The organism is Jiangella alkaliphila, assembly GCF_900105925.1.
GTDB lineage: Bacteria > Actinomycetota > Actinomycetes > Jiangellales > Jiangellaceae > Jiangella > Jiangella alkaliphila.
The window spans coordinates 1,582,810-1,692,783 of the sequence record NZ_LT629791.1 but is presented as its reverse complement, the minus strand read 5'-3'; the positions used below and the strand labels follow the sequence as shown (position 1 = coordinate 1,692,783).

Here is a 109,974-nt window from a genome sequence, read left to right as displayed (position 1 = left end):
CGACACGATCGAGCGAGAGCATGACCTGGAGTTCGGTGCCGTCGCCTTCGCGCAGCCGGGCAAAACAGAGTTTGCCGGTGTTGCGCAGGAAGATCACCCGACCGGCGACGGAGGCGGGGTCGCCGGTTTCGGTGCCGGGGGGCAAGTCGGGATAAGCCGCCCGGAGTGCGGTGAAGGTGTGGCTGCGCGGGAATCCGAGACGATAGGGCGGCTGCCCGGAGGTCAGCAGCTCGGCGCGCTTCTCGCGCCGGATGCGCATCTGCTCGGGCAAATCCTGATCGTCGCTCGGGGGCAGTCCACTCATGGGGGACAAGCCTAGGCGGTGCGCGTTCTCGTCCGCTCATGGGTAAGCCTGGAGGGGTCATGCAAAACCGACGGACGATGGGGGGCCGGAGGTCCCCCTGAGTCCTCGGTCCAGTGCGCATGTCGACTGGAGAGCGTTCCTGATCTTTGCATGACCCCGACATCTGAGTGGGATGGCGGAATGCTTGCCGCCGATACCGCGGAACTGCCACGCTGGGTGCGGAGGTGAGGTCGATGAGCACTGTGGAAGTCGTCGACCGTGGTGGCCGCGAGATCGTCGTGTTCCTCTCCGGAGAGGTCGGCACCGACCCCGACGACGCGTTCGGCCCGGCCATCGACGAGGTCGACCGCCTGGAGCAGCTGAACGCGCTCGACCACGTGGTCGTCGACATGCACCGGGTCACCGGCATGACCGACGCCGCGATCGGGTTCCTGCGCGAGCTGTCCGTCCGCGGCCGGTCGTCGGGGTTCGAGGTGTCGTTCGCCGCCCTGAGCGGGCCGGCACACCGGGCGATCGAGGCGAACGGCTGGTCGTTCGTCGAGCACAGTCCCGATCTGCCGGCCGGACGCCGCGGCTACCGCTCGTAGAAGCCCTGCCGCCAGCTGGCGTGGTCGGGCTTCCAGCCGAGCTCGCGCTTGGCCTTGGCGTTCGACGAGCCGCGCAAGGTCGTCATGAACGCTATGCCGAAGTCGCCGATCAGTGGCCGGGCCAGCCAGGTCGGCAGGCGTCGCGGCGGTTTCGCGCCGACCGCGGCGGCCAGCGTGGTCAGCATGTCCCCCGCCGGGGCGGGGTCGTCGTCGACGATGTTGTAGACGGCCGGCGCGCCGCCCTCGATCGCGGCCAGTGTGGCCCGGGCGGCGTCGTCGATGTGGACGACCGACCACACCGCGGTGCCGCCGCCGACGATCGGTAGCTTCCGCTTGCGCAGCACCTCGGCGATGGTGCCGGTCATGCCGGTGCCGCGGCCGTAGAAATTGCCGTAGCGCAGCGCGAGCCCGTCGATGCCGGGGGTGCCGGTGGTGACCCGTTCCACGTGCTGGATGCCGCGCATGGTCTCGCGGCAGTCGGACTCCGGGTTCGGCTCGAACGGGTCGTCCTCGGTCTTCACCGGGCCGCCGCTGCGGGCATTGGTCCAGCCGGTGTAGCTCTGCGCGACGAACCGGGTCACGCCGGTCTCGCGGGCGGCCGCCAGCAGGTGGTCGGTGCCCTCGATACGCAGCCGGTTGGTGGTGGCGAAGTCGCGGTCGAACCGCTTCGGGTTGCCCGTCTGGGCGATCAGCGCGCTCTGCTGATGCACGATGACATCCGGGCGGGCGGCGCGGACCGCGGCCAGGACGCCCGCGGCGTCGAGCCCGTCCATGAGGACGCCCTCGGCGCCGGCGGCACGCAGACCGGCCAGCTTGGACTCCGATCGGGTGCTGCCGGTCACCTCGTGTCCGGCCTGCACCAGCAGCGGCACCAGTGACCGTCCCACGGCGCCGGTCGCACCGGCCAGGAAGACTCGCATGTCCATCTCCTCTTCTCGTGTCCCGCCCCCTTCGACGAGGGCACCCGCCGTTCTGTGACAGGATCGTCGCCGTGACCGATGTCGCGGTCGCCCACGACGACCTGCGGCCACTGATGTTCTCGGTGGCCTACCGCATGCTGGGCAGCGTCAGCGAGGCCGAGGACGTCGTGCAGGAGGCGTTCCTGCGCATGCACCGCGCGGCGGAGTCGGGCACGAGGGCGGACAACCCCGAGGCGTACGCCACGACCGTCACCACCCGGCTGGCCATCGACGCGCTGCGCTCGGCCCGGTACCGGCGCGAGCAGTACGTCGGCGAGTGGCTGCCGGAGCCGCTGCTGGTCAGCGACGACGACCCGGCCCGGCGGGTCGAGGAGACCGAGACGCTGTCGACGGCGTTCCTCGTGGTGCTCGAGACGCTGACGCCGGTGGAGCGGGCGGTGTTCCTGCTGCGCGAGGTGTTCGGCTACGGCTACGACGAGATCGCCACGATCGTGGAGCGCAGCGAGGCCAACTGCCGGCAGCTGCTGACCCGCGCCCGCAAGCACATCGAGGAGCGGCGGCCCCGGTTCGAGGCGTCGCGCGACCGCCGCGACGCGCTGGCCCGCACGTTCTTCGCGGCGCTGAACGGCGGCGACGTCGCCGCGCTGGAGCACCTGCTGGCCGAGGACGCCGTCTTCCACGGCGACGGCGGCGGCAAGACCGCGGCGGTGCGCAGGCCGCTGACCGGCGGGCTGCAGGTGGCCCGGTTCCTGGCCAACCTGGGCCGCACCGGCGTGCAGCTCGGCACCGTCCTGGAGCCGGTGACGGTGAACGGCCAGCCGGGTGCCCGCGTCTGCGACGCCGCCGGCGCCGTGCTGGGCGTGCTGTCGTTGACCATCGCCGACGGCCGGGTCATCGGCGTGCACAACCAGATCAACCCCGACAAGCTGCAGCACCTCGGCCCGGTCGGCGACCTCAACGCGCTGCTGGACCGGCGCGGCTGACTCAGGACCCCGGAGTCGTCGGGCCGGGCAAGCCTCTGTACAGCCGCCCATTCCTGCGCCTCGCACCGACGATTTCGAGGAGGCCTCCGGCCCCCTCTCACCGCCGGTCTTGCCCGCCCCTCCTAGGCCGGATGGTTGCGGTCGAAGACCAGCCGCAGGCCCATCAGCGTGAGCCAGGGCTCGTGGTGCTGGATCGTCGCCGACTCGTCCAGCACCAACGGCGCCAGCCCGCCCGTCCCGATCACCGTGACACCGTCGAGCCCCACCCCCAGCTCCGTCGCCATGCGGGTGACCACGCCGTCGACCTGGGCGCTGAAGCCGTACAGTGCGCCGGACTGCAGCGCCTCGACCGTGTTCTTGGCGATGACCGACCGGGGCCGGACCAGCTCGACCCGGCGCAGCTGGGCCGCGGCGTTGCGCAGTGCCTCCAGCGACACGTCGATGCCGGGGGCGATCGCGCCGCCGATGTACTCGCCGCGCGCCGAGACGACGTCGAACGTCGTGGCTGTGCCGAAGTCGACGATGATGCACGGCCGCCCGGTGCCGTACTTGTGCATGGCGGCCAGCGCGTTGACGATGCGGTCGGTGCCGACCTCGCGCGGGTTGTCCATGAGGATCGGCACGCCGGTCTTCACACCGGGCTCGACCAGCAACGCCGGCACGTCGGCGAAGTAGCGCTGCGTGAGCCAGCGCATCTCGCGCTGCACCACGGGGACCGTCGAGCAGATGGCGATGCCGTCGATCGGCTCGTCGGTCCCCGCGAACAGGCCGCGCAGCAGCGCCATCAGCTCGTCGGTGGTGCGGGTGGCCACGGTGGCCACGCGCCAGTGGTGCCGCACCTCGAGGCCGTCGAGCAGCCCGATGACGGTCTCGGTGTTACCGACGTCGATGGCCAACAACATGCTGGCTAGTGTCCCTCCACCGCGATCACGTCGAGGCCGAGGTCCAACGCCTGGACCGAGTGGGTCAGGGCGCCGGTGGACAAGTAGTCGACGCCGGTGGCGGCGTAGGCGCCGGCCTGCGCCAGCGTCAGACCGCCGCTGACCTCGAGCCGGGCCCGTCCGTCGACGACCTTCACGGCCTCGAGGACGTCGTCGACGCCGAAGTTGTCGAGCAGCACGAGGCCGGCGCCGGCCTCGACCGCCTCGCGGGCGCCGTCGACGGTGTCGACCTCGATCTCGACGGCGAGGTCCGGGTAGGCCCGCCGGACCGCCTGGAAGGCCGCCGTGATGCCACCGGCCGCGGCGATGTGGTTGTCCTTGATCAGCGCCGACTCGGACAGCGTCGAGCGGTGGTTGACCCCGCCGCCCATGCGCACCGCGTACTTCTCCAGCGGGCGCAGCAGCGGCGTGGTCTTACGGGTGTCGCGGACGGCGGCGGGCGAGCCGGCCAGCGCCTCGACCCAGGCCCGGGTGGCGGTGGCGATGCCGGACAGCCGGCTGGCCAGGTTCAGCGCGGTCCGCTCGGCCAGCAGCAGCTGGCGGGTGCGGCCGTGCACCGTCAGCACCTTGGAGCCGGCCTGGATCTGCGTACCGTCGGCGGCGTGCCGCTCGATCTCGACGCCGGGGTCGGTGACCGCGAAGACCGCCTCGGCCACCGGCAGGCCGGCGAGCACGCCGGTCTCGCGGGAGCCGAGCACGGCGACCGCTCGCTGGTCCGCGGGCACCGTCGCGGTGGTGGTGACGTCCTCGCCGCCGCCGAGGTCCTCCTCCAGCGTGGCGCGGACGAGGTCCTCGACGTATCGGGGATCGAGACCCGTCTCGCTCAGCGCGAGTGTCACGGGCTCGGGCAAACTCATGCGGTTACTCCTTCATGGGCTCATATGTCGTCGTGAGCACACCGTCCGGGTCCACGACGCTGACCAGGTGGCCGCGCCAGCGGGGGTCATCCCGATCCGGGAAGTCCTCACGCCAATGGCCGCCACGAGTCTCTTCCCGCATGGCGGCATGCCGACCGAGCGTAACGGCCACCGTGTGGAGATTGGTCGTCTCCCAGGAATCAGGCGTCATTCGCTCGCTGACGGGGTCGGCGGCGAGGCTCGCGAGCCGGGCGGAGAGCGTCGTCAGCGACGACTCCGAGCGCAGCACGCCGGCGCCGGCCGTCATGGCGGACTGGACGAACGGCTGGGCGTCGGCGGCGAGCAGGCCGACCGGGCCGCTGCGCTCGACCGGGTCGCCGGGGTGCGCGTCGTCCAGCGACGACGCGAGGTGCTCGGCGATGCGGTGCCCCCAGACCAGCCCTTCGAGCAGCGAGTTCGACGCGAGCCGGTTGGCGCCGTGGACGCCGGTGCAGGACACCTCGCCGCACGCGTAGAGGCCGGGGACGCTGGTGCGGCCGCGGCGGTCGGTGCGCACGCCGCCGCTGGCGTAGTGCTGGGCGGGCGCTACGGGGACGAGGTCGGTGGCGGGGTCGATGCCGTACGAGCGGCAGCGGGCGACGATGGTGGGGAACCGCTCCTCCAGGAACGTCCCGCCGAGGTGCCGGGCGTCGAGCCAGACGTGCTCCGCGCCGGTCTCGGCCATCGCCGTCATGACGCCCTTGGCGACGACGTCGCGCGGCGCCAGCTCGGCCAGCTCGTGCCGGCCCTTCATGAACCGGCGACCCTCGACGTCGCGCAGCACGGCGCCCTCGCCGCGGACCGCCTCGGAGATCAGCGGCTGCTGCCCCTTCGCGGACCGGCCGAGCCACAGCACCGTCGGGTGGAACTGGACGAACTCGAGGTCGGCCACCTGCGCACCCGCCCGCAGCGCCGCCGCGACGCCGTCGCCGGTGGAGACCGGCGGGTTGGTGGTGGACGCGTAGACCTGGCCGAGCCCGCCGGTGGCCAGCACGACCGCCCGGCCCAGCGCCGCGCCGACGCCGCTCTGCCGCCCGGCGCCGATGACGTGCAGGGTGACGCCGCAGGCCCGGCCGGCGGCGTCGGTGAGGATGTCGGTGACCAGCGCGTGCTCGACGACCTCGATCTGCGGGTCCTCGCGGACGGCGGCCAGCGCGTCGAGCAGCGCCCGGGAGATCTCCTTGCCGGTCTGGTCGCCGCCGGAGTGCGCGATGCGGTTGCGATGGTGGCCACCCTCGCGGGTCAGCGCGATGTCACCGTTGGGGGTGCGCTCGAACTCGGCGCCCAGCTCGACCAGCTCACGCACCCGCCGCGGGCCCTCGGTGACCAGCGTGCGGACGGCGGCCTCGTCGCACAGCCCGACGCCGGCGACGAGGGTGTCGCGCAGGTGCTGTTCGGGGCTGTCCTCCGGCCCGAGGGCCGCCGCGATGCCGCCCTGCGCCCACGCCGTCGCGCTGTCGGACAGCTGGGTCTTCGTCACGAGCAGGACCCGGCCGGCCTTGCGCGCCTCGAGCGCCGTGGTCAGCCCGGCGATGCCGCTGCCGACCACCACGACGTCGGCGGACACCGTCCAGCCCGGGTCTTCTGTGCGCATGCGGCGGGGTATGCGAACTCCAGTCACGCGCCACAAGCCTACGCCTGGGCGCGTCAGGGCAGGTCGACGCCGATGTTGTCGATCAGCCGGGTGGTGCCCGCACGGGCGGCGACCAGCAGCCGGGCCGGCCCGGAGCCGGGGCCGGACGCGAGGTCGGCGGCGCGCAGCTCCAAGTAGTCGACGTCGACGCCGGCCAGCTCGGCCCGGGCGGCGGCGACGACGGCGTCCGGCCCGCCCGCGGCGGCGTCGGCGCCGGCCCGCAGCGCGCGGGCGAGTGCCGGCGCGGCGGCCCGCTCGGCGTCGGAGAGGTAGCGGTTGCGGCTGGACAGCGCCAGCCCGTCGGCCTCGCGCACCGTGGGCACGCCGACGATCTCGTACGGCAGCTCGAGGTCGGCCACCATGCGACGGATCAGCACCAGCTGCTGGTAGTCCTTCTCGCCGAACAGCGCGTAGCTCGGCACGGTGAGGTTGAGCAGTTTCGCGACCACCGTCAGCACGCCGGCGAAATGGCCGGGCCGCACCGCGCCCTCCAGCTGTTCGCCCAGCGGCCCGGGCGCGACGGTGACCTGCGGCGTCCCGTACGGGTACAGCTCCTCCGTCGCCGGCGCGAACACGATGTCGACGCCCTCGTCGGCGCAGGCCGCGAGGTCGGCGTCGAACGCGCGCGGGTAGCGGTCGAAGTCCTCGCCCGGCCCGAACTGCAGCGGGTTCACGAAGATCGTCACGATCACGGTGCCGGCGTCACCGGCCTCCTCGCGGGCGGCGCGCATGAGGGCACGGTGGCCCTCGTGCAGCGCGCCCATCGTCATGACGACGGCGCTCTCGTTCTCGCCGCGCGACAACGCCTCGGCGAGGTCGTCCCTGGTGCGGGCGACGATCGGATCGGTCACGATGACACTCTGACGTGTCGGGCCGCGCATGCGCCAGTCGGTGGTGTGCCGCTCTCGTCACACCCGACCGACGACTCGTGGAGGCCTCCGGCCCCCAGTCGCCGCCGGTATGCGCGGCCCTCCACAGGCGACACCGTACCGGGACTACCGCGTGACGATCGTCTGCACCTCCGCGATCGGCAGGCCGAACGTCGCCGACGTCGTCTGCGGGTCGAGCGGGCCCTCCGGCACCCCGTTGGCGAACCACTCGATCGCCCACTCGCTCTCCGCCAGCACGTTCGTGATGCCGCCCGGCAGGTGCGCGCTGGACCGGGTGAACGTCAGCGCGCAGTCGGACGTGGCGCCGGACGTCCAGGCGACCCCATGGCCGTCGCAGGACACCGGGGCGGCGTTGCTGGCGGAGAAGTTCATCGAGGTCATCGTCGCCTCGACCCGGGCCTCGTTGGCGCCGGCCTCGGCGTGCACCTCGAGCGTGACGGGACCGTCCTCGAGCCACATCCACGTGGGCAGGTTGACGAACGTGGCGCCGTCGCCCTCGCGCCGCGGGTTCCAGCCGATCTGCGGGTCGGGCAGCGTCATCGCGTCGTAGGCGACCTGGACCAGGACCTCCGGCGGGATGGGCGGAACCGGGACGGGCTCGCCGGGCTCGACGTAGAGCGGCTCGAACTCGTTGTCGAACCAGTCGTTGGAGAACTCGATGAAGTCCTCGATGGGGCCGTCGTAGTCCGCGCTCGAGCACATGCCGGACCACCACCGGCCCTCGGTGTCGTCCTTGTACGCCTCGTAGCCCGGGTACGGCGGGATGGGGTTGCCGTCCTCGTCGCGGCCGCCGACCCACTCACCGCTCTGGACCATGTCGTAGTACTGCTTGCCGCTCCATGTCGTGTTGAAGTACCGGCACGGCGGCAGCACGGTGACCGACTCGCCGGGGATCTCGTAGCCCTCGCCGCCGCCGGTCGTGCCGGAGCCCCACACGAAGATCGTGACGGAGCCGTCGCCGGACTCGGCCTCGGAGCCGCCGTCATCGTCGTCGCAGCTGCCGATGCTGCAGCGCGGCTCGGGGTCGGCCGCCGCCGGCGGGATCGCGGCCGCCGTCAGGCCGGTGGCGACGAGCAGGGCGGGCGCCAGGCCGAGAGCGGCGCGCCGGATCATCGGGTGTCGGTTCAGCATGAGGCGTCCTCGTCGAGTGTGTTCTCGTTGACCCGCCAGCCGCTGCCGTCGTTGGCCAGCACGGCGCGCAGGGGGATGACCGGGTTCTCTTCGATGCCGTCCGGCGCCCGCTCCTCGCCGTCGTCGATCAGCAGCATGTCGGAGCCGTCGACGCAGCCGCCGAGCACCACCAGGGTGTCGCTGCTCTCCTCCACGACCGGCGTGATGACCATCAGGCCGCCGTAACGGATGCCGTTGTCGACCTGGTACTCCAGCGAGCGCTCGACCTCGTCGAGGATCGGCGCGACGGTGAGCCCGGCGAGCTGCTCGCTGAGCGTCACCTCGCCCAGCGACCACCGCCACTCGCGGGCGAACTCGACGTACGTGGCCAGCGCGGCCTCCTCGGCGGGGCCGGCCGGTGGCGGCGTCACGATCGTCACGCCGGCGTCGGGGAACGCGTGCTCGACCGGCGCGGCTTCCTCCGTCGGCGTCGTCGTTGGATCGGCCGTGGGGTCCTCCGATGGCTCGGAGGTGGGCGCCGTCGTGGTCGGGTCGTCGAGGCCGGCGGGCTCCTCGCCGCCGGTCTCGCCGCAGCCGGCCAGCGCCAGCACCCCGGCGCAGAACGTGACGAGGGCAACGCGAGAACGGCGCGGCGGATGGGCAATCACGCGCTGTCGCTCCTCGCGAAACGGGTACCGGACGGCCTTGCGTGTGCCCTGCCGCAAAGTAACACAAAAGCCGGTGACAGTGGTACGCGGGCCGGGTAGCGTACGGCGACTGTGCGCCTGTTCGCAACGCTCGTCGTCCTCGGTTTCCGCCGGTGGTCGACGTACCGGCTGGCGACCGCGGCGGGCGCGTTCACGAACACAGTCTTCGGCCTGATCAAGGCGTCCATCACCATGGGCGCCATCGGCGCGGCCGGCGGTGAGCTGGCCGGCTACGACGCCCTCACCGGCGCCACGTACGCGTGGATCGTGCAGGCCCTCGTCGCGCCGGTCAACGTGTTCAACTGGAACGAGCTGGCGCTGCGCATCCGCGACGGCGACGTCGCCGTCGACCTCGCGCGGCCGCTCGACCCGCAGTTCGCCTACCTCGCCGGGTTCCTCGGCCGGGCGATCCACCAGTTCATCCCGCGCGGCGCGCCGCCGCTGCTGGCCGGCGCGCTGGTCACCGGGCTGGCGCTGCCGGCGACGCCGCTGCCCTATGCGCTCGGGGTGGTCAGCATCGTGCTGGGGGTCTCGGTGTCGTTCTCGGTCTGGTGGCTGGTGAACCTGACGGCGTTCTGGCTGATCGAATTGCGCGGCGTGCTCACCCTGAATGTCGTGGCCATGGGCATCCTGTCCGGCCTGGTCATCCCGGTGCACTGGTTCCCCGGCTGGCTGGCCACGGTGGCCGCGCTGACGCCGTACCCGTCGATCCTGCAGGCGCCGGTCGACGTCATCACGGCGCGTGCGGAGGGGACGGCGGCGCTCGGCGTGCTCGCCGTGCAAGCGGCCTGGCTGACCGGCGTCCTGCTGCTGGGCCGGCTGGTGTTCGCCCGCGGCGCGCGGAAGCTGGTGGTGCAGGGTGGCTGAGCGGTGGCGGCCCTACCGGGTGCTGGTCGGGTCGCGGATGCGGTCGCAGACGGCGTACCGGCGCTCGTTCGTGTCCGACCTGCTGGGCAGCGTCAGCATCGGGCTGATGGAGTTCGCCGAGGTGTACATCCTGTTCGCCAACGTCGACCTGCTCGGCGAGCTGGACTTCGCCGCCGCGGTGCTGCTGTTCGCGCTGGCCAACGTCGCCTTCAGCCTGGCCGACCTGCTGGTCGGGCACGTCGACAACCTGCCGGTCTACCTGCGTACGGGAACGCTGGACGCGTTCCTGCTCCGGCCGCTGCCGGTGCTGGCCCAGCTGATCACCAGCGACGTGTCGCTGCGCCGGCTCGGGCGAGTGGCCGTATCCGTCGTGCTGCTCGCGGTCGCGCTGCCGCTCAACGACATCGACTGGACGGCAGGCAAGGTCACGCTGGTCGTGCTGACGCCGCTGACCGGGACCGCCGTCTTCGCCGGGCTGTTCGTCTGCGCGTCGGCCGTGCAGTTCTGGCTGGTCGAAGGCTCGGAGTTCTCGAACGCCTTCACCTACGGCGGCGCCTACGCCTCGGGCTATCCGGCCAGCATCTTCAGCCTGCCGATGCGGGTGCTGTTCACGTTCGTCGTGCCGGCCACGTTCGTGGCGTACCTGCCGGTGCTGGTGCTGCTGGACCTGCCGGGACCCGCGGGCACGCCGCACTGGCTGGGCTGGTGCACGCCGCTGGCCGCCGGGGCCGTCTGGGCCGTTGCCCTGCTGGGCTGGCGGGCCGGCCTTCGCCACTACACCGGGACGGGATCATGACCGAGCCGATCATCCAGGTGCGCGACCTGCGCCGCGAGTTCGTCGTCCGCAGCCCGGCCGGCCGGCTGCGCCGCGCGCGCACCGTCGTCGCCGCCGTCGACGACCTGACCTTCGACCTCGACGACGGCGCCGCCGTCGGGTACATCGGCGCGAACGGAGCCGGGAAGTCGACCACCATCAAGATGCTCACCGGGATCCTGGTACCGACGGCGGGGACGGTGCGCACCTGCGGACTGGACCCGGTGCGCCGGCGCCGCGACCTGGCCCGGCAGATCGGTGTCGTGTTCGGCCAGCGCAGCCAGCTCTGGTGGGACCTGCCGCTGGCCGAGTCGTTCCGCGCGCTGGCCGCGATCCACCGGCTGCCGGAGGCGACCTGGCGGACCCGCCGCGACGAGCTGGTCGACCGGCTGGACCTCGCCACGTTCCTCGCCACGCCGGTGCGCCAGCTCTCGCTCGGCCAGCGGATCCGGGGCGAGATCGCGGCCGCCCTGCTGCACTCGCCGCGGCTGCTCATCCTCGACGAGCCGACCATCGGGCTGGACGTGCTGAGCAAGGAGCGGCTGCGCGTCTTCCTCGCCGAGCAGCGCGCGCTGCACGGCACGACGCTGCTGCTCACCACGCACGACATGGACGACGTGCAGCGGCTCACCGACCGCATCCTGGTGGTCGACCACGGGCACCTGGTGTACGACGGGACGCTGCCCGGCCTGAGCGCGCAGGTGGGCGCGGAACGCGTCATGGTGATCGACCTGGTCGAGCCGGTGCCCGACCTCGGCGCCGTCGACGGCACCCGCAGCGTCGCCGTCGAGTCCGACGGCCTGCGGCACCGGCTGGCGTTCACCCCGGAGACGACGACGGCGGGGGCCGTGCTGGAGGCGGTCGGGCGGCGCGGCCAGGTGCGCGACCTCGCCATCGAGGAGCCCGACATCGAGGACGTCGTCCGCCGCCTCTATTTGGCTCAGGTCAGCGGCGACGGCCCATGATCATCATGGGGTGGGTGGCTCGGCGAGCACGTCGAGCAGCGCCTCGGCGTCGCTGGCCTTGAGCCGCCCGGCGGCCAGTGCCCGCCCGGCCGTGCGCCGGGCCAGCGCCACGTAGGTGCTCACCGACTCGGGCCGGGCCGCGGCGATCTCGGTGAGATGGCTGGCGACGGTGCCGGCGTCGCCGCGCGAGACCGGCCCGGTGAGCGCGTCGTCGCCCTGGCGCAGGCTGTTGTCCAGCGCGGCGGAGAGCAGCGGCGCCAGTATCTTGTCGGGCTCGGCCACGCCGGTGGAGCGCAGCAGGTCCATCGCCTCGTTGACCAGCGTGACCAGGTGGTTCGACCCGTGCGTCAGCGCCGCGTGATAGAGCGCGCGGTGCTGCTCGGCGATGCGGATCGGCTCCGCCCCCATCTCGACGACGAGGGCCTCGGCGACCGGCCAGAGCGGCTCCGGCGCCGTGACGCCGAACGTGGCGCCGGACAGCCGCTGCAGGTCGACCGACGTGCCGGTGAACGTCATGGCCGGGTGCAGCGCCAGCGGCAGCGCGCCCGCCTTCGTCGCCGCGTCCAGCACGCCGACGCCGTACCGGCCGCTGGTGTGGACGACCAGTTGACCCGGTCGGACGGTCTTCGTCGCGGCCAGCCCTTCGACCAGCGCCGGCAGCGCGTCGTCGGGGACGGCGAGCAGCACCAGCCCGGCGCGGGCGAACACCTGCGGCATGTCGACCAGCGGCACGTCAGGCAGCAGCGCGCCGGCCCGGGTGCGGCTGGTGAGCGAGACGCCGTAGCCGGCGACCACGTGGTGCCCGGCCCGGGCCAGCGCCGCGCCGAGCACCGCGCCCACCCGCCCGGTACCGACGACGCCGACGTCGAGACGCGCCGGCCGTTCCTCCGTCACACCGACCAGGCTAGATCATTCCCATGATCATGTTCTCTGGCGGCGCCTCAGCGACCGCCAGGGAACATGATCATGGGGACGGGAGGGTCAGTCGGCGGCGAGGGCCATGACGGGGGACGTTCGGGCCGCACGCTGGCCGGGCGCGATCGACGCCACGACGCCGAGCAGCGTCGCGACCACGGCGCTGACCGCCAGCAGGCACCACGGCACCACGAACTCCAGCTCCTGGACGCTGGCGACGGCGGCCCAGGCGAACAGTGCGCCGGCCGCGGAGCCGACGACGGCCGCCACCGCGCCCATGAGCGCCGCCTCGAGGCCGAGCATCACCCGGGTCTGCCGGCGGGTCAGTCCGAGCGCCCGCAGCAGCCCGATTTCGCGGGTCCGCTCGTGCACCGACAGCGACAGCGTGTTGGCGATGCCGATGAACGCGATCACCAGCGCCAGGGCCAAGATCGCCAGCACCAGGTTCACGGCCTCGTTCAGGTCCTCCTCGAAGTCGGCCCGGCGCTGGGCGAAGCTCTGCACGGACAGCTCCGGGTGGTCCTCGGTCGCCGCGACGATGGCGGCCCGCGCGTCATCGCCGTCGACGCCGTCGGCCGCATTCACCGCCAGCAGATCGTCGCCGTCCACGACGACGGAGCCGATCTCCGGCAGCTCCTCGATCGCGCGCGCGACGTCGTCCGCGATCGGCTCGGACGCGGCCGTGCGCACGGCGAAGTCGGCCGGCACCCGCCCGTCGACGACGAGGCCGACGCTCCCGCGCGAGGACTCGACGACGGTGAGGAAGCCGGCCACCGTCGTGACGCCGATCAGCAGGGCCGCTGTCGTGGCCGCGACCCGGCGCGGGTTGCGGACCGCGTTCGCCGTCGCCAGTTCCGCCGTCGAGCGGCCCCCGCCGGCCAGCCGCGCCGCCACCGCGCCGAGCGCCCGGACCAGCGGCGGCACCACCTTCGGCCCGAGGATCAGCAGGCCGAGGAAGCACACCGCCGCGCCGAACACGACCAGGATCAGCCCGGCGCCACCGCCGGACGTGCCGGAGGCCGCGCCGGCGAGCAGCACCAGCGTGCCGGCCACCATCGCCAGCAGCCCGAGGACGATCCTCGCGCGGCCGGTCCGGCGGCTGTCCGCACCGTCGGGCACGGCCTGCAGCGCGGCCAGCGGCGCCACCCGGGTCGCCGCCCGGGCCGGCTGCAACGCCGACCCGACGGTCATCACCACGCCGATCACGACCGACCACGCCACCGTCGTCCCGGTCACCGTCAGCACCAGCGTCGCGTCCAGCAGCGAGCCGGTCACCAGCGCCGTCAAAGCACCGGCCGCGACACCCGCGAGGCTGCCGGCCAGCCCGACCGCGACGGACTCGGCGAGCACGCCGCGCAGCACCTGCCGCCGGGTCGCGCCGACGGTGCGCAGCAGCGCCAGCTCGCGGGTCCGCTGGGCGACCAGGATCCGGAACGTGTTGGCGATGACGAACGCGGCGACGATCAGCGACACCGCACCCAGCACCAGCAGCGGGACCCGCAGCGCCTCCTGCTTGGACGACTGGTCGATCAGCCGCTGACCCAGCTCCGCGCCGGTCACGACCTCGTGCTCGGCGCCCAGTTCGGCCCGGACGGCGGCCGCGTCGGCGCCGTCGGCCAGCCGCAGGTCGACCCGGGACGCACCCGGCGGGTCGGCGAACTCGCCGACGACGTCCCAGCCGGCGGTGAGCTCCGGGTCGTCGCCGGCGTCGGCGGACGGATCGGCGAGCCCGGCGATCGGCAGTGCGACCAGGCCGGCCGCGTCCGCCGTCGCCACCGTGATCTCGTCGCCGGCGGCCAGCCCGAGCCGCTCGGCCGACCGCCGGTCCAGCAGCACGCCGTCGTCCGGCACGTCGGCGTCCAGCGGCGCCGCGACCACGCGGGCGTAGCCGAACGGGTCGATCCGGCCGTCGGCGTCGACGGTGTTCACCTCCAGCTCGCGCCGGGGCGCGGCCGCCGCGACCCCGTCGGCACCGGCGATGGCCGCCACCTCGTCCGGTGTCAGCGTCGCGTCGGCCGGGGCCAGCACCGACAGGTCGACACCCTCGGCGTCGGCGGCCAGCTCGCGCCGGCTGCCCGCGTCGAGCGAGTCGGTGAGGATCAGCGTCGCCGCGGTGAAGCCCACCGACAGGACGACGACCACGCCGGTCAGCACCAGCCGCAACAGGTGGGCACGCAGCCCCGCAAGAACGATCGATCCCATCGTCAGCCACCCAGCCGGCGCAGGCCGTCGAGGACGGCGTCGGGCGTGGGGTCGGCGATCTCGCCGGCGACGTGCCCGTCGGCGAGCATCACGACGCGGTCAGCCGACGACGCCGCGACCGGGTCGTGCGTCACCATGACGACGGTCCGGCCCAGCTCGCGGACGCTGGTGCGCAGGATCGCCAGCACCTCGCCGCCGGAGCGCGAGTCCAGGTTGCCGGTCGGCTCGTCGGCGAAGATCACCTCGGGCCGGTTGATCAGCGCCCGGGCGACGGCGACCCGCTGCTGCTGGCCGCCGGAGAGCTCGCTCGGCCGGTGCCGCAGCCGGTCGCCGATGCCCAGCACATCGACCACCTCGGCGAACCAGCGCCGGTCCACCCGGCGGCCGGCCAGCTTCAGCGGCAGCAGCACGTTGGCCTCCGCGTCCAGCGTCGGCAGCAGGTTGAACGCCTGGAAGACGAAGCCCAGCCGGTCGCGCCGCAGCAGCGTCAGCTGGGTGTCGTTCAGCGCGGTGAGGTCGGTGTCGCCGAGCAGCACCCGGCCCGACGTCGCGGTGTCCAGCCCGGCCAGGCAGTGCACCAGCGTGGACTTGCCGGACCCGGACGGGCCCATGATCGCGGTGAACCGCCCCGCCGCGAACGCGACGTCGACGGCGTCGAGGGCACGGACGGCGGTGTCGCCGCTGCCGTGCAGTTTGGTCAGGCCGACGGCGCGGACCGCCGGCGCGAGGACGGCGCGAGGGGCGCCGGGGATGTCAGAGGTCTGCAGGCTCACGGATCCAGCGTCGCGAGAACGGCGGCGCGAATCGTCGGACCTGCGAGTGGACCCGGCGTACGACCAAGGTCGCACGCGCCCTCTCGGTAGGGTCGGTCCGTGCCGCCCCGCCCCGTCGAGACGCTGCCGAAGGTCCAGTCGCACCTGCACCTCACCGGGGCCATGCGCCCGGCCACACTGGACGAGCTGGCGACGCGGCACGGCATCGCGGTGCCGCCGCTGGCCGCGCTGACCGGCGGCCCGTACGAGTGGGCGGTCTTCCAGGGCCGCTACGACGCCGCCCGTGCCGCCATCCGCACCCCGGACGACGTCGCCCGGGTGGTCCGCGAGGCGGCCGAGGACGACGCCGCCGGCGGTTGCGGCTGGTCCGAGCTGCAGGTCGACCCGACGTCGTACGCGCCGGCGTTCGGCGGTCTGGAGGCGGCGGTCGAGGCGGTGCTGGCCGCGGCCGCCGCGGCGCCGCTGCCGATGGGCGTCATCGTCGCGTCCAGCTGGGCCCGGTCCGGCGAGCACGCGACGACCTTGGCCCGCCTCGCCGCCCGCTACGCCGGCGACGGCGTGGTCGGGTTCGGGCTCTCCAACGACGAGCGGCTCGGGCGGGTCGAGGACTTCGCGCCGGCGTTCCGCGTCGCCGCCGACGCGGGACTGCTGCGCACCCCGCACGGCGGCTTCTTCACCGGGGCGGCGCACGTGCGGGCCTGCGTCGAGATGCTGGGCGCGACCCGGGTCGGGCATGGCACGTCGGCCGCGGCCGACCCGGCCGTCCTGGCGCAGCTGGCCGAGCGGGGCGTGGCGCTGGAGCTGTGCCCGGCGTCGTACCCGCCGTTCGGCGTGCACGCGCTGGACGAGCTGCCGGTACGGACGCTGCTGGCGGCCGGCGTGCCGGTGGCGATCGGCAGCGACGACCCACTGCTGTTCGCCGTCGGGCTGGCCGGCCAATACGCGCTGTGCCGCGACGCGCTCGGGCTGACCGACGGCGAGCTGGCGGCGCTCGCACGCGGCTCGATCACCTCGTCGGCCGCCCCCGCCGCGCTGAAGCGGACGATGCTGGCCGGCGTCGACGCCTGGCTCAGCGACTGAGCGGCGGCGCCGACGTCGTACCCACCCGCAGCTGCACCGGCAGGTGCACGTTGGCCGGCCGCCGCCCGGCCAGCAGCTCGGTGACCATCCGGCCGGTGAGCCGGCCCTTCTCGGCGATCGGCTGCACGACCGTCGTCAGCACCCGCTCACCCAGCCAGGGGGTGTCGATGCCGTCGTAGCCGACGACGGTGAGGTCGTCGGGGACGCGCAGCCCGAGCGCCTCGGCCGCCCGGATGACGCCGACGGCGAGCAGGTCACTCTGCGCGATGATCGCGGTCGGCCGGTCCGGGCCGGCGAGCAGCAGCCGGCCGGCCCGCTCGCCCTCCTCGACGACGTTGCTGGGCGCCTCGGCGACCGGCACGGTGCCGAAGACGTGCTCGGTGGCGTCGAGCCGGGCCCGGCAGTCGGCGAATCCGATGACGGCACGGCGGGCGTCGTCGATCAGGCCGCTGCCGCCGTCGAGCCGCAGCGGCAGCGCGGCGACCGCGACCCGGCGATGGCCCAGCGCCGCGACATGCCGGGCCAGCTCGGCCGCGCCGCCGTAGTCGTCGATGTCGAGCACGGTGAGGTCGGGCTTGTCGGGTCCGTCGACCGCGACCACCGGCACGCCGCGGCGCAGGAACAAGTCGAGCAGCGGGTCGTCGTCGCGGCCGCAGGTGGCGAACACGACGGCGTCGACCGGCAGCCGCGACACCTGCTCGGTCGTCGGGCTGCCGTGCTGGGCGTCGCCGGAAAGCAGCAGCAACCCGGTGCCGGACGGGCTCAGCGCCTCGGCGATGCCGTCGAGCAGTGCGACGGCCACCGGGTCGCGGAACGCGTAGAGCAGCCGCTCGCCGACGACGGCGCCGACGATGCCGGACCGTCCCCGGCGCAGCGACCGCGCCATCGGGTCGGGTCCGGCGTAGCTCAGCTCGCGGGCCGCGGCCAGCACCCGTTCGCGGGTCGAGTCGGCCACCGGCCCGGAGCCGCTGAACGCCAGCGACGCCGTGGACGGCGACACGCCGGCCCGCGCGGCCACCGCCGCCAGCGTTGCCCGGTGCTCGCCCACAGGTGCCTTCCCGCCCGAAATTCGCGCTTGCATCCGATCCTCGACCATAGGAGAATATCGAATCGATTCGATCGAATCGATTCGACCCCCAAACCTGATGCTGTCTTGACACCTGAGGATCCGCCGTGAACCACTCCGCTCCGGCCCAGTCGCCCGACCAGGCCAGGGTCGTCCGCGCCCGCAACGCCGTGGCCATGGTGTTCGCCCTCAACGGGCTGGCCATCGCGAGCTGGATGGGACGCATCCCCGAGGTGCGCGACCTGCTCGGCCTGACGCCGGGCGAGATCGGCCGCGTCCTGCTGGCGCTCGCCGCGGGCTCGCTCGTCGCGCTGCCCACGTCGGGGCTGGTCGTCAGCCGGATCGGCGCGGCCCGGACGGTGGCCGGCGGCTCCGTGCTGGTCGCCCTCGGGTTGACGCTGGCCGGGATGGGCGCCGACACGCTCGGCGCCGTCCCCGCGGTCGCGGCCGGGCTGGTGCTCATCGGGTACGGCTCCGGCTCCTGGGACGTCGCGATGAACGTCGAGGGCGCCGCGGTCGAGCGGCTGCTCGGCCGCACCGTCATGCCGCGGTTCCACGCCGCGTTCAGTCTCGGCACGGTGGCCGGGGCCGGCCTCGGCGCGGGCGCGTCGGCCGTCGGCGTCCCCGTCGTGGTGCACCTGACCGTCGTCAGCGTCGCCGCGATGGTCGTCGCCCTCGTGGCCACCCGCAGCTTCCTGCCCCGCACCGCCGAGGTCGAGGACGACGGCACGCCGGTCGAGCGCGTGTCGGTCCTGGTCGCCTGGCGCGAGCCGCGCACGCTGGTCATCGGCCTCATGGTCATGTGCGCCGCGCTGATCGAGGGCATCGCCAACGACTGGCTGGCGCTCGGCCTGGTCGACGGCTACGAGGTCAGCAACGCCGTCGGCGCGGTCGGCTTCGCGGTGTTCCTCGCCGCCATGACCGTCGGGCGGACGGCCGGCACCCAGCTGGTCGACCGCTTCGGCCGGTTGCCGGTCCTGCGCACCAGCGCCGTGCTGGCCACCGCGGGTGTGTTGCTGGTCGTGTTCGGCGGGTCGCTGCCGGTCGCGCTGATCGGCACCGTGGTCTGGGGCTTCGGTGCCGCACTCGGCTTCCCGCTCGGCATGAGCGCCGCGTCCGACGACCCGCGCCGGGCCGCCGCGCGGGTCAGCGTCGTCGCGTCGGTCGGCTACACCGCGTTCCTCGCCGGCCCGCCGATCCTCGGCTGGCTGGGCGACCACGAGGGTGTGCTGAACGCCCTGCTGGTCGTCGCCGTCGCCGCCGTCGTGGCCGGCCTCGTCTCCCCCGCGGCTCGCGAGCAGCGACCCGCCCGGGTCGAGGTCGACGACTAGTTTCGCTTGGTCTTCGAGATCCGATGCTCGCGCCGGGGTGTGGTTCGCCTGCCCAGCGCAACGATGTGGGATCGCTGCCTGATCGATGTGAGAACACTGTCGCGTCCGCCACAGCGATGCCGCATCGTTTCCGCAGCGATCTCACATCGATCACGACCGCGACGACAGTGCGCCCACCCCGGCGCGCCACTGGGCGAGATCACTGGGTGGGATCGTTGGTTGAGATCGCTGCACCTGACCCGCCGCGGGACCATATCAATGAGGCACGCGTCCGCCGGACCCACGGTCGTGATCGACTGACCGCTGCCACCCGCTGCGCCGAAGGTGCCAGCCAACATGGCTAGTGAGACACGCCGCCTGCAATGTGGAGCGGGCACCAGCCACGCTACGCGGCTCGAACTGAGGCCAAGTGTCGGAGTCACGGGACCCAGTTTCGCTACGGCGCGACGAAGTCGGCGGCGGTCATGCCCGCGGGATGGCCGGGCGGCCACTGCACCAGCTCGATGCGGTAGCCGTCGGGGTCGGTCACCCAGGACGTGAACATGCCCTCGCCCATGTCGACCGGAGGCTCGGCCGTGAGGCCCTTCGCCGCGAGGTCCGCGACCGTCGCGGACATATCGTCGGTCTGGACGACGAGGTGGTTGACGGCGCCGGTGTCGGTGACCGGCCGGGCCGGGTCGTGCACCAGCTCGAGGCTGATGAACGGGTCGCCGGGCAGCTGCAGCATCGTCAGGCTGCCGAACGGCGTCTCGGCGACCCGGCCCGCCACGGCGTAGCCGAGCGCGGTGTAGAAGGCGAGTGAGCGGTCGAGGTCGGTGACCCGGAGGCCGAGGTGCAGCATGCGCATGGCCGGCACGCTAGTCCATCGCTACGACGCGCCCGGCCGCACCAGCCCGGTCTCGTAGGCCAGCACGACCAGCTGCACGCGGTCGCGCAGGCCGACCTTGGCCAGCACCCGGCCGATGTGCGTCTTCACGGTCGCCTCGGTGACGAACAGGGTCGCGGCGATCTCGGCGTTCGACCGGCCGCGGACCACCTCGCGGACGATCTCGTGCTCGCGCTGGGTGAGCTCGGCCCAGACGGCGTCCGGCGGCGTCGCGTCCTCGGGCAGGTGGCCGGCGAAGCGTTCCAGCAGCCGCCGGGTGGTGCTCGGCGCGACCACCGCGTCGCCGGAGTGCACCGTGCGGACGGCGTCGAGCAGCGTCGGCGGCGGGGCGTCCTTGAGCAGGAAGCCGCTGGCGCCGGCCTTGATCGCGGCGAACGCGTACTCGTCGAGGTCGAACGTGGTCAGCACGATCACCTTCGGCGCATCGTCGCGGGTGCGCAGCCGGCGGGTCGCCTCGACGCCGTCGAGGACCGGCATCCGGACGTCCATCAGCACGACGTCGGCCGCGGTGACCGCGAGCGCGTGCAGCGCGGCGTCGCCGTCGCCGGCCTCGCCGACCACCTCGAGGTCGGGCTGGGAGTCGATCACCATCCGGAACCCGGCCCGGACCAGCTGCTGGTCGTCGACCAGGAAGACCTTGACCGGCTGCACGCTCACTTCCCTCCGCCGTACGGCAGGTCGAGGTCGACCCGCCAGCCACCGCCGGTCGCCGGTCCCGCCGTCACCGTGCCGCCGTACATCGTCATCCGCTCCCGCATGCCCGCCAGTCCCTGGCCGAGCCCGTCGCTCGGTGCGGCCGCGCCCCGGCCGTCGTCGGTGACGCGAGCGGTCAGCCGCTCCGCGCCGAACACGAGCGCCACCCGTGCCCGCGCCGCCGGGCCGGCGTGCTTGAGCGCGTTGGTCAGCGCCTCCTGGATCACCCGGTACACCGCCAGCGACGGACCCGGCGGCAGCGGCCGAGGCGGGCCGGTGACGTCGAGGTCGACCGGCAGCCCGGCCTGGCGCACCGACGTGACCAGCTCGGGCAGGCTGCCCAGCCCGGGCTGCGGCCGGATGGCGCCGCCGTCGGCGTCGTCGGTGGCGCGGAGCACGCCGAGCAGCCGGCGCATCTCGGCGAGCGCGCCCCGGCCGGTGTCGCCGATGGTCTTCAGCGCGTCGAGGGCGGCCTGCGGGTCGTGGTCGCCGGCGTACCGGCCGCCGTCGGCCTGCACGACGATGACCGAGAGGTTGTGCGCGACGACGTCGTGCATCTCGCGGGCGATGCGGGACCGTTCCTCGGCGGCGGCCAGCTGGGCCTGCTGGTCGCGCTCGCGCTCGGCCTGGTGCGCCCGCTCGACCAGCTCGGCGACGTAGGCCTGCCGGACCCGGCGGACGTCGCCCATCGCCCACGCGCCGACGACGGTCGCCGCCAGCGCGATGGCGCTGGCCACGAAGGCCGCCGGCTCGTCCTCGGCGGACGTGTCGTAGCGCATCGTGCCCAGCGCCACGCCGAGGAAACCGGCCGCAAGCCCGGCCCGGCTGGCCCACCGCGGGCCATAGGCGCTGACGGCGTACAGCCCGATGAGCAGCGCGAGGTCGTACGGCGCCAGGTCCAGTCCGGTGGCCCACTGGACCAGCCCGGCGGCGACCAGGACGCCGAACGACTCGACCGGCCGGACCCGCCGGAACGCCAGCGCGGCGCACATGACGGTGCCGAGGACGAAGTGCGCCCAGCCCGGGTCGAGGGCGGCCGCCGCGAACGCCACGAGCGTGACCAGCAGTCCGAGCGCGATGACGGCGTCGGGCAGGACGGGATGCCGTCGCACCCACGCGTACACCCGGTCCCTGCGCCTCACGTGGAGCAGGCTATCCCCCGTTCCCTTGCGAGGTGGCGGCTCGGACCAGGCGGTCGCCGTCGGCCGTGCGGTAGTAGAGGACGGAGCGTCCGGCCCGGCGGCGGCGCACCAGCTGGGCGTCCAGCAGCACCTTGAGGTGGTCGCCGACCGAGCCCAGGGCCAACCCGGTCGCCGCCACGAGCTGGGTCGTGCTCATCGGGTTGTCGAGCAGGTTCAGCAGCGTCGCGCGGGCCGGCCCGATCAGCCGGCCCAGCGCGCCCGGCACGGTGCGACGGCCCTCGGCCAGCAGCCCGGCGCACGGGTAGACGATCGAGTAGCGGTGCGGCCGGCGCCAGCCGACCCAGCCGCGGGCGCCGGTGACGGGGATGAACACCAGCTCCCCCTGGGTCAGGTCGCGTGGCGGATAGTCATAGGCGTTGATCCGCAGGCGTCCCCCGCCGAGCCAGCGCATCCCCGGGCGCATGTCGTCCAGCGCCGCTGCCCAGCCGCTGGTGCTCAGGCGCCGGGTCCTGGCGACGGCGTCCGCCTCGAAGGCCCGGGCCCGGCGCTGCCAGTCCGGTTCGATCGCCTCGGTCCACACCCAGTCGAGCACGTCGGCGATCCGCTCCGGCAGGTCCGGCACGTCGAGCGCCGGGTCGTTGCCGGCCAGGTCGGCACGCAGCGCGGCGGCCGGCGTCGTGCGGATGCGGTGCAGCTCGTCCTCGAACTCCGGCTCGTCGTCGAGCGGAGGCGCACAGAGAAAGTTGGCCAGCCAGGTGGGGAGCAGTGCCCCCGCCACGAACGCCCGGCCCACGGGATCGGCGGCCATCCGGGCCCGGAACGCCTCGCGCGACTGTGCGGGGCGGACCAGCTGACCGGGACGGTTCGACTGCTCGCCCGTCAGGACCCTGATGGCCGCGATTGTCTCGGCCAGCGCCGACACCCGGAACCGGCCGCCGGCGAGGACGTCGGCGTCGATCAGCCAGATGCCCACGTTTCGCCTCCATCCGAAACTCTACCCACCTGAGGACGGCGCTGCCGAGACTGCCTGTCATGCGCACCTACCGAGAACTGTTCCGCACGCCGGAGTTCACCCCGCTGTTCGCGGCGTCCTGCGCGACGGTCGCGGCGACGACGCTGACGGGGCTCGCGCTCGCCACGCTGGTCTACGCCCGCACGGAGTCGCCGCTGCTGTCGGCGCTGGCCATGTTCGGGCCGTCGTTCGCCGCGGTGATCGGCGCCACCACACTGCTCTCGGTGACCGACCGGGTGCCGCCGCGACCGGCGCTGACGCTGGTCGCCCTCGCCACCGCCGTGGCCTGTCTGACGCTGGCGACGCCGGGACTGCCGCTGGCGGCGATGTTCGCGGTGATCTTCGCCCTCGGCCTGACGGCGTCGATCGGGTCCGGGGTGCTGTACGGACTGCTCGACGAGATCCTGCCGGCCGACGGCTACGTCCTGGGCCGGTCGGTGCTCAACATGTCGGTCGGCGCGATGCAGGTGACGGGGTTCGCGCTCGGCGGCGTCCTGCTCGCCGTGGTGTCGCCCAGAACGGCACTGCTCGTCGGTGCGGCGCTGGCCTTCGGGTCGCTCCTGGTCCTCCGGCTGGGCCTGAGCCCCCGGCCGGCACGCAGCTCGGGCCGTCCGTCCCTCGCGATCACCTGGCGGATCAACCGGGAGCTGCTCTCCACGCCGGCCCGCCGGGCCGTCTACCTCGCGATGTGGGTGCCCAACGGGCTGGTGGTGGGGTGCGAGGCGCTGTTCGTCCCGTACGCGCCGCACGCCGCCGCGGTCCTGTTCGTCGCGGCCGCGCTGGGCATGCTGCTGGGCGACCTGGCCGCCGGGCGGCTGCTGTCGCCAGCGACCCGGCAGCGCTACGTCACGCCGCTGCGCTTCGCCCTCGCGGCGCCGTACCTGCTGTTCGTGCTCCCGCTGAACCTGCCCGTCGCGGCCGTCGCGGCCGCCATCGCGTCCGTCGGCTTCATGTCGACGCTGCTGCTGCAGGAACGGCTGATCGCGCTGACCGGCAAGGACGTGCGCGGTCAGGCCCTGGGGCTGCACGCGTCGGGCATGAAGGCGATGCAGGCGGCCGGTGCGACGGTGGCCGGCCTGGTCGCCCAGGTGCTTCCCGTCGGGACGGCCATCGCCGTGATGGCGGCGCTGTCGGTCGTCGTCACCGCCGCGCTCACCCCCGGCCTGCGGCTGTCCGATCCCACCATTGAACCGCTCGACATGAAGGAGCCTGCTCATGCATGACCCTCGACCGCAGACCGCCGCCGGGAAGGTCCACCTCGCGTTCGTGATGTCGCTGGACGGCTTCGTCGCCGGTCCCGGCCACAGCATGGACTTCATGGACGGGACCACGGTCCGCGACGGCCTGCACCAGGAGTACATCGAGAGCACCGGCGCGATCCTGGCCGGACGGGACGGATACGACAGCGCCGTCGGCGACTCGCGGCCCTACGGCGGAGCGTGGAGCGGTCCGATCTTCGTCCTCACCCACCACCCCGAGGACGCCCGCGCGGCCGACGGCATCACGGTGCTCAGCTGCTCACTGACCGAGGCGGTGCGGATCGGCCTGGACGCGGCGCGAGGCAAGAACCTGCAGGTGTTCTCCGCGTCGATCGGCCGGCAGCTGCTCCAGCTGGGACTGGTCGACGAGATCGACGTTCACGTCGCGCCCGTCCTGCTCGGTGACGGAGTCCGCTTCTACGACGCACCCGGCGGCGAGATCGTCCGCCTGGCGCGCGACGGCGACGACCCGACGCTCGCCGCGCACCTTCGCTACCGGCCCGCGTCGGCCGACCGCGTGCGGCGCAGCCAGAGCAGCCCGAGCACCGGCAGCACCAGCGGCACGAACCCGTAGCCACGCCCGTACAGCGACCAGACGGTGTCGTCGGGGAAGTCGCCGGGGTCGAACGCGGTGATCGTGCCCACCGTGAGCACGCCGATCAGCTCGACGGTGACGGCGGCCAGCGCCACCCGGCGGGCCGCCGCGCCGGGGCGGGCCAGCGCGACCGTCGCGACGATGTACACCACCGCGGCGAACGCCGACAGCAGGTACGCCACCGGCGCCTCGTCGAAGCTGGTCGCGATCTGCACGCCGGCCCGCGCCGACGCCGACAGCGCGAACACGGCGTAGACGGCGATCAGCAGCCGCCCCGGCCCGCTGGACCGCGGGTTCGTCGCACTCACGCGGCGCCCGCGTCCCAGAGCTGCTGCATGCGCACCACCAGCACCGGCACCACCAGCGCGGCCACGACCAGCACCGACGTGCCCCACCGGGACTTCTCCGCGAGCGCCCAGAACAGCCCGAGCGGGACGATGATCAGGTTCATCAGCAGGTAGCCGATGAACGTCGCGGTGTCCTCCGGCGTGCCGTCCGAAATCATCAGAACGACCGCCGCCACCGCCTGGACGACGATCAGCAGCTCGACGACGCCGGCGCCGATGACGTACGACTCGCGCGGCGGCTTGTTGCGCACCACGGCGACCAGCGCCCACGCGGCGTAGGCCAGCGAGGCGGCGATGACGGCCCAGTCGACGACGGCAACCATGGGTCAGTCCGTCACGGGAGCCGGGCCAGCTCGTCGGTGAGGTCGTCCAGGCCCAGTGCGCCCATCGAGAGCGCGGCCATGTGCCACGCCTTGAGGTCGAAGTCCGCGCCGCGCGCCGCCCGCGCGGCGTCGCGGCCGGCCAGCCACGCCCGCTCGCCGAGCTTGTAGCCGATGGCCTGCCCCGGCGCGCCCAGGTACCGGACGATCTCGGAGTCGATGAAGGCCGGGTCGCGGCCGTTGAAGGCGCCGAAGAACTCGCGCCCCAGCTCCGGCGTCCACACCTCGCCGGGGTGGAACGTCTCGCTGTTCGGGATGCGCAGCCGCAGGTGCATGCCGAGGTCGATGATGACGCGGATCGCCCGCATGATCTGCGCGTCGAGGTAGCCGAGGCGGATCGGCGGGTCGGTGAGGTAGCCCAGCTCGTCCATGAGCCGCTCGGCGTAGAGCGCCCAGCCCTCGGTCATCGCGCTGACCGAGCCGAGGCTCACCTGGTAGCGCGACAACTGGTCCGCGACGTGCACCCACTGGGCCAGCTGCAGGTGGTGGCCCGGCACACCCTCGTGGTACCAGGTGCTGACCAGCCCCCATACCGGGAACCGGGTCTCGCCCAGCGTCGGCAGCCAGGTGCGGCCGGGCCGGCTGAAGTCCAGCGACGGACGCGTGTAGTACGGCGCCGCGGCGCTGCCCGGCGGGGCGATCATGGCCTCGACGTGCTTGATCGGCTCGGCGAGGTCGACGTGGATGCCGTCGAGGTCGGTCATCGCGCGGTCCATCAGGCCCTGCAGCCAGTCGCGGACCTCGTCGACGCCCTCGATCGCCTCGCCGTGCTCGTCGAGGTGGCGCATGACGGCCAGCGGCGTGTGCCCCGGCAGGACGGCGTCGGCGGCCCGCTTCATCTCGTCGCCGATGCGGTGGAACTCAGACCAGCCGTAGGCGTAGGCGTCCTCGAGGTCCAGCTCGGACCCGGTCCAGTAGCGGGCGGCGACCGCGTAGCGCTCGCGCCCGAACGCGTCGGGCGTGCCCTCGGCGGCCGGCGCGTAGGTGGTGGCGAGGTAGTCGCGCAGCTCGGCCAGGCCGGCGCCGGCCTGGGTGGCCGCGGCGGACAGCTCGTCGCACTGCGCGTCGGGTCCCTTGGCGACGAACGACGTGTACCAGTCGGCCGCGAGCCAGGTGTCGAGCTGCTCGAGGACGGTGCCGACCTGGCGCGGGGCCGCGTACAGGCCGCGCCGGTCACCCTCCTCCAGGGAGGCGCGGAAGCCGGCCGCGGCGGCCGGGATGTTGCGCAGCCGCCGGCCGATGACCGCCCAGTCGTCGTCGGTGTCGGACGGCATCATCAGGAAGACCGACCGCAGCGACTGCACCGGCGAGAACAGGTTGCTCAGCTCGCGCAGGCCCTCGCCGGCGTCGTGCAGCGCCAGCGACGCGGTCAGCCGTTCGCGCAGCAGCCGCGCGGCCCGGCGCTCCTCGACCGGCAGGCCGCCGTTGGACGCGGCGGCCCGCTCGGCGGCGTCCAGCTCGCCCAGCGTGGCCCTGGCGGCGTCGGCCACGGCGTCCTTGCCGTCCGGCGAGTAGTCGGGCATCGCGTCGACGCCGGGCCTGATACCGAGCGCCGTCCCGACGATCGGGTTCAGGTCGGCGATGGTCTCGACGTAGCGGTCGGCGATCTTCCGGGGGGTGTCGGCTTCGTCGTCGTGAGGCACCGGCCCATCATGCCTCGCGTGCTGTGACGGCGTGCGGCAGCCCCTGGCGCGTCGGCTCGGGGTCAGCCGGCGGCGACGGTGTCGCCGCGCACCTGGGCGGCCGCGCCGGGCACCGGCTCGGCGGGGTCGGCGCCGGTCGCGACGACGCGGTTGGCGGCGTCGACGTGCACCACCCGCGGCTGGAACCCGCGTGCCTCGGCGTCGTCGACCAGGCCGTAGCTGATCAGGATGACGAGGTCGCCGGGCTGCACGAGCCGGGCGGCGGCGCCGTTGATGCCGATGACGCCGGAGCCCCGCTGACCGGGGATGACGTACGTGGTGAGCCGGGCGCCGTTGGTGATGTCGACGATGTCGACCTGTTCACCGGGCAGCAGGTCGGCGGCGTCGAGGAGGTCCTCGTCGACCGTGACCGATCCCACGTAGTGCAGGTCGGCCTGCGTCACGGTGGCGCGGTGGATCTTGCCCTTCATCATGGTGCGGAACACGCGTTCACTCCTGGTCTCGCTCGCTCGATGCGGCCGGGGGGCCGTCACCGTCGGCGTGGCCGTCGGGTCGGGGTACCGACTGCTGCCGGTACCTCGCCATCCATTGTTCTGGAACATCGGTCTTGCGTGCCAGTCGAGCCCGTTCGGCCTGCTCCTCGGCGATGAGACGGGCCTCGGCGGGCAGCCGGTGCGCGATGACCGCGTCGACCGGTCCGGGGGTGGTGTCGACGTGCACCGACGCCAGCCCGAGCCGTCGCTGCAGCGGCCCCTGCACGATCCGCACGCTCTGCGTCTTCGCGTGCGGGACGGTGGTGAGGTTGCGGTACAGCACGCCCTCGCGCACGACGACGACGTGCTCGTCGACGCCGTAGGCCAGCTTCTTCCAGCCGAACGGACGCAGCCAGCGGGCCGGCCGCGGGGCGTGCGTCAGCGGCACCGACAGCGGGTCGGAGCCCGGTAGCACGTGCCGCAACACCTCGGCCGCCTCCTCGTACGTGGCCACTGGGAGCAGCGTGGACGTCCGCTGGCTGTCGTCGGACGACTCACCGCTGTAGCCGGCGACGTCGACGTCGAGCCGCACCCAGCCCTTCCCTCTCCACAACAACGGCTGGCGCATGGCTACTCCCTGCACCCGGCCGGGTGGGACGGTCTGGGCCTGGGTGTCGAGCAGGCCCTTGCGGATGCGGTAGCCGTCGGGCGACTCGGCCAGGACGAAGGCGAAGTTGCGGCCCAGCTGCGCCCACAGCGCGGCGCCGATGGCGATGATGCCTGGCAGCATCGACGACAGCACGCCGACGGTGATGTCGCTGTCGCGGTAGAAGAGGAACGCAATGCCGATGCCGACGATGAACACCGCGCCGGCGACGAACGCGCCCGACAGCACCGTCGACCACACCAGCCGGTCCAGCGGCACCTGATGCACCACCCGCTCCGGCGCCTCCGGCGTGTCGGCGTCGATGCCGGCGGCCCGGGCCAGCAGCTCGGCCCGCAGCCGGACCGCGTCGTCGACGGCGAGGTACTGCAGCGGCGCCTCGGCCTTGCCGCCGCCGGCCACCTCCAGCCGCAGCTCCGAGACGCCGAGCAGCCGCCCGGCCAGCGGGCGGTTGATGTCGACGGCCTGCAGGCGGTCCAGCCGGACCCGGCGGGACCGTCGGTTCAGCATGCCGGAGTCGATCCGCAACGCGTCGCCGTCGAAGCCGTACCGGGTGTACCACCACGACAGCAGCCCGGCGATCATGCCGACGACGGCGAAGGCGAGCGCGGTGAGGCCGAACCGGCCCAGCTCGCCGGAGCGCAGCGCGTCCTGCCCGCCGATGCCGATGGCGACCGCCAGGAAGCCCCAGCCGCGCAGCAGCGGGGTCAGCGGGTGCAGCCGCCGGAAGTGCTCGGGCGTCGGGTCGACCCGCGCGGCCTTGGCGGCCTTGGCGCCCTCGGCCTCGCTTCCCGACGTGGTCACAGACCGGCCGCCTGCGCCTCACCCAGCGCCGACAGCCGATCGCGCAGCCGCGCGGCCTCGGCGGCCGGCAGGCCGGGGATCTTCGCGTCGGTGGCCGGCGAGGCGGTGTGCAGCTGGACGGTGGCCAGCCCGTAGCGCCGCTCCAGCGGCCCCGACGCGACGTCGACGAACTGCATGCGGCCGTACGGCACCACCGTCAGGCGGCGGTACATGACGCCGTGGGTGACCAGCAGGTCGTCGAGCCGCTCCGCGTAGCCCCAGGCGCGCCAGTTGCGCGGGATCAGCCACAGCCCCCACACCAGCGCGATCAGCGCGGCCCCGAGGACCGGAAGCACACCCGGCAGCCCGAAGATCAGCCCGAGCACCACCGCGACGGCGGCGGTGACGACGGTGACGGTGATCAGCAGCACCAGCCGGCGCAGGTCGACGAGCTTGCGCGACACCTGCTGCCAGGCCTCGCCGGGCGGCGCGAAGAGCTCATCCTGGTCCACGGCGTCGAGGCTACCCCGCGGCTCGCCGCCGATCGCCGAGGCTCAGTCGACGACGATCGTCTGGACCTCCGCGACCGGCAGCGCGATCTCGGCGGCCGGCGACGTCACCGCGCCCAGGCTGCCGCCCGCCACCGGGGCGCCGTCCTCCTGGCCCGACCACGACGCGACGTACGCACCGGTGGCCGTGACGGCGTAGGCGAGCCCCGGCACCGTCGCCGACGATCGCGTGTGCACCAGGCTGCAGCCGGCGGAGTCGGGCAGGTCGCTGGCGTACGACCGACGCGCCTGCTCCGGCGAGCAGGCCGCCGTCACTCCGGCCGAGGAGCGCACCGTGAGGCGGTCGGGGTCGGCGACCACGGTGGCCGAGTTGTCGCCGGCCGTCGCGGTGACCTCCAGCGGGACGAAGCCGTCGCGCGGGCCGTCGCCCGGCTGCACCCAGAACCAGGTGGGCAGGTTGACGTAGGAGTCGGCGGCCGGGCTGCGCAGGGTGTCGGGCACCGGGATGTCCAGGTGCTCGAACGCGACCTCAGCCAGCAGCTCCGGCGGCACCGGCGGAGTCGGCGGCTGCGGCGGTGTGTCGCCTTCGGCGACCCAGATCGCATGTGCACCACCGTTGGCCGCGACCAGCTGGTCGAAGCACTCACTGGCCGCCTCGAAGCTGTCGCCTTGGTTCAGCAGCGTGCCGAATGCCCAGTGCCCCGGCTCATCGCGGTGCGCCTCGATCTCCTCCAGCGGCGGGTAGACGAAGCCGGGGTCGTACCCCGGCCCGACGGGGTCGTCGAGCTCGTCGTAGTTCTGGCCCCACTCCTGGTAGATCCACTCACCGGTGGCGAACTCCATGATCTCCCACCAGCACGGCGAGGGGACCTGGACGCTGACCGAGACCCCGCCCCCGCCGCCGTCGGAGCCGTCGCCACCGCCCAGGCCGTTGCCGCTGAGCGAGACCGCGACCGCGGTCAGCTGGCCGTCGCCGGCGTCGCCGCCGACCTGGTCATCGGTGATGTCGGCCTGCGCGGGCGCCGCGGCCAGCAGGCCCAGCGCTCCGGCGGTCAGGCCCACGAGAAGGGGCATGCAAACGCGTCGCACCGTCGTCTCCTGTCGAAGTCGCCTCGCGTGTGCCCGTACCGGAAGCCTACCGTGACCGGCATTTCATCACTTGTCAAGCGCAGTCATGATCGGATTCCTGGACGTCGCTGACCAGCCAGGCGCCGCCCTGCTGCGCGAGCTGCACCACGACCGCCGCCTGCCCGCCGCGCCCGTCGGGCACCTCGGCACCGGAGTCGTCCACGTCATAGGTCTCACGAGCGTCGAGGCAGTCCTGGATGGCTGCGATCGGGCCGCTCACCGAGACCACCAACGGCTCGATGCTCATGGTGCCGATGGTGCGCACGCCGTCGGCGGCCATGCGCTCCAGCGACTCCACAACGCGCTGCCGCTGCGGGTCGACGACCAGATCGAGGAACGGCTGGTAGGCGGGGTCCGGGATGGCCAGCGCCTCGAGGTCGGCCCGCCAGTACTCCAGGTAGGCCTCGTAGACGGCGAGGTCGGCCGGCGCCTCGGGCGGCTGCCCGCCGATGTCGAGGGTCCAGTCCTCGCCCTGGTTGGCCGCCTCGCCGGACTCGTCGTCCGGTTCGCCGGTCGTCGTGCCCGACTCGCCCGCCCCGTCGTCCGGCTCGGGCGTCCCGCCTTGGTCGCCGGTCTGGTCAGCGGTCTGGCCGGCGTCGGTGGACGCGGCGAGGCCGGTCGGCTCGTCGCGCTCACCGCCCCCGCAGCCGGACAGCAGCAGGGCCGCGACGGCGCCTCCGGCCAACGCGCGAGCACGCATTCATTCACCTCGGTAGTCGACGTCATGACGGTGCCCGACGGCGAGCGTACCTGTCGCGGTGACGGTCAGTGGGCGGACGGGACCAGCTCGCCGGCCGCGACCTCGACGCCCAGGTTGTTGCCGGGCGGCGCCAGCGGGCAGGTCCAGGCGGGGTCGTAGGCGCAGGACGGGTTGTAGGCGAAGTTGAGGTCGATGACAAGGCCCTCGTGGACCGAGCCGCCGAGGTCGGCGCCCTTGACGGTGTCGAGCAGGTAGCGCCCGCCGCCGTACGTCGCCTGTCCCGCCGACGCGTCCTTGATGGGCACGAACACTCCGCCGCCGTAGGAGTCGAGCCACCACACGTCGAGGTCGCCCATGGGCAGGTGCAGCCGGCCCACCAGCTCGAACGGCACGATGCCGTCGGTGGCGGTCGGCACCTCGAGCCGCTGGGGCTCGACGTCGGGGTCGACCGGCAGCACGAACCGCAGGCCGGCGTCGTACGGGCGGTGCCGCAGCCCCGCGTACCCGTCGCGCCGCTCGGGCGCGACGGGTGACGCGGGATGGCTGCGGACCAGCTCGTCGCGGCCCGCGGCCCACAGCTCGTGGGCCGCCGCCGGGTCCGTCTCGCTCTCGGCCCGCACCCGGGCGTAGAGCGCGTGGACCCGGCGCCGCCAGTCGAGGACGTCGAGTGCGCTGACGGAGGTCAGAGCAGCCCCTGGTCCTCGAGGTAGGCCCGCGCGACGTCGGGCGCCTGCTGCCGCTCGGCGTCGACCTGGGCGTTCATCATCGCGAGGTCGTCGGTGGTGAGCACCTCGGCCAGCTGGTTGAGCACCTCGGCGATGGCCGGGTCACCGGCGGACTCGGTGTTGATGACCGGCACGAGGTTGTCGGCGGCCTGCAGGCCCTGGTCGTCCTCCAGCGTGACCAGGCCGAACTGCTCGAGCGTGCCGTCGGTGGTGCCGACCAGGCCGAGCTGCGCGTCGCCGCGCTGGACCGCCGTCTTCGTCTCGCTGGTGCTGAACCCGGTGGCCAGCGGCGGGTCGACGATGTCGATGCCGTAGACCGACTCCAGCCCCGGCTCGCAGAACGGCCGGTCGGGGCACTCCTCGACCGCCGCCAGCGTGATGGGCTGGCCCAGCGCGCCGAGGTCCGACAGCGTGGTGAGGCCGTTCTCGTCGGCGAACTCCTGGGTGACGGCGAACGCGTTCTGGCTGGCCGCCTCCGCCGGGTCGAGGATGGTCAGCCCGCGCTCCTCGGCCAGCGGCCGCGCCGCGTCGACGGTCTCCTGCGCGTCCGACGTCGCGATGGGCGCGCTGGACGGAGCGTCCGGGCCGTTGATGGCACCGTTGAGGAACTCGGCGAAGGTGGCCAAGTACTCGGGCACGACGTCGATCTCGCCGCTCTCCAGCGCCGGCTCGTAGATCTCGCGTGCGTCGACGGATTGGATGTCGACGGTGTAGCCGGCGTCCTCGAGCAGCGCCGCGTACATCTCCTGCATGATCACCATTTCGGTGAAGTTGGCGCCGCCGACGGTGAGGTCGCCGCCGCCACCACCGTCGGTGGCCGTCGAGTCGCCGTCACCCTCCTCGAACGGGTCGTCGTCGCCGCCGCAGGCTGTCAGCGACAGCGCCAGGCCGGCCGCGGCCGCCAGCACGGTCGCTCGTCTCCGCATGGTCATGACATTCACCGGTGTCACCTTCTGTGTCCCGTGCCGGGGCATCAGGCCCAGCACGCGTGTCCGGCGAGCACCCTCATAGCGCCCGCGTGGAATCAGTCAACTACGCGCCACTGACAACCTCGTCGCCGATCAGCGGCATTCCCGGGTCACGATCCGGTCTCGCCCGGCGCCGCCGCGCCCGGCGCATCGGGTCGACCGCCCGCTGCAGCCACGCCATCAGTCCCTCGATCACCAGTGCCAGCAGCCCGACGATGATCGCACCGCCGATGACCTGCGGCGTGTCTTGGCGGCCGAACCCGCTGGTGATGATGCGTCCGAGGCCCGGGCCGGAGATGACCGCCGCCAACGTCGCCGTCGCCACGATCTGCACCGTCGCCAGGCGGATGCCGCCCATGACCAGCGGGATGGCCAGCGGCAGCTCGACACCGCGCAGCAGTTGGCCGCCGCTCATGCCCATGCCGCGGGCGGCCTCGACGGCGTCGCGGTCGACCTCGCGCATGCCGACGTAGGCGTTGGTGAGGATCGGCGGGATGCCGAACAGCACCAGCGAGATGATCGTCGTCCAGACCGACAGCCCGAGCGGCGTCAGGTAGATCAACGCCAGAATCGCGAACGTGGGCACCGCCCGGCCGATGTTGCTGATGTTGATGGCCAGCGTGCCGCCGCGGCCCAGGTGCCCGAGCCACAGCCCGATCGGCAGCGCGATGGCGCAGGCGATCAGCACCGCCACCCCGCTGATCCAGACGTGCTCCACCAGCCGGGTGCCCACCCCGGCCGGACCCGACCAGTTCTCGCCGTCGAAGAGCCACGACAGGCCGTCCAGCAGCCCGTTCATGCCGTCACCGTCCGGCGCCAGGGTGTGAGCCAGCGTTGCAGCCCGAGTAGCAACGCGTCGGCGATCAGCGCCAGGACCACGCAGAGCACCGACGCCGTCAGCACCTCGGCGTGGAAGTTGCTGCTCAGGCCGCGGTTGATGAGGTTGCCCAGGCCGCCGTGGTTGACGATGAAGCCGACAGTCGTCAGCGCGACGGTCGACACCGTCGCCACCCGCAGCGACGCGAATATCGCTGGTAGCGCCAGCGGCAGCTCCACCTTGCGCAGCAGCCGGAAGCCGTCGTAGCCCATGCCCACGGCAGCCTCGCGGACATCGGCCGGTACGGAGTCCAGTCCGGCCAGGATGCCGCGGACCAGGATCGTCAGCGAGTACAGCACCAGCCCGACCACGACCGTCGTGGTGGAGATGCCGGTGAACGGCAGCAGCAGCGAGAACAACGCCAGTGACGGCAGCGTGTACAGCGCCGTCGACGTGCCGAGGATCGTGCCGCGCAGCCAGCCGAACCGGCGGGCGAGCACGGCCAGCACCAACGCGACGGCGAAGCCGATGACGATGGAGACCACGGTGATGGTGACGTGCTGGACGAGCGCGTCGGTGATGTCCTCACGCCGGGTTCTGACGTACTCGCCACACACCCAGTCGTTGCGTACGAGGCAACTGTCGGTCAGGGTTGCGGTATGAACGGGCCCGAAGAGCGCCATTCCGCTGACGCTACCGAAGAACCGATGATTCGTCTCGACCGCGTCTCCAAGCAGTACCCCGACGGCACCGTCGCGGTGCAGGAGCTGACGCTCGAGGTCCAGCGCGGCGAGCTGGTGGTCCTGGTCGGGCCGTCCGGCTGTGGCAAGACGACCACGATGAAGATGGTCAACCGGCTGGTCGAGCCGACCGGCGGGCGCATCGTCGTCGACGGCGTCGACGTCACCGACGCCGACCCGGTCGCGCTGCGCCGCGGCATCGGCTACGTCATCCAGAACGTCGGGCTGTTCCCGCACCGCAGCATCGAGGAGAACATCGCCGTCGTGCCCGAGCTGGTCGGCTGGAAGCGCTCGCGCCGCCACGAGCGGGCCCGCGAACTGATGGAGCTGGTCGGCCTCGACCCCGCGGTGCACGGCAAGCGGTACCCGCACGAGCTGTCCGGCGGCCAGCGCCAGCGCGTCGGCGTGGCCCGCGCCCTTGCCGTCGACCCTCCCGTCCTTCTCATGGACGAGCCGTTCAGCGCCGTCGACCCCGTGGTCCGCGGGCAGTTGCAGGACGAGTTCCTGCGGCTGCAGGACGACGTCCGCAAGACCATCCTGTTCGTCACGCACGACATCGAGGAGGCGGTCCGGCTGGGCGACCGCATCGCGGTGTTCAAGCAGGGCGGCCTGCTGGAGCAGTTCGACACGCCGGCGGCCATCCTCGGCATCCCGGCGACGGACTTCGTGGCCGACTTCGTGGGCGCCGACCGCGGCCTCAAGCGGCTCTCCGTCACCGCCATCACGCCGGCCGACCTCGAGCACCCGCCGGTGGTCCGCGTCGACGACGACCTCGCCAAGGCCGCCGCCGCCCTGGGTGACGGGCGGTGGGCGGTCGTGCTCGACGGCGACGGCGGCCTGGCCGGTTGGGTGGGCCACGACATGCTGAAGGGCGCCGGGACCGTGCGCGACCACGCGCGGCGCATGGAGGCGTGGGTGCAGCTCGACGACTCGCTCAAGGTGGCGTTCGCGGAGATGCTGCAATGGAACGCCGGCTGGATCGCCGTCCTCGACGACGCCGACCGCTACGTGGGCGTGCTGACCCCGGCGACGCTGCACACGGCGCTGCGCCGGTCCGTCGAGGCCGAGGCCAATGACGTCGCCCGTGCCGAGGTGGTGCTCGAGACGGTGCAGAACGCCTGACGGTACCGCCGGCTCAGGCGCTGCGCTCCTGGCGCGGCGCCGGGGCGGACTTCTTCGTGCGGTCGGCCTCGGGCAGCAGCTCGGTGTTCTTGTCCTCCCACTTGATGAGGTCGACCACCGTCGGGGCCTCGGAGAGGTCTGGCCACAGGTCGTTCCACTCGGCGCCCTCGGCCAGCCGGGCCAGCTCGACGCTCGGGGTGGACGCACCCGGGCGGGCGCTGCGCGCCGCCGCGATCTCGGCCTCCAGCAGGTCCAGCTTGGACCGCATGACGTCGATGCGCTCGGACGCGACGTCGAGCAGGCCGACCATGTGGTCGGTGAACTCGCGGTGCTCCTCGCTGTAGCGGGCGTGCGCCTCGGAGTACTCCGCCGCCTGCTCGGCGCGGACCGTGGCCACCTCGACCCGCAGCCGTCGCTCCAGCCGGAGCACGAACCCACCCAGCACCGCCGCCGCGACGGCGCCAACGGCGGCCGCGATGCGCGGCCACGGCCCCTCGAGGACCAGGGCGCCTACCGTCAGCACGATCGCCGTCGCAGGCGCGGCGACGGCGAGCAGACGAACAGCGGTGAGACGGCGGCGGTGTCGAACGGAGGCCATGGGCGTCACCGTACCTTCTTGTACGGCGCGAATCGGACTTCACACGCCGCGCCACACCGGGAACTTCCGTCCCGCTTTCACCATGGCAGGCTGGGCCGATGCCGACCGTGCGCGCCAACGGTGCCGACCTCGCCTACGACGACACCGGGGCCGGGCCCGTGGTGGTGCTCGTGCACGGCGGCCTGACCGACCGGCGCATGTGGGACCACCAGTTCGCCGCTCTCGCCGAGCGGCACCGGGTGGTGCGCTACGACCGTCGCGGGTACGGCGAGTCCGGCCCGGCCGCCGGGGACGTCGCCCACCACGCCGACCTGCTCGCGCTGCTGGACGCGCTCGGCATCGAGCGGGCGGCGCTGGCCGGCTCCTCGATGGGCGGCGCGTACGCCCTCGACGTCGCGTTGGCGGCGCCGGAGCGGGTGACGTCGCTGGCGCTGATCGCGTCGGGGCTGTCCGGACACGAGTGGCCGCCGGAGATGGGCGCCCTCGCCCGTGAGCGGATCCTGGCCGTGCTGCCGGCCGACCGGCTGCAGGCCTACCGCGAGCACACGGCCGCGACGGTCGACCCGGCGGACGTCGCCGCGATGGCCGAGGTACAGCTGCGGCTCAGCGCCGTCGGGCCGGGACGGGAGCCGTCCGACCTCGACCCGGACGTGTGGAAACACATGCTCCGCATGTGCCGGCTGGTGTTCGAGCGTGACTGGACCGGGCCGGCGCACACCGAGTTGGCGGCCGACCCGCCAGCGAAGGGGCGGCTGGCCGACGTCACGCAGCCGACGCTGGTCGTCAACGGCCGCGCCGACCTGCCGTACATCCAGGACGTGTCCGGCCTGCTCGCCGACGGCATCGCGGGCGCGCGCCGGATCGACCTCGACGACACCGGCCACCTGCCGCCGGTCGAGCGCCCGGCCGAGGTGACGGCGTTGCTGACGCGGTTCCTGGCGCGCGCCGGCTAAGCCGGGTAGGCTCCGCCGTTCTCGTCCTCAGGAGGCGGCGGGACCTCGCCGGCGCGTTCGAGGCGGACGGCGGCGATCGTCAGGACGACCGAGGCCGCGACGACGACGGCGGAGAGGATCGCGCGGTTGCGGCCCATCGGCGAGTCCAGCACGCCCAGGGCCAGCGCCCCGAGCCCCGCGTAGACGCCGACCAGGAGGGCGCCGAAGTAGGCCGACGCCTTCGCCAGGGCGACCGAGCGGGCCACCCGGAGCGCGTCGATGCGGCTGTCGAAGCGCCGCTCGGTGATCCAGCCGCGCACCGCCCGGGCACCGGCGAGCATGCCGATGGCCAGGAAGAGCAGCAGCAGCGGCAGTACCCACGGGATCGGCGGGAGCGCGCCCGACACGGCGTCGACCACCCGGCCGATCGACCAGCCGATCGGGACCGCCACCAGGGCGACCCAGATCAGCGATCCGATCTTCGTCCTCTGCACCGCGGGCGTCAGGCCGGGATCTCGAGCGACTCCTCCAACCGCCGCACGCCGGTGGCGTCGACGGCGGAGCTGAGCTCGAGGACGCGGCCCATGCCGGGCACGCTGAACTCGGGGTCGACGTCGGCCCACGGGACGAGCACGAAGGCCCGTTCGGCCAGCCGCGGGTGCGGCACGCGCAGATCGTCGTCGTCGGACGTGACGTCGCCGACGGCGAGCACGTCGATGTCGAGCGTGCGGGGAGCGTTCGGCTCGCCGCGGGTGCGGCCGTAGGCGGTCTCGGTCGACTGCGCCCGCTCCATCAGCGAGCGCGGCGACAGCGTGGTGTCGACGACGAGGACGGCGTTGAGGAACTTCGGCGACCCGTCGGGGGTGTCGACCGGCTCGGACTCGTACACCGGCGACACCGCGACCGGCACGATCTCGGAGGAGTCGGTGAGGGTGTCGACGGCCGCCTGGAGGAAGTCGAGCCGGTCGCCCAGGTTGCTTCCCAGTGCGAACGCCGTACGGCGCAGAGGACGCAGGTCACCGGTCAGCGTGTCGGCGTCGACGACGTTGGGGTTGGGGACATTGGTCACGTTCGGGCCCTTCGAATCGTCACGGTCACGTCGTCGAAAGGCACCGTCATCGGCGCCTCCGGCTTGTGCACGGTCACTTCCGCCGCCTCAACCCTGGGATCGTCCAGGCAGAGGTCCGCGATGCGCTGGGCGAGCGTCTCGACCAGTCTGACCGGCTCCCCCGAGACGAGGCCGACCACCCGCTGAGCAAGACTGCCATAGTCCACGGTGTCGGTCAGGTCGTCGCTGCCAGCCGCCGCACGGGTATCGACGCTCAACGCGAGGTCGACGCGGAACAGCTGGCCGTTCGCCCGTTCGTGGTCGAACCAGCCATGGTTTCCGCGCGCGGTCAGGCCGCGCAGCTCGATACGGTCAGGCACGGCACGACACTAGTCGCCCGCCCCGGCGCACCGCCTCCCCGCCCGGGGTGGGATTCCCCACGACGGTGTCACCCTCGCGCCAGCCGGGCCGCCACCCGCACCGCGTCGAGCGTCGCGGGGACGGTGTGCACCCGGACGCACCAGGCGCCGGCCAGCGCGATGGTGGTCGACAGCGCGTCGGTGGCGGCGTCGCGGCCGGCCGGCGGACGTCGCTCACCGGTCGACGGATCGGCCAGCAGCTCGCCCAGGAACGTCTTGCGCGACGCGGCGACGAGCACCGGCAGCCCCAGCCCGTTCAGCTCGCCCAGCCGAGCCAGCAGCGTCCAGTTGTGGTCCCACGTCTTGGCGAACCCGAGCCCGGGGTCGACGGCGATGTGTTCCGGCCGCACGCCGGCGTCCAGGGCGGCGTCGACGCGCGGGCGCAGTTCGGCCAGCACGTCGGCGACGACGTCGGTGTAGACCGCCTGCTCCTGCATGTGGTCGGAGTGCCCGCGCCAGTGCATCAGCACGACCGGCACGCCCGCGTCAGCGACGACCCGCAGCATGCCGGGGTCGGCCAGCCCGCCGGACACGTCGTTGACCAGCCGCGCGCCGGCCTCCAGCGCGGGCGCGGCCACCTCCGCGCGCATGGTGTCGACGGAGACGACCGCGCCCGCGGCGGCGAGCTCGCGGATGACCGGCAGCACCCGGCGCCGCTCCTCGTCCGGCGACGGACGCGCGGCGCCGGGCCGGGTCGACTCACCGCCGACGTCGACGAGGTCGGCGCCCTGCTCGATCAGCTGGAGTCCGTGCTCGATCGCGTCGCCGGGCTCGAACCAGAAGCCGCCGTCGGAGAACGAGTCGGGCGTCACGTTCACGACGCCCATCACGAGCGTGCGCGGCGGCTGCGGCAGCCCCGCGACGTAGCGCGCCGGACGTCCCGCCCTCATCGGGGCCGCAACGCGATGTCGGTGCGGTAGTGGCTCCCGTCGAGGGTGATGTGCCCGGCCGCCTCGTACGCGCGGGCTCGTGCCTCGTCGATGTCCTCGCCCGTCGCGGTGACCGACAGCACGCGGCCGCCGCTGGACACCACGGTGCCGTCGGGAGCCAGCCGGGTGCCGGCGTGCAGCACCTCGACGCCCTTGACGGCGCCCGCCTCGGCCAGCCCGCCGATCGGGTCGCCGGTGCGCGGCGCCGCCGGGTAGCCGTTCGCGGCGATGACGACGGTGACCGCGGCGCCGTCCTGCCACACCGGCTCGGGGTGCTGCGCGAGCCCGCCGGTCGCCGCGGCGCGCAGCAGCCCGCCGAGCCCGGACCGCAGCCGGGCCAGCACGGCCTGCGTCTCGGGGTCGCCGAACCGGGCGTTGAACTCGACCACGCGCACGCCGCGCGAGGTCAGCGCGAGCCCGGCGTACAGGAGTCCGGCGAACGGGATGCCGCGGCGCAGCATCTCGTCGATGGTCGGCTGGACGACGCGCGCCATGACGTCGCCGACGAGGTCGTCCGGCGCCCACGGCAGCGGGGTGTAGGCGCCCATGCCGCCGGTGTTGGGGCCCTCGTCGCCGTCGTAGGCGCGCTTGAAGTCCTGTGCCGGGGTGAGCGGGACCGCGACCCGGCCGTCGGTGACGCAGAACAGCGACACCTCCGGCCCGTCGAGGTACTCCTCGATGACGACGCGGCCGCAGGCCACGGCGTGCTCCAGCGCGGCCGCGCGGTCGTCGGTGACGACGACCCCCTTGCCGGCGGCCAGCCCGTCGTCCTTGACGACGTACGGCGCGCCGAAGCGGTCCAGCGCGGCCTCGGCCTCGGCCCGGGTCTCGCAGACCACGGCCATGGCGGTGGGCACCTCGGCCGCGGCCATGACGTCCTTCGCGAAGGCCTTCGACCCCTCCAGCTTGGCCGCCCGCCCGGACGGCCCGAAGCAGGCGATGCCGCGCGCCTTCACGGCGTCGGTGACGCCCGCGACCAGCGGCACCTCCGGACCCACCACGACGAGGTCGGTGCCCAGCCGGGCGGCGAGGTCGGCCACCGCCTCGGGCTGGTCGGCGACGACGGAGTGGACGGCGACGTCGGCGGCGATGCCCGCGTTGCCCGGCGCGGCGTGCACCTCGGAGACCTCGGGATCGCGCAGCAGGCAGCGCACCAGGGCGTGCTCGCGCGCACCGGAACCGATGACGAGTACCTTCACGGACGCCGACCCTATCGGGCCAGTCGCGCCGCCACCTCCACCGTCCGGATCTGGTCGGCGTCGGGCCCGACCGGGATGACCTGCACCTCACCGGCGCCCGCGTCGACCAGCCGCCGCAGCTCCCGTGCGACCGTCTCCTCGTCGCCGGCGATCACGGTGTCGGCCGGCGTCCTGGCCCGCTCGCGGTCGAGCTGGCGCCGGTAGCTCGGCAGGCCGGCGGCGGCGCCGTAGCGCTCGTCCACCCAGCTGCGCGTGCCGTCGGGGTCGGCGGTGACGCTGACGCAGCAGCCCGCGATCACCACGGGCACGGCCCGGCCCGCTGCCTTCGCGGCGTCGGTGAGCACCGGCACGATGTGCTCGCCGATGGAACGGGGTCCGGCCCAGGTCGTCAACGTGCCGTCGGCCAGCTCGCCGGTGAGCCGCAGCATCGCCGGCCCGAGCGCGGAGAGGAACACCGGCGGCGCGGCAGCTCCGGCCACGGCGACCTGGCCGGCCGCCGTCAGCTGCTCGCCCCGGTAGGCGACCGGCTCGCCGCGCAGGAGTGGACGCAACGCGGACAGGTACTCGCGCAGGTGCCGCACCGGCGCCTCGTAGGAATAGCCGTACTGCGCCTCGACGGCCGGTCCCGGTCCCGGGCCGACGCCGAGCAGCAGGCGGCCACCGGTCACGGCCTGTGCCGACAGCGCCTGCGCGGCCAGCGTCAGCGGGTGCCTCGGGTAGCTGCGGACGATCGACGTGCCGAGCCCGACCTCCGGAACAGCCGCGCCGACCGCCGCCAGAACCGTCAACGGATCCCAGCCGCCGCGTTCGCTGAGCCACACCGACGAGTAGCCGGACCGGGCCGCCGTCGCCGCCAGCTCGGTGATCTGCGTCAGCGTCCGGCCCTCGTCCTCCAGCCAGAGTCCTACGCGCATGTCAGTTCTCCCTTCCGTCGCTTCCCCGAGTCAAGGCGCGGGAACGCGGGCGACCAAGGCGCGGTTGTTCTCTGCAGCGATCACGCTTGGTGATCGATCGACCCGAGGGAGAGCCAGCAGGTCGGCCGGCTGGAGCGGGAGCTGGGCGTGCGGCTGTTCGATCGCACGTCACGACGGGTCCAGCTCACCGCCGACGGCATGCGGATGCTCGACGAGGCGCGATCCGTGCTGGCCGCGGCCGACAACGCCACCGCCGTCGCCGCCGGGCTGTCCGGCCGGCCGGCGGACGTGATCCGCGTCGGCACCGCTCCCGGCCTGGACCGGCGGCTGCGCCACGCCCTCGACGCCCTGCGCCGCGACGAACCGGGCCTGACCATCGAGATCGACTATCGCCCGACGGCGGACCAGCTGGAGGCGCTGCGCCGCGGAACGCTCGACCTGTGCCTGGTCCGCGGTGTCCCGTCGAGCCCGGGCCTGGACACCATCGAGCTGTGGCGCACGCCCGTCCACGTCGCGCTGCCGGCCGGCCACCCGGCGGCGGCCGGCCAGGACGGCGTCCGGCTCGAGCAGCTGGCCGGCCTGCCCGCCCGGCTGCCGGTCCACGGCTGCGACTCACTCCTGCTCGACGTCGTGCTCGGCGCGTGCCGCTCCGCCGGGTTCGAGCCGTTGCCCGGCCGGTCGGCCGGCGCGGTGGAGCACACACTGATCGAAGTGGGTTCCGGGCCTGCGACCTGGGCCGCGCTGTACGCGGACCTGCTTCCGGACGAGCCGGTCGCGGGCGTGGCCGTCCGCCCGCTCGACCCGGCGCTGACCGTGCCCGGCTCGGTCGTGGTGGCCGCGTCGGCCGCGCCCGGCCATGTCCACCGTCTGGTCGGCGTGCTGGACGAGCACAGCGATCGGTTAGCGTGACAGGCGATGAGCGAACGATGGATCGACCTCGTCGGCGCGGTCAATGTCCGCGACCTCGGCGGGCTACCCACCACTGACGGTCGCGTCACCCGGTTCGGCCAGGTGCTGCGCTCTGACAACCTGCAGGACCTCATCGACGACGACATCGACCGGCTCACCGGCGAGCACGGCCTGCGCGACGTCGTCGACCTGCGCACGACCCACGAGGTCACCTCCGAGGGTCCGGGTCCGCTGACCCGCGTGCCCGACGTCACCGTCCACCACCTGTCGCTCTACCCCGAGGTCGGCCACGCCACCGACGTCGAGGCCGACAGCGTGCTGCCGTGGACCGGCAAGGACGGCGACGACGCCATCTGGGTGAACTCCGGCGTCTACTACACCAACTACCTGCGGCACCGGCCCGGCAACGTCGTGGCCGCGCTGCGCACCATGACGACGTCCGACGGGTCCACGCTGGTGCACTGCGCGGCGGGCAAGGACCGCACCGGCGTCGTGTGCGCGCTGGCCCTCTCGGTCGTCGGTGTCGACCGGCAGGCCGTCGTCGACGACTACGTCCAGACCGGCGAGCGCATCGACGCCATCATGAGCCGGCTCAAGGCGACGGCCACCTACGCCGCCGATCTCGAGGGCCGGCCCAACCACGAGAACCTGCCCCGCGCCGAGTCGATGGACACGTTCCTCGACTTCGTCGACACCGAGTTCGGCGGTCCCACCGGCTGGCTCCAGCTGCACGGCTGGACCGCCGACGAGACCGCCGCGCTGCGCGCCCGCCTGGTCGGCTGACCCGGCTCAGCCGAGGGCGGCGCTCACCGCGTTCCCCGGGGCGTTCGCTGAGTTGGCCGACCCCATCTGCCCATAGTCTTTGCCGCGGCACAAGGCGCTATCAGCGCGACGGGGGAAGAGCGGGCACAGCCCGCACGATCAGTACGCCCGACTTGCGCCGTTCGCGGGAACTCATCCAGTCAGCCTCGATCCCGGCGCTCTGCCTCGACCCCAACGGTCGTCCTCGATGGCAAAACACGTCCTCGAGTCCCACAGAGGACGGTCACCGACATCGAGGACGACCGCCCCCATCGACGACGGCGACCTCACGCGTCACTGGTACACCTCACCCGCTGCAGGACCGCACCCGGCACCGATCCGGCCACCAAACGGTCCGCACGCGAGTGAGGTACTCGCTACGCGAGTGCAAACCGTCGCCCCCCGGTCCCCTGATAGCGCCCGGGGCCGCGAGGGTGCGGGTCAAGTCCAAGCTCCGCAGCCTCACTCAGGACCGGCCAAGGCCGCCGCCAGCCGGTCGCGCACGGCCGGCCACTCGGCGCTGAGGATCGAGTAGTAGACGGTGTCGCGCCGGCTGCCGTCGGGGCGGCGCATGTGGTGGCGCAGCACGCCCTCGCGCACCGCGCCCAGCCGCTCGATGGCGCGCTGCGACCGGACGTTGCGGTGGTCGGTCTTCAACGCGACCCGCTCCAGCCCCAGGGTCTCGAACGCGTGCCCGATGACCAGCAGCTTCGTCGCCGTGTTGACCTCGGTGCGCCACCAGGCCGGCCCGATCCAGGTCGAGCCCACCTCGACCCGCTCGTTCGCCTCGTCGATGTCGAGGTACGACGTCGACCCGACGACCCGGCCGTCGGCGCGGCGCCGGATCGCCCAGGCGGCGACGTCGCCACGCGCGACCGCCGCCAGCGTCCGTTCCAGCGGGTCGACCAGCCCGGACGGGCCGGGCCGCCAGCTGTACACCCAGCGGAACAGCTCGTCGGGCTCGGACACGGCGGCGGTCAGCTCGTCCAGATGTCCGGACGTCAGCGGCTCCAGCTCGATCCACGGATTGGCCAGCGGCACGGCGGCGATCACCGGTCCATCATCGCCGACCGCCTCAGGCCTCGCTCAGCCCGACCCGCGCGTGCAGCCGGCGCAGCAGCGGCGGCGCGTACCAAGCGTGCCGTCCGAGCAGCCGCATTGAGGCCGGCACGAGGACCCCGCGGACCACCGTCGCGTCCAGCAGGATGGCCAACCCGCAGCCCAGACCGAACAACTGCAGGAAGCTGACCTGCCCGGTAACGAACGCGAAGAACGAGACCGCGAGCAGCGCCGCGGCCGTCGTCACGATGCGGCCGGTGCGGGCCAGCCCGGTGACGGTGGCGTCGTGGACGCTGGCGCCCGCCTCGACCTGCTCGCGGATGCGGCTCATGACGAACACCTCGTAGTCCATCGAGAGCCCGAACACGATGCAGAACAGCAGCAGGATCATCGCGGTGTTCAGTGGCGCCGCCGTGAAGCCGAGCACCGACGACAGCGCGCCCTCCTGGAAGATCATCACCAGCACGCCGAACGTCGCGGCCAGCACGAGCACGTTCGACAGCAGCGCCCGGATCGGCTGCACGACGCTGCCGGTGAACAGGAACAGGATCACGAACGTCGTCACCACGATCATCCCGGCGGCCACCGGCAGCCCGCCGCCGATCGCGTCCAGGGTGTCGACCAGTTGCGCGCTCGCGCCGCCGACCAGCGCGTCCACCCCGTCCGGCGGCGGCACCGCACGGACGTCGCGGACGAGGTCGCGGGCGGCCCCCGACGTCGGGTCGGCAGCGGTGACGACGGCCAGCAGCGCGTGCTCGGGGCCGGGCATGGCCACGTCGACCCGCTCGACGCCGGGCAGCTCGGACAGCCGGGCCGAGTACGCGGACAGCGCCGCGTCGTCGACCGGCCCGGTGGTCACCACGTCGAGCGCCGTGGCCTCGCCGGCCGGGAAGTCGTCGCGCAGCGCGTCGCCGACCTGCCGGCTGTCGGCCGACGTCGGCAGCACGCGGTCGTCCGGCATCCCGAACGTGACGCCGAGCACCGGCGCGGCCAGCGCCAGCAGCACTCCGGCCACCGGCAGCACGGCGAGAGCGGGACGGCGCATGACCCCGGCCGCGAGCCGGCCCCAGAACGGCGCCTCGGCGCTGCGGGCACCCCGGGTCCACGGCACCCGTCCGGCGTCGACGCGGCGGCCCAGCACGGCGAGCAGCGCGGGGAGCACCGTCAGGACGGCGACGACGGAGATCAGCACGACACCGATGCCCGCGTAGGCGAACGAGCGCAGGAAGTACATCGGGAACACCAGCAGCGCGGCCAGCGCCGCCGCGACCGCCAGCCCGCTGAACACGACCGCCCGCCCCGCGGTGCGCACCGTCCGCACGACCGCGGCCTCGACGTCGCCGTCGTGCGCCAGCTCCTCGCGGAACCGGCCGACCACCAGCAGCGCGTAGTCGATGGCCAGGCCCAGGCCGAGCGCCGTCGTCAGGTTGATCGCGAACACCGAGACGTCGGTGTTGGCCCCCAGCACGGCCAGCTCGGCGAACGTCCCAACGATCGCCACCGCGCCGATGGCCAGCGGCAGCAGCGCCGCGACGATGCTGCCGAACGCGAACACCAGCAGCACGAGGATGAGCGGGACGGCGATCGCCTCGGCCACCAGCAGGTCGGCGCCGACCTGCTCGACCACCTCGTCCTCGGCGACGGCCGGGCCGCCGGCGACGACCGTCAGGCCGTCCTGCTCGCCGCGGTACTCGTCGGCGACCGCCGCGGCGTCGTCGGAGTCCGGGTCGGCCAGCGTCACCAGCACCAGCGCCTGCGTCCCGTCCGCCGACCGCAGCGACGGCGCGCCGGTCGTCCAGTAGGACCGCGCGTCGGCGACGCCCGGCTCGGCCGCGAGCCGCTCCGTCAGCACCAGGCCGGCGGGCTCGGCGTCGTCGACGGTGCCGGACCCGGCGGTGGCCACCAGCACCAGGTCGGCCTGGCCGCCGGCGGCCGCCATCAGCTCGTCGGCCGCGACGGACTCGGCCGCGGGGTCGGTGAAGCCTTCCGACTGCAGCTGCCCGAACGCGCCCGCGCCGACGACGCCGGCCGCCACGAGGACGACGGCGGCGACCGCGAGAACGGCCCGGGCACGGCGTACGACGAAGGCCGCGAGATGGTCGAGCATGAGCGTTCCTCACCTGATGTGGACGGGCGTAAACTTTACGGGTGTCAACTTGCCATCACATGTGGGTAGGTGTCAACATCAACGGGATGTCCGAGTCCACCACGCGGTCGACGTACCACCACGGCGACCTCCGCAACGCGCTGCTCGACGCCGGCGCGCGGCTGGCGGAACGGGGCGGGCCTGACGCCGTCGGGGTCCGGGCCGCGGCCCGCGAGGTCGGCGTCAGCCCCACCGCGGCCTACCGGCACTTCGAGAACGCCGACGACCTCCTGGTCGGCGTGAAGGAGCGCGCGTTCCGGGTGTTGAGCGACGCCATGCACGCGCGGCTGGACACCGTCGCCGACACCGGCGACCCGGGCGAGACCGCGACCCGCCGGCTCGAGGCGCTCGGCCGGGCCTACGTCGACATCGCGCTGGCCGAGCCCGGGATGTTCCGCGCCGCGTTCTGCGAGAAGGGCGTACTGTCCGCCGACGAACCGCCCGAGGCCCTCGTCATGGTCGGGCAGGTGATGGACGAGCTGGTCGCGGCCGGCCGGCTGCCGCCGCAGCGCCGCCCGCTGGCCGAGATAGCGGCGTGGGCGGCCGTGCACGGCGTCGCCCGGCTGGCGCTGGACGGCCCACTGGCCAACGTCGCGCCCGAACTGTTCGCCGCGTCCGTCGACCGCGTCATCGACATGACCGTGCGTGGCCTGACCGGAGAAGGGACCACTGCGTGATCATCCGGCCGTACGAGCCCGCCGACACCGACGCGCTCTACGACATCTGCCTGCGCACCGGCGACAACGGCGGCGACGCCACCGCCCTGTTCGCCGACCCGCGGCTGATCGGCGAGCTGTTCGTCGGACCGTACGTGCGGTACGAGCCGTCGCTGGCGTTCGTCGTCGACGACGGCGCGCCGGCCGGCTACGTGCTGGGCGCGCGCGACACCGTCACGTTCGAGCAGCGCTGCGAGCGTGAGTGGTGGCCGCCGCTGCGCGAGAAGTACCCGCCCGGTTCGTTCCCCGACGGCACCCGCGACGCCTACTACGTCGAGCGGCTGCACGAGTCCCGCACGGCCGACCCGGCCATCGTCGCCGAGTACCCCGCCCACCTGCACATCGACCTGCTCCCCCGCACCCAGGGCCGGGGCATGGGCCGGGCGCTGATGGAGCGGCTGCTGGCCGCCCTGCACGAGGCCGGCGCGCCTGCCGTCCACCTGGGCGTCGGAGCGGCGAACACCCGCGCCATCGCGTTCTACGAGCGCATGGGATTCGCGACGCTGCGCCAGTCGCCGAACGGCCGGACGATGGGCCGCCCGACGAGCTGAGCGTCGCCCGTCAGCGCACGAGGTCGCGGATCGCGACGATCTGCTCGCGGCCCGGCCCGACGCCGACGGCCGAGATGGGGGCCTTGCACATGTCCTCGACGGCCTCGAGGTACCGGCGGGCGGCCGGCGGCAGGTCGTCGAGCGTGCGGGCGCCGCTGATGTCGTCGTCCCAGCCCTCGAAGTACTCGAAGACGGGGACGGCGTGGTGGAACTCGGTCTGCGTCATCGGCATCTCGTCGTGCCGGACGCCGTCGATGTCGTAGGCGACGCAGACCGGCACCGGGTCGTAGCCGGTGAGCACGTCCAGCTTCGTCACGACCAGGTCGGTGGTGCCGTTGATGCGGGTGGCGTAGCGGCCGATGACGGTGTCCAGCCAGCCGCAGCGGCGCGGCCGTCCCGTCGTCGTGCCGAACTCGCCGCCGGCCTTGCGCAGCCGGTCGCCGTCGGCACCGAACAGCTCGGTCGGGAACGGGCCCTCGCCGACCCTCGTGGTGTACGCCTTGAGCACCGCGATGACGCCGTCGATGCGGGTCGGCGGGATGCCCGAGCCGGTGCTGGCACCGCCCGCGGTCGCGTTGGACGACGTGACGAACGGGTAGGTGCCGTGGTCGACGTCGAGCAGGGTGGCCTGGCCGGCCTCCATGATGACGACCTTGCCGTCGGTGAGCGCCTGGTCGAGCAGTAAGGCGGTGTCGGTGACCATGGGCCGCAGCCGGTCGGCGTAGCCCAGGAGCTCGTCGGCCACCTCGTCGACGCTGACGGCCCGGCGGTTGAAGACCTTGACCAGCAGCTGGTTCTTCTGCTCGAGCGCGCCCTCGACCTTCTGCCGCAGGATCTTCTCGTCGAACAGGTCCTGCACCCGCAGCCCGACCCGCGACATCTTGTCGGCGTACGTGGGTCCGATGCCGCGCCCGGTCGTGCCGATGCGCCGCTTGCCGAGGAACCGCTCGGTCACCTTGTCCAGTGTGCGGTTGTACGACGGGATCAGGTGCGCGTTGGCGCTCACGACCAGCCGCGAGGTGTCGATGCCGCGGGCCGCGAGCGCGTCGAGCTCCTCGAACAGCACGGCGAGGTCGACGACGACGCCGTTGCCGATGACCGGCGTGACCCCCGGCGTCAGGATGCCCGACGGCAGCAGGTGCAGCGCGTAGGTCTCACCGTCGATGACGACGGTGTGGCCGGCGTTGTTGCCGCCGTTGAACTTCACGACGTAGTCGACCTGGCCGCCGATCAGGTCGGTGGCCTTGCCTTTGCCTTCGTCGCCCCACTGGGCGCCGACGAGCACGATCGCGGGCATTGGTGGAGATCCCCCTTGGCTGGACGGACCGAGGCTGAGCGCACTCAGCGGAGCGTGTCGGCGGCCTCTTCGCTGGAGTCGCGGAGGAACTCGGCGCACCGGGTGGCCTCGTCGGTCTCGCCGATGGCCTCGGCGGCGCGGCCGAGCGCGTTCAGCGAGCGCAGGAAGCCGCGGTTCGGCTCGTGCGCCCACGGGATGGGGCCGCTGCCCCGCCAGCCGGCCCGGCGCAGCTGGTCCAGCCCGCGGTGGTAGCCGGTGCGGGCGAAGGCATAGGACGTCACCGCGTCGCCCGCCGAGAACGCGCGGTCGGCGAGGTCGGCCCACGCCGCGGAGTACGTCGGGTGCGCCGCCGCCACCGTCGCCGCGTCGACCCCCGACACCAGCGCCTCGCGGGCCGCCGGGTCGTCGGGCAGGAGCGTCTCCGGCGGGCCGGACAGCAGGTTCTCGCCCGGCATCAGCGAATCTTCTGGCCGGCCGAGCGCAGCTGCTGGGTGGCCTCGACGACGCGGGCCGCCAGCCCGGCCTCAGCGGCCTTGCCCCAAGCGCGGGGGTCGTAGGCCTTCTTGTTGCCGACCTCGCCGTCGACCTTCAGCACGCCGTCGTAGTTGGTGAACATGTGCGACACGACGGGACGCGTGAACGCGTACTGGGTGTCGGTGTCGATGTTCATCTTGATGACGCCGTAGTCGACGGCCGCGGCGATCTCTTCGGCGGTGGAGCCGGAGCCGCCGTGGAAGACGAGGTCGAACGGCTTGTCCTTGCCGTAGCGCTCGCCGACCGCCTGCTGGATGTCGCGCAGGATCTCGGGACGCAGCTTGACGTTGCCCGGCTTGTAGACGCCGTGCACGTTGCCGAACGTCAGCGCGACGATGTAGCGGCCGCGCTCCCCCAGGCCCAGCGCCTCGGCGGTGGCCAGGCCGTCCTCGACGGTGGTGTACAGCTTGTCGTTGATCTCGTGGGCGACGCCGTCCTCCTCGCCACCGACAACACCGACCTCGATCTCGAGGATCGTCCTGGCCTCGGCGGCCAGCGCCAGCAGCTCTTCGGCGACCTTGAGGTTCTGGTCCAGCGGCACCGCCGAGCCGTCCCACATGTGCGAGTTGAACAGCGGCGCGGCGCCGTTCTTCACCCGCGCGGTGGACAGCTCCAGCAGCGGCTTCACCCAGTGCTCGACGGCGTCGAGCGGGGCGTGGTCGGTGTGCAGCGCGATCTGCACGTCGTAGCTCTGCGCGACCTCGTACGCGAACGCCGAGAACGCCACGGCGCCGCGGACGCGGTCCTTGACGGTCGGGCCGGAGATGTACTCGGCGCCGCCGGTGGAGATCTGCAGGATGCCGTCGCTCTCGGCGTCGGCGAACCCGCGGATGGCCGCGTTCAGCGTCTGCGACGAGGTCACGTTGATGGCGGGATAGGCGAACGAGCCGGCCTTGGCCCGGTCGATCATCTCGGCATAGACCTCGGGAGTGGCGATGGGCATAGATGCTCCGTTCCGGTCGGACGGCGTACCCAGCCGTCCGGGCTCACGCCCCACGACAACGGGGGGCTCGCATGTCAGGGCCAGTATTCACCGTAACGGGCCGGTAACGCGAAACCGTCCCCTCCGGTCCCGCGGACGGGCGTCCTCCCGGCACCGGCCGATAGGCTGGAGACCGCACAACCCACGACCTCAGCAGAGGAGACGCCGTGCCCGAGCGCACCGCAGTCGTCGCAAGCAAGGCCGGGCTGCACGCCCGGCCCGCAGCGGTCTTCGTCAAGGCCGCCGCGGAACAGCCCACGAAGGTGTCCATCCGCAAGCCCGACGGCGAACCGGTCGACGCCTCCAGCATCCTGTCGATCATGACGCTCGGGGTCGAGCAGGGCGACCAGGTCGTCCTGTCCGCCGAGGGTGAGAAGGCCGACGAAGCCCTCGACACCCTCGTCGCGCTGCTGGAACGCGATCTGGACGAGTAGTAGCCGCAGGCTCGCACGACGCTGCAGGTGGCCCGTCCACCTGCGGCGTCGCTGTTTGTGGGTGGGTCAGGCGGCGCTTGTGGTCGCGGACATTACTCGGTTATCCTACAAATCACCGCCTTGCCGGGAGGAGTTCACGTGGCTCAGGGGGACCAACTCACGCGACTGACGGCGCTGCCGCGGCCGCCGAGTCTGCACGAGTCGGTGCAGACCGCACTGCGCGACTACATCCTCGCCAACGGCCTGCGCGCGGGCGACGGCCTACCGGCCGAGGGCGCGCTGGCCCAGCAGCTCGGCGTCAGCCGCAACTCCGTCCGCGAGGCGGTCAAGGGGCTGGTGTCCCTCGGCATCCTCGAGACCCGGCGCGGCAGCGGGGTGTTCGTCAAGGACTTCTCGCTGTCCCTGCTGATCGACAACCTCCCGTTCAACCTGCTGTTCGACTTCAGCGAGCTGGGCGACCTGCTCGAGGTGCGCCGCGCGGTCGAGAACGACCTCATCGAGCGGGCGGTGCGGAACATGACCGACCCCACCCGGGCCGAGCTCGAGCAGATCCTCACCGAGATGAAGGAGAAGTCCGAGCGCGGCGCCGACGTCCTCGACGAGGACCGCCGCTTCCACCGCACGCTGTTCGCCGACGCCGGCAACGCCGTCGCGCTCAAGCTGCTCGACGCCTTCTGGCTGACCATGAGCCGCGCGGTGGCGCAGCGCTCGGAGATCGCCGACGACCGTCCCGGCGACACCTACCGGCAGCACGACGCCATCTACCGCGCGGTGCTCGGCGGCGACGTCGAGGCCGTGCACGACGCCCTGTCCGCCCACTACGACCCGATCCTGACCCGGCTGGACCGCACCAAGCCGCTCTAGCTCAGCCCAGCCCCGCACCCGGGCGCCGACCCGTCGTGGTCCGCGCTCCGCTGCACCCTGCCCTCTTCCGTTCGCATCGATGCCTTCGAGGAGTTGCCATGTCCGTGTCGCCGTTGACCCGACGTTCGTTGCTGGGAGCCGCCGGAGCGGGAGCGGTGGGCGTCGCCGCCGCGGCGCCCTCGGCCGCGGCCGTGCCGTCAGCGGCAGCCGCGGATCCGGCCGGCAGCGAGGCGCTGACCGTCCCGTCGCGGGCGGCCGCGGAGCAGGCGATCGTCAACGGGCGGGTGCGGGCGCTGCGCACGTTCGGCTACGCCGCGGCCGGCGACGGCGGCGGCGCGCTGTACAGGCGGCTCGACGCCGCGCCGGCCGAGCCGGACCGCTGGCACCTGCACACCCGCGACGGCGCCTGGTGGGAGCTGGCCGACGACGTCGTGTCAGTGAAGGCGCTCGGCGCGGTCGGCGACTACGACGTCGAGACCGGCACCGGGACCGACGATACCGAGGCGCTGCAGGCGGCCGCGCGCCGCGGCGGGACGGTGTACGTGCCCGGCACCGACGGCGCGTACCTCACCACCGACTCGATCAGCCTGCTGGCCGACGGCACGCACTGGTTCGGCGACGGGCTGCGGTCGCGGATCACCCTGGTGTCGGGGTCGGGTGGGGCGGGCGAGCTGCTGGGCATCCACGGCGCGGCGCCGTCGACGCCGGCCGGGCCGCCGCAGTGGTACGTCCAGGGCGTCCGGGTCAGCGGCCTGCACCTCGACACCAGCAACGGGGCGAACGACAACGGCCTGGGCGGCTCGTTCTGCCGCGACGTGCAGCTGGACAACCTCTACTTCTCCCGCATCGGGCGCAAGGCGCTGACGTTCCAGTACCACTGCGCGAACATCCGCGGCCGCGACGTGACGGTGTACGAGGCGGCCACGGAGCCGCGCTCCACCTTCGCCGTCATCAGCATCGAGGGTCAGACCGCCGGCGTCGACCTCAGCTACTACCCCGGCGGCACGACGAGCACCGAGGACCTCGGCGGTGCGGACGTCCACGACATCACCTTCAGCGACATCACCTGCCACACCACCGGCTACAACTACGTGGTCGTCTCCAACGCGCACCGGGTCCGGCTGGCCGACCTCGCCTTCGGCGACACCGCCGGCGCCGGCTCGTTCATCATCTTCACCCGCAAGGTCTGGGACAGCCACGTCCGCGGCGTGCGCGGCGGGAACACGGCCCGCCGGTTCCTCGAGATCGGCGAGCAGGCCGACTCGTGCACGTTCGAGGACTTCCGCTTCGGCGCCACCACGGGCACCGGCGCCGACGGCCGGGCGATCCGGATCGGCGGCACCCGCATCCGCCTCGCCGACGGCGCGTTCCGGCACGGCAACGCGACCCCGCTCGAGGCGATCCAGGTGGCCGGCGCCGACGCCACCATCACCGGCCTGCACGTCGCCGAGTGCGCGTCGCAGTACGTGCTCAACGCGCCGCCGGCCGGGGTGCGGCTCAAGCTCACCGACTCCACGTTCGTCTCCTCGGCCGGTGCGGCGTTCCGGATCAAGGGCGACCACGCGCAGCTGTCCGGCAACCACTTCCGCACCCCGGCCGGCCCGTTCGCCGGGCGGTTCGAGGGTCCCGGCAACGTCTTCACCGGCAACGACGTCGCCGGCGCCGCTCCCGGCCGGCTGGTGGTGACGGCCGAGGGCTCCGTCGTCGCGACGTTGAACACCTTCGAGGCCGGCGCGACCATGACGTTCGACGGCGCCAGCCTCTACGCCAGCGCCGCGTTCGGCAACACCGGGCTGTCCGGCGCGGGCCCGAACCTCGTGCCACTGGCTGGCGGCGCCCTGCACGCCGACGGGTCCGGCGTCCTGCGCATCAAGGGGTCCCGGTTCGGCGCCGACACCGACGGCGTGGTGGTGGGTGGGCAGGGCTAGGGCGCCGGGGTGCGTGGCAGCCGCAGCGCCGCCAGCAGGCCGATCAGCCCGGCCGCGGCGAGCACGGCCATCGCCAGGCCGTAGGCGCGGTCGGGCGTGGCCGTCAGCCCGGCGACCAGGACCGTCCCGGCGATCGCCGTGCCCAGGGTCGAGCCGAGGTTCGACACGCTGCGCGACAGGCCGGAGATCTCGCCCTGGAGGCTCTCGCCGAAGCTGGACTGAACGACGTTGACCGACGGCGTCAGCATCAAGCCCAGCCCGAGGCCGATCACCAGCAGGCCGGGCGCGAATGCCCATACCGACGGCGACCCGATCACCAGCGCCAGCAGCACGCCGACCCCGGTAATCGTCAGGACGAAGCCGGCGACGACCAGCGTCCGCTGTGACCGTCGCCGAGCCAGCCGCTCGGCCGCCAGGGACGACGCCAGCAGGCCGGCCGTGGCGGCGGTGAAGATCAGGCCGGTCTCGATGGCGTCGTACCCGCGGACCACCTGCAGGTACGTCGCGACGACAAAGGACGTGCCGAGCAGCATGAGCCACTGGACACCCTGCGTCACCAGGCCCAGGTTCGCCGTCCGGCTGCCGAACACCGCGGTGGACAGCAGCGGCTCCTCGCCGGAGCGCTCCTTCGCACGGTTCGACAGCACGAACCCCGCGAGCAGCACCGCCCCGACGATCAGCAGCCCGACCATGAGCACGGTGCTGTCGTCGGCCGCCAGGATGCCCATGACCAGCGCCGTCAGCCCGGTCGCCGACAACACCGCGCCGCGCACGTCGAACGGCCGGTCCGGATTCGGCGGCAGCGGGTCGCGCAGGTCGCGGCTGAGCCAGACGATCACGGCGATCACCAGCGCCTGGAACACGAACGCGGCCCGCCAGCTGATCGCCCAGGTGATCAGCCCGCCGATCAGCGGCCCGGCGGCGCCGCCGACCCCGCCCATCGCGCTGATCGCGCCGAACGCCCGCGCCCGCGACGTCACCTCGGTGAACAGCAGCGTCGCCAGGATGTAGACCGGCGGGATCAGCAGCGCCGTCCCGACGCCCTCCAGGATCGAGTTGCCCAGGATCAGCACGCCGAGGCCCGGCGACACCGCGCTCAGCAGCGCGCCGATGCCGTAGATCGTCAGGCCGGCGCGGAAGCAGCGCATCCGGCCGTACTTGTCCGTCAGCTTGCCGCCCGGGATCATCAGCGCGGCCATCACCAGCAGGAAGACGGTGATCGCGACCTGGACGCCCTGCACGCTGGTGTCCAGGTCCGCGCTGATGTCGTTGATCATCACGTTCATGTTCGAGCCGGCGAAGCTGCAGATGAACTGCGCGAGCGCCAGCGGGACCAGGTACCTTCGCAGCGCCTTCGACGGCCGGCCCGACGACGTCGTGTGCTCGGCCACGGTGCACCCCTGCCTTCGATGCTGGCACGGTGGACCGGTCGCGGCCAGGGGTCAGTGGCGGCGGTCTGTGACTATTCTCGGCTCGGCCGGGTCGGTGTGGTCGACGACGAGGTCGGCGCGCTCCAGCGGCCGATCGCGCTCGCGGTAGAGCGCCTGCGCGGGCAGATAGCGCCGGGTGTACCGCTCGACGACCTGCTGGTCGCCGCCGAACAGGGCGCGGTCGCGGACGAGGGCGCGGCGCAGCGTCTCGTCCGGTTCGACGTGCAGGTAGACGCTGAAGTCCCAGGCGTCGCGGAGCTCCGGGCGCAGCAGCATGACCCCGTCGACGATGACGACGGCGTCAGGCGCGGCCTCGGCCGTAGCGCGCGCCGTGGGCCGCCCGGCGCGGTGGTCGAACGTCGACAGCAGGTAGCGCCGGTCGCCGCCCGGGCCGAGCGGCCCCAGCACGCCGTCGCGCACCGCGTCCAGCTCGAACGCGTCGAAGTAGTAGCCCTCGGCCGACAGCGGGCCGCGTCGCGACCGCACCTCGGGCGGCTGGTGGAAGTCGTCGATGCCGACGCGGATGACCGGCCGGGTCGGCCGGGTCAGCCGCATCATCGCGGCCAGGTCGTCGGCGAAGGTCGTCTTCCCGGCCGCGTCCGGCCCGTCGACGGCGACCCGGACCGGGTGGCCCGGGCGCAGCGCGCGCAGCGTCGTCGCGATCGAGTCCAGCAGCCGCTGCCGTTCCATGTCCGCCCTCCCCTGACGTTCGGCGATTGTCCCCTGGAATGTTCCGAGCGCGTGCTAGCCTGCCGCGCGGTTCTGCCCCCTCTTGCTGGGACGTCGCTCATGTCGTTGTCGCTTGTCCGCCGCGCCGCCGTGCTCTCTGCCACGGTGGTCCTCGCCCTGACCGCGTCCGGCTGCGGTTCCTCCGACGACGACGATCCGTCGGCGGGCGGGTCGGACACGCCGTCGGCGCCCTCGTCCGAGGACCCGTCGTCGGACCCGTCGGCCGAGCCGACCGCGGAGCCGTCTGAGACGCCGCCGCCGGCCGCGTCCGACACTCCCACGCCGACGCCCACCGCCGAGGCACCGCCGAACGGCGCCGGGTCGCCGGAGACCACGGAGGCGGCGATCACCCGGTTCGAGACGTTCCTGCACGCGCTCGGCACCGCGGACGTCGCGACGATGTGCGCGATCGCCGGCCCCGCGGCCGCGCAGGCCGAGGCGGACGGCTTCGGCCCGTGCGAGTCGACCATGCCGATCATGGCCTCCATGGTGTCGCCGGAGCAGTCCGCGGCACTGCAGACCGCCACGATCGACCCGGAACTCGTCGACGACAGCACGCCCAGCCAGGTGATCGTCCCGGTCGAGGCCATCGTCGCCGACGCCACCTTCACCGCCGAGGACCTCGGCGACACCGTCCTCGCCTACCAGGACGGCGACTGGTTCATCGTCGACTGACGACGTGGGTTCAGCCGGCCATCCTGGTGTCAGAAGGGTGGCTCGTCGGGCTCCGGCGGATCATGGACCGGCCCGACCCTTGCCGGGCCGACGACGGTGGTGTTGCCGGTGGGGCTGGTCCAGCGGAGGGTGCCAGGCTCCGGCTGGTCGACCACGAACGGGCCGTGGTGCTTGATGAGGTGATGTTTTCGGCACAGCGGGGTCAGGTTCCCAGCGCAGGTCGCACCGCCATCGGCGAATGCTCGAACGTGATCGAGGTCGCAGCGCGTCGCCGGTAGGGCGCAACCGGGCGCCTTACAGGTTCGGTCGCGCAGCAGCACGTGCTCGACGAGATCGTGGGTCGGCGTGTAGCGGGTGCGCCCATGGCTGAGCACGGCGCCGTTCACCGGGTCGGTGCCCAGCCACTGCCAGATTCCCGCGGCGGCCAGCTCACGGGCGACGCGTGCCGGGATGGGTCCGTATCCGGCCAGCTCGCCGGGCTCCTCGCTCAGCCCAGCCAACGTGGTGAGCGGCACCGTGACCTGGACCGCCACCAGCCGCCGGTGCTCGGCGCCCAGCCGCAGGCCCTCGCTCATCTCGCCGGTGGCCAGGGCGGTTGGAGCAAGCTGCACGAGGACGTCGGCGCGACGTTGGTCGCAGGTGCGCGCCCGCGGGTCACCGGCGGCGGTGTCGTGTCGCTTCAAGGCCTTCGCACCGGCGTCGAGCACGGCCTCGAGGGCCGCGGCGTCCTCGGCCCGCATCAGCGCTTCGACCCAGGCCATCCCATCCTCGGCCGGGGACACCCGCACGCGCCGGTCGGCCTCGGCACGGGCACGCCGCTCTTCGGCCTGCTCCGGCGCGAGCCGATGGACCAGTGACTTGAGGCGGCTCCGCAGCTGCCGCGCGTTCAGCTCTCGCACCTGCCGCCCGATGACCGCAGCCTCGACAGCCTCCGCGACGTCACGGTGCTGCCTGCCCAGCTCGGCCAGGATCACCCGCGCGCGGCGTTCGTCGATCTCACCCCGGGCCAGCGCGGCATGCGTGGCCGGGAAGTCGCGCACCAGCTGTACGGACTCGGCCACGAGGTACTCCGCCTGCCCCGACGTCAGCGCCAGCGGGGCGGTCAGTTCCAGGGCCGCACAGGATTCCGAGCACACCGACCGGTAGTCCGATGCGGACGGAGCCGGCGCCAGCTCGGGACGGCACACCAACTCCTCGATCAAGCCGGCCTGCAGCGCCCGCGCCTGCGACATCACCCGCTGACATGACGCGATCAGGCTGCTCAGTTCATCGGCCTTGATCGCCGCCGGGCCGAACTCGTCGGCCGTCGCGAGCTCACTCAGCTCCGCCCTGATGGCAGCAACCACCGACACCCCGGTATTCGACACCGCCTCGTCCGCGTCCAGCATGATGACCATAGGTAGCATTCTATCGCACATGCGTTCTAGCCACAAAGTCGAACTGGGGTCTCTCAGCCGGGTCTGCGGGCAAGGAAGTAGGCGAACGACCGGCCGGCGCCGTTCGGGTTGGGCTCGTCGAGGCGCGCGGTGATCGTCAGGCCGGCGCCCTCGATCAGCGCGGCGATACGCTCGCCCGGCAGCTGGTACCAGTCGTACGAGACCGGGTGCCCGCCGTAGCCCGAGGTCGGCCGCAGGTGCTCGTCCTGGCCGAGGTGCGTGCCCAGCAGCAGGTGACCGCCGGGCGCGAGGGTGCGGCAGAACTCGGCGAACACGGCGGGCAGTCGCTCAGGCGGCAGGTGGTGCGTGGAGTAGTGCGCGAGCAGCCCGCCCAGCCCGCCGTCGGGGAGATCGAGCGCCGTCATGGAGCCGACCGAGAACGGCAGCTCCGGATGCGCCGCGCGGGCCAGCTCGATCATGCGCGGCGAGAGGTCGATGCCGGACACCTCGAGACCGTGGCCGGCCAGCTCGGCCGTCAGCCCGCCCGGGCCGCACCCGACGTCGGCGACCGGGCCCTTGCTCTCGGCCAGCACGATCTCGGCGAACGCCCGCAGCATGGCGCGCCCGAGCGGGCCGAGGCGAGACGGCGGGAAGCGCTCGACGTAGGTGTCGGCGACTGTGTCGTAAGAGGTGCTGACGGCGGCGAGGAAGGCGGGTTCGGTCACGCTGCCGACGCTAGCCGCCGCCACCGACAGCCTCACCCACGGTGAAGAAATCTCCACCCCGAAGACGGGGGTTCGCCGCCGGTCAGAGGGGAGCGAGCAGGAGTGCCCGCGGCCCCCTCCCCGCCGGACGATGAGGGCATGAATCCGACTCCCTCTCGCCGCAACCTCATCGCCGGCGGTCTGGCCGCCAGCCTGCTGGGCGTCGTCGCGCCGCGGGCGGCCGCGACCGCCGCGAGCCCAGCCGCCACGACGGCCACGGGGGCACCCCGCGGGGTCGCCTTCACCCATGCCACCGTCATCGACGTCGAGCGGGGGCGGCGGATGGCGGACACCACGGTCGTCGTGCGGGGGGACCGGATCGCGCGGGTCGGCCCGTCCGCGCAGGTGCCGATCCCGCCGGGCGTCCGCGCCGTCGACCTGCGCGGCGCGTTCCTGATCCCGGGCCTCGTCGACGTGCACGTGCACAGCTCGTTCCCGAACATCGAGCCCGCGCTGTACGTCGCGAACGGCGTCACCACGGTCCGCGAGATGTCCGGCCGCGACGAGCTGCACGACTGGCGCGACCAGGCCGACGCGGGCGAGCTGCTGGGGCCGCGGTGGGTGATCGCCAGCCGCATCATCGACGGCGCTCCCACGATCTGGGACCCGAACCTGGTCGACGTCGTCGAGGCGGGAACCGCCGCAGAGGGGCGCGTGGCCGTCCGGGACGCCGTCGCCCAGGGCGCTGACGCCGTCAAGGTCTACTCGCGACTGAAGCCCGACGTCTACCGGGCGATCGTCCACGAGGCGCGCCGGCGCGGCATCGCCGTCGTCGGACACACGCCGGACGAGCTCGACGTGGCCGAGGCGTCGGACCTGGGCCAGGCCAGCATCGAGCACCTCTTCACCGTCTTCGTCGCGACGTCGCGGGACGAGCGCGAGCTGCGCCGGCGGATCGCCGAGATCAGGCTCGACCGCGGCGACTACAACGGCTGGTTCAACCGGCTGCACCCGATCGACCTGCAGGCGATGCGCAGCTACGACCACGACAAGGCGGCCCGGCTGTTCGACCGGTTCGCCCGCAACGGCACCCACCAGGTCCCGACGATGGTCATGCACCAGGCACTCAACCATGCGCGCACGCTCGACCTGTCCGACCCGCGCCGCCGCTACCTGCCCCAGCCGATCCTGGAGGTCCTCGACCGGGTGCTGCGCGACTGGTACCTCGCCGGCCGCACGCCCGAGCTCGACGGCGAGTGGGCGGCCAAGTCCGAGCACCAGCTCCAGCTGATCGGCGCCATGCACGCGGCGGGCGTGCCGCTGCTGGCCGGCACCGACACCGGGACCTGCGCCGTCTTCCCGGGCTTCAGCCTGCACGACGAGCTGCGGCAGCTGGTCCAGGCGGGCCTGTCGACGGCGGACGCTCTGCGCGCCGCGACGGTCGAGCCGGCCCGGTTCCTGGGCGACCGGCGGGCCGGGCGGATCGCCACCGGCGCCCCGGCCGACCTCGTCGTCCTGGCCGCCGACCCGCTCGCCGACATCGCGAACACGCAGCGCATCGACGGCGTCGTCACCAGCGGGCGCTACCTCGACTCCGCCGAGCGGCAGGCCGTCCTCGATCGCGTCGCCGAGGAGGCCGCCGCGATGTCGCCGGACGCCGTCGTCGCCGGGTGCGCCTGCCACGGTCCGGTCAATCCGGCCTCCGTCTGAATGCAGTGCGGCAATGGGGCGAACTCGTGGGCAAGCGCTTGCTGACGAATTGTCATGCCTGCTTGACTCCTAGATGCCTGGTTCGCACCTTCCGAGGAGAATATGTGGAGATCACCCGCCGCCGTCTGTTGTCGCTCCTGTCCGCCGCCGGCGTGCTCACCGTCGTGGCACCGCCACGATGGGCCGGCGCGTCCGACCCGGGCACCGGCACGACGGGGCTGTTGGCCAACACCGTCGACATCTTCGCCGGCACGGCCGAGTCCAACGCCCGACCCGAGGTCGCGGCCAAGCTGTCCGCCATCGATCAGACCGCACGCACCTGGCTCGCCGCGCTGGACACGGCCGGCAACGGCGAGCTGTTCGCCGGACTCCCGCTCGGCACCAGCGACCCCAACCTAAACGCGTCGTTCCAGCACCTCTACGAGATCGCCCTCGCCACGCGCACGCCGGGCGGGGCCCCGTCGGACCTGGACGGCGACGTCGGCACGCAGCGGCGCGTGATCGACGCCCTGGTCTGGCTGCACGAGAACTACTACGGCGACCAGGCCCAGGGCTACTACGGCAACTGGTTCACGTGGGAGATCGGCATCTCCACCCATGTCGGCAAGACCCTGGCGCTCCTCGACGAGCAGGTCCGCGCCTACCGCCCGGACCTCGTCGGCACCTACGTCGCGTCGATGGACGCCTACCTCAGGAACGGCTCCGGCGGCGACGTCGACCTGGACTCGCGTTTCCACACCGGCGCCAACCTGGCCGACATCACCACCAACCGGATGATCCAGGGCGCGCTGCTCGGCGACGAGGCGCGCATCCGCAAGGCGGTCGAGCACCAGCTGACGGTTTTCGCCACGATCGACCCCTACAACCTGCGGCACGGCGTCACCGACGGCTATTACGCCGACGGCTCGTTCATCCAGCACCACTCGGTGGCCTATACCGGCTCGTACGGCAAGGCCCTGCTGACGCGGGTGGTCCAGACACTGAAGATCCTCGACGGCACCGGTCTCGCCAACACCGAGGCGCTCGTGCCGGTCGTGCAGAGCTGGGTGACGAACGGGTTCGCGCCGCTGATCTTCGAGGGCTGGATGATGGAGATCGTCAAGGGACGAGCCGTCTCGCGGACGACCTCCGGCTACACCGACGTCGCGGTGGTCGTGGAGGCCGTCGTCGACCTCTCCGGCTACGCGACCGGCGCCGACGCGGCAGCGCTGAAGAGCTACGTCGCGTTCATCCGCTCGACGTCGCGGGCGGCGCTGAACCCGGCGACGTTCGTCTCGCCGGTCACCATCGCGCGCTACACCGACATCGTCGACGACGACACCGTGCAGCCCGCGGACCTCGGTCCGGCCGACCGGACGGTCGCGTTCAACGCCATGGACAAGAACGTGCACCGCCGGCCCGGCTTCGCGTTCGCGCTGTCGCGCAGCTCAGACCGGATCAGCAAGTACGAGTACATGAGCGGCGAGAACCTCATGCCGTGGTTCCAGGGCGACGGCGCCCACTACCTCTACCTGTCCGGGCAGGACCAGACGGAGGCCTACGGAGTCGACTACTTCACGACGGTGTCGCCGTACGCCCTGGCCGGTGTCACCGCTCCGGTCGAACAGCGGCAGACCATCCCGGAGCTGTACGGCACGCCCTTCTACGACAACCCCGGCCACCCGCTCGGGTTCACGGCCTCGTCGGAGTCGCAGAACACCTACGTGTACTTCCCGCGCGGCACCAACGGGCACTCCGGCGGAGCCGTACTCGGCGCCTACGGCGCGGCCGGGATGCTGCTGTCGAGCGACGCCGCCTACGCCGCGAAGCAGACCGGGATCCTGCCCGACGACTTCGTCGTGTACCAGAACCTCACGGCCATGAAGTCCTGGTTCATGCTCGACGACGAGATCGTCGTGCTGGTCGCCGGCATCGACGACGGCGCCGGCCGCGCGGTGAGCACGTCGGTCGACGCCCGCATCTCGGCGCCGGCCGACGACGTCACGATCAGCGGCTCGGCGCGGGACGGCAGCGCGTGGTCCGGCCCGGGCACCGGCGACCCGCTCTGGCTGCGCTACGCCAACGAGAGCCGGGGCACCGCCGTCGGCTACGTGTTCCTCACCTCCCAGCAGGCACGGGTCGCCCTCGACCCCGTCACCCGCAGCCGCCGCGTCGTCCGCACGGCCAACCCGGACACCGCCGTGACCAAGAACGTCTTCGGCATCTCGGTCGGCCACGCGGCCGGGGCCGAGCCGGGGCCGCTCGCCTACGCGCTGGTGCCGAACGCGACGGAGGCGCAGCTGCGCGGGTACTCGCCCGCCGGCCCGATCATCGTGCTGGCCAACGACACCCGGGTGCAGGCCATCCTGCACGCTGGCCTGGGGCTGGTGGCGGCCAACGTGTTCCACGCCGGCTGGCACGAGTCGGTGGGCATGCGCATCGAGGGCCCGGCCTCGGTGATCGTCCAGAACCGGCCGCGGCTGACCACCATCGCCGTCTCCGACCCGACCATGGGGCGCGACGTGGTCAACGCGACGTTGCTCGGCCGGTCGCTGACCAAGGTCGCCGGCGACCGCGGCGTGCGGGTGACCCAAGCGGACGGCAACACCCACCTGGAGTTCCCGACCCGGCACGCGTACGGACGGAGCGTGACGGTCACCCTGCGCGGCTGACCCGCCGTGATCGGCAGGGAGCGCTCACCCCGTGGTGGGTGGCGACTCCCTGCCGGTCACCGGGCGATCTCTGCCTCGACGGCGAGCTGGTGGACGGCGGATCAGCGCTTCTTCGAGGTCGGGATGATCTCGATCTTGGACTTCGCGTCCGCCTTGGCGGCCTTGTCAGCGCGCTTCTCCTTGAGCGACTTGCCCGCCTTCTTGGACAGGTGTTGTCGCGGCGACTTGTCGGCCATGGTTGCTCCCTGATCGGGGAGCCTGGTCAGCCCCTTGTGGTTGTCACAGTACGCCTCACTCGCCCTTGTCAGGACTGGGCGATCTTGGCGGCGACGGCGAGCTCGTCGACGAGGTCGTTCATGGGGTGGCCGGAGTGGCCCTTGACCCAGTGGAAGACGACGTCGCCGCGCTGTTCGACGAGGTCGACCAGCGGCTCCCAGAGGTCGCGGTTGGCGACCGGCGACTTGGTGGACGTGACCCAGCCGCGCGTGCGCCAGTTGCGCCACCATCCGTCGCGGAAGCAGTTGACGACGTACGCGGAGTCGCTGACGACGACAAGCGGGCCGTCGAGCGCCTTGACGGCCTCCAGTGCGGCCCGGATCTCCATGCGCTGGTTGGTGGTGCTCGGCTCGGACCCGGACGCGAACCGCTCGCGGTCGATGGCCCACGCCCAGCCGCCCGGGCCGGGCGTGCCGGAGCAGGCGCCGTCGGTGTAGACCTCGACCGCGCCCTCGGGCGCCTCCATGGCCGGCGGGCGCGGCCGCCGGGCGCGCGACGGCTTGGCCGCGGCCGCGGAGGAGGCCGGGACGAGGGCCGGCTCGGCGTCGCCGGGGACCGGGATCAGCGCCGGCGCGCCCGCGCAGGCCGCATGAACCCACGCCCGGCTGCGGCCGCTGCCCGAGCTCTCGAGCTCGTCACCTGGCCGGATGTCTCCACCACACGCACCACACCGGCCGGCGTACTTCGCGAGCACGAGCACCTCTCCCTTCGACGAACAACTCCGGGCACCCTACCCGCGGTCGCCGACAGGACCGTGGATCACACCCGGTGGCGCAGCAGGACGGTCGCGAGCGCGACGTCGGCGGGGCCCAGCGCCGCCTTCCCGTCCTCGACGTCCCAGAGCGCGTTCTGCAGCACCCGGCCCAGCGTCCAGCCGGCGGCACGCGCGCGGTCGACGCCGACCAGCTCGCTGAGCAGGTCGAACCGGCGCAGCACGACCCGCTCGACGCCACCGGCGACGGCGGCGTCCCAGCGGCTGTTCAGAGCCGGCCAGAGGTCGAAGCCGGGGTCGCCGGCCAGCGGCACCGGGTCGATCGCCAGCCACGGCTCCCGCTCACCGGCCAGGACGTTCTCGTCGTGCAGGTCCCAGTGCAGCAACCGGTCGCCGGCCTCGGGCAGCAGCTCGTCGACGGCGACTGCACACGACACGACCAGGCGGCGCTCGTCCCCCTCATGCAGGGCCCGCAGCGCTCCCGGCACGGCGGCCACCATAGCGGCGGCGACGTCGGACAGGCGCGGCAGCCCGTCCGGCGCCGGCCGCGCGGTCAGCCGGGCCAGCAGTACGCCCAGTACCTTCATGACGGCGTCGTCGTCGGGCACCGAGGCCAGCGGCCGCCCGCCGTCGAGCCGCTCCAGCAGCATCGCGCCGGTGGCGGTGTCGTGGTCGAGCAGCCGGACGACGCCGTCGCCGTCCCACGTCCGCAGCCCGACGACGGCCGCCGCGGACTCCTCGCCGAGCGGCTGCAGCCGCAATACCGCAGGGGTGCCGTCGGCGCCAACCACCGGCTGGACCAGCGCCGCCATGCCGTTGCCGGGCGGGCCGTCCGGGCGCAGCTCCCACCGCTGCAGTGTCAGGTCCAGCAGATGCGGCAGCCCGGCCAGCCAGGCCCGGCCGGCGTCGTCGCGCCCGTACGAGGTGACGAGGGCGGCCGGCACCGCGTCGAGACTCACCCCGGCATCGTAGACATCCAGCACCGACCGGCCCTCTTCCCGCCCCATCGCCGAGTTGATCATGGAGAAGGTCGGGGTTCCGGGCGACCCAGACCCTCCTTTCGCCATGATCAACTCGTCGGGACGTGGGCTACTGGAGCGCCTCAGTGAGGACGCGGCCCTCGGCCTGGGCGGGTGCGGGGAGGCCGAGCAGCGCGGCGATCGTCGGCGCGACGTCGATGTGCCGCGCGCCGTCGAGCCGGGCTCGTGGACTGACGCCGCGCCCGGCGACCAGCAGTGCGGCCTCGCGCTCGCCGGTGCGGCCGTGGTAGCCGCGCGGGCCGTCCGGGTCGGTCAGGCCGAACGACCAGCCGGCGGCCGGCTCGGCCACCAGCTCGCCGAGCAGCGGGCTGGCGCCGAACGCGTCGAGGCCGGCGCGGTCGTGGACGCGTTCCACCGGCTCGACCGACTCCAGCGCGGCGCGGGCCCGCGCGATGCCGTCGGGCGTGTTGGCGGCGCCGAGCAGGTACACGTTGGCGACCCCGCCGACCACCATCGCGACGTCGGTCGACGGCGCCGGCGCGGCGCCCGGCGCGACGAACTCCGGCGTGAACCCGGCCTCGGTCAGCGCGGTGAGCACCAGCCCGCCGAACGCGCGGGTGAACGTCGTCATGCCGTGGTCGCCGAGCAGCACGAAGGCGGTGCTGCCATAGGTCCCGACGTCCTTCGTCGCCTGGACCAGCCGGCCGAGCGCGGCGTCGAGAGCGGCCAGCCGGCCGGCCATACCCGGCGACTCCGCCCCCTCGGCGTGGCCGAGCGCGTCGAGGTCGTCGGCGTAGACGGCGAGCAGCGTCGGCGGCTCCTCGACGGTGACCGTCACCGAGCCGGAGCGCACCGGCCGGCCGTGCAGGATGTCGGCGGCCAGGTCCATCCGCGACGGGCCGGTGCCGCCGGGCTGGACGTACAGCGCCCGCGGGTCGCCGAAGACCACGCCGTGGTTCTGCAGGATGAAGAACTGCACCGACGCGACCGTGCCGCCGGCCGCCGTCACCACCTCGGCGATGGTCTGCGCCTCGAGCGTCCGGCTCTGGCTCACCGCCCGCCCGGTGGCCGGGTCGAGGAAGTACGGCGTGTTGAGGTGGGTGCGCGGCCAGGCGCCGGAGACGACGCTGGCCCACGAGGTGTTGGTGATGGACGGGAAGCACCCAGTCGTGGCGCCGACGACGCCGCGGCGGGTCAGCGCGTCGAGGTTCGGGGTGTCGGCCAGGTCGAGGTAGGCGGGGTCGAACCCGTCCCACCCGACCAGCACGACGTGCCGCGCCCGCCCCCGCCCGGCGACGTCCTCCACGGCCGTGGCGGCGGAGGGCAGCGCGAGTGCGGCGGCGGTCCCGGCGCCGGCGGCGAGCACGGCACGACGGCTGAGGGTGCGTCCGGTGCGTCCGGACGAGGTGGACTCCATAGGAGCGAGCGTTCCCACCCGGAGTGAACGCCACCCGGCCGCGTTCAGTCGGCGAGATAACGGGCCAGGTACTGGCCGGTGTACGTCGACCCGTCGGCGGCCAGCGCCGCCGGCGTCCCCTCGAACACCACCCGGCCGCCGTCGTGGCCGGCGCCGGGCCCGAGGTCGACGACCCAGTCGGCCGCCGCGACGACGTCGAGGTTGTGCTCGATGACGATCATCGTGTTGCCGTCGTCGACCAGCCGGTGCAGCAGCGCGATCAGGTGCTCGACGTCGGCAAGGTGGAGGCCGGTGGTGGGTTCGTCGAGCACGTAGAGCTTGCCGCCGACGACCAGCTCGCTGGCCAGCTTGAGCCGCTGCCGCTCGCCGCCGGACAGCGTGGTGAGGGTCTGGCCGAGCGTGAGGTAGTCGAGGCCGACGTCGCCCAGGCGCTGCAGCACGGTGCGGATGGCCTTCTCGGTGAAGAACTCCAGCGCCTCGGCGACGCTCAGCTCGAACACGTCGGCGATGGACCGGCCGCGGACGAGGTGCTGCTGCGCCTCGCCCTTGAACCGGCGGCCGCGGCAGACCTCGCACACCGTGGTGACGCCGTCCATGAACGCGAGGTCGGTGAAGATCACCCCGGCGCCCTGGCACGCCGGGCACGCGCCGCTGGAGTTGGGGCTGAACAAGGCCGCCGGCGCGCCCGTCGCGCGGGCGAACAGCGACCGGATCGGGTCGAGCACGCCGGTGAACGTCGCCGGGCTGGACCGCCGCGACCCACGCACCGGGCGCTGGTCCAGCATGACGGCGTCGGGCCGCACGCATGGCAGGTGGCCGCGGATCAGGCTGCTCTTGCCCGACCCCGCCACCCCCGTGACGACCGTCAGCACCCCCAGCGGCAGGTCGACGGTGACGTCGCGCAGGTTGTGCGTGGACGCGTGCTCGATGCGGACGTGCCCCGACGGCGTCCGCACGGCGGCACCGTCGCGTGAGACCCGCGGCGCCCGCAGCCCGCGCCCCGTCCGCGTGTCGGACTTCACCAGCCCGTCGTAGGACCCTTCGTACGTGACGGTGCCGCCCGCCCGCCCCGCCCCCGGCCCCATGTCGATGCAGTGGTCCGCGATCGCCATGGTCTCCGGGTCGTGCTCGACGACGACCACCGTGTTGCCCTTGTCGCGCAGTTCGATCAGCAGCTCGCCGAGCCGGTGGACGTCGCGCGGATGCAGCCCGACCGTCGGCTCGTCGAACACGTACAGCAGGTCGGACAGGCTGCTGCCGAGGTGCCGGACCATCTTCACCCGCTGCGACTCGCCGCCGGACAGCGTGGCCGTGGCGCGGTCGAGGCTGAGGTAGCCGAGGCCCAGGATGCCGAGCCGTTCCACCTGCTCGGCCGCGTCGGCCACCAGCGGCGCGACGCCGGGGTCGTCGATGGCCCGGATGACGTCGACGAGGTCGTCGGCCTGCATCGCGTTGAGGTCGGCGATGGACCGTCCGCCGATCAGCGACGAGCGGGCCGCCTCGGCCAGCCGGGTGCCGCCGCAGTCGGGGCAGCTGCCGCGCGTGACGATGCGCTCGAACGCCTCGCGGGTCTTGCCCTTGTAGGCGTCGGCCTCCTTGTGCAGGTAGAGCCGGTTGAACCGGGCGATGACCCCCTCGTAGCTGGTGACCTCGACATTCGGCGCCTTCAGCTCGCCCTGCTCGGCGTACATGAGGATGCGCCACTGCTCGTCGGTGTACTCGCGCAGCGGCACCGACGGGTCGAAGAAGCCGCTCCTGGCGTAGGACCGCCAGAACCAGTTCCCGACGCCGAACGCCGGCCAGTCCAGCGCGCCGTCCTCGAGCGACCGGTCGCGGTCGACCAGTTGCGCCTCGTCGACGATGCTCACGACACCCAGCCCCTGGCAGCGCGGGCACATCCCCTGCGGGTCGTTGAACGAGAACGCGTTGGAGTAGCCGGCGAACGGGCGGCCGGCCCGGGAGAAGATCAGCCGCAGCCGCGCGCCGATGTCGGTGGCGGTGCCGACGGTCGACCGCGCACCGCCGCCGAGCCGCTTCTGGTCGACGACGGTGACGGCGCACAGGTGCGCCATGCGGTCGACGTCGGGCTGGCCGTAGCTGGGCAGCCGGCTCTGCGCGAACGCGCTGAACGTGGCGTTGAGCTGACGCTGCGACTCCGCGGCCAGGGTGTCGAAGACCAGCGACGACTTGCCCGACCCGGACACGCCGGTGACGACCGTCAGCTGGTGTTTCGGGATGTCGACGTCGATGTTCTTGAGGGTGTGCTCACGGGCACCACGGACCTCGATGAAGCCGTGATCGGCCAGTGTCATCGGTTCAGCCTCCGGTAGGCAGCGGCGGACAGCGGCGCGAACACCGCCACCATCAGGATCGGCCAGATCACTGACAACGTCTGTCCGTGATCGGCCGGCCAACTCCCGCCCGTCACGCCGGGGTTGCCGAACAATTCGCGCACCGCGTCCGCCGTCGCCGACAGCGGGTTCCACTCGGCGACGGCGCCCAGCCACGACGGCATCGTCGCCGGGTCGAGGAACACCGTGGACAGGAACCCGACCGGCCAGACCATGATCTGCACGGCCGCGACCGCCTCCGGGCCGGGCGCCTTCAGCCCCGCCCACACGCCGACCCACAGCAGCCCGAACCGCAGCAGGAGCAGCAGCCCGTACGCCGCCAGCACCTCGCCGATGCCCCCGTTCCACCGCCAGCCCAGCGCGAACCCGGCCACCGTCATCGCGGCCAGGGCGGCGACCGACGCCGCGAGGTCGGCCAGGCAGCGTCCGACCAGCACCGAGCCGCTGTGCAGCGGCAGCGACCGGAACCGGTCGGTCACGCCGCGGGCGGCGTCCGTCGTGATCGCGATCATCGTGGTCTCGAGTCCGAACAGCATCGTCAGTGCCAGGACCCCGGGCACGACGAACGGCACGTAGTCGCCGGCGCTGCCGGCGATCGCGCCGCCGAACAGACCGCCCATCATCAGGACGACGAGCACCGGGAACAGGAGCGTGACCAGGAACGGCACCGGCTGTGCCCGCCAGTGCCCGAACGTGCGGCCGGCCAGCACCAGCGAGTCGTGGACCAGCGAAGTCATCGAGCCTCCTCAGGGGTGTTCACGTGCGTGAAGACGTCGTCGAGGGTGGGCCGGCGGACGGCGACGTCCTCCGGCCGCAGGCCCGCCATGGCCAGCGCCGCGCAGAACGTGGTGACGGCGCCGGCGTCGGGCACCGGCACGGCGACGGTCACGCCGGCCACGTCGACCGGCCCGACGGCGTATGGTCCGGCCGCGCGCCCCGCCGCGGCCGCGTCGTCGGCCGTCGCGAACCGGGCCTCCACCCGGGTCTCGCCGACCAGCGACGTCAGCTCGGCCGGGCTTCCCTCGAGCACGACCCGGCCGTCGCGGAGCATGGCGACGTGGTCGGCCAGCTCGTCGGCCTCCTCCAGGTACTGCGTGGTCAGCAGCACCGTGACGCCGTCGTCGACCAGCCGCCGGACCGTCGCCCACACGTCGCGGCGGGCGTCCGGGTCGAGGCCGGTCGTCGGCTCGTCGACGAACAGCACCGACGGAGGCACGACCAGGCTCGCGGCGAGATCGAGCCGGCGCCGCATGCCGCCCGAGTAGGTGCCGACGGCGCGATCGGCGGCGTCGTCCAGCCCGAACCGGCCGATCAGTTCGTCCGCCCGGGCCCGCGCCGCGGCCTTGGGCAGCCCGCGCAACCGCCCGAACAGCACCAGGTTCGCCCGGCCGCCCAGGATCTCGTCGACCGCCGCGTTCTGCCCGACCAGCCCGATGGCCCGCCGGACGCCGTCGCCGCCGGTCCGCACGTCGTGCCCGGCCACCGTCGCCGAGCCGTCGTCCATGGCCAGCAACGTTGTCAGGATCCGCACCGCCGTGGTCTTGCCCGCGCCGTTGCGGCCCAGCAGCGCACAGACCGACCCGGGCGCCACCCGCAGGTCGAACCCGTCCAGCGCCGGTCGCTCCGTCCCGCGGTAGTGCTTGCGCACCGCCCGCGCCTCGATGGCTGCGTCCATTCACTCTCCTCCGCTCCGCTTGCTCGTACAATGTACCGTACAACGTACGAGCCAACGTACGGAAGGTGAGAGGATATTCCCCGTGCCCTCGAACACGCCCCGCCCGTCCGACCCCACCCGGCTGGTCTCGCTGCTCTGGGAGCCGTCCGACCGGCCCGGCCGCACCGGGCTGACGAAGCGGGCGGTGGTCGAGAACGCCATCGCGATCGCCGACGCCGAGGGCCTCGGCGCGCTGACCATGCGGCGGGTCGCCGACCGCCTCGGCGTCGGCGCCATGACCCTCTACACGCACGTGCCGGGCAAGCCGGAGCTGGTCGAGCTGATGCTCGACGCCGTAGCAGGCGAGACGTACGACGACGGCGCGCTGCCGGGCGAGCAGGACGGCTGGCGCGCCGGGCTGCGGCACGTCGCGGAGCACAACTGGCGCCACCACCTGCGGCACCCGTGGACGGTCGAGGTGGTGCCCGGCCGGCCGGTGCTCGGGCCCGGCGTGTCGGCCAAGTACGACCTCGAGCTGGCGCCGCTCGACGGCATCGGGCTGTCCGACCTCGAGATGGACCAGGTGCTGTGCGGCGTCCTCGCGCTGGTCGAGTCGACGGTGCGGCAGCAGGTCGGGCTGGACCGCGTCCGCGCCAGCGGCGGCGACCTCGACTGGTGGGCGACGGTGAGCCCGGCGCTGACACGGGCCATGGGCGCGCACCGCTTCCCGCTGGCCGAGCGGGTCGGCGCGGCGACCGGCGAGGCGGTCGAGGCCGGCGACCCGCTCGCGATCATGCGGCTGTCGGTGGACCTGCTACTCGACGGCGTCGCCGGCCGGCTTGCCTGAACCGGCCGACGCACGGAGCGCGACGAGCACGCCGACGAGCGCCGTCGCGGCCAGCCCGAACAGCAGATACCGGGCCGAGGCGAGCATCGACGGCGCGCCGAGGTTGAGCAGCAGGCCGCCGACCGCCGACCCGATGGACAGCCCGATCAGCTCGACGGTGTTGACGCCGGCGCTCGCCTTGCCCGCCTCGGCCGGGTCCGGCGAGCTGCCCATCACCGCGACGACGACGTGCGGGAACGCCAGGCCATCCCGGCGCCCGCGACGATCAGCCCGGCCAGCCAGACGACCACGAGCCAGGCGCCGGCGTCCTCCTGCTGGAACGCACCGGTGACGGCGAGGCCGAGGGCCAGGACGGCCGGCCCGGCGATCCGCAGGCGGCGCACCGCCACGGGACGGGCGGCGCCAGAGCTGAACATCATCGTGGCCGACCAGCCGAGCGACGCCGCGGCGCCGAGGAACCCGGCGACCAGCGGCTCCAGACCGGCCAGCCGCTGGCCGAACAGCGGCGTGAACGCCTCCGACACCGTGCCGATCGCGAGGATCGCGATGCCGACGTACAGCCACTTCAGCGGCGACCCGGCCATGTACGTCGACGCCGGCAGCACCCGCACGGGCGAGCGGTGCTCCCACCGCACGAACGCGGCGAGCGCCAGCACCGCGGCGGCCACCACGACGACCATCTCCACCGTGTCGGTGCGCAGGCTCGCGACACTGATCAGCGCCGTCGCCGCGGTCAGCAGGACGAGCGAGACGTACGGGACCGGCTCCCTGGCCGCGCCGCCACGCGACCGCGGCAACGCCCGCGGCACCAGGACGGCCAGCGCGACGCCGCCGAGCGCCAGCACCCCGAACGCCCAGCGCCATGCGTCGAACTGGGCGAACGCGCCGCCCAGGGCCGGGCCGGCCAGCGTCCCCACCCCCCACATCGCCGACACGAGGGCCGTCGCCCGCACCCAGAGCCGCTCCGGGTAGGCCGACTGGATCACGGCGTAGCCGAGACCGGCGAGCATGCCGCCGCCGAAGCCCTGGATGGCCCGGCCGGCCAGCAGCACGGTCATCGTCGGGCTGACGGCGGCGACGACCGCACCAGCGACGAACGGCGCCACCGCTCGCCGCCGATGTCGTCGATCGCCGTCGGCAGCAGACTCGTCGTGAGGAAGATGTTCACGGCGTGCAGGGCGATCCCGCCGGCCAGGACGAGCGACGTCATCGCTCGGGCCGCGCCGAACAGGTCGCGGAAGCTCGCCTGGCGCTCGTCGGTTGTCGTCATGGTAGGGAAGGTAGAAGGTCAAGCGAGCTTGAGGTCAACAGCGGAGGTAGACGCCATGGAACCGGACGACCTGCTCACGGTGGGCGAGGTCTCGAGCCGTACCGGCGTCGCGGTGTCGGCGCTGCATTACTACGAGCAGCTCGGCCTGATCGAGTCGTCGCGCACGGCCGGGAACCAGCGACGCTACCCGCGCTTCATGATCCGGCGGATCTCACTGATCCTCGTGGCGAAACGGCTGGGCATCTCGCTCGCGGACGTCGCCGAGGTGTTCACGACTCTGCCGATGGAGCAGCAGCCCGACGCCCACGACTGGCATCGGCTGTCCAGGCGCTGGCAGTCCCAGCTCGAGGCGAAGAAGCACGAGCTGGAGAACCTGCAGCGCGAGCTCACCGGGTGCATGGGCTGCGGCTGCCTGTCGATGAAGTCGTGCTACCTGCTCAACCCCGACGACGTCTGCGGCGAGAGCGGCTCGGGCCCGCTGCGCGTCACCGCGGCCGGTTGACCGTCAGGACCCCGCCGGGAACGCGGTGCCCTGGTCGTAGACCGCGAGCCAGCGGCCGCGCTCGAACACGTACGTCACGACGGTGAGAGCCCGCGACTTGAACCCGACGCTCGGCAGCTCGTAGGTGGCGTCGTACTCGATGACCGCGGTCTTGCAGCCGTAGACGTGGCGGTCGATCTCGGTCCACGTCCAGATCGCCTCGCGGTTCTCGAAGTGGCTCGCCTGCGCGGCCATGATCGCGTCGAGGCCGTCGAACCGGTGGCCGCTGGCGTAGACGCTGACCGCGTCCTCGTGGTGGACGTCGCGCCAGGCCTCGGCGTCGAAGTCGCGGAACGACTCCATGTCGATGCGCTGCGCCTCGTCGAACCGCGCCGCGCAGCCGCGGTGTCCGGCGGCGTCGGTCCCACCCGACGCGGCGGCGATACCGGGCAGCGCGACCGCTCCGGCCGCAAGCACTCCGACGACCGCCCGGTACGTGTTCTTGCGCATGGCGAACCCTCCTGACCTGTGTGTTCTCTGAACCGTTCGCCACGCTAGCCGCGGCCGGGCGGCCTCCTCTGGGCCACAGCGGGGGGTTCTGGACTGGGCCGGTCACGGGCGGATCACTCGTGGTCCTAGGCTCGCCTGACATGGACCTGCACGTGCGGCTGGACGGGCGGGGCGACCTGTCCGGGCAGCTCTACCGGCAGGTCCGGGCCGCCGTCCTGGCCGGGCGGCTGCCGGCGGGTCAGCCGCTGCCGCCGACCCGCGAGCTGGCCGGCGACCTCGGCATCGCCCGCAACACCGTCAGCATGGCCTACGACCGGCTGGCCGCCGAGGGCTTCCTCGTCGCCCGGCCCGGCGTCGGCACGTTCGTCGCCGCCGGCCTCGCCCCGGACCGGCCGCCCGACGACGGGGGCGACGGCGACCCGGTCGCGCTCGTCCCCCGCGCCGTGTGGGCCGGGCTGCCCGCGGCGGCCGACCTCGCCGCGACCGAGGCGGAGTTCGACTTCCGGCCCGGTGTTCCGGACGCCACGCTGTTCCCGTACGCGGCGTGGCGCCGGGTGACGGCTCGCCAGCTGCGCGCGACCGCCGTCGGGACCGGCGCGCACATCGCGGCCGCCGGCCACCCGGCGCTGCGCGCGGCGATCGCCCGGCACGTCGCCGTAGCGCGCGGCGTCCCGGCCGCACCGGACGACGTCGTGGTCACCAGCGGCAGCCAGCAGGCCGTCGACCTCCTCGCCCGGGTCCTGCTGTCGCCCGGCGACGTGGTCGCGGTCGAGGATCCCGGGTACCCGCTCCCCCGCAAGCTGCTGACGTCGTCCGGCTTCGACGTCGTGCCGGTGCCGGTGGACGACGAGGGCCTGGTGGTCGGCGCGCTGCCCGACCCCGCCCGCCTGGTCTACGTCACCCCGTCGCACCAGTTCCCGCTCGGCACGTCGATGTCGCTGGGACGCCGGCTGGCGCTGCTCGAGTGGGCCCGGCGGACCGGTGCGCTGATCGTCGAGGATGACTACGACAGCGAGTTCCGCTTCGCCGGGCGGCCGTTCGAGCCGCTCGCCGGGCTCGGCGCCGCCGGCCACGTCGCCTACGTCGGCTCGTTCTCGAAGACGCTGCTGCCCACCCTGCGGCTCGGCTTCGTCGTCGCGCCGCGGTCGCTGCGCGATGCCATCCACCAGGCCAAACAGCTGCTCGACTGGCACACCGCCGTGCCCGCGCAGGCGGCGCTGGCCGAGCTGATCGACGAGGGCCTGTTCGCCCGGCACCTCAAGGCGATGCGCCGGGTGTATGCGCGGCGGCACCACCTGGTGACGTCGCTGCTGCGCCGCGACTTCGCCGGCGTCCTCGAACCCGTTCCGTCGCTGGTCGGCCTGCATGTGACGGCCCTGTTCACCGACCCGCGCGCCGACGACGTCGAGGTCGCCGCCCGCGCCCGCTCGGCCGGGGTCGAGGTGCTGGCGCTGTCGCCGCTGGCGGTGGCGCACCCGGTCCGCGGGCTGGCGCTCGGCTACGGCGCCATCACCGAGGACCGCATCGCCGCCGGCCTCGCCGTTCTCCGCACCGCCGCCCGGTAGCGTTCACCGCCGGTTGGGCCGGAGTTCGCGCCGGCTGGGCAGGTTGATACGTATGACACCACGCCCGATCGCCGTCGCCGGAATCGTGATCACCGCGCTCCTCACCGCGACGCCCGCCGCTCCCGCCTCCACCCCCACGCCGTGCCAGGACGCTCCTGAGCGGACGGTCGCGACCGGCGCGGTCTTCAACAACCCGGCCGCCGGCGACGGGACGCCGATCATCGAGCAGATCTGCGGCCTGGTGAAGCAGGCGCCGGCCGGGTCGCTGATCCAGATCGCGCACTTCGTGATCTCGGGGACGACGGGCGCGGACTTCGTCGCGGTGCTGACCGACGCGCACCGGCGGGGCGTGGACGTGCGGGTGGTGCTGGACGGCTGGCAGGTGACGAACCCGGCGGTGGCCGCGCTGCGGGCCGAGCTGGGCACCGACCAGAGCGCGCGCTCGTGGCTGCACGTCTGCACCGGGCTGTCGCCGGAGGGCAACACCGCCGCGTGCATCGGCACCAAGGGCCAGCACAACAAGTTCTACCTGTTCTCCGAGACCGGCGGCCGCGAGAACGTCGTCCTGCAGTCGTCGGCCAACTTCACCGACCTGAACGCGACGACGTACTGGAACAACGCGACGACGATCGTCGGCAACGAGGAGCTGTACGCGGCGTACGGCGCCTACTTCGGCGACCTCGCGGCCGAGCGGCGCACCGACGACTACGACCACACCATCACCACCACGACGCGCACCGGCACGGTCGCCGCGTCGTTCTTCCCGCGCGCCGAGGGCGACCCGATCACCGAGCTGCTCGACGACGTCAGCTGCGGCCCGCGGACGGTGCTGCGGGTCGGCATGTCCGAGTGGGACGCCTACCGCGTCGCGATCGCCGAGCGGCTGGCCGAGCTGGCCGGCCAGGGCTGCGAGGTCGCGATCGTGCACGGGCTGATGGCCGACGAGGTCCGCGCAGTGCTGGCCGCCGAGCCGGCGATCGCCATGCGCGAGCTCGACGACGCCAACGTGCTGCCCGGCCGGATCCACTCGAAGTACCTGCTCATCGAGGGCGGCGACGCCGCCGACCGGAGCGAGCGGTGGGTCGTCACCGGGAGCCCGAACTTCAACCACACGTCGCTGCGGCGCAATGACGAGACGATGCTGCGCACGGACGTCAAGTCGGTCTACGCCCGCTACCGGGCCAACTTCGAGACGATGTTCGCCGCCGCGAGGCTCTAGTGTGCTGACCGTGGACGACGACGCGACGGCCGCGGCCGAACGCTACCAACGGGAGGCCGAAGACGACGCCGAACGGCTCGTGAACGACCCGCAGCTGCAGCAGGAGTGGATCCTGCAGGACAACCTGGTCTACGGCGGGTTGGTGGGCATCGGCGTGGTCGTGCTGCAGCCGTTCCTCACGGTCGCGTCGCTGGACGTCTCCGCGATGATCTGCGTCGTCGCGTGGTGCGTGGCCATCCCGCTGCTGGCGGCGCTGCTGATGGTCAACCGGCAGGAGACCTTCCGGCGCCGCCGGACCGACTCCCGCCTCGTCACGCTGGCCCGGCCGCTCGCGTTGTTCTCCGCCCTCGTCGGACTGGTCTCCGCCGTGTGGCACATCCACTGGATCGCCGGTGTGACGATCCTGGCCAGCGCGTTCCTGGCGCTGGGCGTCCACTCGGCGGGCTTCAGCCGGCTGGAGTTCGGCAAGCTGCCAGGCGTCAGACGGCGGTGAGCTCCAGCGTGAGCACCTGGGCCGGGTTCAGCGGCGGCGCCTGCAGGCCGGCCGTCGTCAGCACCCGGCCCGGGAGCTCCACCGCGCCCGACTCCAGCCACGCCGCCGCCCGCGCCCACCGCGGCAGCGGACAGCTCAGCGCACCGATCGGCGTCACCCGGTAGGTCACGTCCGGGTCGAGGCCGGGCAGCCGCAGCCGCGGCGGGATGTCCGCGGTCATCGTCGTCAGTGCGACGTAGCCGTACACCGCATGCCCCGGACCCACCACGCCGTGCAGCACGTGCGCGTCGTCGGTGTCGGCGCGGACGACGCGGCCGGTGTGCAGCAGCGGACGCAGCCGCTTGTACGTCGCCGCCCACTCGGTCAGCAGCGCCAGCTCGTCGTCAGAGCACCCGGTGATGTCCCACTCGATGCCGGCGTGGCCGAACAGCGCTGTCGCGCAGCGCAGCTGCAGCTCGGTGACCCGGCCCGAGACGTGGGTGTGCGACGGCCCGACGTGCGCGCCGATCAGCTCCGGCGGCAGCAGCAGCGACGTCCACCGCTGGATCGCCTGCCGGTCCAGCGGGTCGTTGCTGTCCGACGCCCACACGCGGTCGCTGCGCTGGATGATGCCGAGGTCGACGCGGGCGCCGCCGGACGAACACGACTCGATCTCCAGCGACGGGTGCCGCGACCGCAGCTCGTCCAGCAACCGGTACACGGCGGCGGTCTGCTCGTGCACGCCCGCGTGGCCGTCGTGGACGGCCTCGAGCAGGTCGCGGTTGTGGTCCCACTTGAGGTAGTCGATGCCGTACTCGCTGACCAGCGCGTCCAGCCGCTCCAGCAGGTAGGCGTAGACCTCGGGGTTGGCGACGTCGACGGTGTGCTGGTGCCGCCACTCGCGCGGAACCCGCGCGGGATCGTGCAGCAGCCAGTCGGGGTGCTCCTCGGCCAGCCGCGACTTCGGGTTCGCCATCTCCGGCTCGACCCACAGCCCGAACTGCATGCCCAGCGACTTCACGTGCTCGACCAGCGGATGCAGCCCCCGCGGCCAGACGTCGGGGTCGACGTACCAGTCGCCGAGCCCCGCGAGGTCGTCGCGGCGGCCCAGGAACCAGCCGTCGTCGACGACGAACCGCTCGACGCCGACGGCGGCGGCCACATCGGCCATACGGGCCATCTTCTCCATGTCGTGGTCGAAGTAGACCGCCTCCCACGTGTTCAGCACCAACGGCCGCGGCGTCGACGGATGCGACGTCCGCGCCCGCAGCGACGCGTGCAGCCGGGCTGACAGCCCGTCCAACCCGGCGTCGGAGTAGACGAAGTAGACGTCGGGCGTCGCGTAGGACTCGCCCGGCGCGAGCACGACCTCGCCCGGCGCCAGCAGCTCGCCGGCGCCCAGCGTCGACCAGCCCTCGGACAGCCGTTCCGCGTCGTGCACCGTCCAGCCGCTCCAGCCGGCGTGCACGCCCCACACCTCGCCGGAGCCGAACCCGAAACCCGACGTGCCGGCGACCAGCAGCCCGGTGTGCGAGTGCCCGGTGCGCCCGCGCCGCGTCTCCAGCGACCGGATGCCGGGCAGGAACGCCTCGCGCTGCGGGATCTTCTCCAGCCCCCACCGCCCGCTGAAGTGCAGCAGCTCGGCGGCGTGGTCGGGCACCGGCAGGACGGCGCGCAGCCCGCCCATCGACCACGCGGTGCCGCCGTCGTTGGTGAGCGTGTGCCGCACGCGCAGCACGCCGGCCTCGTCCAGGGCGAGCGAGCTGACGACGGAGACGCCGGCGTCCCTGTCGCGCGAGGCCACCTCGACGCCGCCGCCGTCGGGCGCCACCGTCACCGAGTCGGGGATCAGCCGCAGGTGCGGGAAGGCGCGGTCGCGGTCACCGGCGATGCCGGGCCGCCCCGGCCAGCCGTCGGCCTGGGCCGGCAGCAGCGACGGCGCCGCCGGTTCGGGCGGAGCGCCGCCGCGCCGGCCGGGTACCGCCGCCGCCCGCAGCGCCGCGCCGTCGACGCCGTCACCCAGGTCGGCGCCCCAGTGCAGCACGCGCGGCAGCCGCGGCGTCTCCAGGTCGAGCACCAGCGCGGCTCCGGCCCGGGCCAGCACCACCACACGGTCGTCCATCGGCGATCCCCTCACGCGGCGACAACGTCCGGATCAGCCTGTCAGACCACCGGAAGCGGTCAGGACGCAGCCGCCTTGAGCTCCTCGACCAGCCCGTCCACCGCGGCGACCGCGTCGGCGCTGAGCCGGCCCCACGGGGCGCGGGCCGCGCCGGCGTCCGGGCCGAACCGGTTGATCAGCTCCTTGACGACGGCGATCGAGCCCCATCGATCGGCGACGGTGGCGATCTGGCGGAACGGGCGGTGCAGCGCCAGCGCCGACTCGACCTCCCCTGCCAGGATCCGGGACCGGACCTCGCGCGCCACCGGGGCGAGCACGTTGTACAGGCTGCCGATGGCGCCGGTCGCGCCGCACGCCACACCGGCCGGCAGCAGCTCGTCCCTGCCGAAGTAGACCCGGATGCCGTCGGCGGCCTCGCGGGTGCGGATGAACTCGAGCATGTCGCCGTCGGTGAACTTGACGGCACGCAGGCTCGGCACCCGGGCGACGGCCTGCTCGACCACCGCCGACGGCGCCGCGCGCAGCCCCGTCATGGACGGGATGTGGTAGTAGCACAGCGGCACGTCGGGTGCCGCCTCGGCGATCTCGGCCAGGTAGTCGACGATCGCCATGACCGACGGCGGCTCGCCGTAGAACGGCGCCACCGCCGCGATGAGGTCGACCCCGGCGTCGGCGGCGTGCCGGGCCAGCCGGCGGGCGTCCACCAGGCTGAGGTCGCCCACGTGCGCCCCGAGCAGCAGACCGGCGCCGCGGTGCTCGGCCCAGGCGCTGATCAGCTCGGCCCGCTCGTCGACCGTCAGCGCCATCGACTCACCCGTGGTGCCGCCGACGAACGCGCCGTCGAGGCCCAGCGAGACCAGGTGCTCGGCCTGCGCGGGGACCACCTCCGTCGCCAGGCTCTCGTCGGGCCGGAACGGGGTCGGCGTGGCCGCCCAGAGCTCGAACGCCTCAGCGGTGTCTGTGCTCATGCACTGCTCCTCTTAACTCTTGGTGGCACCGGCGGTGAGACCGCCGACGATGTAGCGCTGCAGGAAGATGAAGACGACGATGATCGGCAGCGCCACGACGACGGAGACGGCCATCAGGTCGTTCCAGCGGGTCCCGAACGAGTTCGTCAGACCGGCCAGCACGACGGTGATCGGCTGCATGCCCTCGTCCGAGGCCAGCGCCAGCCCGAACACGAACTCGCCCCACGCGCCGAGGAAGCTGATGACCGCGACGGTGATCACGCCCGGCACCGAGACCGGCAGCGCGACCCGCAGGAACGCCGTCCACGTGTTGCAGCCGTCGATCTTGGCCGCCTCGATCACCTCGCCGGGCACGGACAAGAAGTACGGCCGCAGGATCGTGATGGCCAGCGGGATCGCCAGCGAGCAGTTCGCCAGGATCAGCCCCACGTAGGAGTTCACCAGGTCGGCCCGGCTGAAGATCACGAACATCGGCAGCGCGAGGTTGACCGCGGGGATCATCTGCACGACCAGGAACAGCAGCATCAGCAGCGCCACGAACCGGACCCGCAGCCGAGCCAGCGCGTACGCCGCCGGCACCGCGACGGCCAGCGTCACGACCGTGGTCCCGACGGCGATGACGGTGCTGTTCAGCAGCCCGCGGCCGATGCCGGCGTGGTTCACGACGGTCTCGGTGTACGACGTCAGGCTGATCGGCGAGGGGAACAGGTCCGGCGGCGTGCTGAAGATGTCCGAGGACTCCTTCAGCGACGTCGCCAGCATCCAGTACACCGGCAGCAGGTAGGCGATCGTGATGAGCACGCCGCCCACGCTCAGCCAGCCGCGCCGGCGCCTGGTGGTCGTCATGACAGCTCCTCGCGGCGCAGCGAGCGGAAGTAGAACACCGACAGACCCAGCGGCACGATCAGCATCAGCGTCGTCGCGACGGCGCCGGTGTCGAACCGGAAGAACTCGAACGCCTCGTTGTAGGCGTAGATCGGCAGGATCATCGTGGCCTCGCCCGGACCGCCGCGGGTCATCAGGAACACCGTGTCGAAGGTCTTGAAGGTGGAGATGAAGCACAGCAGCAGCGCGGTCAGGTTGACCGGCTTCAGCAGCGGCAGCGTCACGCTGGTGAACCGCCGCCAGGCGCCCGCGCCGTCGATGGTGGCCGCCTCGTACAGCGTGTCCGGGATGCCCTGCAGGCCGGCCAGCAGCAGGATCATGATGAACGGCGTGAACGACCACGCCGTCGCGATGACCACGGCGAACAGCGCCGGCACCGGCCGGGCCAGCCAGAACACGTCGCCGTCGATCAGCCCGACCGCCTCGAGCAGTGTGTTGATCAGCCCGTAGCTGCCGTCCAGCATCCAGCGCCAGACGTTCGCGCTGACCACCGTCGGCAGGATCCAGGCCAGCAGCAGCAGCGACCGCATGATGTTGCGGCCCGGGAACCGCTGGTTGAAGTACACCGCCAGCGCCATGCCCAGGGCGAACGCGACCGCGACCGCCAGGACGGTGTAGAGCAGCGAGATCATCAGCGCGTGCCAGAACTCGTCCCGGCCCAGCTGGTCGGTGTAGTTCTCCCAGCCGACCCACTCGGCCCCGCCGGTGACGATCTGCGCGACGCCGACGTCACGGAAGCTGAGGTCGATGTTGAAGATCAGCGGGTACAGCACGGTCGCCGCGACGAAGAGGACCGCGGGAACGACGAACAGGTGGTCGCCCCAGCGCCGGGCCCGCCGTGGGGCCCGGGCCGGAGTGGTGCTCGCCGTTCCCGGCGGGGCGACGGTCGTGGTCACTCGACGTTCGCCAGCGCCTCGTCGATCTGGCCCTGCGCCTCGGCCAGCGCGTCCTCGACACTCGCCCCGCCGCCCGCGGCCGCCTGCAGCGCGCCCTGGATGCGGGTCAGCACCTCGGACGACGCCGCGGCCAGGTCGCCCTCGGGCGCCCACGCCTGCTGCAGCTGCTCGGCGAAGATCGCCCGGACCGGGTCGTCGCCGGTGTCGACGTCGTCGCGCGCGGACAGCTTGTTGCGCTCCGGCAGGTACTCGGCGAGCACGTCCGGCTGCTGCATCCACGCGATGACGTCCCACGCGGCGTCCGCGTTCTCCGTCGACGTGCTGATGGCGAGGTTCTCCTGGCTGAGGAACGTCGACGCCTCGACGTCACTGGGCAGCAGCGCGACGTTCCACTGCAGCTCCGGGTTCTCCTCGGCCAGGACACTCAGGTAGGTCGCCGAGTTGATCATCATGGCGGCCTGGCCGTTGGCGAACTGGTTCTTGACGTCCTCCTCGTTCCAGGTGAGGACGCCGCCCGAGACCGCGCCGCCGGCGATCATGTCGCTGAACTGGCCCAGCGCCGTGACGCCGGCCTCGGAGTCGATGTCGGCGGGGTCGCCGCCGGCCGCGAGCAGCCTGATCACCAGAGCCGTCGCGCCCTCGTCGCCCTCGATGCCGCTGAACGCGAGGCCGTAGCGCTCGCCGTCGGACAGCTGCGTGGCGTAGTCCTGCATCTCGGCCCACGTGGTGGGCGGCTGCAGGCCGGCCTCGGTCAGCATGGTCTCGTTGTAGTAGACGGCGTAGGCGTCGGCCACGTGCGGAATGGCGTACGTGGCGCCGTCGACCTGGGTGGTCTCCCAGCCGGTCGGGAAGTAGGTGTCGGCCTCGCCCCACTCCTCGACGCGGTCGCTGAGGTCCTGGATCACCCCGGCGTCGGCCAGCGCCTGCGTCGTGAAGCCGTTGATCAGCGCGACGTCGGGCAGGTCACCGCCGGCGGCGGACTGCAGCAGCGTCCGGGTGAAGTCGCCGAACGGGATGTGCCGCGCCTCGATGGTGACGCCCTCGTGCTCTTCCTCGTACCGGTCGAGCAGGCCCTGCAACGCCGCCCCGGTCGGGGTGTCCGGCGTGCCGTAGTAGTGCCACAACGACAGCGTCGTCGAGCCGCCGTCGTCGCCGCTGGTCTCGTCGTCGGAGTCGCCGCTGCCGCACGCGGTGAGCAGCGCCGCCGCGGCGAGCACCCCCACCGCTCGCGTCGTCCATGCGGCCAGCGACCGCCCGCCTGTCGTGCCCATGACACCTCCCTGTGTCCACGATTCGCGCTCTGCGAGGACACTAGTCAGATATCCCATATCCCGTCAATGGGGTGGTTCTGACCCACTGGCGGCTGTGCGCGGACGGCGTCAGTCCACCGGCCCGCCGGCCACGTAGATCACCTGACCGGTGACGAACCCCGCCTCCGGACTGACCAGGTACGACGCCGTGTGCGCGATGTCCTCGGGCCGGCCGGCGCGGCCTACCGGGATGGACGCGGCGGCGAGGCGCTGGTGCTCCTCGAAGCTCCGGCCCAGCCGCCGGGCGCTGGCCGCCGTCATGTCGCTGACGATGAACCCGGGGGCGATGGCGTTGACGGTCACGCCGTGCCGCCCCAGCTCGAGCGCCAGCGACTTGGTGAACCCGAGCAGCCCGGCCTTCGCGCTGGAGTAGTGCGACCGGCCCTCGTCGCCGAGCGCGGAGATGCTGGAGATGTTCACGATGCGCCCCCAGCCGGCGGCGACGAGGTGCCCGACGACGGCGCGAGTGACCAGGAAGTGCCCGCGCAGGTTGATGCCCAGCATGTGGTCCCACTGCTCGACGGTCATCTCGGTGAGGTCGGCGGCCGGGCCGACGCCGGCGTTGTTCACCAGCACGGTGGGCGCGCCGAGCTCGGCGACCACCCGGTCGGTCGCGGCCGTGACGGCGGCCTCGTCGGCGACGTCGCAGCGGACGGCGATGGCCCGGCCGCCGGCGGCGACGATGCCGGCGGCGGTGTCGGCGGCCACCTGCTCGTCCAGGTCGAGGACGGCGACGGCGTGCCCGTCGCGGGCCAGCTGGGCGGCGACGGCGGCGCCGATGCCGCGGGCGCCGCCGGTCACGATCGCCACGGGGTTACGGGGTGCGCTCATCCCAGAAGCACACACCAGCCCCGCCGGGTGGCGCCACCCGGTTCGCGCCGCCCGGCGCTCCTCAGCCCGCCGGCGCGGCCGGGAACCGCAGCACGACCTGCAGCGCCTCGGCCGGACGCTGGTCGAGCAACTCGAACGCCCCGGCCACCTCGGTGACCGGCACGACGTGCGAGACCAGTGGCGCGACGTCCACCTGGCCGGACGCCACCAGCGACATGACCACCGTCAGCAGCCGGTCGTGGTTCCACCGGTCGCCGAGCGCCCGCGGCGTGCCGCTGATCTGGCTGGCCACGATCTCGACCCGGTTGTGGTGGAACTCCTCGCCCAGACGCAGCCCACCCGCCTCACCCTGGTAGAAGCCGGCCGCGACGACCCGGCCCGCCGGGCGCACCGACCGGATCGCCTCGTGCAGCGCGTGGTAGCTGCCGCTCAGCTCGATCGCCGTGTCGGCGCCCGCGCCACCCGTCGCCGACCGCACCGCCACCGCGGCGCCGCCCGGCACGTCCACCGGCACCGCGTACACGGCGCCGAACCGCGACGCCAACGCGACCCGGTCGGCCAGCCCGTCGACCGCCGTCACGCTCGCGCCGTTCAGGCCGGCCAGCCGGGTGGCCAGCAGCCCGATGACGCCCTGGCCGAAGACCGCCACGTGCTCGCCCAGGTGGACGTCGGCGGCGAGGACGGCGTTCAGCGCGATGGCGCCGACCCGGGCGAACACGCCGTGCACCGGGTCGACGCCGGCCGGGAGCAGCCGCCGGGCCGCGATGACGGCCGGCACGACGGTCTCGGCGCGGTGCCCCCAGATGCCGTAGACGACGTCGCCGGCGCGCGGCGACGTGACGTCCGGCGCGACCTCGGTGACCTGGCCGACCTCCTGGTAGCCCCAGCCGGAGACCGGATACGAGAACGACGGCGCGCCGTCGGTGAACAGCCGCGTCGCCGGATCCCACGTCTTCGTCAGGTACGGGTTCGAGCCGCGGTAGGCCGTCAGCTCGGTCCCCGCGGAGATGCCGGAGTACCAGGTGGCGATGCGGACCTGCCCCGCGCCCAGCGGCGACGCCGCCTCGTCGGCCACGCCGACCTGACGGGGTCCGGTGAACTGCACGACCAGCGGCATGGTCACCCATTTCGTCTAAGAACACGCGAAATATGTCTTGCCGTCAGACAATATTAGGTGTTTCATGACCCTAACCCAGACAGGCTGTAACCCAAGAGTTTGGCACTCTCGACGATGAGAGGTTCGCATGAGAGCAACCAGCATCGGCCGCGGGGCGGCCGCCGTCCTGGCCGGGTCCGTCGCGCTCGCCGCCTGCGGTGGTGGCGACGACAGCAGCGGCGGGTCGCAGGATGCTGACAGCATCACGGTGTGGGTGGTCGAGGACATCGCCGACCGCGTCACCGCCATCGAGGCCATCACCACCGCCTTCACCGAGTCCTCCGGCATCGACGTCGAGCTGGTGTCGGTGGCCGAGAACGACTTCGACCAGCTCATCACGTCGTCGGCGGCGGCCGGCGACCTGCCCGACGTCATCGGCGCGACGTCGCTGGCCGGCGTGCAGTCGATGGCCGTCAACGAGCTGCTCGACACCGAGACGCCGGCGTCCATCGTCGACGAGCTCGGCGAGGACACCTTCGCCCAGGCCGCGCTCGAGCTGACCCGCGACGGCGACACCCAGCTGGCGGTGCCCAGCGACGGCTGGCCGCAGCTCATGGTCTACCGCCGCGACCTGTTCGACGCCGCCGGACTCGAGCCGCCGACGACGTTCGACGCCATCACCGCCGCCGCCGAGGCGCTGGACAGCGACGCCGTGGCCGGCATCGCCGCGCCGACCATCCCCGGCGACGCGTTCACCCAGCAGAGCTTCGAGTACTTCGCGCTGGGCAACGGCTGCGAGCTGGTCGACGACGAGGGCACCGTCACGCTGGACTCGCCCGAGTGCGCCGAGACGTTCGACTTCTACGCCGACCTGGTGCGCAACTACTCCGTCGCCGGCAACCAGGACGTCGACACCACCCGGGCGACCTACTTCGCCGGGCAGGCGGCCATGGTCGTGTGGTCGTCGTTCATCCTCGACGAGCTGGCCGGGCTGCGCAACGACGCGCTGCCGACGTGCCCCGAGTGCCGCGCCGACCCCACGTTCCTGGCGCAGAACAGCGGCGTCGTCACGGCGGTCCAGGGGCCCAGCGGCGACGAGCCGGCGTCGTACGGCGAGATCACCTCGTGGGTGCTGACCGCCGACTCCGCGACCGAGCCGTCGTCGCAGTTCGTCCAGTACGTCATGGCCGACGGCTACGTCGACTGGCTCGCCGTCGCGCCCGAGGGCCGCATCCCGACCCGGCAGGGCACCGCGGACGACCCGGAGGAGTACGTCACCGCCTGGGAGGGCCTGGACGCCGGCGTCGACACGCTGGCGCCGCTGGGCGACTTCTACGACGCCGAGACGCTGGAGACCGTGCGCACCAGCGCCGAAACGATCCAGCGCTGGGGGTTCGAGCAGGGCCAGGGTCAGCTGGTCGGCGCCGCGCTGGGTGAGCTGCCGGTCGCCGCCGCGCTGAACGAGCTGGTCAGCGGCAGCGGCACCGGCGAGGAGGCGGCCCAGCAGGCGCAGGACGCCGTCGTCGAGATCCAGCAGAGCCTGGAGTGACGACGGTGCCGCGGCGCACCGACACGCTGGCCCGCCAGGAGTCCCGGCTGGCGTTCAAGCTCATCTCCCCGACGCTGCTCATCGTGCTCGTCGTCGTGGTGCTGCCGGTCATCTGGACCATCTCGCTGGCGTTCCAGGACGTCCGGCTGATCAACCTGCGCGATGCCGGGTTCTTCGGCGAGTACAACCTGGACAACTTCGCGACGGTGTTCGGCTCGGCCGGGTTCTGGTCGTCGCTGTGGACGACCGTCGTCTACACCGTTGGCGCGACGCTCGGCTCGATCGTCATCGGGCTGATCGCCGCGCTGGCGTTGCGCCGGCCGTTCCGCGGCCGCGGCGTACTGCGGGCGGCGATGCTGCTGCCGTACGTCGCGCCGGTCGTCGCCGCGACGTTCGTGTGGTCGGTCGCGCTGAACCCGCAGTTCGGCATCGTCAACGCCTGGGGCACCGAATTCCTGGGCTGGGACGAGCCGGTGCCGTTCCTGTCGCAGCGCGACTACTCGGTCGGCCTGTTCGGGGTGGACGTGACGGTGCCGCTGGCGCTGCTGACGGTCATCGCGTTCGAGGCGTGGCGGTACTTCCCGTTCGCGTTCCTGTTCATCATCGCCCGGCTGCAGGCGCTGCCCGGCGAGCTGGACGAGGCCGCCGTCGTGGACGGGACGTCGATCTGGCAGCGGTTCCGCTACATCACGCTGCCGCAGCTGATGCCGGTCATCGCGCTGCTGACGATCCTGCGGTTCATCTTCACGTTCAACAAGTTCGACGACGTGTACCTGCTGACCGGCGGCGGCGCCGGCACCGAGGTGGTGTCGATCAGGGTGTACGAGTTCCTGACCGCCCGCACGGACATCGGCGCGGCGGCCGCGCAGTCGCTGGTGCTGGCCGCCGTGCTGACCGTCTTCATCGCCGTCTACATGCGGACGACAGCGGCCCGAGGGGAGACGTCGTGAGTGTGGAGACCGTCACGACCGCACCGTCGCCGCCCGGCCGGCCGCCGCGGGCACCGTCGCGCGGCGGGAGTCGTCGCCGGCGCAGCCGCGAGGAACGGGTCTGGGGCACGCTGCGGGTGCTCACGATCATCGCGCTGGCGCTGGTCACGATCCTGCCGTTCGTCTACATGCTGGTGCTGTCGGTGCGCCCGATCGCCGAGGTGCTGCTCGAGCCCGGCCGGCTGTGGGTGTCGCCGTCGGAGATCACCGCCGACACCTACCGCGAGGTGCTCACGTCGGTCGACGACGGCGGCCAGGGCTTCCTCCAGTACATGGGCAACAGCGCGCTGGTGGCCACCGTCACCGTCGTCGTGACGCTGGTCGCGTCGATCCTCGGCGCGTACGCCGTCAGCCGGCTGGCCTTCCGCGGCCGCGGCGCGACCGGCTACCTGTTCCTGATCGTGTACCTGTTCCCGCCGATCCTGCTGGCGATCCCGTTGTTCGTGCTGTTCTCGCAGCTCAGCCTGCGTGGCAACCTGCTCGCGCTGGCGATCGTGTACGTGGCGCAGACTGTGCCGGTGGCGATCTACATGCTGCGCAACTACTTCGCGACCATCCCGGTGTCGCTGGAGGAGGCGGCGCTGATCGACGGGTGCACGCGGTTCGGCGTCATCCGGCGCATCAGCCTGCCGCTGTCGATGCCGTCGCTGATCGCGACCGGGCTGTACGTGTTCATGATCGCGTGGAACGAGTTCCTGTTCGCGCTGCTGTTCCTGGTCGAGCGGCGCGACAACTGGACCGTCAGCCTGGGGCTGTCGCGGCTGTCGGGGTCGATCGAGGTGCCGACGACGGTGCTGATGGCCGGCTCGGTGGTGCTCACGCTGCCGATCATCGCGTTGTTCTTCCTGGCCGAGCGGATGCTCGTCGAGGGCCTCACCAGCGGCGCGGAGAAGGGATGACGACGACCGGGGCGCGCACCGTCCTCACGGCGACGGCGGGGCAGATCCTCGAGCTGGTCCGCTCCGGCGAGGTCACCACCCGCCGCGAGCTGCAGGAGCAGACCGGCCTGTCCCGGTCGACGCTGACCCAGCGGCTGGCCATGCTGACCGCGGCCGGCTACCTGAGCGAGGCGGCCGCCATGCACTCCGGCGTCGCCGGGCGGCCGGCGAAGGCGCTGTCGTTCGTCGACACCGACAAGTACGTGCTGACCGCCGACCTCGGCGCCACGCACGCGCGGCTGGCGCTGCAGGACGCCGCCGGGGCGATCCTGGCCGAGAGCACCGACCGCATCCGCATCCAGGACGGGCCCGACGCGGTGCTGCCGGCCGTGCTCGACGGGTTCGAGGCGCTGCTCGCGTCGGCCGGGCCGGCGCCGCGGGCAGGGCTGTGCGGCGTCGGCATCGGCGTGCCCGGACCGGTGAACGTCGCGACCGGACGGCTGCAGCAGCCGCCGATCATGCCCGGCTGGGACGACTACCCCGTCACGACAGTGTTCGAGGAGCGGTTCGGCGTGCCGGCGCTGATCGACAACGACGCCAACCTCATGGGGCTGGGCGAGGCGCGGCGGTACCACCCGGACGTGCCGAGCCTGCTCTACGTCAAGGTCGGGACCGGCATCGGCGCCGGGCTGATCATCGACGGACGGCCGGAGCGCGGCATCGCCGGCGGCGCGGGCGACATCGGGCACATCCGCATCGCCCACCCCGTCGCCGGCGCCGTCTGCGCGTGCGGCGCGAACGGCTGCCTGGCCGCACACGCCAGCGGGGGCGCGCTGGTCCGGCAGCTGAACGATCGCGGCATCGCCGCCGAGACCGCCACCGACGTCGCCCGGCTGGTGCAGGCCGGCAACGCCGACGCGATCGCGCTGGTGCGCACCGCCGGCCAACTGGTCGGCGAGGTGCTGGCGACGGCGGTGGCGCTGCTCAACCCGGGCGTGCTGGTGATCGGCGGCTCGATGGCGCTGACGCACGAGCACTTCCTCATCGGCGTGCGCGAGTCGCTGTACGAGCGGACGGTGCCGCTGGCCACCCGCGACCTCACCATCACGGCGTCGGCGCTGCAGGACCGCGCCGCCATCGAGGGCGCCCGCATCATGGTCGTCGACCACGTCTTCTCCGCCGACGCCGTCGACGCCCGCCTCGGCGCCTGACGCCCCCACCCCACCCCAGCGTCAGGTGAGGGGCGGGAGCTCGGCGTGGACGGCGGCGCGGGCGGCCTTCGCGTCGGGCGCGGAGAGCGCCAGCTCGGCCAGCCGGACGCACTCGGCGCGGGTGACGGAGAGCAGCGTCGCCGCGACCTCGGGGATGGCCCGCGCCGTCATCGACAGGCTGGTCACGCCGAGGCCGGCGAGGACGACGGCGAGGGCGGGGTCGGCCGCCGCCTCGCCGCACACGCCCACCGGCCGGTCCGCCTGCGCGCCCGCCTCGGCGGTCAGGTGCACCAGCCGCAGCACCGCCGGCTGCCAGCCGTCGCTGAGCTCGGCCAGCTCGCCGAGCAGGCGGTCGGCGGCCATCGTGTACTGGGTGAGGTCGTTGGTGCCGAGGCTGGCGAACGCCACGGCCGACATCAGCGCGTCGGCGGTGAGCGCGAGCGCCGGCACCTCGACCATGACGCCGGCCGTGGCCAGGCCGAACGTCGCGGCCCGGGCGACGAAGTCGGCGGCCTCGGCAGGTGTCGAGATCATCGGCGCCATCACCCACACCTCGGCGCCGGACGCCTCGCCCGCGCGGGCGATCGCCTCCAGCTGGTGGTCCAGCACGTCCGGGCGCCGCCACGCGGTCCGGTAGCCGCGCACGCCCAGCGCCGGGTTCGCCTCCGACGTGTCGGTGAGGAACGGCAGCGGCTTGTCCGCGCCCGCGTCGAGCGTGCGGACGACGACCTTCTTCCCGGCGAACGGCTCCAGCACGGCGGTGTACTGCGTGGTCTGCTCGTCGACCGACGGCTCCTCGGCGCGGTCGAGGAAGCAGAACTCGGTGCGGAACAGCCCGACGCCCTCGGCGCCGATCTCGGCGGCGGCCGCCGCGCCCTTCGGGTCGCCGACGTTGGCCAGCAGCTGGACGCGGTGCCCGTCGGACGTGCGGCCGGTGCCGTCGAAGGTCCACTCGCGGGCCGCCGCCGCCCGGACCTGCGCGACGACATCGGCCGGCGGGTCCGGCTGGACGGTCCCGGCGCCGCCGTCGACCAGCACGACGGTGCCCTCGGCGACGGCGAGGATCCCGGGCGTCGCGACGACGGCGGGCAGGCCCAGCGCCCGGGCCAGGATCGCGGTGTGCGACGTCGGCCCGCCGCCCTCCGTCACCAGCGCCAGACAGGTCGCCGGGTCCAGCGTCGCGGTGTCGGCCGGTGCGAGGTCGTGGGCCACCAGGACGAACGGCTCGTCGCGCTCCGGCACGCCGGGCGCCGGCCGTTCGTCGAGCACGGCCACGATGCGGTCGCGCACGTCGGCGACGTCGCGGGCCCGCTCGGCCATGTAGCCGCCGAGCGATTCGAGCATCGCCTGGACGTCGGCGGCCGCGTCCCACACCGCGCGGGCCGGTGCCGTCCCGTCGTCGAGCTTCTTCTGCGCGGCCGTGACCAGCGCCGGGTCGGCCGCCATCAGCGCCGTCGCCTCGAGCACCGCGGCGCCGTCGCCGTGCGCCGTCGACGCCCGCCGTTCGAGGTCGGCGCGGACCTGCTCAGCGGCGGCGGCGATGCGGGCGGCCTCGGCCGCGACGTCGGCACCGTCGGCCAGCGTCGCACCGGGCGCCGGCTCGGCCACCGGGTCCGGCATCCGGACCACCGGTCCCACCGCTCGCCCGGAACTGACACCCACTCCGCTGATCACTGCCACAGCGCTCCTCCTCGAGTCTTCCTCACACGATCATCGGCACTTCCCGGCCCGGGTGGGGCCGGAAAGTGCCGATGATCACAGCCGGATCGGTTACTTCGGCTCTCCGTCGGACGACGGTGTCGCCGGCGGCTCCGGAGCCGGTGGCGGCGGGGCCGCGGGGCCGTCCGCCGCAGCCGGGCCCGCTGCCGGGCCGGCGGAGGCCGGCCGGGCCGGTTCCGCCGCGGCCGAGCTGGTCGGCGGCGCGCCGGCCGGGACCTTCTCCTCCTCCTGGACGATCGCCGCGGCCTCCTCGCCGAGCGACGCCTCGACCGCTTCCTCGTCGTCCTCGCGGCCCGGTGTCCGCAGGTTCCACTTGGTGATCACCCAGCGGAACAGGAAGTAGTAGACGACCGCGTAGCCCAACCCGATGACGATCAACAACAACGGTTTCTCGGCGATGCGGAAGTTGATCGCGTAGTCGATGAAGCCGGCCGAGAACCCGAATCCGTCGCGGATGTCCAAGGCGTTGGTCAGCGCCAGCGCCGTACCCGTCAGCACCGCGTGGATGAAGTACAGCGGGAACGCGACGAACAGGAACGAGAACTCCAGCGGCTCGGTGACGCCGGTGAGGAACGAGGTCAGCGCGGCGCCCAGCATGATGCCGCCGACGATCTTCTTCTGCGCCGGCTTCGCGGTCTGCCAAATCGCCAGGGCGGCGGCCGGCAGCGCGAACATCATGATCGGGAAGAAGCCGGTCATGAACGCGCCGGCGGTCGGGTCGCCGTTGAGGAACCGGAAGATGTCGCCCTGGACGACGTCGCCGGCCGGCGTCGTGTACTCGCCCAGCTGGAACCACGGGAACGAGTTGAGGATGTGGTGCAGGCCGAGCGGGATCAGCAGCCGGTTGAGGAACCCGTAGAGCCCGCCGCCGAGCACGTCGTTCTCGGTGACCCACTCGCCGAGGTTGGTCAGCCCGTCGTCGAACGGCTTGTAGAGGAAGCTCATGCCGACGGCGATGAAGATCGCCACGAACGCGGTGATGATCGGCACGAACCGGCGGCCGCCGAAGAAGGCCAGGTACGGCGGGAACTTGATCCGGTAGAACCGCTGCCACAGCAGGGCGGCGGTCAGGCCCATGATGATGCCGCCGAGCACGCCGAAGTTGATCAGCTGCTGCGTCTCGCCCTCGGCCGCCCGGTCCAGCACGTGCGGCGACATCGCGTCGGAGACGCTGTCGTAGACGAGGTAGCCGACCACCGCGGCCAGCGCCGTCGAGCCGTCGGCCTTGCGGGCGAACCCTATGGCGACACCGAGCGCGAAGATCAGCGGCAGGTTGTTGAAGATGCCGGCGCCGGCCGCGCCGACCACCTCCGACACCGGCTGCAGCCAGTGCAGCCCGTCGTACTGGGCCAGGCCGGCCGGCATGCCGGGTGCGACGGTGCCCGGCTCGCCGCCGAGCATGTCGTTGGAGCCGAGCCGCAGCAGCAGGGCCGCGGCCGGCAGGACGGCGATCGGCAGCATGAGGCTGCGGCCGATGCGCTGCAACACCGCGAGGCCGGGGAAGCCGCGCTTCCCGGTCGCCGTGGCGGTCACCGCGCTCATCCCAGCACCCCTCTCGTCGTCGTGAGGATGTGACGGTTCACGTGCTTCTCCTCTACAGGTGATGTCCCGGGCCGGAGCCCGTGTGGGGGGTTCGTTCCAGCGTCATGTGCACCTGATACCGGTCGGCGCGGTACCACGAGGTGACGTGCTCCATCGGCCGTCCGGCGGCGTAGGAGGTCTTGCGGAAGACCAGCAGCGGCGCGGCCGGCGGCACCCGCAGCAGCCGGGCCCGCAGCGGGTCGGCGCCCTCGGCCCACACCGTCTGGGCGGCGGAGTCGAGGACGCGGCCGTAGTCGTGCGCCAGGATCGAGTAGACGGAACTGGTGAGATCGCGCTCGAGCAGCCCGGGCAGCGGCGCGGCCGGCAGCCAGGACACCTCGTGCGCCATCGGGGCGCCGTCGGCCGAGCGCAGCCGCTCGATCCGGTAGGCGCGATCGGTAACGTCCAGGCCGAGCGCCGCACGGGCCGGCGGCGGCGCCGCGGTCTCGTCGGCACCCAGCACCACGGTCGACGGTTTGTGCCCACGGCGGCGCATGTCCTCGGTGAACGACGACAGGTGCATCTGCGACTCGATGCTGGCCGCCGCGACGAACGTGCCCTTGCCGCGGACGCGGTAGAGCCGGCCCTCGGCGACCAGCCGGCCGACGGCTTCACGTACGGTGGCCCGGCTGACCTTGAAGCGGGCCACCAGCTCGCGTTCGGACGGCACCGGCGCATCAGGCACCAGTTCGCCCTCGATCATCGCGAGCAGGATCTCTCTCAGCTGCCGGTGTTTGGGCACCGGTCCGTCGACCACGTTCACGGAGACCCTCTTTCCGGACATCTGGGACACTGGTAGGAACTGGTCTAGATGACTTGACCAGTGGCCCATACAATGTGGCTGCGCCTCACTCTTGTCAAGAGGTGCGTCGCCCGAATCGACCGGTCGCCGGGATTTCCCGCGGCCCCGACCCGATGCGAGTCCCGTGCTGTCCTTGCGCCGATCGACGCTGAAGTACCTCCAGGTGCGCGACTACCTGCGGAGTCTCGTCGTGAGCGAGCTACGTCCCGGCGACCCCGTCCCGTCCGAGCGGATGTTGTGCGAGCGCTTCGGCGTCTCCCGCATGACGGTGCGCCAGGCCGTCGACGCGCTGGTCGTCGAGGGTGTACTCGAGCGCGTGCAGGGCCGCGGCACGTTCGTCGCGCCGCCCAAGGTCGACCTGCAGGTGCGGCTGGCGTCGTTCACCGAAGAGATGACCCGCCGCGGCATGACCGCCGGCGTCAAGGTGCTCGCGTCGGAGCTGGCGCCGGCCGAGCCGGACATCGCCGAGGCGCTCAAGGTCGCCACCGGAGAGCAGCTCATCCACCTGCACCGGCTGCGCTACGCCGACGACGAGCCGATGGCCGTCGAGCACACCTGGCTGCCCGCAGACCGGCTGCCCGGCTTCCTCGACGGCGGCACACCCGCCAGCGTGTACGTCGAGCTGGACGCCCGCGGGCTGATCCCCGACTGGGGCGAGGACACCATCGACGCCGGCGAGGCCGACCACGAGGAGGCCAAGCTGCTGATGATCAAGCCCGGCAAGCCGGTGCTGCGCATCTCGCGGCGCGCGTTCACCGGCGACTCCGCCATCGAGTACAGCCGGTCGGCGTTCCGCTCCGACCGCTACACGCTGTGGGTGCCGGTCGCCCGGCCGAACCCGCCGGTCGTGCCGCGCCGCCGGACGGTCGCGCCCGGCGCCGCCACCTGATGCCGTCCCCCGTCACCGCCCATCCGACAGGAGAAACCGCCTCGTGACCCACACGATCATGGCCCGTGAGATCGCCGAGCAGCCGGAGGCCATCGCGCGCACCCTGGAGTCGCTGCTGCCGCTGCGGCCGGAGCTGAAGACGCTCGCCGAGGGCCGCCGCGTGGTGCTGTTCGTCGCGCGCGGGTCGTCGGACAACGCCGCGATCTACGGCCGGTACCTGCTCGAGGTGCACGCCGGCGTGCCGGGCGGGCTGGCCGCGCCGAGCGTCGCGACGCACTACCACGCCGACCTCGACCTCTCCGAGGCCGTCGTCGTGTCGGTGTCGCAGTCGGGCGAGACCGAGGAGATCGTCGAGACGCAGGCGTGGGCCGCCGCGCACGGGGCCCGCACCATCGCCGTCACCAACGACGGCGGCAGCGCGCTCGCCGGCGCCGCCGACCTCGCGCTGGTCACCCGGGCCGGCGCCGAGCTGGCGGTGCCCGCGACGAAGTCGTACATCACCCAGCTGGTGGCCATGGCCGTGCTGGCCGACGCGCTGTCCGCCAAGCCCGGCGCGCTCGACGGCGACCTCGACCGCGTCCCGGGCGAGGTGCAGCGACTGATCGAGCGGCGCGAGGGCGTCGACGAGGCGGCGGAACGGCTCGCGTCGACGCCGGAGACGCTGGTCAGCGGCCGCGGCGTGACGTTCGGCACCGCGCTGGAGGCGGCGCTGAAGCTGGAGGAGACCTGCCTGCGCCCGGTGCGCGGGCTGTCGTACGCCGACCTGCGGCACGGGCCGATCGCCGTCGTCGACGCCGAGCACGTGGCGCTGCTGGTGTCCGCGGCCGACGGCCCGATGGTGGCCGGCATGACGGAGCTGGCGCACGATCTGCGCCGCCGGGGTGCCGCCGCGACCATCGGCATCGGCGGCGACTCCGGGTTCGCCGGCGCGGTCGACGTCAGCGTCCCCGGGCCGGAGCTGCGCGAGCTGGTGGCGCCGCTGGCGCTCGTCGTGCCGGCGCAGTTGACGGTCGAGGCTCTGGCGCGCAGGCTCGGGCTCGACCCGGACGCGCCCCGCGGGCTCTCGAAGGTCACCCAGACCGATCCGGCCGGCAGCTGAGCCGGCCGCACTCACTCGTCACACCAACGGAGGGGACACATGGACAAGGCCGAGCAGATCCTGGCGGCGCTGGGCGGCGCCGACAACATCGTCGAGATCGAGCCGTGCGCCACGCGGCTGCGCACCGAGGTGCACGACTCGTCCAAGGTCGACGAGAAGGCGCTCAAGGCGGCCGGCGCGTTCGGCGTCATCTCGGCCGGCCAGGTCGTGCAGGTCGTCGTCGGGCCTGAGGCCGACACCATCGCCACCGACATCGAGGATCTGATGTGACCCAGCTCGACGTGCTGTCCCCCGTGCCCGGGCGGGTGATCGAGCTGGCCGAGGTGCCTGACCCGGTCTTCGCCCAGGCACTGGTCGGCCCCGGGCTGGCGGTCGACCCCGATCGGTCCGGGCCGGTGACGGCGGTCGCGCCGGTGCCGGGCCGGCTGGTCAAGCTGCACCCGCACGCGTTCGTCATCCAGACCGCCGACGGCGCCGGCGTGCTCACCCACCTCGGCATCGACACCGTCCAGCTGGCCGGCGAAGGCTTCCAGCTGCACGTCGCCGAGGGCGACGAGGTGGCCGCCGGCGCGCCCGTCGTCACCTGGGATCCCGCCGCCGTCGAGGCCGGCGACCGGTCGCCAGTGGTGCCGGTCATCGCGCTCGAGGCCACGGCCGGCGCCCTCACCGGGCTGCACGCCGCCGGCCCGGTCGAGGCGGGCGATGTGCTGTTCACGTGGGACCGGTGAGCGCCGGGCTCGACGCCGCGCTCACCGGCCGGCGGGCCGCGCTGCTCGACCTCGACGGCACGCTCGTCGACAGCGAGCCGGCCAACCAGGCCGCCTACCGCGCATACTTCGCGGCCCGCGGCTGGGACCTCGGGCCGGAGGTGCTGCGCGAGTTCGCCGGCCGCCGCGGGTCAGAGGTGTTCGCGCAGCTCCCCGGCCCGTGGAGCGGCGAGGACGCCGTCGCCCTGGTCGAAGGGGTCATCTCCCACCTCGACCACGACGCCCATCCGCTGCGGCCGCTGCCCGGCGCGGCCGAGCTGGTCCGCCGGCTGCACGCCGCGGGCATCGCCGTCGCGCTGGTGACGTCGGCCGGACGGGCCTGGGCGGAGCACGCGGTGGGCGACGTGCTCGGCGTCGGGGACCTCTTCGCCGCCCTGATCACCGCCGAGGTGACGACCACCGGCAAGCCCGACCCGGCGCCGTTCCTCGCCGGCGCCGCCGCCCTCGGCGTCGCCCCGGCCGACGCCGTCGCGCTGGAGGACACGGTTCCCGGCCTGCACTCGGCGCTGGCCGCCGGCGTCGGCCTAGTCATCGGCGTCGCCACCGGCACGTCGGCCGGCGCCCTCCTCGACGGCGGCGCCCACCGGGTCGTCGCGGGGCCGGCGGAGCTGCTGCGGTCCTGACCACCCGGTTTGGCCGGCGCCCGGACGGGTATGTGCCGATCCAGACTCCGGAGGAGGTCGGAAGCCATGTTGATCGTGCTCGCACTGCTGTTGTTCGCGGTCGCCGGCGTCGCGGTGTACATCATCGCGGCGGACGGGACCGGCCAGGTGATGCTGGAATCGTTCGGCCTGGACACCGAGATCCCCGTGTGGGGCGTGTTCGTCGCCGGCGCCGTCACGATGCTGGTGGTGTTCGCCGCGGTAGCCACGTTCGCCGCGGGCATGCGCGCCGCCCGGGCGCGGCGGACAGAGATCAGATACCTGCGCCAGAAGGTGGCCACCCAGGACGTGACCGACGACCGCACCGTCGCCGGTCGCCCGGCGGCCGCGGGGACGCCGACGGCCACGGACGAGCCCACCGCCGACGCCCCGGCGGACGACGGCCGGCACTCCAGGCTGGGCCGCTGGCGCCGTCACCGCACCGACGAGACCCACACCGACAAGCCGCCCGCCGAAGCCACCCACAGCTGACCTCGGGCCACTCGACCCCGGCGGCGGGTGAACGTGACGGCACGCGCCGCCGGGCCGTTTAGGGGGTTCGGCGGGGGGGTTGCCTAGTGGGGCGTCCCCCTGCTGCCCATTGTCTTAGCCGCGGACCCGCGCCTCAAGCGGACTATGGGGCGCTTCGCGCCGACGGGACCGCTTGACCCGCGGGTCCGCGGCCTAAGAACTGGCAGCTATCAGGGGGACGGGGAAGAACCGGGCACAGCCCGGACCGTTCGCGCCGTTCGCCGACTCTGCGGAGTCGGTTTCCTGGGTGTGAGGTGCGCTGAACACCCGTTTCGAGCCCGAAACCGCGACTCACACCCAGGACGCGCCTCACGCCCAGGTTGGTCCGCCGGCGTCCTGGTCTGCCGTCACGTCCTGGTCCCCAGTCACGCCACCAGCCCCGAATCCGCCATTTCGCGTCACGGCAGACCACGACGTAACGCCAGACCAGGACCCGCACCGTCGTCCTCCACAGCGACAGTCGTCCTCGATGGCAGAAACCGTCCTCGACACACCCAGAGCACGACCCCCGACATCGAAGACGGCCGGCGCCATCGAAGTCGACTCACACCCACACGGGCTGTGCCCGGTTCTTCCCCGTCCCCCTGATAGCTGCCGAGTTCTTAGACCGGGGACGCGCGGGTCAAGTCCAAGCCCCCCAACCACAGCGAACAATCACCCCAGCGGGCGCGGACTTGAGGCGCGCGTCCACGGCTAAGAAAATGGGCAGCAGGGGGACGCCCAACTCGGCAACACCCCCGCCAGACCGCTGCACACCAAGGACCACTCAGCCCGGCGTATGCGGCCGGGGTGCGGGCTGCAAACCACCGGGCAGGTCGTAGCCGTCGTCCCAGGGGAAGCGCCCGCCGGCGTCGTCCCAGAAGAGCTGGAGGGCGGGGACCGGGTCGCCGGCGTCACGGTCGTAGTAGCGCTGCGCCGACCCGAGCACCGGCGGGTCGTCGCCGTCGTGGAAGGGGAAGAGTTGCAGGCGGTGGGACCAGCCGGTCAACCGCAGCGGGCGGCCGGGGCCGAACCGTTCGCCGTCGCGGATCTTGTCGCCGAACTGGTTCAGCACCCAGGCGCTGGCCTGCAGGTCGAGCCCGTAGACCAGCAGCTCCGGATGGCCGAGGCTCCACAGCCCGACGGTGTAGGCGAACGGCGGGGCGCCGGCGGCGTACTGGACGGCCCAGCCGTGCCGGCGGACGGTGTCGCGCAGCCACGCGTCCTCCTGGTCCTGCCACTGTTGCCGCTGCAGTGGGGTGCAGGTGCCCAACGCCATGGTGACCTCCGGGGAAATATCGTGGTTGAACAGGAGTTCGAAGGCTAACACCTACCACCGACAATGTCCGGTCGAGAGCGCTACCTATCGCGGTACCGCCGCGCCGCCGCGACGTCGGCGCGCAGTTCGTCGGCGGTGCGTCGCTGGACGTAGCCGGGGGTGTCGCGCTGGATGCGCCAGCCCTCGGCGAGCGGGCCGATGTCGACCGGGTCGAAGCCGAACCGGTCGATCACCTTCGCGACCCGCGCCTTGGCCTCGGCGTCGTCGCCCGCGACGACGAGCGCCCGCCGGCCGGACGTCCCGGGCGGGCGGCCGTCGGTGGTCAGCTCGGCCGCGATGATGTGGTTGAACGCCTTGACGACGTGTGACTTCGGCAGGTGCGCCTCCAGCAGCTCGGACGTCGTCGTGGACTCGTTGTCGAGCTCGGCGATGCGGCCGTCGCGCTGCCAGTAGTAGTTGTTGGCATCGACGACGGTCTTGCCGGCCAGCGGCTCGACCGGCACGGCGCCGATGGCCCGCAGCGGGACGGCCACCACGACGACGTCGCCGTCGCGCGCCGCCTCGTCAGCGGTGCCGGCCCGGGCGTGGTCGCCGAGCTCGTCGACCAGGTCGATGAGCGTCTCGGGACCGCGGGAGTTGCTGATCACCACGTTGTAGCCGTGCTCCACCGCGAGCCGCGCGAGCTGTCCGCCGATGTGGCCGGCGCCGATGAAACCCAGAGTCGTCATGAGCGATGCAACACCGAACCGGTCCCCCGAAATCCCGCTCCGGCCGGAATGTCGAGAACCCGCGACCGGCTCCGTCCCCGGGTTACGAGTGGCCATGACAGGCCACCTGAAGAGGAGGAACCGCCATGCAACCGAACGAGATCGCCGAGGTCCTGAACCGCCCGCTGAGCCAGGAGCTGCTGGCCCGCGACCTGACCCGGCTGGCCTACGTCGCCACCGACGGGACGCCGCGCACCGTCCCGATCGCGTTCGTCTGGAACGGCACGGAGATCGTCATGTGCACGACGACGAACGCGCCGAAACTGCCCGCCCTGCGCCACAACCCGGCGGTGGCCCTGACGATCGACACCGAGGTGCACCCGCCGAAGATCCTGCTGATCCGCGGCCGGGCCGAGCTCGACCTCGTCCAGGGCATCCCGGACGAGTACCTGCAGATGAACGGCAGCTACGAGATGACGCCCGAGCAGCGGGTCGTGTGGGAGGCCGAGGTCCGCTCGCTCTACGACTCCATGGTGCGGATCGTCGTGACCCCGACCTGGGCGAAGCTGATCGACTTCGAGACGACGCTCCCGTCCGCCGTCGAGGAACTGGTCAAGCAGCGGGCCGAGCGGCAGGGTGCGTGAGCCCCAGCAGGGCTCACTCCTCGCCGGCCAGCGAGAGCACCCGAAGCCGCTGCCCGGCGTACCAGGTGGCGCCGACGATCACGACCGCCAGCAGTACCCCGGCCACCGCGAGCCGCACGTCGGACGACACGAGGTCGCGGGTGCTGATGGCCTCGGTCAGCGACAGCGACCACTGCTGCACGCTCAGCGTCCGCGCGCCGGGGACGAACGAGCCGAGCAGGCCCTCCCAGATCAGCGCGTACGCCAGCCCGTAGACGACCGCGTGCCGGGTGACGACGGACAACAGCAGGAAGATCGCGCTGTAGGCCACCGACGCCACCAGCGCCGCGACACCGAAGCCGAGCGCGATGCGGTCGGCCGTCCCGGACATCACCAGACCGGCGACGAACGTCGGCAGGGCGGCGAACAGCACCGTCCCGGTGGCCGCGACGACCAGCTTGCTCATGATGATCGTGGGCCGCGAGATCGGCTTGGACAGCAGGTAGACGATGGAGCCGTCGTCGATCTCGGGGCCGATGACGCCGGTGCCGACGATCAGCCCGAACAGCGGCACCAGCGCGGCCAGCGCGACGGCGCCGAGGAAGTCGGCGGTCACCTGGTGGTCGACGCCGACGGTGACGCGCAGCAGCACCGCCATGGAGAGCAGCAGCACCGACATCAGCAACAGCAGCCAGGCCCGCCGGCCCCCGAGCAGCGCCCGGTAGGTCAGCCGGACAACGGTCCCGTTCATGTCTGTACCCCTAACTCTTCACCAGGTAGGAGAAGACGCTCTCGAGCGACTCGTCGGTGGGCGAGACCTCGAAGAGCCGGATGCCGGCGTCGCGGGCGACGCGCGGCAGCAACTCGGTGAACCGCAGGAACGACACCGCCTCGACGCTGAGCACGTCGTCGTCGAGCTGGACGCCGGCGGTGGAGCCGTCGGCGATCAGCGCGGAGGCGAGCCCGCGGTCGTCGGAGGAGCGGATGACGTACTGGTGCGGCCGGTCGGTCATCAGCCGGCGGATCTCGCGGAAGTCGCCGGACGCGGCGTGCCGGCCGGCGACCATGACCTCGATCTGCTGCGCGAGCTGCTCGACCTCTTCGAGGATGTGCGAGCTGAACAGCACCGTGCGGCCGTCGGCGCCCATCTGCCGCAGCAGGTCCATGAGGTGCAGCCGCTGCCGCGGGTCCATGCCGTTGAACGGCTCGTCGAGCAGCAGGACGGCGGGATCGTGGACCAGCGCGGAGGCCATCTTGACCCGCTGCCGCATGCCCTTGGAGTACTCGCCGACCCTGCGGGACTGGGCGAACTCCATCTCGACGGCGGCCAGCGCGCGCTGGGCGGCGGCGCCGGCGTCGGGCAGACCGTGCAGTTCCGCGTTGGCCAGCACGAACTCCCATCCGGAGAGGAAGTCGTACGCGGCCTCGCGCTCGGGCACCAGCCCGATCGTGCGGTAGACCTCGGGGTTCTTCCAGACGGTGTCGCCGTTCAGCGTGACCGTGCCGGCCGACGGCGCGAGGAACCCGGCCAGCATGCCGATCAGCGTCGACTTGCCGGCGCCGTTGGGGCCGAGCAGGCCGGTGATGCCGGGGCCGATGGTCATGGTGACGTCGTTGACGGCGACGACGTTGCCGTACCAACGCGAGACGGTGTCGACGGAGAGGACCGAGGGGATCATGAGACGGCGACCTTCCGGTAGCGCAGGTTGAGCAGGGCCCAGCAGGCGCCGATGACGGCGAACGTCACGAGCACGAACACCACGCCGCCCACGTCGCCCGGCGGCGGCGCGACGGCCCGGCCCGAGGCGTCCAGCACCCAGGTCTGGAACCCGTCGACCAGCGTGACCGGCGACAGCAGGCCGAGCCAGCCGGCGAGGTCGACGTTCTCGACCTCGTAGCGGATGATCCCCTGCATGGCGCTGACGGCGGCGAAGCTCAGCGCGAAAACGGTGATGATGGCCGCGACCCCGAACCCGCGCCGTGCGGTCAGCGAGGCGATCAGCAACCCGACGCCGGCGAACACGACCGAGAAGACCACCGCGCCGAGCAGCGCCAGCAGCAGGTCGCCGGTCTCGCGCCCGGCCGGCAGCTCGGCCAGCAGCGCGCCGATGTACATGATCAGCATCGGCGCCGTCAGCAGCAGGAACAGCGCCACGGACAGCGCGCCGAACTTCGCCAGCACGTAGTCGGAGCGCTCGATCGGCCGGGAGAAGTACAGCGGGACGGTCTTGAAGCGCAGGTCGCGCGAGAGCGCCACGGGCGCCTGCGCGGCCACGAAGATGATCAGGATGGCCTGGGTCGTGAAGATGTAGCTCGAGTACGCCAGCGGCATCTCGCCGGTGATGCTGGACGTGACGTTGACGATGACGGCGATGATGAAGGCCGGCAGGCACATGACGCCGAGCAGCAGCATCGGCAGCACCTTCGCCCGGGCCGACCGGCCGAGGCCGTACGCCCCGCGCAGGCTCTCGACGAACAGCGCCCGGGTGACGTGGGCGCGGCCGAGCCGGGGTCCGTCGTACTTGCGGTAGCCGATGTCGTGGATGACACCGGTCGGGGTCTGCTCAGCCATCGGCCCGCTCCGCTCCGAACAACTCGGCGATGTGATGGCGGCGCTGCTCCATGCGGATCAGCCCGACGCCCTGGGCGGCGACGGCGTCGCGCACCGCGTCGTACGTCTCGTCGTCGTCGAGCGAGAGCACCAGCTGGGTGCCGTCGCGCTTGACCGTGCGCCCGGCGGAGCTCAGCGTGGCGGCGACGGCCTCGGCCTCGCCCGACACCTCGACGACCAGGAACTGGCTGGTGCGGGTGAACTCGGACGTCGATGACGACTGCAGCAGCGTGCCGCCGTCGATGATCACCACGTGGTCGGCGATGCGCTCCAGCTCGCCGAGCATGTGCGACGTCACCAGCGCGGTGATGCCGAAGTCGGCCCAGATGCGCCGGATCAGCAGCAGCATCTCGTCGCGCCCGCCCGGGTCGAGCCCGTTGGTGGGCTCGTCGAGCATGACGATCTCGGGGTCGTGCACGAGCGCCTGGGCCAGCTTGACCCGCTGCTTCATGCCGGTGGAGTAGCCGCCGATGGGGCGGTACCGCTCTTCGTAGAGGCCGACGTGGCGCAGGGTGTCGGCGGTGCGTTCGCGCGCGGCGTTGGCCGGCAGCCCGGACATGCGGGCCATGTGCACGACGAACTCAGTCGCGGAGACGTCGGCGGGCAGGCAGTCGTGCTCGGGCATGTAGCCGACCCGTTCGCGGATCCGCGGGCCGTCCTTGGTGACGTCGAGGCCGAAGACGCTGGCCCGTCCCGACGTCGCCGACGAGAGCCCGAGCAGGATCTTGATCAGCGTGGACTTGCCGGCGCCGTTGGCGCCGACCAGCCCGACGACACCCGGCTCGACGTCGATGGTGAGGCGGTCGAGCGCGGTGGTCGACGGGAACTGTTTCGTCAGTTCCTCGGTCTGGATGACGGGCACGGCTCGACGCTACCGCCGAGGTGCGCCGCAGCGCGTCGGGCGGTGGTACGACACGCGAGGTCGTCCCCGAGCACGACCTCCCCGAGCCGGCGAAGCGGGCGACCCTGAGAAGCGTCTCAGGGTGAGGGCACTGCGGCCGTCCGCCGAAGATCCCAAGGAAACGTGTCAGAGCCGGTCGGCGGCCTTCCGGGCGGCGATCTGGACCGGGTCCCACACCGACGAGAACGGCGGCGCATAGGCGAGGTCGGTCATCGCCAGCTCGCCCACCGTCAGCTCGGTCCAGAGCGCCATGGCACAGACGTCGATGCGCTTGGCCGAGCCGTCGCGGCCGACGATCTGCGCGCCGAGCAGCCGGCCGGTCGGGCGCTCGGCGACCATCTTGACCGTGATCGGCTTGGTGCCCGGGAAGTAGCCGGACCGGGTGGTCGACTCGATGGTGACGGCGACGTGGTCCAACCCGGCGTCGACGGCATCGCCCTCGGTCAGCCCGGTGCGGGCCAGCTCGAGGTCGCAGACCTTCGTCAGCGCGGTGCCGACGATGCCCGGGAATCGGGCCGACCCGCCGCCGAGGTTCGTCCCGAGCACCCGGCCCTGCTTGTTCGCGTGCGTCCCGAGCGGCACGTGCACCCAGTCGCCGCGGACCCGGTCCCACGTCTCGACGCAGTCGCCGGCCGACCAGACGCCGTCGACGACCCGCTGGGTGTCGTCGGTGCGCAGCCCGCCGGACGGGCCGAGCGGCAGGCCCGCGGCGCGCGCGAGGTCGGTGGCCGGTCGCACACCGGTGCCGAGCACGACGACGTCGGCCGGGAACGTGCCGGCATCGGTGACGACGGCCGTGACGCCGCCGGGGCCGGTCTCGAACGCCGTCACCGAGGCCGAGGTGACGACGTCGATGCCCATCGCCTCCATGGCCGCGTGCACCTGGGTGCCGAGGTCGGGGTCGAGGGTGTTCATCGGCTCCCGGCCGCGGTCGACGACGGTGACGGCCAGGCCGCGACGGACCATCGCCTCGGCCATCTCCAGCCCGATGTACCCGGCGCCGACGACCACGGCGCGCTCGAGCGGCCGCGCGAGGTGACGCAGCACGGCGCCGCCGTCGTCGAGCGTCTGCACGCCGTGGATGCCCGCGGCGTCGGCGCCCGGGACGTCCGGGCGCACGGGGGTCGCACCGGTGGCGATGATCAGCTGGTCGTAGCCGAGCCGCTCGAGCCGCCCGGCCGCGTGGTCGTGCACCTCGACCCAGCCCGCGTCGGTGTCGATGGCCGTCGCCTCGGTGACCATGCGCACGTCGATGCCGTTGGCGCGGTGCTGCTCGGGCGTGCGGGCGACCAGCTTGTCGGCCGAGGCGACGTCGCCGGCGACCCAGTACGGGATGCCGCACGCGGAGTACGACGTCCAGTGCCCGCGGTCGACGGCGATGACGTCGAGGTCGCGGCCGGTGGCCTTCGCCGTGCGCAGCGCCTGCGACGCCGCGCTCATGCCGGCGGCGTCCGCCCCGATCACCAGTACGCGGTCAGCCATCGGCACCTCCAGGGACGACGTGCCGGCGGATCCAGGCGTGCATGGCGATGGCCGCCGCCGCGCCGGCGTTGATGGAACGGGTGGACCCGAACTGGGCGATCGACAGGACGGCGCCGACGTGCTCGCGCGCGGCCTCGGACAGGCCGGGTCCCTCCTGCCCGAACAGCAGGACGCAGCCGCGCGGGAGGTCGTAGGTCTCCAGCGGGACGGCGCCGGGCAGGTTGTCGATGCCGAGCACCGGCAGCCCCTCGCCGCGCGCCCACGAGGCGAGCGCGGCGAGGTCGGCGTGGTGCCGGACGTGCTGGTAGCGGTCGGTGACCATCGCGCCGCGACGGTTCCAGCGGCGCCGCCCGACGATGTGCACCTCGGCAGCCAGGAAGGCGTTCGCCGTGCGGACCACCGAGCCGATGTTGAAGTCGTGCTGCCAGTTCTCGATGGCGACGTGGAACGGGTGCCGGCGCCGGTCGAGGTCGGCCACGATCGCGTCGTTGCTCCAGTAGCGGTAGACGTCGACGACGTTGCGGCGGTCGCCCTGCTCGAGCAGCACGGGGTCGAAGTGCGGGTCGTCGGGCCAAGGACCTTGCCACGGGCCGAGCCCGGGCAGGGCATCGTCGCTCACGAAGGTCAACGGTACCCGCCGACCTTGTCGGTGCCCGGCCATACGGTTCGTTCATGAGTACGACAAGGGAGACCGTCGAGTCGTATTGGGCGACGCTCGAGGCGCGCGACTGGCCGGCCTTCGCGGCCGTCCTGGCCGACGACGTCGTCTACGAGACGCCGCAGACGCGCGAACGCATCCGTGGCCGCGACGCCTACGTCCGGTTCAACGTCGAGTACCCCGGCGACTGGCACCTGACGCCGCGGCGCATCCTCGTCGACGGCGACGAGGCGGCCTGCTGGGTCGACGTCCGGGTGGGCGACGAGCCGATGTTCGCCATCGCCTTCATCCGGGTCGCCGCCGACGGCCGGGTGCGCGAAGTGGTCGACGTCTGGCCGGAGGCCTACGAACCACCGGCCGGGCGGGAGCACCTCGTCGAGAGGTACTGACGCCCGGCCGCGGCCCGATGTTCGGGGGACGGATCAGCCCCGCGCGGCGCGCAGCTTCTCGAGCGCGGTCGCCGTCAGCGCGTCGATGTCGAACACCGCGGAATCGGGGTTCGCGGCGACGTACATGCCGAGGTCGCCGTCGATCACGTAGACGACGCGCGTGACCGTGCCCGGCAGCCCGGACCCGGCCATGGTGCTGTCCAGCGCGACGACGTGGTCGGCGTCGACGGACGGCGCGTCGACGATCTCGGTCGTGGTCGTCATCTCGATGGCCTGGTCGGCCATCTCGCCGCTGAAGCTGACCTCGCCGCAGCGCTCGTAGTAGTCCTCGACGGCCGCGATGTCGTCCTCGGAGGCGCCGGTGTAGACGGCCTGCATGAAGACGTCCACCTCGGACATCGCCGTCATGGCCGCGGCCTCGACGCCGTCGCGCCGCAGCGGGTCGGCGGAGTTGTCCTGGCACTCGGCCGGTTCGTAGGTGGCGCCCTCGATCAGGCCCGCCATGCTGTCCATGCCGGTGGCCATCTCGGTGACGTCGATCGGCATGATCTGGGCGCCGTCGGGCAGGTCACCAGCGGTCAACAACGCCGCGTCCAGGTCGACGGCCCCGCCGGCCGCCGCGTCGTCCGCCGGCTCGTCCTCGGCGGGAGTGTCCTCGGCCGGGGTGTCCTCGGCCGCGGGCTCGTCGCCGCCACTGGACGGCTCGTTGGTGGTGGTGGCGTCGTCGCCGGATTCGTCGTCGCCACCGCAGCCGGTCAGCAGCAGGGTGGTGGCGATCAGTGCCGTGATGGCGATCTTGCGCATGGTGGTGGAATTCCTTCTCACTGGACAGTTGTGTCGGAGTCAGCACCACCTGTCCGTGCCCCACCAGTGGTGACTGGGAAATCTACCGCACCGCGCCGGGCCACCGGCATTGCGGGTGGCCCGGCGCGGACAGCGGTGGATCAGCCCTGTGCCTTGAGCTTGTCCAGCGCGGCGACGGCCAGCGCGTCGAGGTCGAACGCCGCCGACTCCGGGTTGCCGGCCACGTAGACGCCGCGGTCGCCGTCGATCATGTAGATGATGCGGGTCGGGACGGCCGGCATCGCCGCGGACTCCGTGACGGTCTCGACCGCGATGACCTCCTCGGCGTCGACCTCCGGCGCCTCGACGGTGGTGGTGCGGACGGTCATGTCCAGCGGCTGGCCGGCGGCCTCACCGCTGATGGTGATCTCGCCGCAGCGGTCGTAGTACTCCTGGATGCCGGCGACGTCGTCGGCGCTGGCGTTGGTGTAGACGGCGTTGACCAGCACGTCGGTGCCCGAGGTCGCGGTCATGCCGGCCGCCTCGGCGCCGTCCTTCTGCAGCGGGTTGGTGTCATAGGACTGGCAGTCGGCCGGCTCGTAGGTGACGCCCTCCAGCAGCTGCGCCATGCTCTCGCCGGCGCTGCTCAGCTGGGCGACGTCGAACGCGGACACCGTCGCGCCGTCGGGGAGGTCCTCGGCCGCCAGCAGTGCGGTCTGCAGGCCGGAGGCGCCGGACTCGCCGCCCTCCTCCTCGGCGGCGGCGTCGTCGGTGGCGTCGTCGGCGGGCGTCTCCTCGGCGGCGGCGGTCTCGTCGGGGGTGGTCGTCGCGTCGTCGCCCGACTCGTCGTCACCCCCGCACGCGGCGAGGAACAGGGTGGCGGCCACAAGCGCAGAAATTCCGAGCTTTCGCATGGTTCGTCTGATTCCTTGACAGAGGGGTATGCGTGTTGTCACGCAGGGGAACGGCGGCAAATGTACCGACCGGCAGGCGCCCATGTGGGCGGTGTGGGAGATTCGCTCCGGACGGACGATGCAGCGGATCGGCCGTCCTCCTACGTCTGAGGGGTATGGGCGTGGACTTCCACGAGTACGTGGTCACCCGGCGGCAGCCGCTGCTGCGTCTGGCGTACCTGCTGACCGGCGACGCCCACCTCGCCGAGGACGTCGTCCAGACGGCGTTGCTGCGGGCGTTCCGGCAGTGGCGGCGGGTCAGCCGGGCCGACAGCCCGACGCCTACGTGTGCCGCATGGTCGTCAACGCCTTCGTCGACGGCAAGCGGCGGCGCAGCTCCACCGAGGCCCCGACGGCGCCGTCCGAGCTGCCCGCCACCGCGCAGCTCGACCACAGCGACCAGCAGGCCGAGCGGTCGGTCATGTGGACCGCGCTGGCCGGGCTGCCGCGGGTGCAGCGGGCGGTGCTGGTGCTGCGGTTCTACGAGGACCTCGACGACGCCCGCATCGCCGAGCTGATGGGCAGCACCCCGTCGACGGTCCGGTCGAACGCGTCGCGGGCCCTGGCGACGCTGCGGAAGGAGTGGACCCGTGTCTGACACCGATCTCGAGACCGCGCTGCGCGCCACGCTGTCCGACCGCGCGGGCGCCGCCCCCTCTGGCGACGACCTCGCCGACACCGTCACCCGCGCCGGACTGGTCCAGCGGCGACGGCGACGGCTGGCAGGAGCGGCGGTGGTGCTCGCCGTCGGCGTCGTGGCCGGGTTCGCCGGACGGGGCCTGGTCCCGGTCGCCGGCGACGCCGAGCCCGAGCCCGCCGCCAGCACCCCCGCCGAGGTCGCGTCCGACCTGGTGACGTGCAACATGTACAACGGCTGGCCTCTGTTCGACCCCGTGCTGCTCACCGAGCGGCCGGAGCTGGACCCGGAGAGCGACCTCGGCACCGCCGTACGGACCACCGCACGGCCATCCATCGCGGCCCGGCTGATCGACAGCTGGACGCTGATCGGCCAGGTCGGCTCGAGGGCCTATCTGCTGATCTGGATGAAGGACACCGAGGAAGCACGAAACCTGGGCGGCGAACTGTCGACGGCCATCTACGCCCGGGCAGCGGACGGCAGTTGGGCCTACGAAGGCGGCGGCGGTGGTTGTGAGCCGCAACGCTACTTCAGCGACGGCCTCATGCCGGGGTGGTGGACGCTGCGCACCGCGCCGGAACCCGACACCACGTCGGTCGACATCAACGTCAACTCGGACGAGTGCTCCAGCGGCCAGTCGCCCGCGGACCGGCTGACCGAGCCGATCGTGGAGTACCACGCCGATACCGTCGTGATCACCACCCGCCTCGAGCCGCAGCCACCCGGCGGGAACACCTGCCCGGGCAGTCCGTCGGCGCCGTTGACCGTCCAACTCGACGAGCCGCTGGGCGACCGACAACTGCTGGACGGGCAGTGGTATCCGCCGCGCCCGGCGACCATCGAGCCCTAGAGACCGAGGTCGGCGTGGGAATAGGCGGCCCGGTACTCCAGCCCGGCGGCCTCGATGCGCTCGCGCGAGCCGGTGTCGCGGTCGACGATCACGGCGACGGCGACCACGTCGGCGCCGGCCTCGCGCAGCGCCTCGACGGCGGTCAGCACGCTGCCGCCGGTGGTGGACGTGTCCTCGACGGCGAGCACGCGGCGGCCGGCGACGTCGGGGCCCTCGATGCGGCGGCGCAGGCCATGCTGCTTGGCGTCCTTGCGGACGACGAACGCGTCCAGCCGCTGCCCGGCGGCCGAGGCGGCGTGCAGCATCGAAGTTGCGACCGGGTCGGCGCCGAGCGTGAGCCCGCCGGCCGCGTCGAAGGAGAGATCGGCGGTGAGGTCGCGCATCACCAGCCCGACCAGCGGCGCGGCGGCGCCGTCGAGCGTGATGCGGCGCAGGTCGACGTAGTAGTCGGCCTCCTTGCCCGACGACAGGACGACCCGGCCGTGCACGACGGCCTTCT

At 72.9% G+C, this 109,974-nt stretch carries 116 protein-coding genes and 1 pseudogene (2 of these 117 cut by a window edge); 41 read left to right on the top strand and 76 right to left on the bottom strand.

The features are described from left to right. Positions 1-313 carry the start of a lysine--tRNA ligase gene (lysS, locus tag BLV05_RS07910; RefSeq protein ID WP_407716987.1) on the bottom strand. It extends 1,193 nt beyond the left edge of the window, so the window shows 313 of its 1,506 coding nt (coding positions 1-313); the start codon lies at positions 311-313; its stop codon lies beyond the left edge, outside the window. 224 nt (positions 314-537) lie between these two features. Between lysS and BLV05_RS07905 the strand changes: the two genes are divergently transcribed. Beyond that, positions 538-891 (top strand): STAS domain-containing protein, encoded by a 354-nt coding sequence (locus BLV05_RS07905; RefSeq protein WP_152690664.1) that lies wholly within the window; start codon positions 538-540, stop codon positions 889-891. Here BLV05_RS07905 and BLV05_RS07900 read toward each other — a convergent pair. Further along, a complete protein-coding gene (locus BLV05_RS07900) occupies positions 879-1,811 on the bottom strand; it encodes an NAD-dependent epimerase/dehydratase family protein (protein WP_046768007.1) in 933 nt (310 codons plus the stop codon). The two genes, BLV05_RS07905 and BLV05_RS07900, sit on opposite strands and share 13 nt — an antisense overlap. A 71-nt stretch (positions 1,812-1,882) precedes the next feature. Between BLV05_RS07900 and BLV05_RS07895 the strand changes: the two genes are divergently transcribed. Then, complete coding sequence (locus BLV05_RS07895; protein ID WP_197683579.1) at positions 1,883-2,794, top strand: RNA polymerase sigma-70 factor; 912 nt, start codon at positions 1,883-1,885, stop codon at positions 2,792-2,794. Between the two features lie 122 nt (positions 2,795-2,916). On the opposite strand, the gene BLV05_RS07890 is transcribed toward BLV05_RS07895, so the two are convergent. The 6 genes from BLV05_RS07890 to BLV05_RS07865 form a co-directional block, all read right to left on the bottom strand. Further along, the gene (locus BLV05_RS07890; protein ID WP_046767944.1) at positions 2,917-3,696 is read right to left on the bottom strand and encodes a type III pantothenate kinase; all 780 of its coding nucleotides are present in this window, start codon (positions 3,694-3,696) and stop codon (positions 2,917-2,919) included. Between the two features lie 5 nt (positions 3,697-3,701). Beyond that, the gene (nadC, locus tag BLV05_RS07885) at positions 3,702-4,592 is read right to left on the bottom strand and encodes a carboxylating nicotinate-nucleotide diphosphorylase (protein WP_082155088.1); all 891 of its coding nucleotides are present in this window, start codon (positions 4,590-4,592) and stop codon (positions 3,702-3,704) included. Positions 4,593-4,596: 4 nt separating this feature from the next. After that, complete coding sequence (locus tag BLV05_RS07880) at positions 4,597-6,225, bottom strand: L-aspartate oxidase (protein WP_046767943.1); 1,629 nt, start codon at positions 6,223-6,225, stop codon at positions 4,597-4,599. A gap of 53 nt (positions 6,226-6,278) precedes the next feature. Then, positions 6,279-7,145 carry a pantoate--beta-alanine ligase gene (panC, locus tag BLV05_RS07875; RefSeq protein WP_046767942.1) on the bottom strand — a complete coding sequence of 289 codons (867 nt, stop codon included), beginning with the start codon at positions 7,143-7,145 and terminating at the stop codon, positions 6,279-6,281. Positions 7,146-7,259: 114 nt separating this feature from the next. Further along, positions 7,260-8,285 carry a hypothetical protein gene (locus tag BLV05_RS07870; protein ID WP_046767941.1) on the bottom strand — a complete coding sequence of 342 codons (1,026 nt, stop codon included), beginning with the start codon at positions 8,283-8,285 and terminating at the stop codon, positions 7,260-7,262. Next, positions 8,279-8,932 carry a hypothetical protein gene (locus BLV05_RS07865; protein WP_152690663.1) on the bottom strand — a complete coding sequence of 218 codons (654 nt, stop codon included), beginning with the start codon at positions 8,930-8,932 and terminating at the stop codon, positions 8,279-8,281. Before BLV05_RS07865 ends, BLV05_RS07870 begins: the two co-directional genes overlap by 7 nt. 111 nt (positions 8,933-9,043) lie before the next feature. On the opposite strand from BLV05_RS07865, the gene BLV05_RS07860 reads away from it, so the two are divergent. From BLV05_RS07860 to BLV05_RS07850, 3 genes are read left to right on the top strand one after another with little or no spacing between them, the layout of a single operon-like run. Continuing rightward, positions 9,044-9,838, top strand: a complete 795-nt coding sequence (locus tag BLV05_RS07860) for an ABC transporter permease (RefSeq protein ID WP_046767939.1) — start codon at positions 9,044-9,046, stop codon at positions 9,836-9,838. Next, positions 9,831-10,634 (top strand): ABC transporter permease, encoded by an 804-nt coding sequence (locus tag BLV05_RS07855; protein ID WP_046767938.1) that lies wholly within the window; start codon positions 9,831-9,833, stop codon positions 10,632-10,634. Before BLV05_RS07860 ends, BLV05_RS07855 begins: the two co-directional genes overlap by 8 nt. Continuing rightward, positions 10,631-11,617, top strand: a complete 987-nt coding sequence (locus tag BLV05_RS07850; RefSeq protein WP_046767937.1) for an ABC transporter ATP-binding protein — start codon at positions 10,631-10,633, stop codon at positions 11,615-11,617. Before BLV05_RS07855 ends, BLV05_RS07850 begins: the two co-directional genes overlap by 4 nt. A gap of 3 nt (positions 11,618-11,620) precedes the next feature. On the opposite strand, the gene BLV05_RS07845 is transcribed toward BLV05_RS07850, so the two are convergent. The 3 genes from BLV05_RS07845 to BLV05_RS07835 all read right to left on the bottom strand — a co-directional run bounded on the left by BLV05_RS07845 (position 11,621) and on the right by BLV05_RS07835 (position 15,507). Next, the gene (locus BLV05_RS07845; protein WP_231948775.1) at positions 11,621-12,511 is read right to left on the bottom strand and encodes a Rossmann-like and DUF2520 domain-containing protein; all 891 of its coding nucleotides are present in this window, start codon (positions 12,509-12,511) and stop codon (positions 11,621-11,623) included. A gap of 87 nt (positions 12,512-12,598) precedes the next feature. After that, the gene (locus BLV05_RS07840; RefSeq protein WP_152690662.1) at positions 12,599-14,734 is read right to left on the bottom strand and encodes an FtsX-like permease family protein; all 2,136 of its coding nucleotides are present in this window, start codon (positions 14,732-14,734) and stop codon (positions 12,599-12,601) included. A 2-nt stretch (positions 14,735-14,736) separates the two neighbouring features. Continuing rightward, complete coding sequence (locus BLV05_RS07835; protein ID WP_046767934.1) at positions 14,737-15,507, bottom strand: ABC transporter ATP-binding protein; 771 nt, start codon at positions 15,505-15,507, stop codon at positions 14,737-14,739. Positions 15,508-15,606: 99 nt separating this feature from the next. Between BLV05_RS07835 and add the strand changes: the two genes are divergently transcribed. Continuing rightward, positions 15,607-16,587, top strand: a complete 981-nt coding sequence (add, locus tag BLV05_RS07830) for an adenosine deaminase (protein WP_046767933.1) — start codon at positions 15,607-15,609, stop codon at positions 16,585-16,587. Here add and BLV05_RS07825 read toward each other — a convergent pair. Next, the gene (locus BLV05_RS07825) at positions 16,577-17,635 is read right to left on the bottom strand and encodes a LacI family DNA-binding transcriptional regulator (RefSeq protein WP_197683578.1); all 1,059 of its coding nucleotides are present in this window, start codon (positions 17,633-17,635) and stop codon (positions 16,577-16,579) included. The two genes, add and BLV05_RS07825, sit on opposite strands and share 11 nt — an antisense overlap. A gap of 125 nt (positions 17,636-17,760) precedes the next feature. Here BLV05_RS07825 and BLV05_RS07820 point away from each other — a divergent pair, with 125 nt between their 5' ends. Then, a complete protein-coding gene (locus BLV05_RS07820) occupies positions 17,761-18,984 on the top strand; it encodes an MFS transporter (RefSeq protein WP_197683577.1) in 1,224 nt (407 codons plus the stop codon). Between the two features lie 436 nt (positions 18,985-19,420). Here the strand turns inward: BLV05_RS07820 and BLV05_RS07815 are convergent, their stop codons facing one another. Genes BLV05_RS07815 through BLV05_RS07800 form a run of 4 tightly spaced genes read right to left on the bottom strand, consistent with a single transcriptional unit; the run spans position 19,421 to position 22,678 of the window. Further along, positions 19,421-19,831 carry a VOC family protein gene (locus BLV05_RS07815; protein ID WP_046767932.1) on the bottom strand — a complete coding sequence of 137 codons (411 nt, stop codon included), beginning with the start codon at positions 19,829-19,831 and terminating at the stop codon, positions 19,421-19,423. Between the two features lie 21 nt (positions 19,832-19,852). After that, positions 19,853-20,527 carry a response regulator transcription factor gene (locus tag BLV05_RS07810; protein ID WP_197683576.1) on the bottom strand — a complete coding sequence of 225 codons (675 nt, stop codon included), beginning with the start codon at positions 20,525-20,527 and terminating at the stop codon, positions 19,853-19,855. Then, positions 20,524-21,705, bottom strand: a complete 1,182-nt coding sequence (locus BLV05_RS07805; RefSeq protein WP_046767931.1) for a sensor histidine kinase — start codon at positions 21,703-21,705, stop codon at positions 20,524-20,526. The genes BLV05_RS07810 and BLV05_RS07805 overlap by 4 nt, the downstream gene beginning before the upstream one ends. A gap of 10 nt (positions 21,706-21,715) precedes the next feature. After that, positions 21,716-22,678, bottom strand: a complete 963-nt coding sequence (locus BLV05_RS07800; protein ID WP_046767930.1) for an ArsR/SmtB family transcription factor — start codon at positions 22,676-22,678, stop codon at positions 21,716-21,718. 59 nt (positions 22,679-22,737) lie between these two features. Between BLV05_RS07800 and BLV05_RS07795 the strand changes: the two genes are divergently transcribed. Together BLV05_RS07795 and BLV05_RS07790 are read left to right on the top strand one after the other, a co-directional pair. Further along, positions 22,738-23,940 (top strand): MFS transporter, encoded by a 1,203-nt coding sequence (locus BLV05_RS07795; RefSeq protein WP_046767929.1) that lies wholly within the window; start codon positions 22,738-22,740, stop codon positions 23,938-23,940. After that, on the top strand, positions 23,933-24,550 hold the full coding sequence (locus BLV05_RS07790; protein ID WP_046767928.1) for a dihydrofolate reductase family protein: 618 nt from the start codon (positions 23,933-23,935) through the stop codon (positions 24,548-24,550). Before BLV05_RS07795 ends, BLV05_RS07790 begins: the two co-directional genes overlap by 8 nt. Here BLV05_RS07790 and BLV05_RS07785 read toward each other — a convergent pair. The 12 genes from BLV05_RS07785 to BLV05_RS07730 all read right to left on the bottom strand — a co-directional run bounded on the left by BLV05_RS07785 (position 24,469) and on the right by BLV05_RS07730 (position 34,391). After that, a complete protein-coding gene (locus BLV05_RS07785; RefSeq protein ID WP_152690661.1) occupies positions 24,469-24,879 on the bottom strand; it encodes a hypothetical protein in 411 nt (136 codons plus the stop codon). The genes BLV05_RS07790 and BLV05_RS07785 overlap by 82 nt on opposite strands. After that, positions 24,876-25,241: a hypothetical protein gene (locus BLV05_RS07780; RefSeq protein WP_046767927.1), complete on the bottom strand. Its 366-nt coding sequence runs from the start codon at positions 25,239-25,241 to the stop codon at positions 24,876-24,878. Before BLV05_RS07780 ends, BLV05_RS07785 begins: the two co-directional genes overlap by 4 nt. An 11-nt stretch (positions 25,242-25,252) precedes the next feature. Beyond that, entirely contained in the window at positions 25,253-26,941 is a 1,689-nt protein-coding gene (locus BLV05_RS07775; protein ID WP_046767926.1) for a DUF885 domain-containing protein, read from the bottom strand. A gap of 62 nt (positions 26,942-27,003) precedes the next feature. After that, a complete protein-coding gene (panD, locus tag BLV05_RS07770) occupies positions 27,004-27,426 on the bottom strand; it encodes an aspartate 1-decarboxylase (RefSeq protein ID WP_046767925.1) in 423 nt (140 codons plus the stop codon). A gap of 4 nt (positions 27,427-27,430) precedes the next feature. Beyond that, positions 27,431-28,882, bottom strand: a complete 1,452-nt coding sequence (locus BLV05_RS07765; RefSeq protein WP_052762306.1) for a PH domain-containing protein — start codon at positions 28,880-28,882, stop codon at positions 27,431-27,433. Then, positions 28,879-29,373 carry a PH domain-containing protein gene (locus tag BLV05_RS07760; protein WP_046767924.1) on the bottom strand — a complete coding sequence of 165 codons (495 nt, stop codon included), beginning with the start codon at positions 29,371-29,373 and terminating at the stop codon, positions 28,879-28,881. Before BLV05_RS07760 ends, BLV05_RS07765 begins: the two co-directional genes overlap by 4 nt. Before the next feature lie 42 nt (positions 29,374-29,415). Then, positions 29,416-30,444 carry a hypothetical protein gene (locus tag BLV05_RS07755; protein ID WP_152690660.1) on the bottom strand — a complete coding sequence of 343 codons (1,029 nt, stop codon included), beginning with the start codon at positions 30,442-30,444 and terminating at the stop codon, positions 29,416-29,418. A gap of 88 nt (positions 30,445-30,532) precedes the next feature. Next, complete coding sequence (locus BLV05_RS07750) at positions 30,533-31,198, bottom strand: hypothetical protein (protein WP_152690659.1); 666 nt, start codon at positions 31,196-31,198, stop codon at positions 30,533-30,535. Between the two features lie 65 nt (positions 31,199-31,263). Then, positions 31,264-31,884: a DUF1684 domain-containing protein gene (locus BLV05_RS07745; RefSeq protein WP_046767921.1), complete on the bottom strand. Its 621-nt coding sequence runs from the start codon at positions 31,882-31,884 to the stop codon at positions 31,264-31,266. Beyond that, on the bottom strand, positions 31,881-32,849 hold the full coding sequence (locus tag BLV05_RS07740; RefSeq protein ID WP_046767999.1) for an ABC transporter substrate-binding protein: 969 nt from the start codon (positions 32,847-32,849) through the stop codon (positions 31,881-31,883). Before BLV05_RS07740 ends, BLV05_RS07745 begins: the two co-directional genes overlap by 4 nt. A 106-nt stretch (positions 32,850-32,955) precedes the next feature. Next, the gene (locus BLV05_RS07735; RefSeq protein ID WP_046767920.1) at positions 32,956-33,690 is read right to left on the bottom strand and encodes an ABC transporter permease; all 735 of its coding nucleotides are present in this window, start codon (positions 33,688-33,690) and stop codon (positions 32,956-32,958) included. Next, positions 33,687-34,391, bottom strand: coding sequence for an ABC transporter permease (locus tag BLV05_RS07730; protein WP_046767919.1), 705 nt, complete (start codon positions 34,389-34,391; stop codon positions 33,687-33,689). Before BLV05_RS07730 ends, BLV05_RS07735 begins: the two co-directional genes overlap by 4 nt. A gap of 24 nt (positions 34,392-34,415) precedes the next feature. Here BLV05_RS07730 and BLV05_RS07725 point away from each other — a divergent pair, with 24 nt between their 5' ends. Beyond that, on the top strand, positions 34,416-35,570 hold the full coding sequence (locus tag BLV05_RS07725; protein WP_046767918.1) for an ABC transporter ATP-binding protein: 1,155 nt from the start codon (positions 34,416-34,418) through the stop codon (positions 35,568-35,570). Positions 35,571-35,583: 13 nt separating this feature from the next. Here the strand turns inward: BLV05_RS07725 and BLV05_RS07720 are convergent, their stop codons facing one another. After that, positions 35,584-36,168, bottom strand: a complete 585-nt coding sequence (locus BLV05_RS07720) for a hypothetical protein (RefSeq protein ID WP_046767917.1) — start codon at positions 36,166-36,168, stop codon at positions 35,584-35,586. 98 nt (positions 36,169-36,266) lie between these two features. On the opposite strand from BLV05_RS07720, the gene BLV05_RS07715 reads away from it, so the two are divergent. Then, positions 36,267-37,121: an alpha/beta fold hydrolase gene (locus BLV05_RS07715; RefSeq protein ID WP_046767916.1), complete on the top strand. Its 855-nt coding sequence runs from the start codon at positions 36,267-36,269 to the stop codon at positions 37,119-37,121. Here the strand turns inward: BLV05_RS07715 and BLV05_RS07710 are convergent. From BLV05_RS07710 to BLV05_RS07685, 6 genes are all read right to left on the bottom strand, one after another. Beyond that, positions 37,118-37,594, bottom strand: a complete 477-nt coding sequence (locus tag BLV05_RS07710) for a DUF3180 domain-containing protein (protein WP_052762305.1) — start codon at positions 37,592-37,594, stop codon at positions 37,118-37,120. The two genes, BLV05_RS07715 and BLV05_RS07710, sit on opposite strands and share 4 nt — an antisense overlap. A gap of 8 nt (positions 37,595-37,602) precedes the next feature. After that, complete coding sequence (gene folK, locus BLV05_RS07705; RefSeq protein WP_046767915.1) at positions 37,603-38,169, bottom strand: 2-amino-4-hydroxy-6-hydroxymethyldihydropteridine diphosphokinase; 567 nt, start codon at positions 38,167-38,169, stop codon at positions 37,603-37,605. Further along, on the bottom strand, positions 38,166-38,528 hold the full coding sequence (gene folB, locus BLV05_RS07700; RefSeq protein ID WP_046767914.1) for a dihydroneopterin aldolase: 363 nt from the start codon (positions 38,526-38,528) through the stop codon (positions 38,166-38,168). Before folB ends, folK begins: the two co-directional genes overlap by 4 nt. 68 nt (positions 38,529-38,596) lie before the next feature. Further along, positions 38,597-39,457, bottom strand: a complete 861-nt coding sequence (gene folP, locus BLV05_RS07695) for a dihydropteroate synthase (RefSeq protein WP_046767913.1) — start codon at positions 39,455-39,457, stop codon at positions 38,597-38,599. Next, positions 39,454-40,695: a phosphoribosylamine--glycine ligase gene (purD, locus tag BLV05_RS07690; protein ID WP_046767912.1), complete on the bottom strand. Its 1,242-nt coding sequence runs from the start codon at positions 40,693-40,695 to the stop codon at positions 39,454-39,456. Before purD ends, folP begins: the two co-directional genes overlap by 4 nt. 11 nt (positions 40,696-40,706) lie before the next feature. Then, complete coding sequence (locus tag BLV05_RS07685; RefSeq protein ID WP_046767911.1) at positions 40,707-41,609, bottom strand: TIGR03564 family F420-dependent LLM class oxidoreductase; 903 nt, start codon at positions 41,607-41,609, stop codon at positions 40,707-40,709. Between the two features lie 96 nt (positions 41,610-41,705). On the opposite strand from BLV05_RS07685, the gene BLV05_RS37590 reads away from it, so the two are divergent. After that, entirely contained in the window at positions 41,706-42,518 is an 813-nt protein-coding gene (locus BLV05_RS37590; RefSeq protein ID WP_046767910.1) for a LysR family transcriptional regulator, read from the top strand. Between the two features lie 6 nt (positions 42,519-42,524). Further along, a complete protein-coding gene (locus tag BLV05_RS07675; RefSeq protein ID WP_046767909.1) occupies positions 42,525-43,301 on the top strand; it encodes a tyrosine-protein phosphatase in 777 nt (258 codons plus the stop codon). A gap of 480 nt (positions 43,302-43,781) precedes the next feature. On the opposite strand, the gene BLV05_RS07670 is transcribed toward BLV05_RS07675, so the two are convergent. Then, positions 43,782-44,372, bottom strand: coding sequence for a GNAT family N-acetyltransferase (locus BLV05_RS07670; RefSeq protein ID WP_152690658.1), 591 nt, complete (start codon positions 44,370-44,372; stop codon positions 43,782-43,784). A gap of 22 nt (positions 44,373-44,394) precedes the next feature. Beyond that, the gene (locus tag BLV05_RS07665) at positions 44,395-46,485 is read right to left on the bottom strand and encodes an MMPL family transporter (RefSeq protein WP_046767908.1); all 2,091 of its coding nucleotides are present in this window, start codon (positions 46,483-46,485) and stop codon (positions 44,395-44,397) included. 86 nt (positions 46,486-46,571) lie between these two features. On the opposite strand from BLV05_RS07665, the gene BLV05_RS07660 reads away from it, so the two are divergent. Then, positions 46,572-47,201 carry a TetR/AcrR family transcriptional regulator gene (locus tag BLV05_RS07660; RefSeq protein ID WP_046767907.1) on the top strand — a complete coding sequence of 210 codons (630 nt, stop codon included), beginning with the start codon at positions 46,572-46,574 and terminating at the stop codon, positions 47,199-47,201. Then, entirely contained in the window at positions 47,198-47,791 is a 594-nt protein-coding gene (locus BLV05_RS07655) for a GNAT family N-acetyltransferase (protein WP_046767906.1), read from the top strand. Before BLV05_RS07660 ends, BLV05_RS07655 begins: the two co-directional genes overlap by 4 nt. 10 nt (positions 47,792-47,801) lie before the next feature. Here BLV05_RS07655 and BLV05_RS07650 read toward each other — a convergent pair whose 3' ends face one another. Genes BLV05_RS07650 through fbaA form a run of 3 tightly spaced genes read right to left on the bottom strand, consistent with a single transcriptional unit; the run spans position 47,802 to position 50,565 of the window. Continuing rightward, a complete protein-coding gene (locus BLV05_RS07650) occupies positions 47,802-49,088 on the bottom strand; it encodes an adenylosuccinate synthase (RefSeq protein ID WP_046767905.1) in 1,287 nt (428 codons plus the stop codon). Between the two features lie 44 nt (positions 49,089-49,132). Beyond that, positions 49,133-49,543, bottom strand: a complete 411-nt coding sequence (locus BLV05_RS07645) for a DUF3151 domain-containing protein (RefSeq protein WP_046767904.1) — start codon at positions 49,541-49,543, stop codon at positions 49,133-49,135. Further along, entirely contained in the window at positions 49,543-50,565 is a 1,023-nt protein-coding gene (fbaA, locus tag BLV05_RS07640; protein WP_046767903.1) for a class II fructose-bisphosphate aldolase, read from the bottom strand. Before fbaA ends, BLV05_RS07645 begins: the two co-directional genes overlap by 1 nt. A 206-nt stretch (positions 50,566-50,771) precedes the next feature. Here fbaA and BLV05_RS07635 point away from each other — a divergent pair, with 206 nt between their 5' ends. The 3 genes from BLV05_RS07635 (at position 50,772) to BLV05_RS07625 (ending at position 53,830) form a co-directional block, all read left to right on the top strand. Further along, positions 50,772-51,038, top strand: a complete 267-nt coding sequence (locus BLV05_RS07635; RefSeq protein ID WP_046767902.1) for an HPr family phosphocarrier protein — start codon at positions 50,772-50,774, stop codon at positions 51,036-51,038. 138 nt (positions 51,039-51,176) lie between these two features. Beyond that, the gene (locus BLV05_RS07630) at positions 51,177-51,902 is read left to right on the top strand and encodes a FadR/GntR family transcriptional regulator (protein ID WP_052762303.1); all 726 of its coding nucleotides are present in this window, start codon (positions 51,177-51,179) and stop codon (positions 51,900-51,902) included. A 98-nt stretch (positions 51,903-52,000) separates the two neighbouring features. Beyond that, complete coding sequence (locus tag BLV05_RS07625) at positions 52,001-53,830, top strand: pectate lyase family protein (protein WP_152690656.1); 1,830 nt, start codon at positions 52,001-52,003, stop codon at positions 53,828-53,830. Here BLV05_RS07625 and BLV05_RS07620 read toward each other — a convergent pair. Together BLV05_RS07620 and BLV05_RS07615 are read right to left on the bottom strand one after the other, a co-directional pair. Further along, entirely contained in the window at positions 53,827-55,116 is a 1,290-nt protein-coding gene (locus BLV05_RS07620) for an MFS transporter (RefSeq protein ID WP_082155097.1), read from the bottom strand. The genes BLV05_RS07625 and BLV05_RS07620 overlap by 4 nt on opposite strands. Before the next feature lie 156 nt (positions 55,117-55,272). Then, entirely contained in the window at positions 55,273-55,950 is a 678-nt protein-coding gene (locus BLV05_RS07615) for a nucleoside/nucleotide kinase family protein (RefSeq protein WP_046767899.1), read from the bottom strand. A gap of 99 nt (positions 55,951-56,049) precedes the next feature. Here BLV05_RS07615 and BLV05_RS07610 point away from each other — a divergent pair, with 99 nt between their 5' ends. Then, positions 56,050-56,664, top strand: a complete 615-nt coding sequence (locus BLV05_RS07610) for a hypothetical protein (RefSeq protein ID WP_052762302.1) — start codon at positions 56,050-56,052, stop codon at positions 56,662-56,664. Between the two features lie 29 nt (positions 56,665-56,693). On the opposite strand, the gene BLV05_RS07605 is transcribed toward BLV05_RS07610, so the two are convergent. Beyond that, on the bottom strand, positions 56,694-58,082 hold the full coding sequence (locus BLV05_RS07605) for an HNH endonuclease signature motif containing protein (RefSeq protein ID WP_082155085.1): 1,389 nt from the start codon (positions 58,080-58,082) through the stop codon (positions 56,694-56,696). Between the two features lie 32 nt (positions 58,083-58,114). Continuing rightward, on the bottom strand, positions 58,115-58,765 hold the full coding sequence (locus BLV05_RS07600; protein ID WP_046767993.1) for a class I SAM-dependent methyltransferase: 651 nt from the start codon (positions 58,763-58,765) through the stop codon (positions 58,115-58,117). A gap of 138 nt (positions 58,766-58,903) precedes the next feature. Here BLV05_RS07600 and BLV05_RS07595 point away from each other — a divergent pair, with 138 nt between their 5' ends. Further along, entirely contained in the window at positions 58,904-60,454 is a 1,551-nt protein-coding gene (locus tag BLV05_RS07595) for an amidohydrolase family protein (RefSeq protein ID WP_046767898.1), read from the top strand. Positions 60,455-60,558: 104 nt separating this feature from the next. Continuing rightward, positions 60,559-63,105, top strand: a complete 2,547-nt coding sequence (locus BLV05_RS07590) for a polysaccharide lyase family 8 super-sandwich domain-containing protein (RefSeq protein ID WP_083421285.1) — start codon at positions 60,559-60,561, stop codon at positions 63,103-63,105. 101 nt (positions 63,106-63,206) lie between these two features. Here the strand turns inward: BLV05_RS07590 and BLV05_RS38155 are convergent, their stop codons facing one another. From BLV05_RS38155 to BLV05_RS07560, 7 genes are all read right to left on the bottom strand, one after another. Further along, complete coding sequence (locus BLV05_RS38155; protein WP_267884851.1) at positions 63,207-63,341, bottom strand: hypothetical protein; 135 nt, start codon at positions 63,339-63,341, stop codon at positions 63,207-63,209. A 68-nt stretch (positions 63,342-63,409) separates the two neighbouring features. Next, entirely contained in the window at positions 63,410-64,075 is a 666-nt protein-coding gene (locus tag BLV05_RS07585; RefSeq protein ID WP_197683574.1) for a ribonuclease H family protein, read from the bottom strand. A 65-nt stretch (positions 64,076-64,140) separates the two neighbouring features. Beyond that, a complete protein-coding gene (locus tag BLV05_RS07580) occupies positions 64,141-65,052 on the bottom strand; it encodes an aminoglycoside phosphotransferase family protein (RefSeq protein WP_046767991.1) in 912 nt (303 codons plus the stop codon). 130 nt (positions 65,053-65,182) lie between these two features. Beyond that, positions 65,183-66,490, bottom strand: a complete 1,308-nt coding sequence (locus BLV05_RS07575; protein WP_046767896.1) for an alkaline phosphatase family protein — start codon at positions 66,488-66,490, stop codon at positions 65,183-65,185. A 44-nt stretch (positions 66,491-66,534) separates the two neighbouring features. Then, on the bottom strand, positions 66,535-68,802 hold the full coding sequence (locus BLV05_RS07570; RefSeq protein WP_046767895.1) for an ATP-binding cassette domain-containing protein: 2,268 nt from the start codon (positions 68,800-68,802) through the stop codon (positions 66,535-66,537). Beyond that, the gene (locus tag BLV05_RS07565; protein WP_046767894.1) at positions 68,799-69,578 is read right to left on the bottom strand and encodes an ABC transporter permease; all 780 of its coding nucleotides are present in this window, start codon (positions 69,576-69,578) and stop codon (positions 68,799-68,801) included. Before BLV05_RS07565 ends, BLV05_RS07570 begins: the two co-directional genes overlap by 4 nt. Then, complete coding sequence (locus tag BLV05_RS07560) at positions 69,575-70,516, bottom strand: ATP-binding cassette domain-containing protein (protein WP_046767893.1); 942 nt, start codon at positions 70,514-70,516, stop codon at positions 69,575-69,577. The genes BLV05_RS07565 and BLV05_RS07560 overlap by 4 nt, the downstream gene beginning before the upstream one ends. Before the next feature lie 82 nt (positions 70,517-70,598). Between BLV05_RS07560 and BLV05_RS07555 the strand changes: the two genes are divergently transcribed. After that, the gene (locus BLV05_RS07555; protein ID WP_046767892.1) at positions 70,599-71,342 is read left to right on the top strand and encodes a TetR/AcrR family transcriptional regulator; all 744 of its coding nucleotides are present in this window, start codon (positions 70,599-70,601) and stop codon (positions 71,340-71,342) included. Here BLV05_RS07555 and BLV05_RS36910 read toward each other — a convergent pair. Genes BLV05_RS36910 through BLV05_RS36905 form a run of 3 tightly spaced genes read right to left on the bottom strand, consistent with a single transcriptional unit; the run spans position 71,310 to position 72,612 of the window. After that, the gene (locus BLV05_RS36910; protein WP_197683573.1) at positions 71,310-71,555 is read right to left on the bottom strand and encodes a hypothetical protein; all 246 of its coding nucleotides are present in this window, start codon (positions 71,553-71,555) and stop codon (positions 71,310-71,312) included. The two genes, BLV05_RS07555 and BLV05_RS36910, sit on opposite strands and share 33 nt — an antisense overlap. Then, on the bottom strand, positions 71,555-72,448 hold the full coding sequence (locus BLV05_RS07550; RefSeq protein ID WP_197683572.1) for an MFS transporter: 894 nt from the start codon (positions 72,446-72,448) through the stop codon (positions 71,555-71,557). Before BLV05_RS07550 ends, BLV05_RS36910 begins: the two co-directional genes overlap by 1 nt. Then, positions 72,397-72,612, bottom strand: a complete 216-nt coding sequence (locus BLV05_RS36905) for a hypothetical protein (protein WP_197683571.1) — start codon at positions 72,610-72,612, stop codon at positions 72,397-72,399. The genes BLV05_RS07550 and BLV05_RS36905 overlap by 52 nt, the downstream gene beginning before the upstream one ends. Positions 72,613-72,667: 55 nt before the next feature. Here BLV05_RS36905 and soxR point away from each other — a divergent pair, with 55 nt between their 5' ends. Next, the gene (gene soxR, locus BLV05_RS07545; RefSeq protein ID WP_046767891.1) at positions 72,668-73,114 is read left to right on the top strand and encodes a redox-sensitive transcriptional activator SoxR; all 447 of its coding nucleotides are present in this window, start codon (positions 72,668-72,670) and stop codon (positions 73,112-73,114) included. 3 nt (positions 73,115-73,117) lie between these two features. Here soxR and BLV05_RS07540 read toward each other — a convergent pair whose 3' ends face one another. Next, entirely contained in the window at positions 73,118-73,603 is a 486-nt protein-coding gene (locus BLV05_RS07540; protein WP_046767890.1) for a DUF4440 domain-containing protein, read from the bottom strand. A 140-nt stretch (positions 73,604-73,743) separates the two neighbouring features. Here BLV05_RS07540 and pdxR point away from each other — a divergent pair, with 140 nt between their 5' ends. The 3 genes from pdxR to BLV05_RS07525 are packed head-to-tail and all read left to right on the top strand — an operon-like array spanning position 73,744 to position 76,880. Continuing rightward, on the top strand, positions 73,744-75,168 hold the full coding sequence (gene pdxR, locus BLV05_RS07535) for a MocR-like pyridoxine biosynthesis transcription factor PdxR (protein ID WP_046767889.1): 1,425 nt from the start codon (positions 73,744-73,746) through the stop codon (positions 75,166-75,168). A gap of 52 nt (positions 75,169-75,220) precedes the next feature. Continuing rightward, entirely contained in the window at positions 75,221-76,387 is a 1,167-nt protein-coding gene (locus tag BLV05_RS07530; RefSeq protein ID WP_046767888.1) for a phospholipase D-like domain-containing protein, read from the top strand. A gap of 10 nt (positions 76,388-76,397) precedes the next feature. After that, positions 76,398-76,880 (top strand): hypothetical protein, encoded by a 483-nt coding sequence (locus tag BLV05_RS07525; RefSeq protein ID WP_152690655.1) that lies wholly within the window; start codon positions 76,398-76,400, stop codon positions 76,878-76,880. Here the strand turns inward: BLV05_RS07525 and BLV05_RS07520 are convergent. The 7 genes from BLV05_RS07520 to BLV05_RS07490 all read right to left on the bottom strand — a co-directional run bounded on the left by BLV05_RS07520 (position 76,867) and on the right by BLV05_RS07490 (position 84,988). Further along, a complete protein-coding gene (locus tag BLV05_RS07520; RefSeq protein WP_046767886.1) occupies positions 76,867-78,981 on the bottom strand; it encodes an alpha-galactosidase in 2,115 nt (704 codons plus the stop codon). The two genes, BLV05_RS07525 and BLV05_RS07520, sit on opposite strands and share 14 nt — an antisense overlap. A gap of 59 nt (positions 78,982-79,040) precedes the next feature. After that, entirely contained in the window at positions 79,041-79,949 is a 909-nt protein-coding gene (locus BLV05_RS07515) for a dihydrodipicolinate synthase family protein (protein ID WP_046767885.1), read from the bottom strand. 12 nt (positions 79,950-79,961) lie between these two features. Beyond that, positions 79,962-80,795, bottom strand: a complete 834-nt coding sequence (locus BLV05_RS07510) for a carbohydrate ABC transporter permease (RefSeq protein ID WP_046767884.1) — start codon at positions 80,793-80,795, stop codon at positions 79,962-79,964. Next, positions 80,792-81,730 carry a carbohydrate ABC transporter permease gene (locus BLV05_RS07505; protein WP_046767883.1) on the bottom strand — a complete coding sequence of 313 codons (939 nt, stop codon included), beginning with the start codon at positions 81,728-81,730 and terminating at the stop codon, positions 80,792-80,794. The genes BLV05_RS07510 and BLV05_RS07505 overlap by 4 nt, the downstream gene beginning before the upstream one ends. Continuing rightward, positions 81,727-83,001, bottom strand: a complete 1,275-nt coding sequence (locus BLV05_RS07500) for an ABC transporter substrate-binding protein (protein ID WP_160312726.1) — start codon at positions 82,999-83,001, stop codon at positions 81,727-81,729. The genes BLV05_RS07505 and BLV05_RS07500 overlap by 4 nt, the downstream gene beginning before the upstream one ends. A 108-nt stretch (positions 83,002-83,109) precedes the next feature. Then, entirely contained in the window at positions 83,110-83,871 is a 762-nt protein-coding gene (locus tag BLV05_RS07495) for an SDR family NAD(P)-dependent oxidoreductase (RefSeq protein WP_046767881.1), read from the bottom strand. A gap of 61 nt (positions 83,872-83,932) precedes the next feature. Further along, on the bottom strand, positions 83,933-84,988 hold the full coding sequence (locus tag BLV05_RS07490) for a zinc-dependent alcohol dehydrogenase (RefSeq protein WP_046767990.1): 1,056 nt from the start codon (positions 84,986-84,988) through the stop codon (positions 83,933-83,935). A gap of 127 nt (positions 84,989-85,115) precedes the next feature. Here BLV05_RS07490 and BLV05_RS07485 point away from each other — a divergent pair, with 127 nt between their 5' ends. From BLV05_RS07485 to BLV05_RS07470, 4 genes are read left to right on the top strand one after another with little or no spacing between them, the layout of a single operon-like run. Beyond that, positions 85,116-86,516: an ABC transporter substrate-binding protein gene (locus tag BLV05_RS07485; protein ID WP_046767880.1), complete on the top strand. Its 1,401-nt coding sequence runs from the start codon at positions 85,116-85,118 to the stop codon at positions 86,514-86,516. Then, complete coding sequence (locus BLV05_RS07480) at positions 86,513-87,466, top strand: carbohydrate ABC transporter permease (RefSeq protein WP_046767879.1); 954 nt, start codon at positions 86,513-86,515, stop codon at positions 87,464-87,466. Before BLV05_RS07485 ends, BLV05_RS07480 begins: the two co-directional genes overlap by 4 nt. Further along, positions 87,463-88,404 carry a carbohydrate ABC transporter permease gene (locus BLV05_RS07475; RefSeq protein ID WP_197683569.1) on the top strand — a complete coding sequence of 314 codons (942 nt, stop codon included), beginning with the start codon at positions 87,463-87,465 and terminating at the stop codon, positions 88,402-88,404. The genes BLV05_RS07480 and BLV05_RS07475 overlap by 4 nt, the downstream gene beginning before the upstream one ends. After that, positions 88,401-89,594, top strand: coding sequence for an ROK family transcriptional regulator (locus tag BLV05_RS07470; protein WP_046767878.1), 1,194 nt, complete (start codon positions 88,401-88,403; stop codon positions 89,592-89,594). Before BLV05_RS07475 ends, BLV05_RS07470 begins: the two co-directional genes overlap by 4 nt. Before the next feature lie 21 nt (positions 89,595-89,615). Here the strand turns inward: BLV05_RS07470 and ptsP are convergent, their stop codons facing one another. From ptsP to BLV05_RS07455, 3 genes are all read right to left on the bottom strand, one after another. Next, positions 89,616-91,274, bottom strand: coding sequence for a phosphoenolpyruvate--protein phosphotransferase (gene ptsP / locus BLV05_RS07465; RefSeq protein WP_046767877.1), 1,659 nt, complete (start codon positions 91,272-91,274; stop codon positions 89,616-89,618). A gap of 90 nt (positions 91,275-91,364) precedes the next feature. Next, positions 91,365-92,855, bottom strand: coding sequence for a PTS transporter subunit EIIC (locus tag BLV05_RS07460; protein ID WP_063932519.1), 1,491 nt, complete (start codon positions 92,853-92,855; stop codon positions 91,365-91,367). A 52-nt stretch (positions 92,856-92,907) separates the two neighbouring features. Further along, entirely contained in the window at positions 92,908-93,678 is a 771-nt protein-coding gene (locus BLV05_RS07455; protein WP_046767876.1) for a GntR family transcriptional regulator, read from the bottom strand. A 151-nt stretch (positions 93,679-93,829) separates the two neighbouring features. Here BLV05_RS07455 and BLV05_RS07450 point away from each other — a divergent pair, with 151 nt between their 5' ends. The 6 genes from BLV05_RS07450 to BLV05_RS07425 all read left to right on the top strand — a co-directional run bounded on the left by BLV05_RS07450 (position 93,830) and on the right by BLV05_RS07425 (position 97,584). Continuing rightward, positions 93,830-94,585 carry a GntR family transcriptional regulator gene (locus BLV05_RS07450; RefSeq protein WP_197683568.1) on the top strand — a complete coding sequence of 252 codons (756 nt, stop codon included), beginning with the start codon at positions 93,830-93,832 and terminating at the stop codon, positions 94,583-94,585. Positions 94,586-94,643: 58 nt separating this feature from the next. Continuing rightward, positions 94,644-95,684: an SIS domain-containing protein gene (locus tag BLV05_RS07445; protein ID WP_172860782.1), complete on the top strand. Its 1,041-nt coding sequence runs from the start codon at positions 94,644-94,646 to the stop codon at positions 95,682-95,684. 39 nt (positions 95,685-95,723) lie between these two features. Next, entirely contained in the window at positions 95,724-95,954 is a 231-nt protein-coding gene (locus BLV05_RS07440; RefSeq protein WP_046767873.1) for a glucose PTS transporter subunit EIIB, read from the top strand. Beyond that, positions 95,951-96,412, top strand: coding sequence for a PTS sugar transporter subunit IIA (locus tag BLV05_RS07435; protein WP_046767872.1), 462 nt, complete (start codon positions 95,951-95,953; stop codon positions 96,410-96,412). The genes BLV05_RS07440 and BLV05_RS07435 overlap by 4 nt, the downstream gene beginning before the upstream one ends. Beyond that, positions 96,409-97,074, top strand: a complete 666-nt coding sequence (locus BLV05_RS07430; RefSeq protein WP_046767871.1) for an HAD family hydrolase — start codon at positions 96,409-96,411, stop codon at positions 97,072-97,074. Before BLV05_RS07435 ends, BLV05_RS07430 begins: the two co-directional genes overlap by 4 nt. Before the next feature lie 66 nt (positions 97,075-97,140). Continuing rightward, positions 97,141-97,584: a hypothetical protein gene (locus BLV05_RS07425; RefSeq protein ID WP_046767870.1), complete on the top strand. Its 444-nt coding sequence runs from the start codon at positions 97,141-97,143 to the stop codon at positions 97,582-97,584. Positions 97,585-98,389: 805 nt separating this feature from the next. Here BLV05_RS07425 and BLV05_RS07420 read toward each other — a convergent pair. Both BLV05_RS07420 and BLV05_RS07415 read right to left on the bottom strand, forming a co-directional pair. Beyond that, positions 98,390-98,881, bottom strand: coding sequence for a DUF4262 domain-containing protein (locus tag BLV05_RS07420; RefSeq protein ID WP_046767869.1), 492 nt, complete (start codon positions 98,879-98,881; stop codon positions 98,390-98,392). Positions 98,882-98,961: 80 nt separating this feature from the next. After that, on the bottom strand, positions 98,962-99,609 hold the full coding sequence (locus tag BLV05_RS07415) for an NADPH-dependent F420 reductase (RefSeq protein ID WP_046767868.1): 648 nt from the start codon (positions 99,607-99,609) through the stop codon (positions 98,962-98,964). Positions 99,610-99,734: 125 nt separating this feature from the next. Between BLV05_RS07415 and BLV05_RS07410 the strand changes: the two genes are divergently transcribed. Next, positions 99,735-100,232: a pyridoxamine 5'-phosphate oxidase family protein gene (locus BLV05_RS07410; protein WP_046767867.1), complete on the top strand. Its 498-nt coding sequence runs from the start codon at positions 99,735-99,737 to the stop codon at positions 100,230-100,232. Between the two features lie 13 nt (positions 100,233-100,245). On the opposite strand, the gene BLV05_RS07405 is transcribed toward BLV05_RS07410, so the two are convergent. From BLV05_RS07405 to BLV05_RS07380, 6 genes are all read right to left on the bottom strand, one after another. Then, positions 100,246-100,962: an ABC transporter permease subunit gene (locus BLV05_RS07405; protein ID WP_046767866.1), complete on the bottom strand. Its 717-nt coding sequence runs from the start codon at positions 100,960-100,962 to the stop codon at positions 100,246-100,248. 10 nt (positions 100,963-100,972) lie between these two features. Next, positions 100,973-101,890 carry an ABC transporter ATP-binding protein gene (locus tag BLV05_RS07400; RefSeq protein WP_046767865.1) on the bottom strand — a complete coding sequence of 306 codons (918 nt, stop codon included), beginning with the start codon at positions 101,888-101,890 and terminating at the stop codon, positions 100,973-100,975. Continuing rightward, positions 101,887-102,783 (bottom strand): ABC transporter permease, encoded by an 897-nt coding sequence (locus BLV05_RS07395; RefSeq protein ID WP_046767864.1) that lies wholly within the window; start codon positions 102,781-102,783, stop codon positions 101,887-101,889. Before BLV05_RS07395 ends, BLV05_RS07400 begins: the two co-directional genes overlap by 4 nt. Beyond that, positions 102,776-103,684 (bottom strand): ABC transporter ATP-binding protein, encoded by a 909-nt coding sequence (locus BLV05_RS07390; protein ID WP_046767863.1) that lies wholly within the window; start codon positions 103,682-103,684, stop codon positions 102,776-102,778. The genes BLV05_RS07395 and BLV05_RS07390 overlap by 8 nt, the downstream gene beginning before the upstream one ends. A gap of 165 nt (positions 103,685-103,849) precedes the next feature. After that, positions 103,850-105,205, bottom strand: a complete 1,356-nt coding sequence (locus tag BLV05_RS07385; RefSeq protein ID WP_046767987.1) for an FAD-dependent oxidoreductase — start codon at positions 105,203-105,205, stop codon at positions 103,850-103,852. Beyond that, entirely contained in the window at positions 105,198-105,824 is a 627-nt protein-coding gene (locus tag BLV05_RS07380) for a TrmH family RNA methyltransferase (protein WP_231948772.1), read from the bottom strand. The genes BLV05_RS07385 and BLV05_RS07380 overlap by 8 nt, the downstream gene beginning before the upstream one ends. Before the next feature lie 53 nt (positions 105,825-105,877). On the opposite strand from BLV05_RS07380, the gene BLV05_RS07375 reads away from it, so the two are divergent. Beyond that, the gene (locus BLV05_RS07375; RefSeq protein WP_046767861.1) at positions 105,878-106,252 is read left to right on the top strand and encodes a nuclear transport factor 2 family protein; all 375 of its coding nucleotides are present in this window, start codon (positions 105,878-105,880) and stop codon (positions 106,250-106,252) included. A gap of 33 nt (positions 106,253-106,285) precedes the next feature. Here BLV05_RS07375 and BLV05_RS07370 read toward each other — a convergent pair whose 3' ends face one another. Together BLV05_RS07370 and BLV05_RS07365 are read right to left on the bottom strand one after the other, a co-directional pair. Beyond that, positions 106,286-107,056, bottom strand: a complete 771-nt coding sequence (locus BLV05_RS07370) for a DUF5642 family protein (RefSeq protein ID WP_046767860.1) — start codon at positions 107,054-107,056, stop codon at positions 106,286-106,288. Between the two features lie 140 nt (positions 107,057-107,196). Then, on the bottom strand, positions 107,197-107,922 hold the full coding sequence (locus tag BLV05_RS07365) for a DUF5642 family protein (RefSeq protein WP_046767859.1): 726 nt from the start codon (positions 107,920-107,922) through the stop codon (positions 107,197-107,199). A gap of 182 nt (positions 107,923-108,104) precedes the next feature. On the opposite strand from BLV05_RS07365, the pseudogene BLV05_RS38530 reads away from it, so the two are divergent. The 3 genes and pseudogenes from BLV05_RS38530 to BLV05_RS07355 all read left to right on the top strand — a co-directional run. Then, positions 108,105-108,206: pseudogene (locus tag BLV05_RS38530) on the top strand (SigE family RNA polymerase sigma factor); the annotation flags it as partial. A 77-nt stretch (positions 108,207-108,283) separates the two neighbouring features. Further along, positions 108,284-108,586 carry a sigma-70 family RNA polymerase sigma factor gene (locus tag BLV05_RS38525; RefSeq protein WP_197683567.1) on the top strand — a complete coding sequence of 101 codons (303 nt, stop codon included), beginning with the start codon at positions 108,284-108,286 and terminating at the stop codon, positions 108,584-108,586. Continuing rightward, positions 108,579-109,475 carry a hypothetical protein gene (locus BLV05_RS07355; RefSeq protein ID WP_046767858.1) on the top strand — a complete coding sequence of 299 codons (897 nt, stop codon included), beginning with the start codon at positions 108,579-108,581 and terminating at the stop codon, positions 109,473-109,475. The genes BLV05_RS38525 and BLV05_RS07355 overlap by 8 nt, the downstream gene beginning before the upstream one ends. Here BLV05_RS07355 and pyrE read toward each other — a convergent pair. Then, on the bottom strand, positions 109,472-109,974 hold the 3' portion of the coding sequence (gene pyrE / locus BLV05_RS37585; protein WP_046767857.1) for an orotate phosphoribosyltransferase. Its footprint extends 37 nt past the window's final position; the window shows 503 of its 540 coding nt (coding positions 38-540); its start codon lies beyond the right edge, outside the window — the gene reads right to left on this strand; it ends in the stop codon at positions 109,472-109,474. The genes BLV05_RS07355 and pyrE overlap by 4 nt on opposite strands.

Excerpts from the sequence above, each read along its gene's own strand:
- BLV05_RS07905 (WP_152690664.1), top strand. The coding sequence starts at position 538 with ATGAGCACTGTGGAAGTCGTCGACCGTGGTGGCCGCGAGATCGTCGTG.
- BLV05_RS07900 (WP_046768007.1), bottom strand. The coding sequence starts at position 1,811 with ATGCGAGTCTTCCTGGCCGGTGCGACCGGCGCCGTGGGACGGTCACTG.
- BLV05_RS07890 (WP_046767944.1), bottom strand. The coding sequence starts at position 3,696 with ATGTTGTTGGCCATCGACGTCGGTAACACCGAGACCGTCATCGGGCTG.
- nadC (WP_082155088.1), bottom strand. The coding sequence starts at position 4,592 with ATGAGTTTGCCCGAGCCCGTGACACTCGCGCTGAGCGAGACGGGTCTC.
- BLV05_RS07880 (WP_046767943.1), bottom strand. The coding sequence starts at position 6,225 with ATGCGCACAGAAGACCCGGGCTGGACGGTGTCCGCCGACGTCGTGGTG.
- panC (WP_046767942.1), bottom strand. The coding sequence starts at position 7,145 with ATGCGCGGCCCGACACGTCAGAGTGTCATCGTGACCGATCCGATCGTC.
- BLV05_RS07870 (WP_046767941.1), bottom strand. The coding sequence starts at position 8,285 with ATGCTGAACCGACACCCGATGATCCGGCGCGCCGCTCTCGGCCTGGCG.
- BLV05_RS07850 (WP_046767937.1), top strand. The coding sequence starts at position 10,631 with ATGACCGAGCCGATCATCCAGGTGCGCGACCTGCGCCGCGAGTTCGTC.
- BLV05_RS07840 (WP_152690662.1), bottom strand. The coding sequence starts at position 14,734 with ATGGGATCGATCGTTCTTGCGGGGCTGCGTGCCCACCTGTTGCGGCTG.
- BLV05_RS07815 (WP_046767932.1), bottom strand. The coding sequence starts at position 19,831 with ATGCGCATGCTGCACCTCGGCCTCCGGGTCACCGACCTCGACCGCTCA.
- BLV05_RS07795 (WP_046767929.1), top strand. The coding sequence starts at position 22,738 with ATGCGCACCTACCGAGAACTGTTCCGCACGCCGGAGTTCACCCCGCTG.
- BLV05_RS07790 (WP_046767928.1), top strand. The coding sequence starts at position 23,933 with ATGCATGACCCTCGACCGCAGACCGCCGCCGGGAAGGTCCACCTCGCG.
- BLV05_RS07780 (WP_046767927.1), bottom strand. The coding sequence starts at position 25,241 with ATGGTTGCCGTCGTCGACTGGGCCGTCATCGCCGCCTCGCTGGCCTAC.
- BLV05_RS07755 (WP_152690660.1), bottom strand. The coding sequence starts at position 30,444 with ATGCCCCTTCTCGTGGGCCTGACCGCCGGAGCGCTGGGCCTGCTGGCC.
- BLV05_RS07750 (WP_152690659.1), bottom strand. The coding sequence starts at position 31,198 with ATGCGTGCTCGCGCGTTGGCCGGAGGCGCCGTCGCGGCCCTGCTGCTG.
- BLV05_RS07740 (WP_046767999.1), bottom strand. The coding sequence starts at position 32,849 with ATGCGGAGACGAGCGACCGTGCTGGCGGCCGCGGCCGGCCTGGCGCTG.
- BLV05_RS07735 (WP_046767920.1), bottom strand. The coding sequence starts at position 33,690 with ATGAACGGGCTGCTGGACGGCCTGTCGTGGCTCTTCGACGGCGAGAAC.
- BLV05_RS07730 (WP_046767919.1), bottom strand. The coding sequence starts at position 34,391 with ATGGCGCTCTTCGGGCCCGTTCATACCGCAACCCTGACCGACAGTTGC.
- BLV05_RS07725 (WP_046767918.1), top strand. The coding sequence starts at position 34,416 with ATGATTCGTCTCGACCGCGTCTCCAAGCAGTACCCCGACGGCACCGTC.
- BLV05_RS07720 (WP_046767917.1), bottom strand. The coding sequence starts at position 36,168 with ATGGCCTCCGTTCGACACCGCCGCCGTCTCACCGCTGTTCGTCTGCTC.
- BLV05_RS07715 (WP_046767916.1), top strand. The coding sequence starts at position 36,267 with ATGCCGACCGTGCGCGCCAACGGTGCCGACCTCGCCTACGACGACACC.
- folP (WP_046767913.1), bottom strand. The coding sequence starts at position 39,457 with ATGAGGGCGGGACGTCCGGCGCGCTACGTCGCGGGGCTGCCGCAGCCG.
- BLV05_RS07685 (WP_046767911.1), bottom strand. The coding sequence starts at position 41,609 with ATGCGCGTAGGACTCTGGCTGGAGGACGAGGGCCGGACGCTGACGCAG.
- BLV05_RS07675 (WP_046767909.1), top strand. The coding sequence starts at position 42,525 with ATGAGCGAACGATGGATCGACCTCGTCGGCGCGGTCAATGTCCGCGAC.
- BLV05_RS07665 (WP_046767908.1), bottom strand. The coding sequence starts at position 46,485 with ATGCTCGACCATCTCGCGGCCTTCGTCGTACGCCGTGCCCGGGCCGTT.
- BLV05_RS07660 (WP_046767907.1), top strand. The coding sequence starts at position 46,572 with ATGTCCGAGTCCACCACGCGGTCGACGTACCACCACGGCGACCTCCGC.
- BLV05_RS07650 (WP_046767905.1), bottom strand. The coding sequence starts at position 49,088 with ATGCCCGCGATCGTGCTCGTCGGCGCCCAGTGGGGCGACGAAGGCAAA.
- BLV05_RS07645 (WP_046767904.1), bottom strand. The coding sequence starts at position 49,543 with ATGCCGGGCGAGAACCTGCTGTCCGGCCCGCCGGAGACGCTCCTGCCC.
- fbaA (WP_046767903.1), bottom strand. The coding sequence starts at position 50,565 with ATGCCCATCGCCACTCCCGAGGTCTATGCCGAGATGATCGACCGGGCC.
- BLV05_RS07625 (WP_152690656.1), top strand. The coding sequence starts at position 52,001 with ATGTCCGTGTCGCCGTTGACCCGACGTTCGTTGCTGGGAGCCGCCGGA.
- BLV05_RS07620 (WP_082155097.1), bottom strand. The coding sequence starts at position 55,116 with ATGAACGTGATGATCAACGACATCAGCGCGGACCTGGACACCAGCGTG.
- BLV05_RS07615 (WP_046767899.1), bottom strand. The coding sequence starts at position 55,950 with ATGGAACGGCAGCGGCTGCTGGACTCGATCGCGACGACGCTGCGCGCG.
- BLV05_RS07610 (WP_052762302.1), top strand. The coding sequence starts at position 56,050 with ATGTCGTTGTCGCTTGTCCGCCGCGCCGCCGTGCTCTCTGCCACGGTG.
- BLV05_RS07605 (WP_082155085.1), bottom strand. The coding sequence starts at position 58,082 with ATGTGCGATAGAATGCTACCTATGGTCATCATGCTGGACGCGGACGAG.
- BLV05_RS07595 (WP_046767898.1), top strand. The coding sequence starts at position 58,904 with ATGAATCCGACTCCCTCTCGCCGCAACCTCATCGCCGGCGGTCTGGCC.
- BLV05_RS38155 (WP_267884851.1), bottom strand. The coding sequence starts at position 63,341 with ATGGCCGACAAGTCGCCGCGACAACACCTGTCCAAGAAGGCGGGCAAG.
- BLV05_RS07575 (WP_046767896.1), bottom strand. The coding sequence starts at position 66,490 with ATGGAGTCCACCTCGTCCGGACGCACCGGACGCACCCTCAGCCGTCGT.
- BLV05_RS07570 (WP_046767895.1), bottom strand. The coding sequence starts at position 68,802 with ATGACACTGGCCGATCACGGCTTCATCGAGGTCCGTGGTGCCCGTGAG.
- BLV05_RS07565 (WP_046767894.1), bottom strand. The coding sequence starts at position 69,578 with ATGACTTCGCTGGTCCACGACTCGCTGGTGCTGGCCGGCCGCACGTTC.
- BLV05_RS07560 (WP_046767893.1), bottom strand. The coding sequence starts at position 70,516 with ATGGACGCAGCCATCGAGGCGCGGGCGGTGCGCAAGCACTACCGCGGG.
- BLV05_RS36910 (WP_197683573.1), bottom strand. The coding sequence starts at position 71,555 with ATGGGCAGCTCGCCGGACCCGGCCGAGGCGGGCAAGGCGAGCGCCGGC.
- BLV05_RS36905 (WP_197683571.1), bottom strand. The coding sequence starts at position 72,612 with ATGACGACAACCGACGAGCGCCAGGCGAGCTTCCGCGACCTGTTCGGC.
- soxR (WP_046767891.1), top strand. The coding sequence starts at position 72,668 with ATGGAACCGGACGACCTGCTCACGGTGGGCGAGGTCTCGAGCCGTACC.
- BLV05_RS07540 (WP_046767890.1), bottom strand. The coding sequence starts at position 73,603 with ATGCGCAAGAACACGTACCGGGCGGTCGTCGGAGTGCTTGCGGCCGGA.
- pdxR (WP_046767889.1), top strand. The coding sequence starts at position 73,744 with ATGGACCTGCACGTGCGGCTGGACGGGCGGGGCGACCTGTCCGGGCAG.
- BLV05_RS07530 (WP_046767888.1), top strand. The coding sequence starts at position 75,221 with ATGACACCACGCCCGATCGCCGTCGCCGGAATCGTGATCACCGCGCTC.
- BLV05_RS07520 (WP_046767886.1), bottom strand. The coding sequence starts at position 78,981 with ATGGACGACCGTGTGGTGGTGCTGGCCCGGGCCGGAGCCGCGCTGGTG.
- BLV05_RS07515 (WP_046767885.1), bottom strand. The coding sequence starts at position 79,949 with ATGAGCACAGACACCGCTGAGGCGTTCGAGCTCTGGGCGGCCACGCCG.
- BLV05_RS07510 (WP_046767884.1), bottom strand. The coding sequence starts at position 80,795 with ATGACGACCACCAGGCGCCGGCGCGGCTGGCTGAGCGTGGGCGGCGTG.
- BLV05_RS07500 (WP_160312726.1), bottom strand. The coding sequence starts at position 83,001 with ATGGGCACGACAGGCGGGCGGTCGCTGGCCGCATGGACGACGCGAGCG.
- BLV05_RS07495 (WP_046767881.1), bottom strand. The coding sequence starts at position 83,871 with ATGAGCGCACCCCGTAACCCCGTGGCGATCGTGACCGGCGGCGCCCGC.
- BLV05_RS07490 (WP_046767990.1), bottom strand. The coding sequence starts at position 84,988 with ATGCCGCTGGTCGTGCAGTTCACCGGACCCCGTCAGGTCGGCGTGGCC.
- BLV05_RS07485 (WP_046767880.1), top strand. The coding sequence starts at position 85,116 with ATGAGAGCAACCAGCATCGGCCGCGGGGCGGCCGCCGTCCTGGCCGGG.
- BLV05_RS07470 (WP_046767878.1), top strand. The coding sequence starts at position 88,401 with ATGACGACGACCGGGGCGCGCACCGTCCTCACGGCGACGGCGGGGCAG.
- BLV05_RS07460 (WP_063932519.1), bottom strand. The coding sequence starts at position 92,855 with ATGAGCGCGGTGACCGCCACGGCGACCGGGAAGCGCGGCTTCCCCGGC.
- BLV05_RS07455 (WP_046767876.1), bottom strand. The coding sequence starts at position 93,678 with ATGTCCGGAAAGAGGGTCTCCGTGAACGTGGTCGACGGACCGGTGCCC.
- BLV05_RS07445 (WP_172860782.1), top strand. The coding sequence starts at position 94,644 with ATGGCCCGTGAGATCGCCGAGCAGCCGGAGGCCATCGCGCGCACCCTG.
- BLV05_RS07440 (WP_046767873.1), top strand. The coding sequence starts at position 95,724 with ATGGACAAGGCCGAGCAGATCCTGGCGGCGCTGGGCGGCGCCGACAAC.
- BLV05_RS07425 (WP_046767870.1), top strand. The coding sequence starts at position 97,141 with ATGTTGATCGTGCTCGCACTGCTGTTGTTCGCGGTCGCCGGCGTCGCG.
- BLV05_RS07420 (WP_046767869.1), bottom strand. The coding sequence starts at position 98,881 with ATGGCGTTGGGCACCTGCACCCCACTGCAGCGGCAACAGTGGCAGGAC.
- BLV05_RS07415 (WP_046767868.1), bottom strand. The coding sequence starts at position 99,609 with ATGACGACTCTGGGTTTCATCGGCGCCGGCCACATCGGCGGACAGCTC.
- BLV05_RS07410 (WP_046767867.1), top strand. The coding sequence starts at position 99,735 with ATGCAACCGAACGAGATCGCCGAGGTCCTGAACCGCCCGCTGAGCCAG.
- BLV05_RS07405 (WP_046767866.1), bottom strand. The coding sequence starts at position 100,962 with ATGAACGGGACCGTTGTCCGGCTGACCTACCGGGCGCTGCTCGGGGGC.
- BLV05_RS07400 (WP_046767865.1), bottom strand. The coding sequence starts at position 101,890 with ATGATCCCCTCGGTCCTCTCCGTCGACACCGTCTCGCGTTGGTACGGC.
- BLV05_RS07395 (WP_046767864.1), bottom strand. The coding sequence starts at position 102,783 with ATGGCTGAGCAGACCCCGACCGGTGTCATCCACGACATCGGCTACCGC.
- BLV05_RS07385 (WP_046767987.1), bottom strand. The coding sequence starts at position 105,205 with ATGGCTGACCGCGTACTGGTGATCGGGGCGGACGCCGCCGGCATGAGC.
- BLV05_RS07375 (WP_046767861.1), top strand. The coding sequence starts at position 105,878 with ATGAGTACGACAAGGGAGACCGTCGAGTCGTATTGGGCGACGCTCGAG.
- BLV05_RS07370 (WP_046767860.1), bottom strand. The coding sequence starts at position 107,056 with ATGCGCAAGATCGCCATCACGGCACTGATCGCCACCACCCTGCTGCTG.
- BLV05_RS38525 (WP_197683567.1), top strand. The coding sequence starts at position 108,284 with ATGGTCGTCAACGCCTTCGTCGACGGCAAGCGGCGGCGCAGCTCCACC.